101 protein-coding genes and 1 riboswitch (2 of these 102 running past the window's edge) are annotated in these 112,562 nt (G+C 69.6%); of the genes, 43 read left to right on the top strand and 58 right to left on the bottom strand.

The window, feature by feature from the left end; genetic code table 11:
* The 4 genes in view from DFR41_RS03285 to DFR41_RS03270 are tightly spaced (at most 30 nt apart) and all read left to right on the top strand, a layout consistent with a single transcriptional unit that may run on beyond the window.
* A protein-coding gene (locus DFR41_RS03285) for an ABC transporter ATP-binding protein (RefSeq protein ID WP_017758025.1) crosses the window boundary here: on the top strand, positions 1-491 show its 3' portion. 244 nt of this gene lie to the left of the window's left edge; 491 of the gene's 735 nt are visible here — the last part of the coding sequence; its start codon lies beyond the left edge, outside the window; it ends in the stop codon at positions 489-491.
* A 30-nt stretch (positions 492-521) separates the two neighbouring features.
* Entirely contained in the window at positions 522-1,250 is a 729-nt protein-coding gene (gene pncA, locus DFR41_RS03280; RefSeq protein WP_114801673.1) for a bifunctional nicotinamidase/pyrazinamidase, read from the top strand.
* Positions 1,251-1,270: 20 nt separating this feature from the next.
* A complete protein-coding gene (locus tag DFR41_RS03275; RefSeq protein WP_017758027.1) occupies positions 1,271-1,762 on the top strand; it encodes a (2Fe-2S)-binding protein in 492 nt (163 codons plus the stop codon).
* A complete protein-coding gene (locus DFR41_RS03270; protein WP_114801672.1) occupies positions 1,759-5,691 on the top strand; it encodes a molybdopterin cofactor-binding domain-containing protein in 3,933 nt (1,310 codons plus the stop codon). Before DFR41_RS03275 ends, DFR41_RS03270 begins: the two co-directional genes overlap by 4 nt.
* 6 nt (positions 5,692-5,697) lie before the next feature.
* On the opposite strand, the gene DFR41_RS03265 is transcribed toward DFR41_RS03270, so the two are convergent.
* A complete protein-coding gene (locus DFR41_RS03265) occupies positions 5,698-7,236 on the bottom strand; it encodes a YifB family Mg chelatase-like AAA ATPase (RefSeq protein WP_114801671.1) in 1,539 nt (512 codons plus the stop codon).
* A gap of 207 nt (positions 7,237-7,443) precedes the next feature.
* Here DFR41_RS03265 and DFR41_RS03260 point away from each other — a divergent pair, with 207 nt between their 5' ends.
* From DFR41_RS03260 to DFR41_RS03215, 9 genes are all read left to right on the top strand, one after another.
* Positions 7,444-8,301, top strand: coding sequence for a TorF family putative porin (locus DFR41_RS03260; protein WP_114802166.1), 858 nt, complete (start codon positions 7,444-7,446; stop codon positions 8,299-8,301).
* A gap of 70 nt (positions 8,302-8,371) precedes the next feature.
* A complete protein-coding gene (gene glnK / locus DFR41_RS03255; RefSeq protein ID WP_017762018.1) occupies positions 8,372-8,710 on the top strand; it encodes a P-II family nitrogen regulator in 339 nt (112 codons plus the stop codon).
* A 36-nt stretch (positions 8,711-8,746) separates the two neighbouring features.
* Entirely contained in the window at positions 8,747-10,285 is a 1,539-nt protein-coding gene (locus DFR41_RS03245; RefSeq protein ID WP_280525149.1) for an ammonium transporter, read from the top strand.
* Positions 10,286-10,455: 170 nt separating this feature from the next.
* On the top strand, positions 10,456-11,415 hold the full coding sequence (locus DFR41_RS03240; RefSeq protein ID WP_114801669.1) for an SMP-30/gluconolactonase/LRE family protein: 960 nt from the start codon (positions 10,456-10,458) through the stop codon (positions 11,413-11,415).
* Positions 11,416-11,476: 61 nt separating this feature from the next.
* Entirely contained in the window at positions 11,477-12,580 is a 1,104-nt protein-coding gene (gene glcE / locus DFR41_RS03235; RefSeq protein ID WP_114801668.1) for a glycolate oxidase subunit GlcE, read from the top strand.
* A gap of 16 nt (positions 12,581-12,596) precedes the next feature.
* Entirely contained in the window at positions 12,597-13,433 is an 837-nt protein-coding gene (locus DFR41_RS03230) for a YoaK family protein (protein WP_114801667.1), read from the top strand.
* A 46-nt stretch (positions 13,434-13,479) separates the two neighbouring features.
* Positions 13,480-14,712, top strand: coding sequence for a glycolate oxidase subunit GlcF (glcF, locus tag DFR41_RS03225; RefSeq protein WP_114801666.1), 1,233 nt, complete (start codon positions 13,480-13,482; stop codon positions 14,710-14,712).
* A 111-nt stretch (positions 14,713-14,823) separates the two neighbouring features.
* Positions 14,824-15,222 carry a carboxypeptidase regulatory-like domain-containing protein gene (locus tag DFR41_RS03220; protein WP_114801665.1) on the top strand — a complete coding sequence of 133 codons (399 nt, stop codon included), beginning with the start codon at positions 14,824-14,826 and terminating at the stop codon, positions 15,220-15,222.
* A 222-nt stretch (positions 15,223-15,444) separates the two neighbouring features.
* Positions 15,445-15,813 carry an HU family DNA-binding protein gene (locus DFR41_RS03215; RefSeq protein WP_017757950.1) on the top strand — a complete coding sequence of 123 codons (369 nt, stop codon included), beginning with the start codon at positions 15,445-15,447 and terminating at the stop codon, positions 15,811-15,813.
* A gap of 154 nt (positions 15,814-15,967) precedes the next feature.
* Here DFR41_RS03215 and DFR41_RS03210 read toward each other — a convergent pair whose 3' ends face one another.
* From DFR41_RS03210 to lplT, 5 genes are all read right to left on the bottom strand, one after another.
* Positions 15,968-16,855: a copper chaperone PCu(A)C domain-containing protein gene (locus tag DFR41_RS03210; protein ID WP_114801664.1), complete on the bottom strand. Its 888-nt coding sequence runs from the start codon at positions 16,853-16,855 to the stop codon at positions 15,968-15,970.
* A gap of 28 nt (positions 16,856-16,883) precedes the next feature.
* Positions 16,884-19,241: a TonB-dependent receptor gene (locus DFR41_RS03205; protein WP_114801663.1), complete on the bottom strand. Its 2,358-nt coding sequence runs from the start codon at positions 19,239-19,241 to the stop codon at positions 16,884-16,886.
* Between the two features lie 178 nt (positions 19,242-19,419).
* The gene (locus DFR41_RS03200) at positions 19,420-19,797 is read right to left on the bottom strand and encodes a DUF2946 family protein (RefSeq protein ID WP_114801662.1); all 378 of its coding nucleotides are present in this window, start codon (positions 19,795-19,797) and stop codon (positions 19,420-19,422) included.
* Between the two features lie 133 nt (positions 19,798-19,930).
* Complete coding sequence (locus tag DFR41_RS03195) at positions 19,931-20,419, bottom strand: glutathione peroxidase (RefSeq protein WP_017758052.1); 489 nt, start codon at positions 20,417-20,419, stop codon at positions 19,931-19,933.
* A 252-nt stretch (positions 20,420-20,671) separates the two neighbouring features.
* Positions 20,672-21,976 (bottom strand): lysophospholipid transporter LplT, encoded by a 1,305-nt coding sequence (lplT, locus tag DFR41_RS03190; protein WP_114801661.1) that lies wholly within the window; start codon positions 21,974-21,976, stop codon positions 20,672-20,674.
* Positions 21,977-22,149: 173 nt separating this feature from the next.
* Here lplT and alr point away from each other — a divergent pair, with 173 nt between their 5' ends.
* Positions 22,150-23,250 (top strand): alanine racemase, encoded by a 1,101-nt coding sequence (gene alr / locus DFR41_RS03185; protein ID WP_017757939.1) that lies wholly within the window; start codon positions 22,150-22,152, stop codon positions 23,248-23,250.
* Positions 23,247-24,056, top strand: coding sequence for a hypothetical protein (locus DFR41_RS03180; RefSeq protein WP_114801660.1), 810 nt, complete (start codon positions 23,247-23,249; stop codon positions 24,054-24,056). The genes alr and DFR41_RS03180 overlap by 4 nt, the downstream gene beginning before the upstream one ends.
* 20 nt (positions 24,057-24,076) lie before the next feature.
* Here DFR41_RS03180 and DFR41_RS03175 read toward each other — a convergent pair whose 3' ends face one another.
* From DFR41_RS03175 to DFR41_RS03165, 3 genes are all read right to left on the bottom strand, one after another.
* Positions 24,077-25,057, bottom strand: a complete 981-nt coding sequence (locus DFR41_RS03175; protein ID WP_114801659.1) for a 2-dehydropantoate 2-reductase — start codon at positions 25,055-25,057, stop codon at positions 24,077-24,079.
* Positions 25,058-25,158: 101 nt separating this feature from the next.
* Positions 25,159-25,938 carry a class II aldolase/adducin family protein gene (locus tag DFR41_RS03170; RefSeq protein WP_114801658.1) on the bottom strand — a complete coding sequence of 260 codons (780 nt, stop codon included), beginning with the start codon at positions 25,936-25,938 and terminating at the stop codon, positions 25,159-25,161.
* 25 nt (positions 25,939-25,963) lie between these two features.
* Positions 25,964-26,950 (bottom strand): Bug family tripartite tricarboxylate transporter substrate binding protein, encoded by a 987-nt coding sequence (locus DFR41_RS03165; RefSeq protein WP_017758885.1) that lies wholly within the window; start codon positions 26,948-26,950, stop codon positions 25,964-25,966.
* Between the two features lie 142 nt (positions 26,951-27,092).
* Between DFR41_RS03165 and radA the strand changes: the two genes are divergently transcribed.
* The 3 genes from radA to DFR41_RS03150 all read left to right on the top strand — a co-directional run bounded on the left by radA (position 27,093) and on the right by DFR41_RS03150 (position 30,903).
* Positions 27,093-28,475, top strand: a complete 1,383-nt coding sequence (radA, locus tag DFR41_RS03160; RefSeq protein ID WP_114801657.1) for a DNA repair protein RadA — start codon at positions 27,093-27,095, stop codon at positions 28,473-28,475.
* A 368-nt stretch (positions 28,476-28,843) separates the two neighbouring features.
* Positions 28,844-30,358, top strand: a complete 1,515-nt coding sequence (locus DFR41_RS03155) for a BCCT family transporter (protein WP_114801656.1) — start codon at positions 28,844-28,846, stop codon at positions 30,356-30,358.
* A 77-nt stretch (positions 30,359-30,435) separates the two neighbouring features.
* Positions 30,436-30,903 carry a glycerate kinase gene (locus DFR41_RS03150; protein ID WP_114801655.1) on the top strand — a complete coding sequence of 156 codons (468 nt, stop codon included), beginning with the start codon at positions 30,436-30,438 and terminating at the stop codon, positions 30,901-30,903.
* A gap of 102 nt (positions 30,904-31,005) precedes the next feature.
* On the opposite strand, the gene DFR41_RS03145 is transcribed toward DFR41_RS03150, so the two are convergent.
* A complete protein-coding gene (locus tag DFR41_RS03145; RefSeq protein WP_114801654.1) occupies positions 31,006-32,046 on the bottom strand; it encodes a recombination-associated protein RdgC in 1,041 nt (346 codons plus the stop codon).
* A gap of 156 nt (positions 32,047-32,202) precedes the next feature.
* Between DFR41_RS03145 and DFR41_RS03140 the strand changes: the two genes are divergently transcribed.
* Positions 32,203-33,138, top strand: coding sequence for a branched-chain amino acid transaminase (locus DFR41_RS03140; protein WP_114801653.1), 936 nt, complete (start codon positions 32,203-32,205; stop codon positions 33,136-33,138).
* Between the two features lie 5 nt (positions 33,139-33,143).
* On the top strand, positions 33,144-33,353 hold the full coding sequence (locus tag DFR41_RS03135; RefSeq protein ID WP_017758891.1) for a zinc-finger domain-containing protein: 210 nt from the start codon (positions 33,144-33,146) through the stop codon (positions 33,351-33,353).
* Between the two features lie 97 nt (positions 33,354-33,450).
* Here the strand turns inward: DFR41_RS03135 and DFR41_RS03130 are convergent, their stop codons facing one another.
* From DFR41_RS03130 to DFR41_RS03100, 7 genes are all read right to left on the bottom strand, one after another.
* Positions 33,451-34,704, bottom strand: coding sequence for an O-antigen ligase family protein (locus tag DFR41_RS03130; protein ID WP_114801652.1), 1,254 nt, complete (start codon positions 34,702-34,704; stop codon positions 33,451-33,453).
* Between the two features lie 144 nt (positions 34,705-34,848).
* Entirely contained in the window at positions 34,849-36,033 is a 1,185-nt protein-coding gene (locus DFR41_RS03125; RefSeq protein ID WP_017758893.1) for an ATP-binding protein, read from the bottom strand.
* A 9-nt stretch (positions 36,034-36,042) separates the two neighbouring features.
* Positions 36,043-36,762 (bottom strand): response regulator, encoded by a 720-nt coding sequence (locus DFR41_RS03120; protein WP_114801651.1) that lies wholly within the window; start codon positions 36,760-36,762, stop codon positions 36,043-36,045.
* Positions 36,763-36,923: 161 nt separating this feature from the next.
* Positions 36,924-38,576, bottom strand: a complete 1,653-nt coding sequence (locus DFR41_RS03115) for an NAD(P)/FAD-dependent oxidoreductase (protein ID WP_114801650.1) — start codon at positions 38,574-38,576, stop codon at positions 36,924-36,926.
* A 23-nt stretch (positions 38,577-38,599) separates the two neighbouring features.
* Positions 38,600-39,406: a beta-ketoacyl synthase chain length factor gene (locus DFR41_RS03110; protein ID WP_114801649.1), complete on the bottom strand. Its 807-nt coding sequence runs from the start codon at positions 39,404-39,406 to the stop codon at positions 38,600-38,602.
* Positions 39,403-40,602 carry a beta-ketoacyl-[acyl-carrier-protein] synthase family protein gene (locus DFR41_RS03105; protein ID WP_211322544.1) on the bottom strand — a complete coding sequence of 400 codons (1,200 nt, stop codon included), beginning with the start codon at positions 40,600-40,602 and terminating at the stop codon, positions 39,403-39,405. The genes DFR41_RS03110 and DFR41_RS03105 overlap by 4 nt, the downstream gene beginning before the upstream one ends.
* A 74-nt stretch (positions 40,603-40,676) precedes the next feature.
* Positions 40,677-42,011, bottom strand: coding sequence for an AmpG family muropeptide MFS transporter (locus DFR41_RS03100; RefSeq protein ID WP_170159306.1), 1,335 nt, complete (start codon positions 42,009-42,011; stop codon positions 40,677-40,679).
* Between the two features lie 37 nt (positions 42,012-42,048).
* Between DFR41_RS03100 and DFR41_RS03095 the strand changes: the two genes are divergently transcribed.
* The 3 genes from DFR41_RS03095 (at position 42,049) to DFR41_RS03085 (ending at position 44,199) form a co-directional block, all read left to right on the top strand.
* A complete protein-coding gene (locus DFR41_RS03095; protein ID WP_114801647.1) occupies positions 42,049-42,930 on the top strand; it encodes a M48 family metallopeptidase in 882 nt (293 codons plus the stop codon).
* A gap of 37 nt (positions 42,931-42,967) precedes the next feature.
* Positions 42,968-43,627 (top strand): PAQR family membrane homeostasis protein TrhA, encoded by a 660-nt coding sequence (gene trhA / locus DFR41_RS03090; protein WP_114801646.1) that lies wholly within the window; start codon positions 42,968-42,970, stop codon positions 43,625-43,627.
* A gap of 128 nt (positions 43,628-43,755) precedes the next feature.
* Positions 43,756-44,199 carry an META domain-containing protein gene (locus tag DFR41_RS03085; RefSeq protein WP_114801645.1) on the top strand — a complete coding sequence of 148 codons (444 nt, stop codon included), beginning with the start codon at positions 43,756-43,758 and terminating at the stop codon, positions 44,197-44,199.
* Positions 44,200-44,230: 31 nt separating this feature from the next.
* Here the strand turns inward: DFR41_RS03085 and DFR41_RS03080 are convergent, their stop codons facing one another.
* The 4 genes from DFR41_RS03080 to pyk form a co-directional block, all read right to left on the bottom strand.
* Entirely contained in the window at positions 44,231-45,139 is a 909-nt protein-coding gene (locus DFR41_RS03080; RefSeq protein ID WP_017758641.1) for a phosphoribosylaminoimidazolesuccinocarboxamide synthase, read from the bottom strand.
* A gap of 158 nt (positions 45,140-45,297) precedes the next feature.
* The gene (gene fba, locus DFR41_RS03075) at positions 45,298-46,362 is read right to left on the bottom strand and encodes a class II fructose-bisphosphate aldolase (protein ID WP_043114233.1); all 1,065 of its coding nucleotides are present in this window, start codon (positions 46,360-46,362) and stop codon (positions 45,298-45,300) included.
* A 53-nt stretch (positions 46,363-46,415) separates the two neighbouring features.
* Positions 46,416-47,336: an alpha/beta hydrolase gene (locus tag DFR41_RS03070; protein ID WP_114801644.1), complete on the bottom strand. Its 921-nt coding sequence runs from the start codon at positions 47,334-47,336 to the stop codon at positions 46,416-46,418.
* Between the two features lie 88 nt (positions 47,337-47,424).
* A complete protein-coding gene (pyk, locus tag DFR41_RS03065; RefSeq protein ID WP_017758638.1) occupies positions 47,425-48,870 on the bottom strand; it encodes a pyruvate kinase in 1,446 nt (481 codons plus the stop codon).
* A 213-nt stretch (positions 48,871-49,083) separates the two neighbouring features.
* Between pyk and DFR41_RS03060 the strand changes: the two genes are divergently transcribed.
* Entirely contained in the window at positions 49,084-50,220 is a 1,137-nt protein-coding gene (locus DFR41_RS03060) for a fatty acid desaturase (RefSeq protein WP_114801643.1), read from the top strand.
* A gap of 190 nt (positions 50,221-50,410) precedes the next feature.
* On the opposite strand, the gene DFR41_RS03055 is transcribed toward DFR41_RS03060, so the two are convergent.
* The 6 genes from DFR41_RS03055 to def all read right to left on the bottom strand — a co-directional run bounded on the left by DFR41_RS03055 (position 50,411) and on the right by def (position 54,801).
* The gene (locus DFR41_RS03055; protein WP_114801642.1) at positions 50,411-51,604 is read right to left on the bottom strand and encodes a phosphoglycerate kinase; all 1,194 of its coding nucleotides are present in this window, start codon (positions 51,602-51,604) and stop codon (positions 50,411-50,413) included.
* Positions 51,605-51,686: 82 nt separating this feature from the next.
* Entirely contained in the window at positions 51,687-52,022 is a 336-nt protein-coding gene (locus DFR41_RS03050) for an AzlD domain-containing protein (RefSeq protein WP_114801641.1), read from the bottom strand.
* Positions 52,019-52,765 (bottom strand): AzlC family ABC transporter permease, encoded by a 747-nt coding sequence (locus DFR41_RS03045; RefSeq protein WP_017758634.1) that lies wholly within the window; start codon positions 52,763-52,765, stop codon positions 52,019-52,021. The genes DFR41_RS03050 and DFR41_RS03045 overlap by 4 nt, the downstream gene beginning before the upstream one ends.
* A complete protein-coding gene (gene fmt, locus DFR41_RS03040) occupies positions 52,765-53,760 on the bottom strand; it encodes a methionyl-tRNA formyltransferase (protein ID WP_017758633.1) in 996 nt (331 codons plus the stop codon). The genes DFR41_RS03045 and fmt overlap by 1 nt, the downstream gene beginning before the upstream one ends.
* Positions 53,761-53,776: 16 nt before the next feature.
* Complete coding sequence (locus DFR41_RS03035; RefSeq protein WP_114801640.1) at positions 53,777-54,274, bottom strand: hypothetical protein; 498 nt, start codon at positions 54,272-54,274, stop codon at positions 53,777-53,779.
* Positions 54,271-54,801 (bottom strand): peptide deformylase, encoded by a 531-nt coding sequence (gene def / locus DFR41_RS03030; RefSeq protein ID WP_114801639.1) that lies wholly within the window; start codon positions 54,799-54,801, stop codon positions 54,271-54,273. The genes DFR41_RS03035 and def overlap by 4 nt, the downstream gene beginning before the upstream one ends.
* Positions 54,802-54,962: 161 nt before the next feature.
* On the opposite strand from def, the gene DFR41_RS03025 reads away from it, so the two are divergent.
* Both DFR41_RS03025 and dprA read left to right on the top strand, forming a co-directional pair.
* The gene (locus DFR41_RS03025; protein WP_114801638.1) at positions 54,963-56,144 is read left to right on the top strand and encodes a LysM peptidoglycan-binding domain-containing protein; all 1,182 of its coding nucleotides are present in this window, start codon (positions 54,963-54,965) and stop codon (positions 56,142-56,144) included.
* Positions 56,145-56,160: 16 nt separating this feature from the next.
* A complete protein-coding gene (gene dprA / locus DFR41_RS03020; RefSeq protein WP_114801637.1) occupies positions 56,161-57,342 on the top strand; it encodes a DNA-processing protein DprA in 1,182 nt (393 codons plus the stop codon).
* A 164-nt stretch (positions 57,343-57,506) separates the two neighbouring features.
* Here the strand turns inward: dprA and DFR41_RS03015 are convergent, their stop codons facing one another.
* The 5 genes from DFR41_RS03015 to DFR41_RS02995 all read right to left on the bottom strand — a co-directional run bounded on the left by DFR41_RS03015 (position 57,507) and on the right by DFR41_RS02995 (position 67,409).
* Complete coding sequence (locus DFR41_RS03015) at positions 57,507-59,942, bottom strand: DUF1631 family protein (RefSeq protein WP_114801636.1); 2,436 nt, start codon at positions 59,940-59,942, stop codon at positions 57,507-57,509.
* A 289-nt stretch (positions 59,943-60,231) separates the two neighbouring features.
* The gene (gene secF, locus DFR41_RS03010; protein ID WP_114801635.1) at positions 60,232-61,188 is read right to left on the bottom strand and encodes a protein translocase subunit SecF; all 957 of its coding nucleotides are present in this window, start codon (positions 61,186-61,188) and stop codon (positions 60,232-60,234) included.
* Between the two features lie 24 nt (positions 61,189-61,212).
* Positions 61,213-63,099 (bottom strand): protein translocase subunit SecD, encoded by a 1,887-nt coding sequence (gene secD, locus DFR41_RS03005; RefSeq protein WP_114801634.1) that lies wholly within the window; start codon positions 63,097-63,099, stop codon positions 61,213-61,215.
* A 77-nt stretch (positions 63,100-63,176) separates the two neighbouring features.
* Positions 63,177-63,506, bottom strand: a complete 330-nt coding sequence (gene yajC / locus DFR41_RS03000) for a preprotein translocase subunit YajC (protein WP_017758867.1) — start codon at positions 63,504-63,506, stop codon at positions 63,177-63,179.
* Positions 63,507-63,800: 294 nt separating this feature from the next.
* Positions 63,801-67,409: an indolepyruvate ferredoxin oxidoreductase family protein gene (locus DFR41_RS02995; RefSeq protein ID WP_114801633.1), complete on the bottom strand. Its 3,609-nt coding sequence runs from the start codon at positions 67,407-67,409 to the stop codon at positions 63,801-63,803.
* 178 nt (positions 67,410-67,587) lie between these two features.
* Here DFR41_RS02995 and DFR41_RS02990 point away from each other — a divergent pair, with 178 nt between their 5' ends.
* Positions 67,588-68,064 carry an Lrp/AsnC family transcriptional regulator gene (locus tag DFR41_RS02990; RefSeq protein WP_017759406.1) on the top strand — a complete coding sequence of 159 codons (477 nt, stop codon included), beginning with the start codon at positions 67,588-67,590 and terminating at the stop codon, positions 68,062-68,064.
* 6 nt (positions 68,065-68,070) lie between these two features.
* Here DFR41_RS02990 and DFR41_RS02985 read toward each other — a convergent pair whose 3' ends face one another.
* The gene (locus DFR41_RS02985; protein WP_017759405.1) at positions 68,071-68,370 is read right to left on the bottom strand and encodes an antibiotic biosynthesis monooxygenase family protein; all 300 of its coding nucleotides are present in this window, start codon (positions 68,368-68,370) and stop codon (positions 68,071-68,073) included.
* A 105-nt stretch (positions 68,371-68,475) separates the two neighbouring features.
* Complete coding sequence (locus DFR41_RS02980) at positions 68,476-69,312, bottom strand: alpha/beta hydrolase (protein ID WP_211322543.1); 837 nt, start codon at positions 69,310-69,312, stop codon at positions 68,476-68,478.
* A gap of 69 nt (positions 69,313-69,381) precedes the next feature.
* Here DFR41_RS02980 and DFR41_RS02975 point away from each other — a divergent pair, with 69 nt between their 5' ends.
* Positions 69,382-71,019, top strand: coding sequence for an MFS transporter (locus DFR41_RS02975; RefSeq protein ID WP_017760438.1), 1,638 nt, complete (start codon positions 69,382-69,384; stop codon positions 71,017-71,019).
* A gap of 9 nt (positions 71,020-71,028) precedes the next feature.
* On the opposite strand, the gene DFR41_RS02970 is transcribed toward DFR41_RS02975, so the two are convergent.
* The 10 genes from DFR41_RS02970 to dnaA form a co-directional block, all read right to left on the bottom strand.
* A complete protein-coding gene (locus tag DFR41_RS02970; protein ID WP_017760439.1) occupies positions 71,029-71,487 on the bottom strand; it encodes a RidA family protein in 459 nt (152 codons plus the stop codon).
* Between the two features lie 268 nt (positions 71,488-71,755).
* Entirely contained in the window at positions 71,756-72,262 is a 507-nt protein-coding gene (locus DFR41_RS02965) for a hypothetical protein (protein ID WP_244917628.1), read from the bottom strand.
* Between the two features lie 201 nt (positions 72,263-72,463).
* The gene (locus tag DFR41_RS02960; RefSeq protein WP_017760441.1) at positions 72,464-72,940 is read right to left on the bottom strand and encodes a carboxypeptidase-like regulatory domain-containing protein; all 477 of its coding nucleotides are present in this window, start codon (positions 72,938-72,940) and stop codon (positions 72,464-72,466) included.
* Between the two features lie 120 nt (positions 72,941-73,060).
* The gene (locus DFR41_RS02955; protein ID WP_114801630.1) at positions 73,061-73,702 is read right to left on the bottom strand and encodes a DUF4166 domain-containing protein; all 642 of its coding nucleotides are present in this window, start codon (positions 73,700-73,702) and stop codon (positions 73,061-73,063) included.
* Between the two features lie 32 nt (positions 73,703-73,734).
* The gene (locus DFR41_RS02950; protein ID WP_114801629.1) at positions 73,735-74,214 is read right to left on the bottom strand and encodes a DUF2269 family protein; all 480 of its coding nucleotides are present in this window, start codon (positions 74,212-74,214) and stop codon (positions 73,735-73,737) included.
* Entirely contained in the window at positions 74,211-75,134 is a 924-nt protein-coding gene (locus DFR41_RS02945; protein ID WP_017760444.1) for an NAD-dependent epimerase/dehydratase family protein, read from the bottom strand. Before DFR41_RS02945 ends, DFR41_RS02950 begins: the two co-directional genes overlap by 4 nt.
* A gap of 147 nt (positions 75,135-75,281) precedes the next feature.
* Entirely contained in the window at positions 75,282-76,301 is a 1,020-nt protein-coding gene (locus tag DFR41_RS02940; protein WP_017760445.1) for an AraC family transcriptional regulator, read from the bottom strand.
* Between the two features lie 102 nt (positions 76,302-76,403).
* Entirely contained in the window at positions 76,404-79,028 is a 2,625-nt protein-coding gene (gyrB, locus tag DFR41_RS02935) for a DNA topoisomerase (ATP-hydrolyzing) subunit B (RefSeq protein ID WP_017760446.1), read from the bottom strand.
* A gap of 115 nt (positions 79,029-79,143) precedes the next feature.
* Positions 79,144-80,265, bottom strand: coding sequence for a DNA polymerase III subunit beta (dnaN, locus tag DFR41_RS02930; protein ID WP_017760447.1), 1,122 nt, complete (start codon positions 80,263-80,265; stop codon positions 79,144-79,146).
* Between the two features lie 89 nt (positions 80,266-80,354).
* Complete coding sequence (gene dnaA, locus DFR41_RS02925) at positions 80,355-81,776, bottom strand: chromosomal replication initiator protein DnaA (protein ID WP_017760448.1); 1,422 nt, start codon at positions 81,774-81,776, stop codon at positions 80,355-80,357.
* A gap of 362 nt (positions 81,777-82,138) precedes the next feature.
* Between dnaA and rpmH the strand changes: the two genes are divergently transcribed.
* From rpmH to mnmE, 5 genes are all read left to right on the top strand, one after another.
* A complete protein-coding gene (rpmH, locus tag DFR41_RS02920) occupies positions 82,139-82,273 on the top strand; it encodes a 50S ribosomal protein L34 (protein ID WP_006299042.1) in 135 nt (44 codons plus the stop codon).
* 215 nt (positions 82,274-82,488) lie between these two features.
* Positions 82,489-82,896, top strand: a complete 408-nt coding sequence (locus DFR41_RS02915; protein ID WP_114801628.1) for a ribonuclease P protein component — start codon at positions 82,489-82,491, stop codon at positions 82,894-82,896.
* Positions 82,897-82,912: 16 nt separating this feature from the next.
* Positions 82,913-83,173 carry a membrane protein insertion efficiency factor YidD gene (yidD, locus tag DFR41_RS02910; RefSeq protein ID WP_114801627.1) on the top strand — a complete coding sequence of 87 codons (261 nt, stop codon included), beginning with the start codon at positions 82,913-82,915 and terminating at the stop codon, positions 83,171-83,173.
* Entirely contained in the window at positions 83,170-84,930 is a 1,761-nt protein-coding gene (gene yidC / locus DFR41_RS02905; protein WP_017760451.1) for a membrane protein insertase YidC, read from the top strand. The genes yidD and yidC overlap by 4 nt, the downstream gene beginning before the upstream one ends.
* 118 nt (positions 84,931-85,048) lie before the next feature.
* Entirely contained in the window at positions 85,049-86,467 is a 1,419-nt protein-coding gene (gene mnmE, locus DFR41_RS02900) for a tRNA uridine-5-carboxymethylaminomethyl(34) synthesis GTPase MnmE (RefSeq protein ID WP_114801626.1), read from the top strand.
* 89 nt (positions 86,468-86,556) lie between these two features.
* On the opposite strand, the gene DFR41_RS02895 is transcribed toward mnmE, so the two are convergent.
* On the bottom strand, positions 86,557-88,545 hold the full coding sequence (locus DFR41_RS02895; RefSeq protein ID WP_114801625.1) for a monovalent cation:proton antiporter family protein: 1,989 nt from the start codon (positions 88,543-88,545) through the stop codon (positions 86,557-86,559).
* A gap of 69 nt (positions 88,546-88,614) precedes the next feature.
* On the opposite strand from DFR41_RS02895, the gene DFR41_RS02890 reads away from it, so the two are divergent.
* Genes DFR41_RS02890 through DFR41_RS02875 form a run of 4 tightly spaced genes read left to right on the top strand, consistent with a single transcriptional unit; the run spans position 88,615 to position 91,636 of the window.
* Complete coding sequence (locus DFR41_RS02890; protein ID WP_017760454.1) at positions 88,615-89,601, top strand: KpsF/GutQ family sugar-phosphate isomerase; 987 nt, start codon at positions 88,615-88,617, stop codon at positions 89,599-89,601.
* Positions 89,601-90,179 (top strand): KdsC family phosphatase, encoded by a 579-nt coding sequence (locus DFR41_RS02885; RefSeq protein WP_017760455.1) that lies wholly within the window; start codon positions 89,601-89,603, stop codon positions 90,177-90,179. Before DFR41_RS02890 ends, DFR41_RS02885 begins: the two co-directional genes overlap by 1 nt.
* Positions 90,176-90,811, top strand: coding sequence for an LPS export ABC transporter periplasmic protein LptC (gene lptC / locus DFR41_RS02880; protein WP_017760456.1), 636 nt, complete (start codon positions 90,176-90,178; stop codon positions 90,809-90,811). Before DFR41_RS02885 ends, lptC begins: the two co-directional genes overlap by 4 nt.
* Positions 90,812-90,832: 21 nt before the next feature.
* The gene (locus DFR41_RS02875; protein ID WP_114801624.1) at positions 90,833-91,636 is read left to right on the top strand and encodes an SDR family oxidoreductase; all 804 of its coding nucleotides are present in this window, start codon (positions 90,833-90,835) and stop codon (positions 91,634-91,636) included.
* Positions 91,637-91,779: 143 nt separating this feature from the next.
* Here DFR41_RS02875 and DFR41_RS02870 read toward each other — a convergent pair whose 3' ends face one another.
* Complete coding sequence (locus DFR41_RS02870) at positions 91,780-92,289, bottom strand: RNA recognition motif domain-containing protein (RefSeq protein ID WP_114801623.1); 510 nt, start codon at positions 92,287-92,289, stop codon at positions 91,780-91,782.
* A 387-nt stretch (positions 92,290-92,676) separates the two neighbouring features.
* A riboswitch (yybP-ykoY riboswitch) is annotated at positions 92,677-92,854 on the top strand.
* Between the two features lie 16 nt (positions 92,855-92,870).
* On the opposite strand from DFR41_RS02870, the gene DFR41_RS02865 reads away from it, so the two are divergent.
* The 3 genes from DFR41_RS02865 to metW all read left to right on the top strand — a co-directional run bounded on the left by DFR41_RS02865 (position 92,871) and on the right by metW (position 95,373).
* On the top strand, positions 92,871-93,443 hold the full coding sequence (locus DFR41_RS02865) for a TMEM165/GDT1 family protein (RefSeq protein ID WP_017758961.1): 573 nt from the start codon (positions 92,871-92,873) through the stop codon (positions 93,441-93,443).
* 155 nt (positions 93,444-93,598) lie between these two features.
* A complete protein-coding gene (gene metX / locus DFR41_RS02860; protein ID WP_114801622.1) occupies positions 93,599-94,726 on the top strand; it encodes a homoserine O-succinyltransferase MetX in 1,128 nt (375 codons plus the stop codon).
* Positions 94,723-95,373 (top strand): methionine biosynthesis protein MetW, encoded by a 651-nt coding sequence (gene metW / locus DFR41_RS02855; protein ID WP_017758827.1) that lies wholly within the window; start codon positions 94,723-94,725, stop codon positions 95,371-95,373. The genes metX and metW overlap by 4 nt, the downstream gene beginning before the upstream one ends.
* Here the strand turns inward: metW and DFR41_RS02850 are convergent.
* Positions 95,354-96,295, bottom strand: a complete 942-nt coding sequence (locus tag DFR41_RS02850) for an ion transporter (RefSeq protein WP_017758828.1) — start codon at positions 96,293-96,295, stop codon at positions 95,354-95,356. The two genes, metW and DFR41_RS02850, sit on opposite strands and share 20 nt — an antisense overlap.
* A gap of 164 nt (positions 96,296-96,459) precedes the next feature.
* Here DFR41_RS02850 and DFR41_RS02845 point away from each other — a divergent pair, with 164 nt between their 5' ends.
* Complete coding sequence (locus DFR41_RS02845) at positions 96,460-96,990, top strand: bactofilin family protein (protein ID WP_017758829.1); 531 nt, start codon at positions 96,460-96,462, stop codon at positions 96,988-96,990.
* A gap of 40 nt (positions 96,991-97,030) precedes the next feature.
* On the opposite strand, the gene DFR41_RS02840 is transcribed toward DFR41_RS02845, so the two are convergent.
* Positions 97,031-97,825, bottom strand: coding sequence for a DUF72 domain-containing protein (locus tag DFR41_RS02840; protein WP_114801621.1), 795 nt, complete (start codon positions 97,823-97,825; stop codon positions 97,031-97,033).
* A gap of 101 nt (positions 97,826-97,926) precedes the next feature.
* Here DFR41_RS02840 and DFR41_RS02835 point away from each other — a divergent pair, with 101 nt between their 5' ends.
* A complete protein-coding gene (locus tag DFR41_RS02835; protein ID WP_017761110.1) occupies positions 97,927-99,426 on the top strand; it encodes a M20 family metallopeptidase in 1,500 nt (499 codons plus the stop codon).
* Between the two features lie 77 nt (positions 99,427-99,503).
* Here DFR41_RS02835 and DFR41_RS02830 read toward each other — a convergent pair whose 3' ends face one another.
* Together DFR41_RS02830 and DFR41_RS02825 are read right to left on the bottom strand one after the other, a co-directional pair.
* Positions 99,504-99,941 carry a YidB family protein gene (locus DFR41_RS02830; RefSeq protein WP_017759359.1) on the bottom strand — a complete coding sequence of 146 codons (438 nt, stop codon included), beginning with the start codon at positions 99,939-99,941 and terminating at the stop codon, positions 99,504-99,506.
* Between the two features lie 130 nt (positions 99,942-100,071).
* On the bottom strand, positions 100,072-101,457 hold the full coding sequence (locus DFR41_RS02825; RefSeq protein ID WP_244917626.1) for a M20/M25/M40 family metallo-hydrolase: 1,386 nt from the start codon (positions 101,455-101,457) through the stop codon (positions 100,072-100,074).
* A gap of 179 nt (positions 101,458-101,636) precedes the next feature.
* Between DFR41_RS02825 and DFR41_RS02820 the strand changes: the two genes are divergently transcribed.
* Positions 101,637-102,518, top strand: coding sequence for a LysR family transcriptional regulator (locus tag DFR41_RS02820; protein ID WP_342354287.1), 882 nt, complete (start codon positions 101,637-101,639; stop codon positions 102,516-102,518).
* 10 nt (positions 102,519-102,528) lie between these two features.
* Here the strand turns inward: DFR41_RS02820 and DFR41_RS02815 are convergent, their stop codons facing one another.
* The 8 genes from DFR41_RS02815 to DFR41_RS02780 form a co-directional block, all read right to left on the bottom strand.
* Complete coding sequence (locus DFR41_RS02815; protein ID WP_114801618.1) at positions 102,529-103,254, bottom strand: 16S rRNA (uracil(1498)-N(3))-methyltransferase; 726 nt, start codon at positions 103,252-103,254, stop codon at positions 102,529-102,531.
* Positions 103,254-104,414, bottom strand: a complete 1,161-nt coding sequence (gene mnmA / locus DFR41_RS02810) for a tRNA 2-thiouridine(34) synthase MnmA (RefSeq protein WP_114801617.1) — start codon at positions 104,412-104,414, stop codon at positions 103,254-103,256. The genes DFR41_RS02815 and mnmA overlap by 1 nt, the downstream gene beginning before the upstream one ends.
* A 122-nt stretch (positions 104,415-104,536) precedes the next feature.
* A complete protein-coding gene (locus tag DFR41_RS02805) occupies positions 104,537-105,871 on the bottom strand; it encodes a PglL family O-oligosaccharyltransferase (RefSeq protein ID WP_244917625.1) in 1,335 nt (444 codons plus the stop codon).
* Between the two features lie 478 nt (positions 105,872-106,349).
* The gene (locus tag DFR41_RS02800) at positions 106,350-108,332 is read right to left on the bottom strand and encodes a glycosyltransferase family protein (RefSeq protein ID WP_114801616.1); all 1,983 of its coding nucleotides are present in this window, start codon (positions 108,330-108,332) and stop codon (positions 106,350-106,352) included.
* Positions 108,333-108,423: 91 nt separating this feature from the next.
* Positions 108,424-108,888, bottom strand: a complete 465-nt coding sequence (locus tag DFR41_RS02795) for a pilin (protein WP_114801615.1) — start codon at positions 108,886-108,888, stop codon at positions 108,424-108,426.
* A 236-nt stretch (positions 108,889-109,124) separates the two neighbouring features.
* On the bottom strand, positions 109,125-109,949 hold the full coding sequence (locus tag DFR41_RS02790; RefSeq protein WP_043118027.1) for an MBL fold metallo-hydrolase: 825 nt from the start codon (positions 109,947-109,949) through the stop codon (positions 109,125-109,127).
* Between the two features lie 180 nt (positions 109,950-110,129).
* Complete coding sequence (locus DFR41_RS02785) at positions 110,130-112,286, bottom strand: CHASE2 domain-containing protein (RefSeq protein ID WP_170159305.1); 2,157 nt, start codon at positions 112,284-112,286, stop codon at positions 110,130-110,132.
* A gap of 31 nt (positions 112,287-112,317) precedes the next feature.
* Positions 112,318-112,562: the 3' end of an FHA domain-containing protein gene (locus tag DFR41_RS02780; RefSeq protein WP_114801613.1), read on the bottom strand. It continues 415 nt past the right edge of the window; only the last 245 of its 660 coding nucleotides appear in the window; the start codon falls outside the window, past its right edge; its stop codon occupies positions 112,318-112,320.

The raw sequence follows: 112,562 nt of genomic DNA, 5'->3' as shown, positions 1-112,562 counted from the left end.
TGGGCCTGGGCTTCGTGCCCGAAGACCGGCGTGTCTTCACCGACCTCACCGTCATGGAAAACCTCGAAGTCGGCCGCCAGGCCGGCCGCCAATGGGCCGACGGCGGTGCCGCGCCGCTGTGGACGCCCGAGAAGCTGTTCAAGCTCTTCCCTAACCTCGGCGAGATGCCGGACCGCCCCGGCGGTCGCATGAGTGGCGGTGAGCAGCAGATGCTCACCGTCGCCCGCACGCTCATGGGCAATCCCTACCTCGTGCTGCTCGACGAACCCTCCGAAGGCGTCGCGCCCGTCATCGTGGAGCAGATGGCCCACATGATCCTGGAGCTCAAGGCCCAGGGCGTGTCCATCCTGCTGTCGGAGCAGAACATGCACTTCGCCGAACTCGTCTCGGACCGCGCCTACGTGCTGGAGAAAGGCCAGATCCGCTACCAGGCGACCATGGACGAGCTGGCCGCCAACGACGAAGTCCGCCGGGCCTACCTCAGCGTCTGATTTCCAAACCTGTCCTCGGAGGGACTGACCATGCTGCGCACCGCCACCCCACGCCGCCACTTCCTGCAGGCTGCCGCCGCCTTCGGCGCCGCGGCCATCGCGCCGCCGCTGTTCGCGGCCGACGCCAAGAAGATCAGCCCCAGCGCCCAGGCCGCGCTGATCGTGGTCGACGTGCAGAACTGCTTCGTCGATGGCGGCACGCTGCCGGTCAAGGGCGGCGCCGACGTGGTGCCTGTCATCAACGCGCTGGCGCCCAAGTTCCAGAACATCGTCGTCACGCAGGACTGGCACACGCCGGGCCATACCTCCTTCGCCAGCGCCCACAACGGCACCAAGGCCTTCGACAGCATCAAGCTCAACTATGGCAACCAGGTGCTGTGGCCCGACCACTGCGTGCAGGGCACTGACGACGCGGCCCTGCACAAGGACCTGAAGCTGCCCACCGCGCAGCTGATCATCCGCAAGGGCTACAACCAGGGCGTGGACAGCTACTCCGCCTTCCAGGAGGCCGATCGCAAGACGGTCACCGGCCTGGCCGGCTACCTCAAGGCGCGCGGCATCAAGACCGTGTACGTCACGGGCCTGGCCACCGACTTCTGCGTGGCCTGGACGGCGCTGGATGCACGCGCCGCCGGCTTCAACGTCTACGTGATCGAGGACGCCACCCGCGCCATCGACCTCAATGGCTCGCTGGCCAAGGCCTGGCAGCAGATGACGGCCAAGGGTGTCAAGCGCATCCAGTCGGCCGACGTCGCCTGAGAAGGTTCGAGCGACCTGCCTTGCCCGCGCTCCAGCTCACCGTCAACGGCCAGCCCTTCACGGGCGATGTCCCGCGTCAGACCTCGCTGCTGCACCTGCTGCGCAACGACCTGGGCCTGAACGGCCCCAAGTACGGCTGCGGCCTGGGCCAGTGCGGCGCCTGCACGGTGCATGTGGACGGCACCGCGGCGCGGGCCTGCGTCATTCCCGCGCAGGGCGTGGCGGGGCGCGCCATCACCACCCTGGAAGGCCTGGGTCGGCGCGGGCACTTCCATCCCGTGCAGCAGGCCTTCGAGGAGGCGCAGGCCGCCCAGTGTGGCTACTGCCTGAATGGCATGGTGATGCAGGCCGCGGCACTGCTCGCGCGTGAGCCGCAGGCCGACGAGGCGCGCATTCGCAGCGAGCTGTCGGGCAACCTGTGCCGCTGCGGCACGCATGTGGAGATCCTGCGTGCGGTGAGCCTGGCCGCGGCCCGGCTCGGCGCTGCGGCTGTGCCGGAGGCGCCGCGGTGACCGCCGACCCGCGACGCGCCGCCCAGCCCCGCACGCGCGCCGACTTCCTCGGCGCCGTGGGCGTGTTGGTCGTCGTGCGCGACACGCCGGTTCCGCCGCCGCCCGCCAAGGGCCAGCCCGCCGCCGTGCCCGGCAATCCGGCCGAGGGCGACGAAGTCCTGCTCGCCGTCTGGGACGACGGCAGCGTCACGGCGCTCAACGGCCATGTGGACCTGGGCACCGGCATCCAGACCGCCTTGGCGCAGATCGTGGCCGAGGAGCTCGATGTGCCCATGGCCTGCGTCGCGATGGCGCTGGGCCACACGGCGCAGGTGCCCAACCAGGGCGCCACCATCGCCAGCGCCTCGATCCAGATCCATGCACAGCCGCTGCGGCTGGCGGCGGCGCAGGCGCGGCACTGGCTGCTGGCGCGCGCCGCCGAGCGGGTGGGCCGCGCGACCAGCGAACTGGCCATCGAGGGCGGACGTATCGTGGCCGAAGGCATCGACCTGCCCATCGCCGAGCTGCTTGCCCACCAGCGCACCGTGCTGCGGCTGGACCCGGCCACGCCGCTCAAGCGGCCCGAGGACTACCGCGTGGTCGGCACGCCGCAGCCGCGCATCGACATTCCCGCCAAGCTGGCCGGCGAGCTGGCCTTCGTGCACGACATGCACGTGCCCGGCATGCTGCATGGCCGCGTGATCCGCCCGCCCTACGCGGGCGCCGACCATGGCGACTTCATCGGCAACACGCTGGAGTCGGTGGACGAATCGTCCATCGCCCACATTCCCGGCATCCGCGCCGTGGTCGTCATCCGCGACTTCGTCGGCGTGGTGGCCGAGCGTGAGGAGCACGCCGAACAGGCCATGCGCGAGTTGCGCGTCCGCTGGAAGGCCTGGCCCGGCATGCCCGACCTGGCCGGCGCGGGCAAGGTGGCCGATGCCATCCGCGCCAACCCCGCGACGACGCGCACGCTGGTCGATGAGGGCGACGTCGAGGCTGCGTTGCAGGGCGATGGCACGCTGCGACGCACCTATCTGTGGCCGTACCAGCTGCATGCCTCCATCGGGCCGTCGTGCGCGGTGGCGCAGTGGGTGCCGGACGATGGCGATGACAGCAGGCACGACAGAGCCAACGGGCGTGGCGCTGGTGATGGTCAGGAGGGCGCAGGCCGCGAAGGCGCGCCCAGCCCCGGACCCGGCCCCGTGCGACTGCGCTGCTGGGCCGGCACACAGAACCCGCATGTGCTGCGCGCCGACCTGGCCCGCCTGCTGGCCCTGCAGGACGTCGAAGTCGACGTGGTCCGCCTGGAGGCCGCCGGCTGCTATGGCCGAAACGGCGCCGACGATGTGGCGGCCGATGCCGCGCTGCTGGCCCGCGCGGTTGGTGCACCGGTGCGCGTGCAGCTCAGCCGCGAGCAGGAGCACCTGTGGGAGCCCAAGGGCACGGCGCAGCTGATGGAGGTGGCCGGCGCGCTGTCGCCCGAAGGCGGCATCGCGGCCTACGACTTCCAGACCAGCTACCCGAGCAACGGCGCGCCCACGCTGGCCCTGCTGCTCACCCGCACCGTGGAGCCGCTGGCTCAGGCCTACGAGATGGGCGACCGCACCGCGCAGCCGCCCTATGCCTACGACCACCTGCGCGTGCAGGTGCACGACATGGCGCCCATCGTGCGGGCCTCTTGGCTGCGCGGCGTTTCGGCCCTGCCCAATTCCTTCGCGCACGAGAGCTTCATCGACGAGCTGGCCACGGCCGCGGGCGTCGACCCGGTGCAGTTCCGCCTGCGCCACCTGCCCGACGAGCGGGCGCGCGAGCTGATCCAGGCCACGGCGCAGAAGGCCGGCTGGCGCTGGCGCACCGGGCCGCAGGAGGATGCGCATGGCGACCATCCCTCGCGGCCGCCGCAGTCTCGGGTCGGGCCCGGCGGCGACATCCTTTTTGGACAGGGCTTTGCATACGCCCGCTACATCCACAGCAAGTGGCCCGGCTTCGGCGCGGCCTGGGCGGCCTGGGTGGCTGATGTGGAGGTCAACCGCCGGACCGGCGAAGTGCACGTGCGCCGCGTGGTCGTCGGCCACGATGCGGGCCTGACCGTCAACCCTGCCGGGGTCGAGCACCAGGTGCACGGCAATGTCATCCAGACCACCAGCCGGGCGCTGAAGGAGGAGGTGCGTTTCGCCCCCGCCGCGCCGCCGGCCGGGAGCGCGGCCTCCCAGCTCCCGGTGAAGATGCCGCTGCCCGGCATGCCGCCCGCCGGCGTGGTCGCCACGCGCGAATGGGGCAGCTATCCGATCCTGCATTTCCGCGAGGTGCCGGTCATCGAGGTGCTGCAGATGCCGCGCCCCGGCGAATCGCCGCTGGGCGCCGGCGAGTCGGCGTCGGTGCCGGGCACGGCCGCCATCGCCAATGCCATCTTCGATGCGACGGGTGTGCGCCTGCGCGAGCCGCCCTTCACGCCCGAGAAGGTGCTGGCCGCGCTGTCTTCACTCCCTCCCCCTGTGGGGGAGAGCGGGGGTGGGGGCCAGTCCACCACGCCGTCGGCAGGGCAAGCGCCGCAGTCCCCATCCCAGCCTTCCCCCAAAGGGGGAAGTAGCAACACCGTCGCCCCGCGTCGCAAAGGCTGGCCGGCCCTCATCGCCGGCCTGCTCGTCGGCGGCATCGGCACCGTGGCTGGCCTGCTCGGCTGGCGTCCGGCCATCGCGCCGGTCAACTTCAGCGCGCCGGCCTACAGCGCCCAGACCATCGAGCGCGGCCGCCAGCTGGCCGCGGCGGGCGACTGCGCCGTCTGTCACACCGCCGAAGGCGGCCTGCCCAATGCCGGCGGCCGGGCCATGCACACGCCATTCGGCACGATCCACACGACCAACCTGACGCCCGATGCCGAGACCGGGCTGGGCCGCTGGTCCTTCACCGCCTTCCAGCGTGCGATGCGCGAGGGCATCTCGCGCGACGGCCGTCATCTGTACCCGGCCTTCCCGTACACCGCCTTCGCCAAGACCAGCGACGACGACCTGCAGGCGCTCTACGCCTACTTCATGTCGCTGCAAGCGGTGAAAGCCGGCGCGCGCGAGGACGGCGGCACGGCCGTGATGCCGGCCAACGACCTGCGCTTCCCCTTCAACCTTCGCCCCCTCATGGCGGGATGGAACGGTCTGTTCCACGACGCCACGCCCTACCAGCCGGTCGCCGGCCAGAGCGCCGAATGGAACCGCGGCGCCTATCTGGTCAACGGCTTGGGCCACTGCGCCGCCTGCCACAGCCCACGCAATGCCTTGGGTGCAGAGAAAGCCGGCACTGACTTCCTGTCCGGCGCGCTGATCGACGGCTGGGAGGCACCCGCCCTCACCGCGCGGTCCACCAACGCCGTGCCGTGGGATGCCGAGGGCCTCTATGCCTACCTGCGCCACGGTCATTCGCCGCGGCACGGCATCGCGGGTGGACCGATGGCCGAGGTTGTCCACGGCCTGCAGCAGCTGCCCGATACCGACGTGCGCGCCATGGCCACTTACCTGGCCAGCTTCAACCCGCCGCCTGCGGCCGAGCCGCAGGCGCTGGCCGCCCAGGCCGTGCAGCGCGCCGCCGCCGGGCAGGGCGCCTTGCTGGGCGCGCCGCAGCGCATGTTCGAGTCCGCCTGTGCGGCCTGCCACCACGACGGCGACGGCCCCACGCTGCTGGGCGCGAACGTGCCGCTCGCCCTGAACAGCCAGCTCACCAGCGCGCGGCCGGACAACCTGATCCGCACCATCCTCGATGGCGTGCGCACGCCGCCCACGCGGGACATCGGCTTCATGCCCGCCTTCCGCGAGGCGCTGGACGATGCGCAGATCGCCGAACTGGCCGGCTACATGCGCGCCCGCTTCGCGCCGCAGGCGCCGGCCTGGGCCGACCTGCCCGCGCAAGTGGCGCGTGTGCGGGCGGCGCCGGGGCATGGCGCCCCAGCCGGGCGCTGAGGGAAATCAGGGCGTCGCGCTCAGCGTGCGCCGGTACTGCATGGCTTCGCCCACATGCAGGGCGCCCACGGTCTCGGTGCCGGCCAGGTCGGCGATGGTGCGGGCCACCCGCAGGGTGCGGTGCGTGGCGCGTGCGCTCCAGCCCAGGCGCGTGGCGGCCTTCTGCAAAAAGGCGAGGGCGGCGGCATCGGCCCGGACGTGGGCGTCCAGCGCCTGGCCGGCCAGCGACTGGTTGGCACTGCCCTGGCGCTGCACTGCGAGTGCGCGGGCCGCGGCCACGCGCTCGCGCACCGTGGCGCTCGCCTCGCCGGGCGTCGCGCCCAGCAGCTCCCGCGGGTCGATGGCCTGCACGTCCACATGCAGGTCGATGCGGTCCAGCAGCGGGCCGCTGATGCGCGCCTGGTAGCGCGCCACCTGGTCGGGCGAGCAGCGACAGGCATGCAGGCGCGAGCCCAGGTGGCCGCAGGGACAGGGATTCATCGCCGCCACCAGCTGAAAGCGCGCCGGGAACTGCGCGCGCCGCGCGGCCCGAACGATGGAGATGGTGCCGGTCTCCAGCGGCTCGCGCAGCGCCTCCAGGGCGGCGCGGGGGAATTCGGGCAGCTCGTCCAGGAAGAGCACGCCGTGGTGCGCCAGCGAGATCTCGCCCGGCCGCGGTGGCGAGCCGCCGCCCACCAGCGCCACCGCACTCGCCGTGTGGTGGGGGCTGGCCACCACGCGCTGCATGAAGCGCTGCGGATCGAAGCGGCCGGCCAGGCTGGCGATGGCGGCACTCTCCAGGGCCTCCTGCACGTCCATCGGTGGCAGCAGGCCGGCCAGCCGCTGCGCCAGCATCGACTTGCCGGCGCCCGGAGGCCCCACCATCAGCAGGCTGTGGCCGCCGGCGGCTGCGATCTCCAATGCGCGGCGGGCGGCGGCCTGGCCCTTCACGTCCGCCAGGTCCGGTCCGTCGGGCGCATGACCCGCCAGCTCTGGCGGAACCATGCGCACCCAGCCCGGGCCGTCTTCCACCTGCGCCAGCGTGTCGGGCGGCAGGAAGGGGCGCACCACGTCGAGCAGGTGCGCCGCGCCATAGACCGCGGCGCCAGGGACCAGCGCGGCCTCCCGCGCGCTGGCGAGTGGCAGCACCAGGACGGGGCGTGGCGATGGGCCCCCGGCCGCCAGCGCGGTGGCCAGGGCGCCGCGCACGGGGCGCAGGTCACCCGAAAGCGACAGCTCACCCGCGAATTCGTGGCCCGCCAGTCGCGCACCGTCGATCTGTCCGCTCGCCGCCAGGATGCCCAGTGCGATGGGCAGGTCGAAGCGGCCGGAATCCTTCGGCAGGTCGGCCGGCGCCAGGTTCACCGTGATGCGGCGGTCGTGCGGAAAGGCCAGCCCCGAGTTCTGGATGGCGGAGCGCACCCGCTCGCGGGCCTCCTTGACCTCCACATCGGCCAATCCGACCAGCGTGAAGCTGGGCAGGCCATTGGCCAGATGCACCTCGACGGTGACTGGCGCGGATTCAAGCGCCACCAAAGCGCGCGTCTGCACCAAAGAAAGGCTCATCGCTTATCTTCTCCCTGATTTGGTGCGTTGCACCGATCCTGTTCCATGCATTGAACAGGAGCCCGGCCCCTGCATGAAGCGCTCGCAAATTTTTCTTGTGGGGGCGTGGAGCACTTCACATGCGTAGGACGTGGCTGTCTTTTGGCACGCTCCCTGCTTTGAGGGGAACTCCAACGAACACCACTTGCGAGGAGTTACCCGATGAAGATCCGTCCGGCCACGATCAAGACGGCAACGATTGCCCTCTGCCTGGCTGCTGCCGCCGGTGCGGCCAGCGCCCAGACGGCGCCCGCCGCTGCCCCCGAGGCCTCGCCCATCACTGCCAACATCTCGCTGACCACCAACTACAAGTTCCGCGGCCAGGACCAGGACGCCATCGGCAACAACGGCTACTACAAGACCAAGGCCCTCAAGCCGGCCATCCAGGGCGGCTTCGACTATGCCCACGAGAGCGGCTTCTACGTCGGCAACTGGAACTCCAGCGTCAACTGGCTCTCCGGCAACTCCATCGAGAGCGACATCTACGGCGGCTACAAGTTCAAGGCCGGCCCCTTCGACCTCGACTTCGGTGCCCTGACCTACATCTACCCGGGCAACCGCAACGGCAACACCACCGAGCTGTACGGCGCCGCCACCTGGAGCGACGACGCCATCGGCTCGTTCACCGTCAAGTACTCCGGCACCGTTTCCAAGGACTACTTCGGCTTCGCCAGCAACCGCACCACGGGCTGGAAGGGCCGCGGCACCGGCTATCTGAACGTGTCGTACAGCAAGGCCGTGCTGCCCAACCTGACGCTCAAGGCCGCCGTGGGCTACACGCACCTGTCCAGCGACATCCGCCGCAACACGCCCTACAAGAGCTACGTCGACTACAACGTGGGTGCCACCTACGACTTCGGCGGCGGCCTGAGCCTGACGGGCGCCATCGTGGGTGCCAACAAGAAGGATGCCTACCAGGCCACCACCGCCGTCTACGACTACAGCGCCATCGGCCTGGGCACCTTCACCTACAGCGAGTCGCCCAACAAGGCACGCTTCATCGCCACGCTGACCAAGACCTTCTGAGGTCGCGCCAGCCAGCCGGCAGGTGGGCGCGGCGGCTGCCGCGCCCGGTTCATCCCAGAGGAGAGAAATCGTGAAGCTGATCACAGCCATCATCAAACCCTTCAAGCTCGACGAGGTGCGCGAGGCCCTTTCCGCCATCGGCGTGCAGGGCATCACCGTGACCGAGGTGAAGGGCTTCGGCCGCCAGAAGGGCCACACCGAGCTCTACCGCGGTGCCGAATACGTCGTCGACTTCCTGCCCAAGGTCAAGATCGAGGCGGCGGTTGCCGACGAGCTGGTCGACCGCGTCATCGAGGCCGTGGAAAGCGCTGCGCGCACCGGCAAGATCGGCGACGGCAAGATCTTCGTGTTCAACCTGGAGCAGGTCGTCCGCATCCGCACGGGTGAGACTGGCCGCGAGGCGCTCTAAACCGACGCAGCAGAAGAAGGCACAAGAAAGACCAAGATGAAGAAGTTCCTTGTATCCCTGGCGCTCGGCCTGAGCGTCCTTACGGCTGGCGTGTCCAGCTTCGCGCAGGCGCCAGCCGCCAGCACCGAGGCCCCGGCGGCGTCCGCGCCGGCCGCCGCTGCGCCTGCAGCCGCCGCTCCGGCCGCGCCCGCCGCCGCAGCACCCGCTGCAGCACCGGCCGATGCCGCCGCTGCTGCCGCACCTGCTCCCAAGATCGACAAGGGCGACGTGGCCTGGATGCTGGTGTCCACGCTGCTCGTGATCCTGATGACCGTGCCCGGCCTGGCCCTGTTCTACGGCGGCCTGGTGCGCAGCAAGAACATGCTCAGCGTGCTGATGCAGGTGTTCGTCACCTTCTCGCTGATCGTGGTGCTGTGGTGCATCTACGGCTACAGCCTGGCCTTCACCGAGGGCAATGCCTTCATCGGCGGCTTCGACCGGCTGTTCCTGAAGGGCATCTTCGACCCGGCCACCGGCGCCTTCGCGCCTGGCGCGACCTTCAGCAAGGGCGTCTACATCCCCGAGCTGCTGTTCGCCGCCTTCCAGGCCACCTTCGCCGGCATCACCTGCTGCCTGATCGTGGGTGCCTTCGCCGAGCGCGCCAAGTTCTCCGGCGTGCTGGTGTTCATGGTGATCTGGTTCACCTTCAGCTACACCCCGCTGGCTCACATGGTCTGGTTCTGGATGGGTCCGGACGCCTACACCGCCGCCGACGTGGTGGACGCCACCAACGCCAAGGCCGGCCTGATCTGGCAATGGGGCGCGCTCGACTTCGCGGGCGGCACCGTGGTGCACATCAACGCCGCCGTCGCCGGTCTGGTGGGTGCCTACGTGATCGGCAAGCGCATCGGCTTCGGCAAGGAAGCCTTCACGCCGCACTCGCTGACGCTGACCATGGTCGGTGCCTCGCTGCTGTGGGTGGGCTGGTTCGGCTTCAACGCCGGTTCGGCCCTGGAAGCCGGCAACAGCGCCGTGCTCGCCTTCATCAACACCTTCTCCGCCACCGCCGCCGCCGTGCTGGCCTGGTCGCTGGGTGAAGCGCTGCACAAGGGCAAGGCCTCGATGCTGGGCGCCGCCTCCGGTGCTGTCGCCGGCCTGGTGGCCATCACCCCGGCCGCCGGCAACGTCGGCCTGATGGGCGCCATCGTCATGGGCTTCATCGCCGGCTTCGCCTGCCTGTGGGGCGTGTCGGGCCTCAAGCGCCTGCTCGGCGCCGACGACTCGCTGGACGTGTTCGGCGTGCACGGCGTGGGCGGCATCGTGGGTGCCCTGCTGACCGGTGTGTTCAACACCCAGGCGCTGGGCGGCCCCGGCCTCGTGACCGACTGGGTCACGGCCACCGTCGGCTCCAACGGCATCGGCGCCCAGGTCTGGATCCAGCTCAAGGGCGTGCTGCTGACCATCGTGTGGTCTGGCGTCGTCTCCTTCATCGCCTACAAGATCGCCGACCTGACCGTGGGCCTGCGTGTGAGCGAAGAGGAAGAGCGCGAAGGCCTCGACATCACCGCCCACGGCGAGACGGCCTACAACCGCTGATCGACCGCCGTCGTCACGGCGCCCCCTTGAGGGCGGCGTGACGGACGAAAGAATGTTTTAGCGAGAGTCTCCTTTGGATGTTCGGCCCGCAAGTGCTTCGGCATGAGCGGGCCATTTTTTTTGGGCCGGCGCCTGCAGTGCCCGGTGCCTCGCCCCCAATAATTCCGGGCATGCCTGACCTCATCCCCCCCAACGATCCCCAGGGCTGGACGGCCCTGCCGGGCAGCGACTGTGCCCTGGGCGAATCGCCCTTCTGGCATCCGGACGAGCGCGCGCTGTACTGGCTGGACATCCCGGGGCGCCAGGCGCTGCGCACGCGCGGCGACATCGCCAGCGGCGAAGCCGTGGTCGAGCGCTGGTCCTTGCCGCAGGAGCCCGGCTGCATGGCGCCAGCCCGCCGCGGCGGGCTGGTGATCGCACTGCGCGACGGCATCTACCGTGCCCGCGAATGGGGCGGCGCGCTGCATTGCATCGCTGCCTTCGACCATGACACGGCCACCATGCGCTTCAACGACGGCAAGTGCGACCCGCAGGGGCGCCTGTGGGCCGGCACGCTGCAGGAGCCCAAGGACCGGCCCATCGCCGCGCTCTACTGCATCGATGCCCGCGGCGGCGGCGAGCCTCGCGTGCAGCGCATGGCCGGCGAGGCCATCACCGCCAACGGCCTGGTGTTGGTGCCCGAGCTGTCGCGGGTGTACTGGGCCGACACCAATGCCCATGCCGTGCGGCAGTACGACTGGGTGGCCGAGCCGCACGGGCTGGCGGGCGAGCGCCTGTTCCGCCAGTTCGATCCCAAGCCGGCCGGCTGGACCCCCGGCTCAGCCCAGCCCTACGACGGCCGTCCGGACGGCGCGACGATGGACGCCGATGGCCGCTACTGGGTGGCCATGTTCGAGGGCGGCCAGTTGCAGGCGCTGGACGCGCAGGGCCGCACCACCGACGTGCTGCCGGTGCCCGCGCGCTGCCCCACCATGCCCTGCTTCGGGGGCGACGACCTGTGCACGCTCTTCGTCACCACCGCCCGCAAGGGCCGCCCGGCCGACGAGCTGGCACGGCAGCCGATGGCCGGGCAGGTGCTCTGGCGGCGTATGGACGCACCCGGCCGGCCCGTCGCCTTTTTCGAGGACTGACAGGTCAGGGGACGGTGCGAATCAAGACTTCCAAGAGAGACCCTGACGTACCATCCCGCGGATGACCCCCGCCCAGTCCCAGATCGCCGAGCGCGTGCGCGCCGCGGCGGCCCAGAAGCGTCCTTTGCGCCTGCGCGGCGCGGGCACCAAGGATTTCCACGGCGGGCCGCTCGATGGCGAGCTGCTGACGCTCGACACACTGGCGGGCCTCACCAGCTACGAGCCCAGCGAGCTGGTGGTGACCGTGCAGGCCGGCACGCCGCTGGCCGAGCTGGAGGCACTGCTGCAGGCCCACGGCCAGTGCCTGCCCTTCGAGCCGCCGCACTTCGGCGAAGGCGGCACCGTGGGCGGCATGGTGTCGGCCGGACTGGCCGGCCCGGCCCGTGCCAGCGTCGGCTTGGTGCGCGACTATGTGCTGGGGGCCAGCCTGATCAACGGCCGTGGCGAACTGCTCACCTTCGGCGGCCAGGTGATGAAGAACGTGGCGGGCTACGACGTCTCGCGCGTGCTGGCCGGCGCCTGGGGCACGCTGGGTGTGATCGCCGAACTCAGCCTCAAGGTGCTGCCAGTGGCCCCTGCGGAGGTCACGCGCGTCTTCGATTGCAGCCAGGCCGAAGCCCTTCGACTGCTCAATGCCTGGGGTGGGCAACCGCTGCCGCTGAATGCCAGCGTCTGGCAGGCCGGGCCGGGCGCGGCCGTCGGTCGGCTGCACCTGCGGCTGCGCGGCGCGATCGCCGCCGTGCAGGCCGCGGGACGCCAGCTCGGCGGCGAGGTGCTGCCGCCCGATGCGGCCGACGCCCTGTGGCGCAGCCTGCGCGACCAGCGCCATGCCTTCTTCACCGATGCCGCGGCGCAGGGCCTGGACCTCTGGCGTGCCAGCGTGCCGCAGACGGCGCCCGTGCTGGCGGCCGCCGGCCTGGCCGCGCCGCTGATCGAATGGCATGGCGCACAGCGCTGGTACGCCGTGCCCTCTGGCGGTGCCGCGGATCTGACCGAGGCGGTGCGCGCCGCCGGTGGCTGGGCGGCCGCCTTTCGCCCCGCGGCAGGCCGGCGGGCCGAGCCTGCGTCGCTGCCGCCTGCGCTGATGGGCATCCACCGCGCGCTCAAGGCTGCCTTCGATCCCGCCGGCATCTTCAATCCGGGCCGGCTGGTGGCCGGACTCTGAGCCCCGTCCCTTCTTCATGCGCCGCCTGCGCCACCTGACCGGCCGCCACCGCGCCCCGTCGACCAACCGTGCGCTGGGCCTGCTCCTGGCCTTCAATGCCGGCGCCATCAACGCGGGCGGCTTCCTGGTGCTGCATCGCTACACCTCGCACATGACGGGCTTCACCTCGCAGGTGGCCGATTCGCTGGTGATGGGCGACATGACATTGCTGCTGGGCGCGCTGGGCGCCATCCTGGCCTTCCTGGCCGGGGCGGCCACCGCGGCCATCCAGATCAACTGGGGCCGCCACTACCGGCTGGCCCATGTCTACGCGCTGCCGTTGCTGCTGGAGGCCGCGCTCATGCTGCCCTTCGGTCTCATGGGCGCGCTCACGCTGGGCTGGCACACGCCCTTCGCCGTGCCGCTGACGGTGCTGCTGCTGTCCTTCATCATGGGGCTGCAGAACGCCCTGGCGTCCAAGATCTCCGGCGGAAAGATCCGCACCACGCACATGACCGGCAACTTCACCGACCTGGGCATCGAGCTGGGCAAGGCGCTGTACTGGAACCGCCGGCGCACCGATGCCACGCGGGTGCGGCCCAATCTGGAGCGGGTGCGCATCTTCGGCGGCCTGATCCTGGCCTTCGTGACGGGCGGGCTTGCCGGGGCCACGGGCTTCAAGTACCTGGGCTTCATCTGCGTGCTGCCGCTGGCCGCGCTGCTGCTGTGGCTCTCGCTGCCGCCCTATCTGGACGACCTGCGCCACAACCAGGCCCTGCGGGCGTGGACCTTCGGCTGGCTGAGCCGGCTGCGGCTGCGCAGGCGGGGCACCGCCGCCACCGGGACGCAGCCGCCGCAGCGGCCCCCCTCCTGAGCGACGCGTTGCCCCGCCCCACGACAGACACCCACGACGAGACACGATGCAGACCGAACTCTCCCCCCAGTACCAGGGCACGACCGAAGGCCGCGAGGCCGAGGCCATCCTGCGCAAGTGCGTGCACTGCGGCTTCTGCACCGCCACCTGCCCCACCTACCAGCTGCTGGGCGACGAGCTCGATGGACCGCGGGGCCGCATCTACCTCATCAAGCAGGTGCTCGAAGGCCGCACGCCCACGCGCGCCACGCAGCAGCACCTGGACCGCTGCCTGACCTGCCGCAACTGCGAAAGCACCTGCCCCAGCGGCGTGCAGTACGGCCACCTGGTGGACATCGGCCGCAAGATCGTGGACGAGCAGGTGCCGCGGCCGGCCGGTGAGCGGGCCACGCGCTGGCTGCTCAAGGAAGGCCTGAACTCGCCGTTGTTCGCGCCCGCCATGAAGCTCGGCCAGGCGGTGCGCGGCCTGCTGCCGCCCAGCCTCAAGGCCAAGGTGCCCGCACCGCGCGCCGCCGGCGCCTGGCCGCGCAACAGTCATGCGCGCAAGGTGCTGCTGCCCGTGGGTTGTGTGCAGCCGGCCATGGCGCCGTCCATCGATGCCGCCACGGCCCGCGTGCTCGACGCGGCCGGCATCGAGGCCGTGGTGCCGCAGGCGGGGGGCTGCTGCGGCGCCATCCGCTTCCACCTCAACGACCAGGCTGGTGCGCTGGACCAGATGCGCGCCAACATCGACGCCTGGTGGCCGCTGCTGCAGGGCGGCGGCGTGGAGGCCATCGTCAGCAATGCCTCGGGCTGCGGCGCCGCGCTGAAGGACTACGGCCATGCGCTGGGGCACGACAGCGCCTATGCCGACAAGGCGCGCGAAGTCTCGCGACTCACCCGCGACCTGGGCGAGCTGCTGCCGGCCCTCGTGCCGCTGCTGCGCGAGCGCGTGAAGGCGCCGCAGGGCGTGATCGCCTACCACCCGCCCTGCACGCTGCAGCACGGCCAGAAGCTGCGTGGGGGTGTCGAATCGGGCCTGCGCGCGCTGGGCTTCGACGTGCGCGTGACGCAGACCGAAAGTCACCTCTGCTGCGGCTCGGCCGGCACCTACTCGGTGCTGCAGCCCGAACTGTCGACGCAACTGCGCGAACGCAAGCTGGGCCATCTGCAGAGGCTGCAGCCCGAGGCCGTGGCCTCGGCCAACATCGGCTGCATCACCCATCTGCAGGCCGGCACCGAGCTGCCGGTGCGGCATTGGGTGGAGTGGCTGGATGAGGCGCTGCAGCCGCGGGCCTGAGCGTCCCGAGCGTCTTCCGGCGCCGCCGCACGCAGGCGGGCGCTGCGGTCCGACAGCCGGCCGGCGCTTTTCGAGGCCAGCATCTCTTCCGTTTTTTCGAGGAGACCTTCCATGCCTTCACGTCAATTCCTGATGTCTGCCGCGCTCGCCGCGGCCTGCACCGCGGGCCTGGCCCATGCCCAGATGCCACCGTGGACCGAGGCCGGCCAGGGCCGCTACGTGTGCGGCGGTATCGGCTCGGACGAATCCACCGCCATGCGCTCGGCGATGAAGTCGCATCCGCTGTCGCTGCTGTTCGCACGGGCCGACGGCGCCTACCTCGCAGCGGTCGCGGTGGAGATCCGGGGTGCCCAGGGCGGCGCCGGCCTCTCGCTGCGCGCCGATGGCCCGGTCTGTCTGGTGGACCTGCCCTCCGGTGCCTATGTGGTGGAAGCCACCTTCGAAGGCCGTACCCAGCGGCGCGAGCTGAGCCTGGGCGGGGGTCCGAAGACGGCCGACTTCCGCTTCTGAGTGGGCTCGGCGGCCCGACCGCGCCGCGCGGGCCGCGGATGCCGCGACGCGCGTCCTCGGCATGCAGCGCGTCGATCCGCTGACGAGTGGGGTTTCGGTGCGATGCGCCCGTGCAGCCCGCTGCACGGGGTCATGCGGCTCCACTACACTTCGCGCCTCGCTCGGGGGCGCGCATTGCGCGCCGGCCCCGGCGCAGATCGAAGCAACTCTAGGAACACAATCTTGAACCGTCTCGAATTCATCGAAAAGATCGCCTCCGCCCATGACGTCTCCAAGGCCGAAGCCGGCCGCATCCTGGAGACCATCACCAGCAGCATCGTCACCGCCGTCAAGAAGGGCGACAGCGTGACCCTGGTGGGCTTCGGCACCTTCAAGCAGGTGGCCCGCGCCGCCCGCACCGGTTTCAACCCGCAAGCCGGCGAGAAGATCAAGATCGCCGCCCAGAAGGTGCCGAAGTTCGTGCCGGGCGCCGCCTTCAAGGCCGCCGTGGACCCGAAGGCCGCCAAGCGCAAGGCCGACAAGGCCGAGAAGGCCGCCGCCGCCAAGCCGGCTGCCAAGAAGCCCGCTGCCAAGAAGGCCAAGAAGGCCTGATGGTGCTTCGGCACCGGATGCGGTGCCGGCGCAGACAACGAGAGGCCCTTCGGGGCCTCTTTGCATTGGGGCTTGCGTCGACGTCGTCGAAGGACGGCGCACGACCGGTATTTGCTCCCACTCCCCTTGCAGGAGAGGGGAGAGGAAACGAGCCTCAGTGCTGATGCCCGCCGCCGCCCGTGGCCGCGGCGGGCGCGGCGCGCACCGGCAGCTGCACTTCGCGCGTCGACTCGTTGCCCTGCGCGTCCTTGAAGCGCAGCGTCAGCGGCAGCGTGCTGCCCACGGGCAGGGGCTGCTTCAGGTCCATCAGCATCACATGCAGGCCGCCGGGCTTCAGCTCCACGGTCTGGCGTGCGGGCAGCGTCAGACCATCGACAGCGCGCATCTGCATGTGGTCGCCCTGCATCGACATCTCGTGCACCTCGGCGATGCCGGCGACCGGCGTGCTGGCGCCCACCAGGCGCGCGCCCGAGGGCGCCTGCAGCTTCATGAAGGCGCCGGTGCCGCTCTGGCCGGCGACGGCCATGCGGGCCCAGCCGTCACGCACGTCCACGGCGGCCACGCCACGCGGGAGTACGTCGAGCTTCGCGGCGGGCAGGGGCAGCTTCTCGTCGGCCGCGCCCGTGGGCAGCTGGGCCCAGTCGCTGCTGCCCACGTCGCAGCCCTGCAGCACCTTGAAGTACAGCGGGCCCGGCTTGTCGGGCAGACGCCCGCGCAGGATGAATTCGGTCTTCTGGTCGGCGGGCACGGCGGTGGCCGCGCTGGTGGCGGTCCAGCGCACCACGGCTTCGCTGCCGCTGCGCGTCTGCTCGATGGTCCAGCCGGGGCGCGCGGGCACGTCCTTCAGCGCAAAGCCCTGCGGCAGGCGCACGGTGAGGGCGTTGGTGAGCTTGGCGTCCTGGCAGGCATGGCCGACGCGGAAGGCGGCCTCGTAGTCGGTGCCGACGGTGGCGCCGCCGGGCGGCAGGGTCACATGGGCGAGGGCGCTGCCGGTGCCGGTCAGCAGGGCGAGGGCGAGAAGGGGGCGATTGAAGCGGCTCATGGTTCGGGTCTCCGGAGGATGGGGTGAATCACAGGTCCCACTGCAGCGACGCGGTGTAGGTGCGCTGCGGGTAGGGGTGGAAGTTCCAGTACTGGGCGTTGTTGAGGTTGTCGATGCCGAAGGCGGCCGAGAAGTGCCGGTCGATCTGCCAGCGCACGCGGGTGTCGACGGTGAAGTACTTGCTGGCGCCGAAGTAGGCATCGGCATTGACGTCACTGTTGTCCAGGTTGGAGTACTGGCGGCCGCTGTAGCGCGCCGCCACGGTGAAGGACCAGCGGTCGTCCGGGCGGTAGGTGGCATACACCGTAGAGCGCCAGCGCGGCACGCGCGGCTGCCACTTGCCCACGCTCGCCGGATTGGCCGCATTGGCCACGGTGCGCGAGTCAGCGAAAGTCAGGCTGCCGCCCAGGTCCAGCCCGCGCATCAGCACATCGGTGCCGGTGTAGGCCAGCTCCACGCCGGTGGTGCGAACCTTGTCCACGTTCTGCACGCGCGAGGTGGTGGTGCCGGGCACCAGCTGGCTGAAGAGCGCATCGCGCGTGGTCTCGTGGAAGAGCGTGGCGCGCAGCAGGCCGTTGCCCAGGTCCTTCTCGGCGCTGAGTTCGCCGGTCCAGGACTTCTCGGGCTTGAGCGTCGGGTCGTTGACGAAGGACAGCGTGCCACTGGTGGCACCGTACAGCTCGCCCACCGTCGGAAAGCGCACCGCGCGGCCCACGGATGCCTTGATCACCGTGTCGTCGGTCGCCTGGAAGGCGAGGGCGGCCTTGGGCGAGAGGTGCGACTCGCTGCGGCGTGCATAGCGCAGGGTGCTGGTGGCGCTGGCGCTCAGGCCGTCCTCGGCCTGCCAGTCCTCCCAGCGCAGGCCGAGCACAGCCTTCCAGCGCGGGGCGAAGCGCCAGGCGTCCTGCGCCCAGGCGCTCACGGTCTGCGTGCGGCCGCCGACGTTGCTGACCAGCGAGAGCGGGTTGACCGGCCCGTCGATCCAGCTGCCCACGACATTGTTCTTGGCGATGGCCAGCTTGTAGGCATCGCGGCCGACGCCGAAGTCCACGATGTGCGCGCCGTGCAGGCCTTGCGGTCGCCAGGTGCCCTTGGCGGCCAGCGTGTGCCAGCCGGTGCCGTCCTGGTCCTGCAGCGTGCCCGCACCGCCGTAGGCGGCCAGCGGCAGCGCCACCGTGGGCGCACGTTGCTGGTCCTTGCGGTAGTCGTACAGGCTGGCGGCGAGTTCCCAGTCGAACACGCCCTCGGTGCGGCTCTTGAGCGACAGGCCGTGCATCAGGTGCGTCTGGTCGTCGTTGGTCAGCGGGAAGGCCGTCGGCGCGAGCGTGTAGCTGCGCCCGAGGATGTTGACCGTGCCGCTGTACACCGGCAGGCCGTTGGGCCCCGTCAGGTAGCTGGCCGGGCGGCCTTCCGAACTGTTCTGCCACCAGCCCAGCGTGTAGCTGGCGCGCAGCGTCGGCGTGATGTCGTAGGCCAGCTTGAGCTTGGCCTGGTCCTGCACCGTCTGGTAGGCCGTGCCCGTGCCCAGGATGTACCAGGGTGTGTTGGTGGTGTTGAGTCCGCCCACCCAGCCCGTGACGGGCGTGCCGGCACGGCCGGGCGTGCCCGAGGCGACGGTGGCCGTGGTGAAGGTCAGCGGCTGGCCTTCGCTGCGGGTGCGGTTGAGGTGGATCCACCACGACCAGTCGCCGGCGCGGCTGCCCAGGGAGGCGCTGGTCTGCCAGCCGTTGAAGGTCTTGCTGGTGTTGTAGAGCTGGTTGGGCTGCGACGAATAGCCGGCGCTCACATGCGCTTCGAGCTTCGTCGGCATGCGCGTGACGTAGTCGACCACCGCGCCGGCCGAATTGCCCGGGTAGGCGGCCGAGAAGGGCCCGTACATCACGTCCACCCGCTCGATCTCCTCGGGCGAGACCAGGCCCCAGCGCGGCGCGAAGTTGGTGCCGTTGGCGATGCCGTTGCCCAGGTAGTTGGACAGCAGGATGCCGTCCGCATACACCGCGGACCGCGCACTGTTGCCGGTTCCCGAGGCGCGGGTCGAGAGGATCGCGTGGTTGTAGTCGCCGATGTAGCGCTTGCGCACCAGCAGGCTGGGCAGGTACTTGAGCGCGTCCTCGCTGTCGGTGGCATTGATGCGCGTGGCGATCTCCTCGCGCGTGACGCCTTCGATGGTGGTCGGGATCTGCGTGGGCAGTGAAGTGGGCTGGCCGCCGGTGACGGTGACCACGCCCAGCGACTTGACGCGCTCGGGCGTGTCGGCTGCGGTGGTGCCGGCCTGCTGCGCCCACGTGCCCAAAGGCAGGGCCAGCGGCAGCGAAAGGCCGGCGCGCAAGGCGAGCCGGGACAAGCGGGCGCGCTCGGCAGCGCGCGGGTGCAATGAAGGATTCATGGAGAGGCCTGGCATCCGCGCAGCCGATGGCCGGAGTCGGTCCGGCCCGGGCCTGCGCGGCGATCTGTGGTTCGGGTTCACGCCGGGCGTTCGGCGGTCGGACGCAGACGGCCGGCCCGCGGGGGCCGGGGCCGTCGCGCCACCGGTCAACGCGGCGGGCGAACGGGAAGGGAACAGCTCAGCGCAGTGCCGGCGGCCCGCGCGCCGGCAGGGGCGCGGCGGTGGCCGCCGCCAGGCGGGCGGCCTCGATGGGCTGCAGGGCCGCGCCCAGGGGCTGGGCCTGGGGCAGCTGCAGCAGGGGTGCCACGGGCGGCGGTGCGCCCATGGAGACGCACAGCGGGCAGTCCATGTGCGTGGCGCCCATCTCCTGGACGCCGTCGTCGGTCTTCACCACCACCTTGACGGCGCCCATCGCCGAGCAGACCAGTTCCATGGCCTGCGGATGCACCAGCGGCGAGGCGATGGCTGCACCCATCGACAGCGCGAACCACAGCAGCACCGCGCGACCGAGCAGGCCGCGGGCAAGGCGATGGAGGGTGCGTGCGAAGGAGCGCATGGGCGAGCGCGCGATTCTAGGAGTGGGCTTTGCGCGATGCGGCGGACTTTTTGTCCGAGGGTGTTGCACGGGTTCTACCCGTTCGCCCTGAGCTTGGCGAAGGGCAGAACGGCGCGCAGGCCTGCCTGCCCGCTCAGCCCGCGCCCAGCGCCGCCTCGATGTCCGCCGCGATGGACTCCGGCTTGTCCAGCGGCGCGTAGCGGCGGATCACCTGCCCGTCGCGGCCCACCAGGAACTTGGTGAAGTTCCACTTGATGGCCTGCGTGCCCAGCAGCCCCGGCTTCTCGCTTGTGAGCCACCGGTACAGCGGCGCGGCATTGGCGCCGTTGACGTCGATCTTCTCCATCATCGGAAAGCTCACGCCGTAGTTGCGCTGGCAGAAGCTGCCGATCTCCTCGGCCGAGCCGGGCTCCTGCCCGCCGAACTGGTTGCAGGGAAAGCCCAGCACCGCGAAGCCGCGGTCCTGGAAGCGGGCATGCAATGCTTCCAGCCCGCCCAACTGCGGCGTGAAGCCGCACTGGCTGGCGGTGTTGACCACCAGCACCACCTGCCCGCGGAACTCGCCCAGCGAGACCGGCGCGCCGTCCAGCCGGCGAACCTCGAAGTCGTGAAGCGTCGTCATTTGCATCTCCTCGGTCGGTGCGTATGGTTGGCCTATGGATGGCTTGCCCGTTCAGTGGGCCGCGGAGCAGGCCATGCCAATGCACCCGCGGAACCGGCTCCGCCGGGCCGCCGGGTAGGTCTTGCAGACCGCGCTGCGCCAGTGGCGCAGCTCCTCGCCAGTCTGAGAAGGTCCACCGGACCTTCTCTGTACGGGCTCGGCCCCCTGGAGGGGGGAGGCGGCTTGCGCGTAGTGAGCAAGCAACGGGGGTGGTCAATGATGCTTGTCGCTGCGCGCGATTTCTAGAAGGCGCTGCACCTCTTCGCCATGCACCTTCAGGTTGCGCTGGTGCCAGCGGCGGATGAGTTCCATGAAGCCGGCGACCACGATGCCGAAGGCGGTGATCGCGCCGAAGGCCGACAGCCCGAGGCCCGTGCAGGCGCTGTAGAAGGCCCCCAGCAGCAGGATGCAGGCCTGCTCGTTGAAGTTCTGCACGGCGATCGAACGGCCCGCGCCCATCAGGTTGTGGCCACGGTGCTGCAGCAGTGCATTCATCGGCACCACCAGGAAGCCGCCCAGGCCGCCCAGCAGGATCAAGAAGGGCACCGCCACCCACACGTTCGAGATGAAGTTCATCGCGATCACCAGCAGGCCCATGCCGATGCCCAGCGGAATCACCTGCGTCGCCATGTCCAGCCGCATGCGCACCGAGGCCACGACGGCACCCACCGCGGTCCCGATGGCCACCACGCCGGTCAGCGCCGAGGCCTGCGGCGTGCTGTAGCCCAGCGCCAGCGAGGCCCAGGCCAGCACGATGTACTTGAGGTTGCCGCCCGCGCCCCAGAAGAGCGTGGTCGTGGCCAGCGAGATCTGGCCGAGCTTGTCGCGCCACAGCCGTGCGTTGCACTGCCAGAAGTCGGGCAGCAGCGCCACGAGGTTGCCCACGAAGCTGCGGTGCGGATCGGCGCGCAGCGGACGCATGGCCACGCCGGTGTGCGGGATGCGGGTGTTGAACCAGGCGGCCAGCGCATACACCGCAATCAACACGCTGATGGCGGCTTCTGGCGGGGTGTTGATGCCGGTGTCGATCAGCGGCACATCCAGCGCCAGCAGCCGGCTGGAGACAGGCTCGCCCACCAGCAGGCCGCCGAGCACGATGCCCAGGATGATCGAGGCGATGGTCAGCCCCTCGATCCAGCCGTTGGCCTTGACGAGCTGCGAGGCGGGCAGCAGCTCGGTCAGGATGCCGTACTTGGCCGGCGAGTAGGCCGCCGCGCCCAGGCCCACCACCGCGTAGGCGGCCAGGGGGTGGCTGCCGAACAGCATCATCAGGCAGCCCACCACCTTGATGGCATTGCTGATGAACATGACCTTGCCCTTGGGCAGCGCGTCGGCGAAGGCGCCGACCAGCGGCGCCAGGGCCACATAGAAGATGGCGAAGATCGGCACCAGTGCCGCCCGTTGCCACTCCGGTGCGCCCGCGGTCCGCAGCAGTTCGACGGCAGCCACGAAGAGCGCTTGGTCGGCCAGCGACGAGAAGAACTGGGCCGACATGATGGTGTAGAAGCCGCGCTTCATCGATGGGGCTGGCTGGCCATGTGCAGGCTCGAAGCTGTATACAAAAAATCCCCGGGGTCGGGGGCCCGTGGTTATAGCACGCAGGTGCGATGCCAAAATGACCCATAACCCTGCCGCAGGCGGCCCGTCCGCGTCCGACATGGGCGTCATCCCGCTTCGACTCCTGGCCGTCCATGCCCCGCCCGATCCTCTGCACCATCCACCCCGGCGCGCTGCGCCACAACCTCGAGCGCGCTCGCCGCGGGGCGGCCCCGGCCAGCGTGTGGGCGGTGGTCAAGGCCAATGCCTACGGCCACGGCATCGAGCGGGTGTTCGAGGCCTTCCGGGCCGCCGATGGCTTCGCGCTGCTGGACCTGGCCGAGGCCGAGCGCGTGCGCGCGCTGGGCTGGCGCGGGCCCATCCTGCTGCTCGAAGGCGTGTTCGACGCCCGCGACCTGGAGCTGTGCTCGCGCCTGGGCCTGTGGCACACGGTGCACTGCGACGAGCAGATCGACTGGCTGGCCGCGCACAAGACGCAGGCGCCGCACCGCGTCTTCCTCAAGATGAACTCGGGCATGAACCGCCTGGGCTTCGCGCCAGGCCGCATGCGCGCTGCATGGACGCGCCTCACGGCCCTGCCGCAGGTGGACGAGGTCTCGCTGATGATGCATTTCAGCGATGCCGACGGCCCGCGCGGCATCGACGCGGCCATGGCCGCCTTCGATGAGGCCACGGCCGATCTGCCGGGCGAGCGCTGCATCGCCAACAGCGCCGCCGTGCTGCGCCATGCGACGCGTACCCGGGCCGACTGGGTGCGGCCGGGCATCGTGCTCTACGGCAGCGCGCCCGACTTTCCCGAGCACGACGCGGCCCACTGGCAGCTGCAGCCCGGCATGACGCTGGCCACGCGGCTCATCGGCGTGCAGTCGCTGCAGCCGGGCGACACCGTGGGCTATGGCTCCAGCTTCGTGGCCGGGCAGCCCATGCGCATCGGCATCGCCGCCGTGGGCTATGCCGACGGCTATCCGCGCCATGCGCCCACCGGCACGCCGGTGCTGGTCGATGGCGTGCGGACCCGGGTGGTGGGCCGCGTGAGCATGGACATGGTCACCGTCGACCTCACGCCCGTGCCCCAGGCCGGCTTCGGCAGCGAGGTGGTGCTGTGGGGACGCAGCGCGCAGCACGGCGCCTTGCTACCCATCGACGAGGTGGCCCGCGCCAGCGGCACCGTGGGTTACGAGCTGATGTGCGCCGTGGCGCCGCGCGTGCCGGTCGTGGTCGAAGCGCTGGAATGAAGGTCCGCTCGACCTGGCGCTCCGTGCGCCTGGAGGAATCGGCGCTGGAGCAGGCGCTGCACCGGCGCCACAGCCTGCGCATGCACGGCTGGCTGATCGGCAGCCTCGTGCTGCTCACGATGTGGGCCTGTTCGGCCCTGCTGCGGCATGGGGCCGAGGTCGATTCGCTGGCCCTGCGCTACCTGCTCACCCTGGGCGCGGGCTACCTGGCCTACCTGGGCCTGCTGCGCCTGTGGGCGCGTCGGCTGCTGGGTGAGCGGCGCGAAGGCGAAGGCGGGGACTGGGGCGATGCGTTCGACCTCCCGGGGCTCGACCTGCCGGCCGGTCGCGGTGGCGCGGGCCCATCGGTGCCCCGCGCGGGCGGCGGTGACTTCGCGGGCGCGGGGGCGCAGGGAGATTTCGCGGCACCGGCTGCGGCCGACAGCAACGCGCTGGGCGACCTGGCCTCGGGGGCGCTCGAGGCCGCCGGCGCTGCGGACGAGGGCGCCATCGTGGTGGTGCCCGTCGTCGCCGTCTTCCTGATCGGTGTGGCGCTGCTGCTGGGGGCCGGCTCGCTGCTGTGGCTGTACTTCGGCTCGGAGGCGCTGCTGGCCGTCGCGGTCGAGGTGGCCTTCTCCTATGCGGCGGTTCGCACCACCCGGCGCCTGGCCCGTGAAGGCTGGTTGATGGCCGCCGTGCGCCTGACCTGGAAGCCGCTGCTGGGTGCCCTGCTGTGCGCCGTGCTGCTGGGCGCCGCGGTCGACCGTTTCGTGCCCCAGGCCCACACGCTGCCCGAGGCGCTGCGGATCATCGCGGGCCGGCGCTAGACGGCCCCGCAACCTCGCACTCAGTACAGCCCCAGCCCGCGCGCCTGCACCCGGGCCAGGCCCAGCAGCGCATCGGTGAAGGGCGTGGCCATCCCGACGCCCTCGGCCAGTTCGCGCACGGCGCTGACCAGCGCGTCGAGCTCCACCGGCCGGCCGGCCTCCACGTCCTGCAGCATCGAGGTCTTGAAGGCGCCCAGCTTGCGCGTGACGGCATGGCGGTCCTCCGGCATCTCGGCGATGGGCACGCCGATGCGCTCGCCCACGGTGCGGGCCTCCAGCATGACGGCCGAGATGAAGCCGCGCAGCAGGTCGTCGGCCAGGATGCGGTCGGTGGTCGCGCCCGTCAGCGCGCTGATGGGGTTCACCGTCATGTTGCCCCAGAGCTTGTACCAGACGTCCTTCTGGATCTGCGGCGACACGCGGGCGTCGATGCCGCCGCGCTGCAGCAGGTCGGCCAGGCGCTGCACCCGCTCGGTCGGCTCGCCCGAGGGCTCGCCGACGATCAGGCCGTTGCCGAAGTGGTGGCGCACCACGCCGGGCCCGTCGAGCGAACAACTGGCATGCACCACGCCGCCGATCACGTGATGACCTGGAATGGCCGCGGCGATGCGCCCGTCGGGATCGACGGCCGACAGCCGCCGCCCCGCGAGCGGGCCGCCGAAGCCGCCGTCGAGGAACCACCACGGCACGCCGTTCATGGCGGTGAGCACGACGGTGTCCGGCCCCAGCAGCGGGCCGGTGCGCTCGGCCACGGCGGCGAGGGCGGGCGCCTTGACGGCGACGATCACCACGTCCTGCGGACCCAGTTCAGCGGGGTCCGCCACCGCCTTCACCGGCACGCGCGTGGCCACGCCGCCCTGGCGCACCAGCTGCAGGCCGCCCGCTTGCAATGCTTCGAGCGTGGCGCCGCGCGCCACCACGTTCAGCCGCTCGCCCGCCTGGGCCAGGGCCACGCCCAGCCAGCCGCCGATGGCGCCGGCACCGTAGATGCAGATCTTCATGGGATGGGTCCGAAAGTCGCGAAGCCGCGATGGGCGACGATGCTAGTCGCCTGGGCGGCTTCGTGCCCACGCCCGCGTAGGCGTGGCCGGACCGTGGTTGCTCAGGCGCGGTAGCCGGGGTCCAGACGGTCCACCTGCCGCACCAGCGCGTCGAAGACGTCCTGGCCAGCGCCTTGCCTGGGGTGGAACTGCAGCGCGTCGCGCTTGCATTGCTCGGCGATGGCCTCGGCCACGGGGATCGGCGTGCCCATGCTCATCGTCGCCAGCTGCACCTCGCAGGCACGCTGCAGCGTCCACAGCGTGACGAAGGCCTGCGGCAGCGTCTGGCCCCAGACCAGCAGGCCGTGGTTGCGCAGGATGACGGCCGGCTTGTCGCCGATGCTGGCCAGCAGGCGCGGGCCCTCGTCGGCATGCACCGTCACGCCTTCGAAGTCGTGGTATGCCACCCGGCCATGCAGCTGCGCAGCGTAGAAGTTGGACAGCGACAACCCGCCCTGCACGCAGGCCACCGCCATGCCGGCGGTGGTGTGGGTGTGCATCACGCAGTGGGCGCCCGGCAGCCCGTCGTGGATGGCGGCGTGCACCGTGAAGCCGGCCGGATTGACCGGATGCGCCGAGCCGTCCAGCACCCGGCCCGCCAGGTCGATCTTGACCAGGTTGCTGGCCGTGACCTCGCTGTAGTGCAGGCCGAAGGGGTTGATCAGGAACTGCTTCTCGCCGCCCGTGACGCTGTCGGGCAGCCGGACGGTGATGTGGTTGTAGATCATCTCCGTCCAGCCCAGCATGGCGAAGACGCGGTAGCAGGCCGCCAGTTCCACGCGGGCGGCCCGCTCGTCGGGATGCAGGTTGGGATGGACCAGCGACGAGGCCGGCGAGGTCATGGCGATCCGTCCCGCTGCGGCCTCATCAGGCCTCGGCCGTAAAGCCGACTTCCTTGACGATGGGGCCCCACTTGGCCGTGTCCTTCTTGATCAGCTCGGCCAGTTCGGCGGGGGTGGAGGACATGGCTTCCAGGCCGAAGGTGCCCAGGCCGTCGATCACGTCCTTCTGCGCCAGGGCGTTCTTCATGCCGGCATTCAGGCGGGCCACCAGCTCCGGGTTGGCCTTGGGCGGCAGGAAGAAGGCGAACCACTCGCTGTGGGCCATGTTGATGCCCTGCTCCATCAGCGTGGGCACGTCGGGTGCGAAGCGGCTGCGCTTGGTGCCCGAGACCGACAGGATGCGGACCTTGCCCGTGGACAGGTGCTGCGTGATGTCGCCGATGGGGCCCGACACGGCCGAGATGTTGCCGCCCAGCAGGTCCAGCATGGCCGGCTGCGTGCCGCGGTAGGCGGCGTGCTTGAGCTCGACGCCGGCGCTCTTGCCGATCAGCACGCCCACGAAGTGCGGCGTGGAGCCGGCGGCGGGCGAGCCGAAGTTGGCGCCCGTGGGGTTGGCCTTGGCCCAGGCCAGGAAGTCGGCCACGGTCTTGACGCTGGCCGGCACGGCCGGGCCCACGGCGAAGCCGAAGTCGAACACGCAGCCCAGGCTCACGGGCGTGAGGTCGGTCTGCGGGTCGTACGACAGCTTCTTGTAGATGTGCGGATAGATCGTCAGCATCGACGTGGGCGTCTGCAGCATCGTCGTGCCGTCGGCCGGGCGGGCCTTGATGTAGTTGATGGCGATCTGGCCGCCCGCGCCGGTGCGGTTGTCCACCACCACGGCCTTGGCGTAGTCGGGCTGCAGCTTCTGCGCCACGCGGCGGCAGATGGTGTCGGAGGTGCCGCCGGCCGCGAAGCCGGTGACGATGGTGGCGTTTTCCAGCGCGGCCTGGGCGAAGGCCTGCTGGCCGATGCCGGCGAGCAGCGCCGAGGCGCCCGTGGTCTGCAGCAGGTGGCGGCGGGTGATCTGCATGGGATGTCTCCGGAACGAGAGGAAAAAAACGGGCGCGACGCGCCCGGTGGATGGCCGACATTGTTCCAGCGCGTCCCGCCATCGGACCTTCTGGTTTACGCGAGCCCCGGGGCCGCGCGATGGGGGTCCCTACACTCGACCGATGGCCAAGGACAAGACCCAGTACGTGTGCAGCGAATGTGGAGGCACCAGCCCCAAGTGGCTCGGCAAATGCCCCTCCTGCGGCGCGTGGAACTCGCTGGTCGAGCAGGCGCCGGCCGCGGCGCCTGGCGCGGCGCAGAACCGCTTCGGCAACACCTTCGCCGCGCTGGGCGGCGCCTCCGAGCTGGCGGTGCTGGCCGAGATCGAGGCCACCGACGTGGCGCGCACGGCCACCGGCCTGGAAGAGCTGGATCGCGTGCTCGGCGGCGGCATCGTGCCGGGCGGCGTGACGCTGATCGGCGGCGACCCGGGCATCGGCAAGTCGACCCTGCTGCTGCAGGCGGCCGACGCGCTGCAGAACGCCGGGCAGATCGCCCTGTACGTGACCGGCGAGGAAAGCGGCGCCCAGGTGGCGCTGCGCGCCCACCGGCTGGGGCTCGAGCGCTCGCAGGTGCAGCTGATGGCCGAGATCCAGCTGGAGAAGATCCTCGCCACGCTCGATGCGCACCGGCCCGCCATCGCGATCATCGACTCGATCCAGACCGTGTATTCCGACCAGCTCACTTCGGCGCCCGGCTCGGTGGCGCAGGTGCGCGAATGCGCCGCGCACCTGACGCGCTTCGCGAAGGCCAGCGGCACCGCGGTGGTGCTGGTGGGCCATGTGACCAAGGAAGGTGCGCTGGCCGGTCCGCGCGTGCTGGAGCACATGGTGGACACGGTGCTGTACTTCGAGGGCGACACGCATTCCAGCTTCCGCCTGGTGCGCGCCATCAAGAACCGTTTTGGCGCCGTCAACGAGATCGGCGTCTTCGCCATGACCGAGCGCGGCCTGCGCGGCGTGGCCAACCCGAGCGCCATCTTCCTGAGTCAGCATGCGCAGCCGGTGCCCGGCAGCGTGGTGCTGGTGACGCTGGAGGGCACACGGCCGATGCTGGTGGAGATCCAGGCGCTGGTGGACGACGGCGGCCCGAGCCCGCGTCGCCTGTCGGTGGGCCTGGAGCGCGACCGCCTGGCCATGCTGCTGGCGGTGCTGCACCGCCATGCGGGCGTGGCCAGCATGGACCAGGACGTGTTCGTCAACGCCGTGGGCGGCGTGCGCATCACCGAGCCGGCGGCCGACCTGGCGGTGATGCTGGCCATCAGCTCCAGCCTGCGCGGCAAGGCGCTGCCCAAGGGCTTCGTGGCCTTCGGCGAGGTTGGCCTGGCCGGCGAAGTGCGGCCCGCGCCCCGCGGACAGGAGCGGCTGCGCGAGGCGGCCAAGCTGGGCTTCTCGGTGGCGCTGGTGCCCAAGGCCAATGCGCCGAAGAAGCCCATCGAGGGGCTGACCATCCATGCCGTCGACCGGGTGGACGAGGCAATGGCGGTGGTGCGGCAGCTGGACTGAGTCTTCCGGCGTGAAGACACGCGCCGGAGCCGAATCGGCCGCCGGCAGTAACGCTGAACCGCGTCCGGCCTGCGTGCTGCGCGGCTTGCACCTACAGACACACCGGATGCTCGCCGACTAGAATCCGCGCCTTCGTTTCGCCCTATCCGGCCATCCGCGCCGGTAGTCTGGGCTCCGGGGCGGCCCGACTGCCGCCTGCCCCTCGTCCGTGGACAGGAATCGCATCGCCGGGTGCGGTGCCATGACCCGCGGGTGTTTCATCCATCAGCGCCCTGGCCGCCGTGCTCCATGCATGGCGACCGCCTCGACGGCGTCTCCCATCGGAGGCGCTGGAGTGAGCAGGCGCACCGATCGAGGAGGAGTGCGCCATGCAACTCATCGTTTCCGCGGCCATCATCGGGGCCGTGGTGCTCTGGGGCCTGATCTCGCCCCGCACACTGGACAGCGTCTTCGGCACGCTGCTTTCGGACATCACCCGCACCTTCGGCTGGTTCTACCTGTGGGTGGTGTTGGGCCTGGTGCTGCTGGCCTTCTTCCTGGCCGTGAGCCGCTATGGCGACCTCAAGCTCGGCGACGAGGACGACGAGCCCGAGTTCTCGGTGGGCGCCTGGTTCTCGATGCTGTTCGCCGCCGGCATGGGCATCGGCCTCGTGTTCTGGGGCGTGGCCGAACCGGTGTCGCACTACGTCACGCCGCCGCCGGGCATCGCGCCCAACACGGCGGACGCCGCAGGTGCGGCCATGCGTTATTCCTTCTTCCACTGGGGCTTCCATCCCTGGGCCATCTACGGCATCGTGGGTCTGGCGATCAGCTTCTTCACCTTCCGGCGCAAGGCGCTGCCCCTGGTGAGTTCCGCGACGGAGGCACTGCCCTGGAGCTGGGCCAAGCGGCTGTCGCCGGTGGTCAATGTCCTGGCCGTGGTGGCCACGGCCTTCGGCGTCGCCGCCTCGCTGGGCATGGGCGCCACGCAGATCGGCGCCGGGCTGCAGCAGGCCTTCGGCCTGCCCGACAGCCAGTGGACGGAGTCGGCCATCATCGTGGTGACCACGGTGCTGTTCATCACCTCGGCCGTGAGCGGCGTGGAGCGGGGCGTGAAGTGGCTGTCCATCGGCAACCTGATCGTGGCGGGCCTTCTCGCCTTGGTGGTGCTGTGCCTGGGACCGACCATCGCCATCATCGACACCTTCACGGCGACGCTGGGCTCCTACCTCAGCGACTTCGTGCGCATGAGCCTGCGCATGACGCCCTTCCGCGAGAGCTCGTGGATCGGCGACTGGACCATCTTCTACTGGGCCTGGTGGCTGGCCTGGTCGCCCTTCGTGGGCCTGTTCATCGCGCGGGTCTCGCGCGGGCGCACGGTGCGTCAGTTCCTGGTGGGCACGGTGCTGGCGCCCAGTCTGGTGGGCTTCGCGTGGTTCGCGGTCTTCGGCGGAACGGCGCTCAACTTCGAGATCTTCCGCGGCGTGCCGCTGGCCGAAGCCGTGGCCTCGAACGTGTCGAGCGCGATGTTCGTGATGTTTGACGCCATGCCGGGCGGCGCCATCCTGTCCGTGGTGGCCACCCTCCTGGTGTTCGTCTTCTTCGTCACCTCGGGCGATTCGGCCACGCTGGTGCTGGGCACCATGAGCACGCAGGGCAATCCCAACCCGCCCAACCGGATCAAGATCACCTGGGGCGTGCTGGTGGCGGCCATTGCATTGAGCCTGTTGCTGGCCGGCGGGCTGAGTGCGGTGCAGACGGCCACCATCGTCTTCGCACTGCCCTTTGCGGTGGTGCTGGTGCTGATGGCGATCTCGGTGACCCTGGCGATCCGCCACGACTGGGAGGAAGAGCAGAAACGCGAGCGCGCCCTGCGCCGGCGCATGCGCGAGATGGTCCGCTGATCCGGGTTGACCCGGAGTTGCGGGCTGCGGATGTCCGCAATGCGGCCCGGCGGCGGGAGCAGGGACAATCCGCCGCCATGACTCTCTCGAAAATCCTCGTCCCGGTCGCGGGACTGGCCCTGTTGGTGATCGGCTGGCGCAGCTATGGCCTGGCGGGTGTCGTCGGCGTGGCCGGCGGCATCATGATGTTCCTGCTGCTGCACTTCACCCGCACGATGACGGTGCTTCGCCGCGCTGGCAACCGGCCGATGGGCTATGTGGACAGCGCCGTGATGCTCAATGCCAAGCTCAAGCCGCGCATGACGCTGCTGCACGTGATCGCCATGACCCGCTCGATCGGCGCCGCGCAGACGCCCGAAGGCGTGCAGCCCGAAGTCTTCCGCTGGACCGACAACAGCGAGTCCTATGTGGACGCGACCTTCCACGAAGGAAAGCTGCGGGAATGGAAGCTGACGCGGCCGGTGCAGGTGGAGGAGGCCCTGGCCGAGCCTGCGGCGCCGGCCGCTGCAGGCGCCCCGACAGAGGCAGCGCCGGACCTTCGCTGAGCTGGCGCGTCTCCGAAAGGCGTGGCGGATGGCCGGCACGTCTTCAGCAACGGATGACGTGTGACTGGCGCCCTCGCCCGTGAGGGCAGAAGCGCCCACTCATCAGAACGGTGGGCCGTCGTCGTCTGCCGCGGCGACCGTCGCAGCCGTCGGTGTCGCGGCCTTCGCTGCCGGGGCCGCCGTCTGCGATTCGGCCTGCGGCGCCGCCGGCGATGCCGGTACCGCAGCCGCCATCCCCGGCTCCATCTCGCCGCCCAGCGCCTCCAGCAGCGCCGGCAACAGCTGGCCCAGCTCGCCGGTCACGATGGCGGCATCGGTGTCGAAGCCCTCGTCCTTGGCCTGCGCATCGCTGCCGGCCCCATCGAACACGCCTTCCAGGAACTGCAGCTTGCGCAGCTGCATGCCCTCGGTCAGCTCGAACGACACGCGGTCCTCCCAGGTGAGCGCCAGGCGCGTCGGCCGCTTGCCCTGGGCGATGTGTTCGCGCACCTCCTCGATGTCGAGCGGATGCTTGGCATAGCGCACGACGGCCTTGGAATCGTCCGTGGCCTTGAGCTCGCAGTCGCGGTCGATGGAGAAGCCCGCCGGCGGCTCCTGCGTGGCCAGCCAGCCGGCCATGGCGCTGCCGGGCTCCACCTGCGTGTGGAAGGCCGACACGCCGAAGCCGTCCAGCGCCTTCACCAGGGCCGTCACCACGCCGTCGGCGCGGGCCTGGTTGGAGGTGTCGAGCGTCAGCCGGCGGGCCGTGGGGTCGATCCACACGGCGATGCGCGCGTGACGGGTGAAGGCCATGGGCAGCAGCTCCTGGGTGATGTCTTCCTTGAGCTGCTTCTTCTCCTTCTTGCCGGGCTGGCGGCCGGTCTGCTGCTCGATCTGCGCGCAGCGCTCGTCCAGCTTGCGGCGCACCACCGAGGCGGGCAGCGTCTTGCTCTCGACCATGTATTCGAGCAGCCACTGGCCGCCGACCGACTCCAGCAGCGGGCCCTCGGCCTGGCCGCGCGGCTCGACCCAGCCGGCGGACGATTCCTGCGTCGCGCCGCAGGGCACGAAGCGCTCCTTCTCCAGCTGCTGCTGGGCGGCGTCGAAGTCGGGCGCCCAGGCGGGCTCGATGCGGAAGCTGATGACGTTCTTGAAACGGGGCACGGCAGGTCGGCGGGAAAAACGCGAAGCGGGCGATTGTGCGTGCGCCGTGTGCCCGGCACCGCCCGCGGCGCCTGTAAGCCCGAGTAAAAGCCAGGGCGGGTCGGCACCTTAAAATCGCCGGCTCCCCGCATTTCTCCCTGCAAGGACAAGCAAGACATGAGCGCGATCCCCTCGCTGGCCGACCGTGACGGCAAGATCTGGATGGACGGTGAACTCGTCGACTGGCGCGACGCGAAGATCCATGTGCTGACCCACACGCTGCACTACGGCTGCGGCGCCTTCGAAGGGGTGCGGGCCTACAACACCGTCGACGGCACCGCCATCTTCCGCCTCGAAGAGCACACCGAGCGCCTCTACAACAGCGCCAAGATCCTGCGCATGAACATCCCGTTCAGCAAGGAGCAACTCAACGAGGCGCAGAAGGAAGTGGTGCGGGCCAACAAGCTCGAAAGCTGCTACCTGCGCCCGCTGGTCTGGATCGGCTCCGAGAAGCTGGGCGTGAGCCCCAAGGGCAACACCATCCACGCCATGGTCGCGGCCTGGGCCTGGGGCGCCTACCTGGGCGAAGAGGGCCTCAAGCGTGGCATCCGCGTCAAGACCAGCAGCTACACCCGCCACCACGTCAACATCACGATGACGCAGGCCAAGGCGGTCTCCAACTACAGCAACTCCATCCTGGCCAACATGGAAGCCACGGAAGACGGCTACGACGAGGCCCTGCTGCTGGACGCCGCCGGCTTCGTCTCCGAAGGCGCGGGCGAGAACATCTTCGTGGTCAAGAGCGGCGTGATCTACACGCCCGACCTGTCGGCCGGCGCGCTCAACGGCATCACGCGCAACACCATCCTGCACATCGCCAAGGACCTCGGCATCGAGGTGGTGCAGAAGCGCATCACCCGCGACGAGGTCTACATTGCCGACGAGGCCTTCTTCACCGGCACCGCCGCCGAAGTCACGCCCATCCGCGAGCTGGACCGGGTGCAGATCGGCATCGGCAGCCGCGGCCCCGTGACCGAGAAGGTGCAGAACGCCTTCTTCGACATCGTCAACGGCCGCAATCCCAAGTACGCCCACTGGCTCACCAAGGTCTGATCGCCATGTCCACTTCCGCCGTCGTCGAACTCGCCGCCAAGGACCTGAACCACCAGGGCGGCGTCTTCTGTCCCAGCCCCAAGGCCGACATGAAGCTGTGGAACACCCATCCCAAGGTGTACCTGGATGTTGCCCGCACGGGCGAGGCCAAGTGCCCGTACTGCGGCACGCTGTACCGCCTGAAGGCGGGCGAGGTGGTGGCCGGCGGCCACTGAGGCCCGCATCGCCTTGGGCCCCTGGCCGGGCCCGGCCCCTTGAATGAAACAAGGCCGCCTGAAGTCCCGGGCGGCCTTGTCGTTTGTGGCGTCGCAATCAGTCCGTGGCGGTGCCTCGCCAGCGCCGCGGCAGCACCTCCTGCCACGCGCGCGCTGGCTCGCGCGCCAGGCGCAGGAACACCATCGCCACCCACAGCAGCGACAGCCCGATCTGCGCGTCGCGCAGCGCCGAGTTGACGCAGCTGGCCAGCAGCGCGATGAGCGTGGCGGCGAAGGCCACGCGCCCGGCCAGATCGGGCCGCTTCCAGGCCTGCCACACGGCGCACAGCATCACGGCCAGCAGCGCGGCCACGCCGGGCAGACCGGTCTGCGAGCCCATCCACAGGAAGTCGTTGTGCGGCATGTTGTAGTTGGCCAGCAGTGCCGGGCCGCGCTCGCGCCAGATCTGGTTCCAGGCGCCGATGCCCCATCCGGCCAGCGGCTGGTCGGCGATCATGCGGCCGGTGACGGTGTACATGTGGTAGCGCACCACCCAGCTGCCCTCGGAGACGGCGCCCGCGCGCGCAGCCTCGATCTCCGACACACCCTGGGCCAGCTTCTGCTCGACCATGGGCGGCGCCTCCCGCAACGCGAGGCCCAGCACCACCACCACGGCCGCCAGCGCCAAGGCCATGCCGCGCCAGTGGCTGCGCCACTGGTGCACGCACAGCAGCGGCAGCACGACCAGCATGGCCAGCAGCGAGGTGCGCGAAGGCAGGTTCCAGTTGACGATGAAGACCGTCACCGCCGTCAGCGCGAAGCCGGCCACCGCGCGGTAAGGCCGGTGCTCCACCAGGCGCTGCAGCGCCCATGCGGCCGAGGCGGCGCCCAGCACGGTGTAGAGCAGCGCATCGTTGATCGACTTGTTGCCCACCAGCATGATCATCGGCTTGAGCACGCCCATGGGCGGCATCACGCCGAACTTCAGCAGGATGAAGTAGAAGACCGCCGTGTAGGCGATGTTGAAGAAGGCGATGCCCAGGAAGCCGCGCATCGCCCATACCGCCTCCTCGCGGGTGAGCATCAGGGCCAGCAGGATGGTCAGCGGGATGCGGATGCCATGCCAAAGGTTGACGCCGGTCTCGGCATAGTGCGGCCCGATGACCAGCACGACCAGTTGCCAGAGCACCAGCGCCGCCAAGGGCCAGCGCAGCGGATGGGCCATCAGGCGCTGCACGCGCTCGCGCCAGTCGCCTGCCACCAGCATCGTCGCCAGCAGCAGCAGGAAGGCCATGTAGTTCAGGCCCACCGGCATGAAGACCACCGCGCCCCACAGGCAGGCGGCGGCGCGGGGAAGAAGGGGAAGGCGCATCGGAATGGTTGGTTGGTCGCGGCGTCGGCCCGCGCGGGCCGCCAGGCAGCACAGGGACGCGGGGGGCCGGAGAAAGGCTGCCGATTCTAGGAAGCGACCGTGGCAGGATCGTGCAGACCCTGCCGGCGGCCCGTCGGGCGCGTGTCAGGCGGGCCGTGGCAGCCGGATGGTGAAGCGGGCGCCGCCCGCCGGGCTGCGCGTGCAGCGCACCCCGCCGCCATGCCGTTCCGCAATGGACTTGACCAGCGCCAACCCCAGGCCTACGCCGCCGTCGCGCTCGCTGGCACCGGGCAGGCGGTAGAAGGGCTCGAAGATGCGCTCGCGCAGCGCCTCGGGCACGCCGGGGCCCTGGTCGTCCACATGCAGCAGCGCCCAGCCCGGCTCGGACGCCAGCTCGACAGCCACCGTGCCGCTGCCGCCATGCCGGCGCGCATTCTCCAGCAGGTTGCGCAGGGCCCGGCGCAGCAGGCGCGACACCCCATGCACCGTCACCGCGTCCAGTGCCGTGCCCTCGGCCAGGCCCAGGTCGGCATCCACGCGGGCGCATTCCTCGGCGGCCAGGCCCATCAGGTCCACCGTCTCGATGGTGCCGACGTCGGCCTCGCGGGCGTCGAGGCGGCTGGCCAGCAGGATCTCGTCGATCAGCTGGTCCAGCTCGGCGATGTTGCGCGAGATCTCGGCGCGGGCCGCGCTGTTGGCCTGGGGGCCCATCAGTTCCAGCCCCATGCGGATGCGCGCCAGCGGCGAGCGCAGCTCATGGGAGGCATTGGCCAGCAGCGACTTGTGCGAGCGCACCAGCTGCTCCACGCGGGTGGCGGCATCGTTGAAACGGCGGGCCAGGTCGGCCACCTCGTCCTCGCCGCGGTCGTCGACGCGCACCGAGAGGTCGCCTTCGCCGAAGCGCTGCACGCTGCGCTGCAGGCCTTCGAGGCGCAGCGTCAGCCGGCGCACGATGGGGTACAGCCCCAGGCCGGTGGCCAGGCCGACCATGCCCAGCAGCCAGAAGATGCCGGTATGCGGATGGAGCCAGGGCGGCGGCGTGGGCCGGCGGTCGATGCGCGGGCCCAGTTCCATGGTGAACTGCTGCCCGTTGTCCAGCGAGATGGCGAATTCCAGCGGCTCGCCCGGCCGGCTGGTGCGCACCGACTTGCCGTTGGCAAAGGCGTTGTTCTGCGTGTCTCGCAGCGTCACGTCGCGCGGCAGCGGGGCGCTGCGCTGGTCGTCCGCCACCTTCCAGGCCCAGCCCGCCGCCATCACGACCACGGCCACGCCGGCCAGCACGGCCAGCCAGATGCGTACGTAGAGATGGCGGGTGAACAGGCCGACCATGAGCCGTTGCTAGTCCTGTTGCTTGGCGAAGACGTAGCCGACGCCGCGCACGGTGAGGATGCGCTTGGGATTCTTGGGGTCGGCCTCGATGGCGGCGCGGATGCGGCCCATGTGCACGTCGATGGAACGGTCGAAGGCTTCCAATTCACGGCCGCGCACGGCCTCCATGATCTGGTCGCGCGTGAGCACCCGGCCGGCGCGCTCGGCCATCGCCACCAGCAGGTCGAACTGGTAGGAGGTGAGTTCGGCCGTCTGGCCGGCGACGGTCACGGTGCGAGCATCGCGGTCGATTTCCAGTGAGCCGAAGCGCATGCCGCGCGCCGGCTCGGGCCCGGCCGCCAGGCCGCCCTCGCCGCGCCGGCGCAGCACGGCGCGGATGCGGGCCAGCAGCTCGCGCGGCTCGAAGGGCTTGGGCAGGTAGTCGTCGGCGCCCAGCTCCAGGCCGATGATGCGGTCCATGGGGTCGCCCTTGGCCGTGAGCATCAGCACCGGCACCTTGCCGGCGGCGCCGGGCAGGGCGCGGATGCGGCGGCACAGGTCCAGGCCGTCGGCGTCCGGCAGCATGAGGTCGAGGATGACGAGGTCAGGCAGTTGCTGCTCCAGCGCTGCCATGCCGCGCGCGCCGTCGCCGGCATGGCTGACGGCGAAACCGGACTGGGCCAGGTACTCGACGACCATCTGCGCCAGGCGCTGGTCGTCCTCGATCATGAGCAGCTGTGGGGTCGTCATGGTGAAGGGAATGCTCGCAGCCCGCCGGCAAGGGCGGTTGAAGTCTTCGTAAAGTTGGGTAAACCGTGATGGCCGCACGCCGGGCCGGCGGCGCATGGACCGCCACGCGCCACGCGCATCGCGGCCGTGGCGACCGGCAGCGCCGCGCAGGCGCTCCCGGGTCAGGCGGTCGCCGGCACGCGTGCCAACTGCTCGAACAGCATCGGCGCTGCGTCGCGGTCGATGGGCGTGCGCGGCATCGGCTGGGCCAGCAGTGCCGCCAGCGCCGCGTCGTCCAGGCGGGGATGCTGCGCCAGCGCCTGTGCGTGGATCTGGTGGGCCAGCGTGCGCAACTGCGCCACGCAGGCACGCAGGCGGGCCTGGAAGGCGATCGCGTCGGGCAGTGCATCGCGCAGGCTGGCGTTGAGTTCGGCAAACCACGGCAGCGCCGCCTGGTCGAGCATGCGGGCCGGATTGCGGCGCTCGCTCACCGACGACCAGGCGCGCAGGAAGCCTTGCATCGCGATGTTCAGCTGCTGGCAGTGCTGCAGTTCCTCGCGCAGGTTGCCCAGCGTGGCGACGTCGGTGAGCCGCTCGTGGAAGAACAGCTGCGACAGCACGCCCCAGTAGTAGGTGTAGTCCCAAACCACCTTCACCGGCAACACCTCGGGGTCGCCGAACAGCCCGTATTGCCCCTGGTAGAGCGCCAGCGTGCTGTCGTAGAAGGAGTGATAGATGTGGTCGTACAGCTGCGCGCGCGCCTGCACCGAGCGGCCCCCCCGGTCGTGCGTGATGAGGTCGCAGATGAAGGTGTTGCTCATCGCGATGAAGTCGCTGCCGGGCGAGTAGAACGGGTCGAGGAACAGCCCCGCCTCGCCCGTCAGCGCCCAGCGCTCGCCGCTGAAGACCTGCTTGCAGCCATAGGAGAACTTGCGCATGAAGGCGAAGTCCTGCAGCTTGTCGCGCTGGCCGTCGAGCACGTCGAAGAGCACGGGCTGGTGCTCGGCCAGCCAGTCCATGGCCTTGTCGAAGCTGTCCATGCGCTCCAGCGGATGGAAGGCCGGGTCGGCCACGATGCCGACCGAGTGGGAGCCCGAGGCCAGCGGAATCAGCCACACCCAGTAGCCCGCCCCCACCAGGTGGTTGGTCGACAGCCAGCGCGCGGCCGGGGTGCAGCGGGCGCGCCACGCCGGGTCCTGCCCCCAGTCGTCCAGCATGAGCCGGTTGCCGATGCGGAACCACACGGCATGGGCCTGGTGGTCGTTGGGCTGAACCAGGCCCAGCTGGCGCTTGAGCAGGCCGGCGCGGCCGCAGGCGTCCACCATCCAGCGGCATTGCGCGGCATGGGGCTCGCCGGCCTCGGTCCATTCGATGCGGTGCAGGCCCTGCGGGGACGGGTCCAGCGCCATGCGGCGGACCAGGGCGTTGTCGACAAAGCGCACGCCCTGGGCAGCGGCCACCTCGGCCAGGTGGTTCTCGAAGATGCCCCGGTCGATCTGGTAGCTGGGAATGGCCAGCGGGCGGCTGGCGCCCACCTCGGTCACGGCGTCCAGGTCGCGCCGGCCTTCGGAGAAGAAGAAGCGGAAGCCGAACTTGCGCAGCTGTGCCTCGTCCAGGTGCTGCTTGAGGCCCAGTACCGTGTCGAAGTAATGGGCGCCGATCTCCACCGACGATTCGCCCACCTTGTGCGTGGCATGCGGCACCGGGTGGCTGCGGCGCTCGAGCACCAGCACGTCGATGTCGCCGAAGCGCCGTTTGAGCTGCAGCGCCAGCGTGAGTCCTGCCAGGCCGCCCCCCATGATGATGACGTCGTGGGTGGCAGGCGTGGGGTGCATGGACTCTCCTGGAAAAGGGGCGCTCAGCCTAGCGTGAGGTGCAGCGCGAGCGTGTCGGACAGCGCGAGGACCAGCGGCTGGCCGCTCGGGTCGGGCCCGCGGGCCAGGGCTTCGAAGAAGGGCAGCGCATCGGCCATGGCGTTGGCCGGCAGCGCACGGGCCGCCTCGGACTGCAGGTCCGTGGGGATGGCTGCGCCACTGTGCAGTGCGATGGACAGCGTGGCAACGGTGCGCTCGCTGGCCTCGGGGGCCAGCACCACGGCGCCGGCCAGCAGGCCGTGCGTGTCGTGCACCTGCGCCAGGGGGCCGGCGGACTCGGCGTCGAAGCCCACCAGCAGCACGGCCTGATGGTCGGCGGCGCACTGGGTGGCGGCTTCGAGCAGGCCGGCGGCAAAGCTGTGCGACGAGGCGCTGATCGCATTGCTGGCCTGCTGGCAGCCGGTGCCGATGGTCCAGTAGCCCACGGCGGCGTTGTGCACCGAGTTGTGGAACTTGATGGGCGACAGCTGCGTGGGCGCCTGCGCGAGCGTGGCGCACATGTAGTCGCTGATGGCCAGGTCGCCCTGGGCCGAGGTGAAGACGCAGGGCAGGTCGACGGCCGCGCGGCCGGAGCCGGCCACGGCGGCGCTGGCCACTTCCAGCGCCAGCGCCACCGTGTCGGGTGCGCGGCGGCGCTCGGCCGGCGCCAGGATCTGCGGCGCCGGGCGGCGGGCCGGAGCTTCGGCCAGGCCCGCTTCGCCACGGAAGGCGGCGCGGGCCGCCTCCCAGCCAGGCAGCAGCGGATGCCAGAAGGCCGGGCCTTCGACGTAGAGCGTGGGCAGCCGGCTCATTGCACGGCCCTTCCGAAGATCAGCGCACAGTTGTTGCCGCCGAAGCCGAAGGAGTTGGACAGCACGTGCCGCACCTCCCCCTGGGCCGGCTCGCGGCGCAGCTGCGGGCCACAGATGGCGTCGAACGTCCGCGCGTTGATGTTGCCCGGCATCAGCCCCGTCTCCAGTGCCAGCAGGCTGACGGCGGCTTCGACGATGCCGGCCGCCCCCAGCGTGTGCCCGGTGAAGCCCTTGGTGCTGCTGGCATGGGTGCGGGCCGGGAAGCGCCGCGCCACCAGGGCGGCCTCGACCTCGTCGTTCTTGCTGCTGGCCGTGCCGTGCAGGTTGATGTAGTCGATGTCGTCGGTGGCCAGACCGGCGCGCGCCAGCGCGTCGTTCAGCGCCCGTTCGGCCCCGGCGCCTTCGGGGTGGGGCGTGGACATGTGGTGTGCGTCGCTGGCTTCGCCGTGGCCCAGCAGGCGCGGCCCGGTGCCGCTGCGCTCGAGCAGCGCAAAGCCGGCCGCCTCGCCCAGGCTGATGCCGCGGCGCTCGGCGTCGAAGGGCCGGCAGGGCTCGGGCGACACCAGCTCCAGCGAGTTGAAGCCGAACAGCACGCTGCCGCACAGCGAATCGGCGCCGCCCACCACGGCCGCGTCGGCCAGGCCCAGGCGGATCAGCCGCTCGGCCGAGGCGAAGACCTTGGCGCTGGAGGAGCAGGCGGTGGAGATCGTCTCGCACGGCCCCGTCAGCCCCAGGGCGCGCTGCACGAACAGGCCGGGTGCATGCGGCGTGTGGACCTGCGCGTTGCGCATGGCTTCGGGAAAGCGGCCGTCGGCGTCCAGCCGGGTGTAGGCCTGCTCGGTCTCGCCGATGCTGGAGGTGGAGGTGCCGATGATCACGGCCACGCGGTCGGCGCCGTGGCGCTCGCGCGCGGCCAGCGCGGCGGCCAGGAAACCGTCGGCGCTCAGGCCCATCCAGGCCAGGCGGTTGTTGCGGCAGTCCCAGGGCGCGAGTTCGGGCGGCAGGGCGACGTCCTCGACGCCGGGCACGCGGCCGATCCAGGTGGGCAGGCGCTGTTCGGCCGGCTCGCCGAAGTCGTTGGGACGCAGGCCGCTGCGCGAGGCGGCCAGGGCGCTGCGCAGCGCCTCCAGGCCGGTGCCCAGGGCGGTGGTGGCCGTGTAGGCCGTGATGACGAGGGGCGGGATCTTCTGCGGCACGGTGCGGCGGGCAGGTTTCAGGAACGAGGAGGGAGCGTAACAGCCGCGGGGGCCACCGTCCTGCAGGCCGCCACCTACGTCCGCACGCGTGCGGCCCGCATCGCCAGCGCCACCAGCACCAGCACCGGCAGGCCCAGCAGGGCCGTCCCGGTGAAGAAGGTGGCGTAGCCGTAGGCCTCGACGAAGGCGCCCGAGAAGCCGGCCACGAACTTGGGCAGCAACAGCATCAGCGAGCTGAACAGCGCGTACTGCGTGGCCGAGTAGCTCACGTTGGTCAGGCTGGAGAGGTAGGCGATGAAGGCAGCGGAGGCGATGCCGCCGGCCAAGTTGTCGGCCGACACCACGGCCACCAGCGCCGTCACGTCGTGGCCACGGGTGGTCATCCAGGCGAACAGCAGGTTGCTGGCGGCGCTGAGCACGGCGCCCAGCATCAGCACCCGCATCACACCCAGGCGCATGGCCAGCACGCCGCCGACGAAGGCGCCCACCAGCGTCATGATCACGCCGTAGACCTTGCTGACCGTGGCCACCTCGTCCTTGGTGAAGCCCATGTCCACATAGAAGGGGTTGGCCATGATGCCCATCACCACGTCGCTGATGCGGTAGATGGCGATCAGCGACAGGATCAGCACCGCCTGCCAGCGGTAGCGGCGCAGGAAGTCGGCAAAGGGCTCCACCAGCGTGTTGCGCAGCCATTCGCCGGCCGAGCGGGCGGGCGGCAGCGGCACCCGCGCCGGCTCGGCCGAGAGCAGCACCGTCAGCACGCCCACCACCATCGAGCCGGCCATCACCAGGTAGGCCGTGCGCCAGCCGCCGTTCTGGTAGGCGCCGGTGGCGCTGCCCTCGGCCCAGGCCGCCACCCACAGCACGCCGGCACCGGCCCAAATCATCGCCAGGCGGTAGCCCGTCTGGTAGGCCGCGGCCAGGGCGGCCTGCTTGCGCGCCTCGGCCGACTCGATGCGGAAGGCGTCCAGCGCGATGTCCTGCGTTGCCGAGCCGAAGGCCACCAGCACGGCGCACAGCACCAGCGGCTCCAGTCCGGCGCGCGGATCGTTCAGGGCCATGCCCACCAGGCCGGCGATGACCATGGCCTGCGACAGCAGCAGCCAGCCGCGGCGCCGGCCCAGCAGCGTGGTCAGCGGCGGCAGCGGCAGCCGGTCGACCAGCGGCGCCCACACCCACTTGAAGCCGTAGGCCAGGCCCACCCAGCTCAGATAGCCGATGGTGGCCCGGTCGATGCCGGCCTCACGCAGGCGAAAGCTCAGCGTGCCCAGCACCAGCAGCAGCGGCAGGCCGGCCGCGAAGCCGAGGGCGAACATGCGCAGCGAGGCCGGCTCCAGGTAGACGCGCAGGGTCTCGCGCCAGGGCTGCTTGGGCAATTCGGGAGTGGCGGCTGGGGGATTGGACATGGAAGAGAAGGGTTGCAACCTTATTATTCCGCCCACCATGTGCCTGCTCTGCGACCTGCGTACCGCCTACGCTGCCCCTGCTGCCGAAGAGGGGCCTGCGCAGCCTCGCTGGCAGCCCCGCCGCGCCTTCCTGCTGGCTGGTGCCGCGGTGGCGGCCGGTACCGTGCTGCCAGCCCTGGCCCAGGTCGACGTGGGTCCACTTTCGGCCGCCCGCAACCTGGTGCCGGCCGATCAGATCGAGGGCGCGGCCGTCCAGCAGTACGGCGACCTGATCGCCAAGGCCCGCAGCCAGCGCGCGCTGGCCGGCCCTGAGCATCCGCAGTTGGTGCGTCTGCGCGGCATTGCACAGCGCCTCATCCCCTACACGCGCCAATGGAACGACCGGGCCGCCGGCTGGAAGTGGGAGGTCAACCTGATCGGCAGCAAGCAGGTCAACGCCTTCTGCATGCCGGGCGGCAAGATCGCCTTCTTCACCGGCATCCTCGACCAGCTCAAGCTCAGCGACGACGAGACGGCGATGGTGATGGGCCACGAGATGGCTCATGCCCTGCGCGAGCATGCGCGCGAGCGCATGGCCAAGACGGCCGGCACCGGCATGGCGCTGCAGCTGGGCGCCCAGTTGCTGGGGCTGGGCCAGCTGGGCGACATGGGCGCACGCGCCGGCACGCAGTTGATCTCTCTCAAGTTCAGCCGCGACGACGAGACCGAGGCGGACCTGGTGGGCCTGGAACTCGCCGCCCGCGGCGGCTTCCAACCCCAGGCCGCCGTCAGCCTCTGGACCAAGATGGCCCAGGTTTCCAAGAGCCAGGGCGGCCTGAGCTTCCTGTCCACCCACCCGACCGGGCCCGATCGCATCCGCGTGCTGGAGCAGAACGTGCCGAAGGTGGAGGGCCTTTACCGCGCCGCGCGCCGCAGCTGATGCGGAGCGCGGTCCGGCCCTTGCTTGAACTGCCTCCATGTCCCTTCTCAGCGAACTGCGTGACCAGACCCTCGGCGAGGAGATCGCCAACGCCCTGAGCCACGGCCTGGGCGCCCTGCTTGCCATGGCCTCGCTGCCGATCCTGGTGCAGCATGCCGCGGCACGCGGCCGCACCGCCGAGGTGGTGGGGGCCAGCCTGTTCGCCGGCACGGCCATCGTGCTGTACCTGGTCTCCACGCTGTACCACGCGCTGCCGGCGGGCCGGGCCAAGCTGTGGTTCAACCGGCTGGACCATGCCTCCATCTACCTCTTCATCGCCGGCAGCTACATGCCCTTCGTGCTGGGCGTGCTGCGCGGCACCTGGGGCTGGACGCTGTTCGCCATCGTCTGGGCCGCGGCCGCGGTGGGGGTGGCGGCCAAGCTCTTCGACCGGCTCAAGCACCCGCTGTGGTCCACCGGCCTGTACGTGGCGATGGGCTGGGTGGCCATCGTGGCGGCGGTGCCGCTGGTCGAGCGCATGTCGGGCGCCGGCCTGGCCTGGCTGGTGGCCGGCGGCGTCTCGTACACGGCGGGGGCCGTCGTGTTCCTCTTCGACTCGAAGCTGCGCTACGCCCACTTCGCGTGGCACCTGTTCGTGCTGGGTGGCAGCGTGTGCCACTTCTTTGCCGTGCTCTGGCATTCGGGCGCGCCAGCCTGAGGAGGCTGTTCCGGCCCGCTCCGCCATACGGCCAGGCCTCGCGGTTGCCGGCCTGCGCCGACGCGGCGACACGGTGCCCCCGGGTACGATGCCGCGGCCCCACTTCCCGCCGAAAGGACGCACCCTCCATGCCCGCCATCGCTCGCCGACACCGACTCCTTCTGGCCTTCGCACTGCCTGCCGTCCTGTCGCTCGCGGCCTGCGGCAGCGGCGTCAGCCTGGACGAGCCCATCGAGGGGCCGTCGTGGCGCCTGGTCCAGTTGCAGGGCGAGATGGTGGACGGCGGTGGCGATCCGCAGGGCACGCCCTCGGTGCAGTTCGGCAGCGACGGCCGGGCCGTCGGCAGCGGCGGCTGCAACCGCTTTTCGGGCACCTACAGCCGCACGGCCAGCCAACTGCGCATCGGGCAGCTGGCGGCCACCCGCATGGCCTGCGCCGCACCCGAGCGCGGGCAGCGCGAGATGCAGTTCTTCCAGGCCCTGCAGTCCACGGCGAGCTACCGCCTGCAGGCGCCGGCGCGCCTTGTGCTGCTCGACGGCAGCGGGCGCACGGTGGCGATGCTGCAGCGCTGAGCGCTGCGCCTGTCGCCCTGCCGCCGGCTGCTCAGCCGGTCAGGCGCTCCAGCGCCTCGCGGTACTTCGCCGCGGTGCGTTCGGTCACGTCGTTGGGCAGGCGCGGTGCGGGCGGCGTCTTGTCCCAGGGCTTGCCGTTGATGCGCACCGACTCCAGCCAGTCGCGCACGAACTGCTTGTCGTAGCTCGGCGGGTTGGTGCCGGCGGCCAGTGCGGCCTCGTAGCCTTCCACCGGCCAGTAGCGCGAGCTGTCGGGCGTGAGCACCTCGTCCATCAGCACCAGCTGGCCGGTTTCGTCCAGGCCGAACTCGAACTTGGTGTCGGCAATGATCATGCCGCGTTGCAGCGCGATCTCGGCCGCTGTCTCGTACAGCGCAATGCTGGTCTCGCGGATCTGCTGGGCCAGCTGCGGGCCGATCATCTCGACCACGCGCTCGTAGCTGATGTTCTCGTCGTGCTCGCCCACGGCGGCCTTGGCGGCGGGCGTGAAGATGGCGCGCGGCAGCTTGGCCGAATTGATCAGCCCTTCGGGCAGCGGCACGCCGCAGACCTCCCGGTTCTCCTGGTATTCCTTCCAGCCGCTGCCGGCCAGGTAGCCGCGCACCACGGCCTCGACCGGAATGGGCTTGAGGCGCTTGACCAGCATCGAGCGGCCCGTGACCTGCGCCACCTCTTCCGGGCGCACCACGCTCTCGGGCGCCTCGCCGGTCAGGTGATTGGGGCAGATGCCGCCCAGGCGGTCGAACCACCACAGGGCCATCTTCGTCAGGATCTCGCCCTTGCCCGGGATCGGCTCGCCCATGATGACGTCGAAGGCCGACAGCCGGTCGCTGGCGATCATGAGAATGCGGTCCTCGCCGACGGCGTAGTTGTCGCGCACCTTGCCGCGTGCAAGCAGGGGCAGGCTCTGGATGGAGGAGGTATGGACGGTCGTGGCCATGGAGTTGCCGGGCGGCAGGGTGAAGGAGGAAAGCAGCGCGCGATTATCCGCGGGTGGTGACAGGCCGGTGTCACCGCCTGTATGCGCGTCGCGCGCGAAAAAAAGCCACCGCGCGGGCGGTGGCCGGTCCGGAGGGCGCCGGGCGCCTGTCCGCTGGTTTATTGGACGACCTGCGCCAGCTCGCCCTGGGCGTACTTGGCGGCCATCACCTGCAGGCCCGCGCCCTTGATCTTGCCGGCCTGGCCTTCGCAGCCGAACTCCAGGTAGCGCTGCTTGCAGACGGCCTTGGCGGCCTCGCGGGCCGGCTTCATCCATTCGCGCATGTCGAACTTCTCGGGGTTCTCGGCCATGAACTTGCGCACGGCACCGGTCATCGCCATGCGGATGTCGGTGTCGATGTTGATCTTGCGCACGCCGTACTTGATGGCTTCCTGGATCTCGGCGACGGGCACGCCGTAGGTTTCCTTCATCTGGCCGCCGTACTGGTTGATGATGGCGCGCAGCTCCTGTGGCACCGACGACGAGCCGTGCATCACCAGGTGGGTGTTGGGGATGCGGGCGTGGATTTCCTTCACGCGGCTGATTGCCAGGATGTCGCCCGTGGGCGGACGGCTGAACTTGTAGGCGCCGTGGCTGGTGCCGATGGCGATGGCCAGGGCGTCCAGCTGGGTGGCCTTGACGAACTGGGCGGCCTCTTCGGGGTCGGTCAGCATCTGGCTGTGGTCCAGCTTGCCTTCGGCGCCGATGCCGTCTTCCTCGCCGGCGTCGCCGGTTTCCAGGTTGCCCAGGCAGCCCAGTTCGCCTTCGACGGTCACGCCGACCTTGTGGGCCATCTCGACGACCTTGCGCGTCACTTCCACGTTGTAGGCAAAGTCGGCCGGGGTCTTGCCGTCTTCACGCAGCGAGCCGTCCATCATCACCGAGCCGAAGCCCAGATCGATGGCGCCAGCGCAGATCTTGGGGCTGGTGCCGTGGTCCTGGTGCATCACCAGCGGAATGTGAGGGTAGGCCTCGGTCGCCGCCTGGATCAGATGCTTGATGAAGTGCTCGCCGGCATATTTGCGGGCGCCGGCGCTGGCCTGCAGGATCACCGGGGCGCCAACTTCGTCGGCGGCTGCCATCACGGCCTGCACTTGCTCCAGGTTGTTCACGTTGAAGGCTGGAATGCCGTAACCGTTGGCGGCGGCGTGGTCCAGCAACTCGCGCATCGAGACAAGTGCCATGGTGAAGTCCTCTTAAATTGAACGTGGAAAAGTGCGAAAAAATTCCAACGATTCTACTGAGGGGCCCTGTGGGACGGGTCCGACGGCGCCAGTCCGAGGAAGCGCAGAAGCGGCGGCATCACCGGTCCGCCGATCCACTGCACGCGGGTCGCGACGGCGCCCATCAGCGTGACGTGGCTGAGGTTGTCGAAGGCGTGGACCTCCACCGGCACGCCCGCCGCCTCCAGCTTGTGCGCCATCTGGGCGGTGTTGCGCTGCGGGTCGACCAGGTTGTCCCGGCTGGCCGCCATGAGCAGCGTGCGCGGCGCGGCGGCCGAGACATGGTTGATCGGCTGCGACTCGGGCATCGTCCGCGGCCAGTCGAAGGCGCGTTTCACGTCCGGGTCGCCGATGGGCAGGAAGTCGTAGGGCCCGGCCAGGCCGATCCATCCGGCCAGTTGCCGCGGACTCGGCCCGAGCGCCTGGAGCCAGCGCGGGTCGAGCGCCACCATGGCCGCGTTGTAGGCGCCCGAGCTGTGTCCCATAACATAGACCTGGGCCGGGTCCGCGCCCAGGCGGGCGGCGTTGTCCAGCCCCCATTTCACGGCCCGTGCGCTGTCCTGCACGAAGGCCGGATAGCGCACTTCGTGCGAGAGCCGGTAGTCGGCGACGGCCACGATGGCGCCGCGCGAGGCCAGCGCCTCGCCGACGAAACGGTACTGGGCCCGTTCGCCCGTGGTCCAGGTGCCGCCATAGAAGAACACCACCAGCGGCCGGTGGCCGACTGCGGGCGCCGTGCGCGCCAGCGGCTGGTACACGTCCAGCCGCTGGCGCGGCTCGCTGCCGTAGGCGATGTCGTTCTGGACGGTGTAGGTGTCGGTGGGCGTGAGCCGGTCGACCAGCTTGATGGGGGAGCAGGCGCCCAGGCTGAGCGCGCCGGCCACGACGGCGAGCGCGGCCGCGACGGTGCGCAGCAGGGGAAGGTGGGAAGGCATGCCTTCCCATACGCAGGCGCCGCCGCTTTGGTTTCCGGCGCGCGCCGCTGTCCTACGCGGCCGGCGTGGCGGCGCGGCTGGCCGGCGTTCAGGACGCCGTGCAGATCCGCAGCATGTTGGTGCCGCCCGGCGCGCCCATCGGCTCGCCGCAGGTGATGGCGTACACGTCGCCGCTCTGGACGATGCCGCGCTTCTTGAGGTGTTCCTCCGCCTGGTGCAGGGCGGCATCGCGGTCGTTCTGCGTCTCCGTCAGCAGCGGGCGCACGTTCCGGTAGAGCGCCATGCGCCGCTGCGTCGTCAGCCGTGCGGTCAGGGCATAGACCGGGATGTGCGCCGCATGGCGGCTCATCCACAGCGCCGTGGAACCCGATTCGGTCAGCGCCACGATGGCCTTGGCGCCCAGGTGGTGCGCCGTGAACAGCGCGCCCATGGCGATGGACTGGTCGATGCGGGTGTAGTGCTGGCCGCTGAAGTCCAGGTCGCGCGAGGTGTCCTCGGCCTGTTCGGCCGCCTCGCAGATGCGGCTCATCTCCTTGACCGTCTCCAGCGGGTAGCGGCCGGAGGCCGTCTCGGCCGAGAGCATGACGGCGTCGGTCCCGTCCAGCACGGCGTTGGCTACATCGCTCACCTCGGCGCGGGTGGGCACGGGGTTGGCGATCATCGATTCCATCATCTGCGTGGCGGTGATGACCACACGGTCCATCTCGCGCGCCATGCGGATCATCTTCTTCTGCAGCGCCGGCACGGCCGCGTTGCCCACCTCGACCGCCAGGTCGCCACGCGCGACCATGATGCCGTCGCTGACGCGCAGGATCTCCTCCAGGCGGGGAATGGCTTCGGCGCGCTCGATCTTGGCGATCAGCCCCGGCTTGTGGCCCCACTCGGCGCCGGCCACGTTGCACAGCTGGCGGGCCATCTCCATGTCGGTGGCGTTCTTGGGAAAGCTCACCGCCACGTAGTCGGCCTGGAAGCTCATGGCGGTCTTGATGTCCTCCATGTCCTTGGCCGTGAGCGCCGGGGCCGTGAGGCCGCCGCCTTCCTTGTTGATGCCCTTGTTGTTGGACAGCTCGCCGCCCACCAGCACAGTGGTGTGCACCGCGTCGCCGCGCACGCCGTCGACCAGCAGAACAATGAGGCCGTCGTTGAGCAGCAGGCGATCGCCAGCCTTCACGTCGCGGGGCAGGTCCTTGTAGTCCAGGCCCACGGCGTGGCCGTCGCCGGGTTCCAGCCGGGCGGCATCCAGCACGAAGGGCGCGCCGGGCTCCAGCCAGACCTTGCCCTCGGCGAACTTTCCGACGCGGATCTTGGGGCCCTGCAGGTCGGCCATGATGGCCACCTCACGGCCGGCGCGGCGCGCGGCCTCGCGCACCATGGCGGCCCGGTCGATGTGGTCCTGGGCCTGCCCATGGCTGAAGTTCAGACGCACCACGCTCACCTTGTGGATGATCATCTGCTCGATCAATGCCGGCGTGCTGGACGCCGGGCCGAGCGTGGCGACGATCTTGGTGGCGTGGCGGGGAATGCGGGGGGCCATGTGCGGGAGTCTCCAGGTCGCGCCGTCCGAAAAGCCCGGGCGGCAAAGAATTCTCACCCAAAGCCCCGGAGGTGCCCGGCGCTGCGCCCATGCCGTCAAGGAATAGCGCTTATCGGCATGGCATGCGGGGCCGATTTGACGGACGTCATCCTCGGGAAAGCCGCATCGGTTATCGTCGGCGGTTGTCCAGATTCGAAAACCGCCTATTTTTCAATGGCTTACAGACCCGAACTCTCGCTGCCCGAGCCGCTTGAGCCCAGCGCGCCGCTGCCGCACCGCAAGATCATCCGCAGCTGGCTGACGCCCCTGGCGCAGCGCAGCACCTGGCGCGCCTTCGCGCTGATCACGCTCGACTACATCCTCTTCTTCGGCCTGATGGCCGCCGTGGTGCTGGTCGATTCCGTCTGGCTCAAGCTGCTGGCCGCGCTGGCCGCCGGCTTCGTCATCGGCCGCCTGTTCATCATTGGGCATGACGGCTGCCACCAGAGCCTGACCGAGAACCGTCGCCTCAACAAGTGGCTGGGCCGCATCGCCTTCCTGCCTTCGCTCACCGCCTACAGCCTGTGGGACATGGGCCACAACGTGGTGCACCACGGCTTCACCAACCTCAAGGGCGTGGACTTCGTCTGGGCCCCCATGACGCAGGACGAGTACCGCGCCATGTCGCCGATGCGGCGCGTGGCCGAGCGCATCTACCGCAGCGGCTGGGGCCCGGGTCTCTACTACGCGGTGGAGATCTGGTGGGCCAAGATGATGTTCCCCAGCAAGAAGACCATGGGCAACACCTACCGCCCGGTCTTCACCCGCGACTGCCTGCTGGTCAGCGGCTTCGCGCTGCTGTGGATCGCCGCCTTGGTCGGCGCCGCCTTCGCCACCGGCCAGTCGGCCTGGCTGCTGGTGCTCCTGGGCTTCGTGGTGCCGATGGTGTTTTGGTTCAACATGATGGGCTTCGTCATCTACGGCCACCACACCCACGTCAGGGTGCAGTGGCACAACGAGAAGGCCGCCTGGCAGCGCGCCCAGCCCTTCGTCTCCACCACCGTGCACCTGACCTTCCCGTTCCGGATCGGCGCGCTGATGCACCACATCATGGAGCACACCGCCCACCACGTGGACATGAGCATCCCGCTCTACAAGCTGAAGGAAACGCAGAAGGTGCTCGAGCAGATGCTGCCCGGCCGCATCATCATCCAGCGCTTCTCCTGGAAGTGGTACTTCGACACCGCCCGCGCCTGCAAGCTGTACGACTTCACGCGCCAATGCTGGACCGACTTCAAGGGCCGAGCCACGAGCGAACTGCGCGCGCTGGTGCCGCCCCAGGCGGCCGACGCCGCCGCCCGTCCGGCCTGACACCGCCCGAGCCCTCGCGGCGGCCTGGCGCCGCATGCGACGGGACAACGAAAAACCCGGCCCCGCAGCGATGCGGGCCGGGTTTTTTGTTGGGCGAGTCGGGCGTGGAAGACGCCAGCCCTGCGTCGCGGCCGCGACCGCAACGTCGGCAGCGCCCGGTCGGGCGCTGCGCGGGCTGCGGGCGCTCGGCTCAGCCTGCCGCGCGCTTTTCCAGGATCTCGAAAGCCGGCAGCTTCTTGCCTTCCAGCACTTCCAGGAAGGCGCCGCCGCCGGTGGAGATGTAGCCCACGTCTTTCTCGATGCCGTACTTGGCGATGGCCGCCAGGGTGTCGCCGCCGCCGGCGATGGAGAAGGCGCTGCTGGCCGCGATGGCGCGGGCGATGGCTTCGGTGCCCTTGGCGAAGGCGTCGAACTCGAACACGCCCACCGGGCCGTTCCAGACAATGGTGCCGGCCTCGCGCAGCTGCGCGGCGAGTTGCTCGGCGGTCTGCGGGCCGATGTCGAGGATCAGGTCGTCCTCGGCCACCTCGGTGGCGGGCTTGACGGTGGCGGGGGCATCCGCCGAGAAGCTCTTGGCCGTCACCACGTCCACCGGAATCGGCACCGCGGCGCCGCGGGCGCGCATGGCCTCGATCACGGCCTTGGCCTCGCCGACCAGGTCGGCCTCGGCCAGCGACTTGCCGATGGGCAGGCCGGCGGCCAGCATGAAGGTGTTGGCGATGCCGCCGCCCACGATCAGCTGGTCCACGTTGGCCGACAGGCTCTTGAGGATGGTCAGCTTGGTGCTCACCTTGGAGCCGGCCACGATGGCGACCAGCGGACGCTTGGGCGCGGCCAGGGCCTTGGTGATGGCGTCGATCTCGGCCGCCAGCAGCGGGCCCGCGCAGGCCACGGGCGCGAACTGGGCGATGCCGTAGGTGGTGGCCTCGGCGCGGTGGGCGGTGCCGAAGGCGTCGTTGACGTAGATGTCGGTCAGGGCGGCCATCTTGCGGGCCAGCGCCTCGTCGTTCTTCTTCTCGCCCTTGTTCAGGCGGCAGTTCTCCAGCAGCACCACCTCGCCGGGCGCGACGTTCACGCCGTCGGTCCAGTCGGCCACCAGGCGCACTTCGCGGCCCAGCAGCTCGCCCAGGCGCGTGGCGACGGAGGCCAGCGAATCCTCGGGCTTGAAGGCGCCCTCGGTCGGGCGGCCCAGGTGGGAGGTGACCATCACCGCCGCGCCCGCGTCCAGCGCCATCTGGATGCAGGGCACCGAGGCGCGGATGCGCGTGTCTTCGGTGATGCGGCCGGCGTCGTCCTGGGGGACGTTCAGGTCGGCGCGGATGAAGACCCGGCGGCCCTGGGCCTTGCCTTGTGCACACAGATCGGAGAAGCGGATGACGTTCATGGTTGCGGCTTGGGAGGAAGTTGACGGGGCGCCGTCCGGAGGCCGAACGGGCAACAGGGCATTGTAGGGAGCGGCCCTGCCGCTACCAGCCCAATCCCAGGTGCAGCGGCAGGTACACCGCCATGCCGCCGGCCATCGTGATGAGGGTGCTGCGCCGCCAGAAGTACAGCGCCGCGCCCACGGCGGCGGCGAACAGGCGCGCATCCTGCCAGGAGGGGATCAGGTGCCCGCCGCTCATCACCACCTCGGGCGCCACCACTGCGGCCAGCGCGGCCACCGGTGCGTAGCGCAGAGCGCGGTGCACCCAGGCCGGCAGAGGCAGGCTGCGCTCGCTGATGAAGAAGAAGCAGCGCGTGATCACGGTCACCACGGCCAGGCCCAGGATGATGGCGACGGTCCACGGATCGGTCTGCATCAGCCCGCCTCTCCGGTGCGGCCGCGGGTCAGGCGACCCAACTGCTGCTCGAGCCAGAAGCAGGCCAGAACCGCCAGGCCGATGGACACCACGATGTTCAGCCGCAGGGGCAGGGCGTAGGCCGCGACCGCGGTGGCGCTGGCGATGAGCAGCGCCAGCACCTGCAGCCGGGTGGTGACCATCGACGCCAGGATACCCACCAGCGCCAGCACACCGGCGAAGCCCAGGCCCCAGCGCTGGGGAATCAGCTCAGCCAACGCCACGCCGGCCAGACTGAGCAGGATCCAGCAGCTCCAGTTGACGGTGTAGCCGCCCACGAGGTACGCCTCCTGGTCGTCGCGCTCGTCCTGGGTCGTGGGTGGCTGCGGATAACGGCGGGTGAAGACGGCATAGCTCAGGTCGCCGGTCAGGTAGCCGTGCACCAGGCGGCGCCAGCGCGGCATGTGCATCAGGTAATGGCGCAGGTGCAGGCTGAAGACGACGAAGCGCAGATTGACGCAGAAGGCGGTGGCCAGGATCACCCAGGCGGGTGCGCCGGCCACCAGAAGCGGCACGGCGGCCAGCTGGGCGCTGCCGGCATAGACCAGCAGTGTCATCAGCACGGCTTCAAGGGGCGACAGACCGGCCTTGACCATGGCCACGCCGGTCATCAGCCCCCAGGCGCCGATCCCCAGCGCCACCGGCGTCATCAGCCGGGCGCCGTCGCGGAAAGCCGGCCGCCGGCGGATGGCGGACGACCAGAACATCAGGCCAGCACCGTGCCGGCCGCGAGGGGAGCCCCGCGCAGGAAGTCGGCTGCGGCAAGCCGTTTGCCGCCAGCGCGCTGCAACTGAGTCGCCACCAGCGTGCCGGTGCCGGCCGCGATGACGACACCATCGGCGTCGGCGCGCAGCACGGTGCCAGGCGCCGGAGAGGTGCCGCCTTCTGCGGGCTGCGCATGCGCGGCCCAGATCTTCAGCGGCTGGCCGTCCAGTTCGGCCACGGCCCCCGGGAAGGGGTCGAAGGCACGCACCCGGCGGGCGAGGGCGGCTGCGTCCTGCGTCCAGTCGATGCGGGCCTCGGCCTTCTCGATCTTGTGCGCATAGGTCACACCCTCGGCCGGCTGCGGCGTGCGCGGCAGTGGGCTGACCTCGGCCTGGCGCAGCACCTGCACGATCAGCCGCCCGCCCATCGAAGCCAGGCGGTCGTGCAACTGGCCGGTGCTTTCCTGGGCGCCGATGGCGAGGGATTCGGCCAGCAGCATGTCGCCCGTGTCCAGGCCGGCGTCCATCTGCATGATGGTCACGCCCGTTTCGGCGTCGCCGGCCTCGATGGCGCGGTGGATGGGCGCCGCGCCGCGCCAGCGGGGCAGCAGGCTGGCGTGGATGTTGAGGCAGCCCAGGGCCTGGGTGCCGGTGGGCGCGCCTTCCCCCCGGCCGGCCATGAGGTCCAGCACCCACTGCGGCAGGATCAGGCCGTAGGCGGCGACCACCATCGCATCGGCGCGGGCGGCGACCAGCGCTTCACGGGCTGCGGCCGCGTCCTCGGGGTACTTGCCATCCAGGCGCAGGCTGCGGGGCTGGGCCACCGGCCATCCCCGGCTCAGGGCATGTACCTTGACCGGAGAGGCCTGCAGTTTCATGCCGCGGCCGGCGGGGCGGTCTGGCTGGGTCAGGACCAGGGCGATCTCGATGCCGGCGGCATCCAGGGCTTCGAGCGCCACGCGGGCGAATTCGGGCGTGCCCGCGAAGACGATCCTCATCGGTGGGGAAATGCTTTCAAGGACGGTTGGGCGGCACGAAGCGCAGGTCGTCACCCGTGTGGTAACGGCGAACCACACCCTGGGGGTCGATGTAGATGTAGAGCAGCCGGGGTGTGTTCAGCTGGCGGTAGCGCCACTGCCACACCTCGCCCTGGAACGACCAGACGCGCGAGATCTCTTCCGGCCGGCCGAAGGTGCGCAGCACGTCGGCCACCCGCCATTGGTCGACGAGTATCTGGCCGAAGCGGATCTCCTGGAGTTCCTGGGTCACGGCGACCACGCGGCCGCTGGCATCCAGGTCGACGTTGTTGACTTCGAAGCCGGCGGGCTGGCGCGAGTACTGAAGCCGCTCGCCGGTCGGCAGTGCGTAGGTGGCGGTGGGCGCACCCAGCTGCTGCAGCACCTCGGCGCGAGAGGCGCCCGCCGGCACCCATTGCGGCTCGCTGGCGCAGCCCACCAGCCAGGCGGCGGCGGCCAGTGCGCACCCGAGGGCGAGGCGACGGCCGGTGTTCATGCGCTGCGCCGTCCGCCTTCGCGCTGCACGTCGCGCTGGGCCTTCAGCAGCTTGGTCTTGATGCGGTTGCGCTTGAGGGGTGACAGGTATTCGACGAACACCTTGCCCAGCAGGTGGTCCAGCTCGTGCTGGATGCAGATCGCCAGCAGGCCCTCGGCCTCGATGGTGCGCGGGTTGCCTTCGGCATCGAGCGCCTGCACGCGCACGGCGGTGGAACGCTCCACGCCGTCGTAGATGCCGGGCACCGACAGGCAGCCTTCTTCGTTCATGACCTTCTCGTCGCTGGCCCAGACAATCTCGGGATTGATCAGCACCAGCGGCTCATTGCGCTCTTCCGACACGTCGATCACGACCAGGCGCTCGTGCACGTCGATCTGCGTGGCGGCCAGGCCGATGCCGCTGGCTTCGTACATGGTCTCGAGCATGTCGGCCACCAGGGTGCGGATGCGCGCGTCGACGGCCTGCACGGGCTTGGCCACGGTGTGCAGGCGCGGGTCGGGATAGCTCAGGATGGTTCGCAGGGCCATGTCTCTTACGGAAAGTTGTGGCTATTTTCGCCATTTCGACCCCCGCCCGACGCCGCTGCGGCCGGATGACGTTGCTGCCGGCAGGGCTTGCGCGCAAAATCGTTGCAAATTGTGAGTATTCGCTACTCCCGCCCGCGCCGTGGCAGGATGGCGCGCCGACCATGTACCACCTTCGACTGCCTGCCATCCCCCTTGCTGCCGCGGCCCTGCTCGGTCATTTCGCCGCCCACGCGCAGAACTATCCGGTGACGCCGGCTCAGCGGGCCGTCGCGCAGCAGACGGCCCAGCAGGGCGTGCCCCTGTCCGAACTGGCGCCCAACGCGCCCGACGAATACACCGTCAAGCGTGGCGACACGCTCTGGGCCATCTCGAAGATGTACCTGCTCAAGCCCTGGCGGTGGCCCGAGCTGTGGGGCATGAACCTCGGCGAGATCGCCAATCCGCACCGCATCTATCCCGGCCAGGTGCTCTACCTCGACAAGACCGGTGGCCGCGCCCGCTTGAGTCTGCGCCGCGGGGCGGGTGGCAGCGGCGACACGGTCAAGCTGTCGCCGCGCACGCGCTACGACTCGGCGTCCAACCTCGCGCTGCCCACCCTCGACCCCAGCCGCATCGACGCCTTCCTCACCGAGCCCCTGGTGGTCGAGGAGGACACGCTGGCCGGCGCGCCCCGCATCGTGGCGGGCAATGACGAGCGCGTGCTGCTGTCGCGTGGCGATCGCGCCTATGTCCGCGGCCAGCCCGGCGCGCCGCTGGTCGAGCCGCCCGGGCCGTTGCCGCAGTTCCGCGTCTTCCGCAATGCCACGCCGCTCAAGGATCCGGGCACCGGCGAGATCCTCGGCTACGAGGCCCAGTACGTGGGCCGGGTGCGGCTGGTGCGCGGTGAATCCCAGACGCCGGCCACCGACTCGGCGCCCGGCGTCGCCGTGCCGGCCACGGTCGACGTGATTGCCGCCCGCGAGGAGATGCGCGCCGGCGACCGCCTGCTGCCCGAGCCGCCCGAGCAACTGATCAGCTACGTGCCCCGCGCGCCGGCCCAGCCGGTGGAAGGCGGCCGCATCATCTCGGTCTATGGCAACGGCGTGCAGTACGCCGGCCAGAATCAGGTCGTGGCCATCAACAAGGGACTGCGCGACGGCATTGAGAGCGGCAATGTGCTGGCCATCCTCAAGAACGGCCAGACCATCGTCGACCGCACCGGCGGCGAGAAGGAAACGCTCAAGCTGCCCGACGAGCGCATCGGCCTGCTGATGGTGTTCCGTCCCTTCGAGCGGGTCTCGTACGCGCTGGTGCTCGAGATCACCGACACGCCCCGCGCGGGCGACCGCCTCGCCAATCCCTGAACAACAAGGGCGCGGGGTGGAGAGGGAGGATCTGGCGGGCTGGCTGCGGCTGGCCCTGGCCCCCGGTGTAGGGGCTGGTACCGCAAGAAGGCTGCTCACGGCCTTCGGATGGCCCGACGCGGTGTTCGCGCAACCGGCCGCCGCCCTGGAGGCGCTGTGCAGCCCGGCCCAGGCCCGGGCGCTACTCGACGAGCAGGAAGGCTTCGCGGCCATGCTCGACCGCACCCGCGAATGGCTGGACGCAACGGGCCCCGAGGGCGCCGTGCACCGCATCGTCGCCCTGGGCGATGCCGCCTATCCGCCGGGGCTGCTGGAGATTGCCGATCCGCCGCTGATCCTCTACCTGCTCGGCCCGGCCGGGCTGGTGGATGCGCCGTTGCCCGGCGACGGGCTGGCCATCGTGGGCAGCCGCAATCCCACACCGCAGGGCGCCGTCGATGCACGCCTTTTCGCCCGCGCGCTGGCCGAGGCCGGCCTGCCCATCGTCTCGGGCCTGGCGCTGGGCGTGGACGGGGCGGCGCACGAGGGCGCGCTGGAGGCTGCCATGGCGGCGGATGGCCGGCTAAGCACCATCGCGGTGGTGGGCACGGGGTTGGACCGCGTCTACCCGGCGCGCCACCGGTCGCTGGCCCACCGCATCGCGGCCCGGGGCGTGATCCTGAGCGAACAGCCGCTGGGCACGCCGCCGCTCACGGCCAACTTCCCGCGCCGCAACCGGCTGATCTCCGGGCTGTCGCAGGGCACGCTCGTGGTGGAGGCGGCGCTGGCCTCCGGCTCGCTGATAACGGCGCGCTGCGCGGTCGAGCAGGGCAAGGAGGTGTTCGCCATTCCCGGCTCCATCCACTCGCCGCAGTCGCGGGGCTGCCATGCCTTGATCCGCCAGGGCGCCAAGCTGGTGGAAACCGCCGCAGATGTGCTGGAGGAACTGCGCCGGCCCGCCGTGGCATCCGCCCCCGCCACCGGCTCGCTCTTCGAGAACGAAGGCGAGCGCGGACTTGAAGATGCGTCCGGGCGCGGGCCGGAGGACCGCGACGTGCTGTTGGAGCACCTCGGCCACGCGCCCGCCACCCTGGATGCGCTCTGCGCCCGCACCGGCCTGCCCACGCCGCTGCTGCAGGCCCGGCTTCTGGAGCTGGAACTGGACGGCCGCGTCGGCCGACTCCCCGGCGGTCTGTTCCAGCGCATCGAACTCGGCTGAATAAGTCAGGGGAGGCGCTCAGCGGTCCAGTCGAGCGGCCGCGGAGCAGGCCATGCCAGGGCACCCCAGGAACTGGCTCTGCCAGGCCTGCGGGTGCGCCCCCCTCCGAGCCGAAGGCGACAGAGAGGGGGGAGCCGCGAAGCGGCATGGGGGGCCCCCTTTTTTTAGCTCAGCAGCCGCTCCGGATTGGCATCGATCTTGGCCAGTGCCTCGCGGGTGGCGCGCACGGTCAGCGTCTCCTCTTCCGCCGGCACGAGCAGGCCGCCGTGCAGGTAGGCCGCCAGGCGCTGCGCCTGGATCAGGAACTGCCGACCATCGGGCGAGCCGAACAGGTGCAGCTGGCGGTGCTTACTGCGCCACACGAACTGCACCTGGCTGGGCCGCCCGTTGTGGTCGAGCAGGAACCAGGCGCCCACCTGCAGTGCGTTGGCCCATGCCAGCGCTTCCGGCGGCGCCTCGGCCCCGTTGTTGGCCAACACCTCCATCGACGACACGTCGATGCCCAGCAGCAGTTCCAGATGGGCGGAGTCCAGGGCCAGCGGCTCGGCGCTTTCGTCCGCGATAACCGCCTCCAGATTGGCCAGCCGGCCTGCCAAGTTCTCGATCTGCGCTGCGGGAATGCTCTCGGTCTTGGCCGTGAAGGCGTCCGAGAGCGTGCGACCCAGCGTCCGGATGTGGTCCTCCTGCGGCTGCCCGGTCAGGCCCATCAGGTCCATGCCCTGGCGCAGGCGCTGAAGCAGCGAGGGCAGGGCCTGGATCATGCGGGCGCGCTCGCTGCGGCTGGGCTTGGCGCTCGCAGCCCAGACCAGCTCGGACGCCACCCGGCGCAGCTGCGCCGTCTGCTCGTCCTGCGCGCCGTACTTGAGCGCGCCGATGGCCAGCACCTCTGCCCACACCTTGAACAGGAACTCGCGGATCTCCTCGCGCACCGGCATGTCGTTGAGCATCTTGCGAAGCTCGATGGTGTACTGGATGGCCAGCGTCTCCTTCTGCTCGACCTGCTGGGCGACGCTCATCACCTTCTGGGTGGCATCGTTCTGCGTCAGGTACTTGGAGAGGAAGGCGACGAACTCGTCGTACACGAGCTTGAAGACGCGCTGGCCGGTCTCGGGGTACTGCTCGATCACCTGCACCACGCGGCGGATCTCGCCTTCCAGGGCGCTGCCCGAGATGGCGGCTGCGTCGAAGCCCATCACCACCGAGCCCATGCGGTCGATCAGCATGCGCGCCGGATGCTGCAGGGAGGCGAAGAATTCCGCATCGGCCACCGCCACCCGCAGCACGGGCATCTGCAGCCGGGCGAACCAGACGCGGACGGAAAAGGGAATGCGCTCCTCGGCCAGGATCGACTGGAACATGAGCGCCACCACTTCCACCGTCGCCTTGTCGGCCGACGTGGGCGCACGACGCTTGAGTTCGCCGCTCTGGCGCCGAAGGTCGCTGGCGGCGCGCTGCATGAGGCCGGGCTCGGCAACGTCCACGTACACGCCCACGTTGAAAGGGTAGGCGGCTTCCACATCGGCGATGGCGGCCGTGAAGGCCTCGGACCCGGTGTGGGAGGCCCAGCCGCGCCGCTCCGCCAGGGCTCCCGTGGCCCCCATGGGAATCGGGCCGCCCGTGTGGCTCTGGCCGTAGGCGGGACCGGGAGCTCCGCCGCGGCCGCTGTGCCCGCCAGGCGCGGTGGGCAGCCCGGTTCCGCCTGCTCCTCCGACATAGGCCGTGCCGCCATCGCCCCCGCCTGCCACCACGCCACCGATGATGCGCCGGAGCCGCCCGAGCACGGCGCTGGCCTGCTGCCGCGCGGAAGCCATGGCGCCGGGGCCGGGGCCTGCGAACTGGGCCAGATCGGCCATGGCCCGCGTGCGGTCCCACGGGCCTGTGGCTCCCTGGCGGCCGGACAGCGTGCTCCCGCTGGCCGGGCCGAGCGGGGACGCGGCGCTGTCGGCCCCGCGCCGGACCAGACTGCGCAATTCGATCTCGGGCATGACGCCGCGCGCGATCAGGAAGGCATTCAGGGCCTCGTAACCCTTGCTGGCGGCATCGCCCAGGTGGCCCGCGAGGACGTCCTGCACCTGCGACCATAGCGCGCGCGGCAATCCGGTCGAGGTCCATTCCTCGACGAGGATGGCGGCCAGGGTCTCCGGTCGCAGCACGTCGCCGGTCGACCAATCGGCCCCGCTGCTGCCCTCCAGATGTTGGATGCGCAGCTTCAGCTCGTTCAGCTCGAAGGGCGAGCGGTCCTGGAGCGCCATCGCCAGCCGGGAGACCAGGATGCTGTTCTCCACGACCTCGTCGCCCACCAGCTCCAGCCGCAGCGACCCGCTGGTCGAGGTGCCCGCGGCCGGGGCCTGCGACAGGGCCTGCGACCAGCGCTCGCGCACCGCCTCCAGCCAGCGCGCGTGGTCGGCCTCCCAGGCGAGGAGGTGATCGCGGTTCTCCTGCATCTTGCGGGCCGTGCCCACCTCGCCGGCCAAGGCCAGTAGCCGGTCGCGCACGGCCTGGGTGGTGCGCAGCACCGCCGCCTCCATGGCGTGCACGAAGCGCTCGCGCGACTCGCGCGCGAGCAGCAGGGCAGATTCGCGGGGGAGCGAAGGGCTCATGGCGACAGGGAGGGCGCATCAGCGCCGGCAGCGGGCAGGGCGTTCACGCAGGGGGCAAGACAAGCGGAACGAAAGATAGTGAATTGTTGTTAATTCCAACTGGTTCGAATGTAACGGAGGCCGCCACTGCACCGTATGCGGGGTCCGCCCAAGTCCCGAAGCGCGGGTCAGAAAAGCGTCGACAAGGCGACAGGCTGCACAGATACGCGCGGCGCTGCATGCGTCATGCCCTGTCCAGAAAAGAAAAAACCCGGCCGGGGCCGGGTTGGACGTGGGGGCCGGTGCGCGCTTACACCGTGGCGCCGGCGTTGGGATCGTTCGGATCCTCGTCGCGCTTGGCCGGGCCGCCCTTGATCAGGTCCTCGCGCTTCACGCCCAGCCACATGGCAATCGAGGCCGCCACGAAGCAGGAGGAATAGATGCCGAAGCAGATGCCGATGGTCAGCGCCAGCGCGAAGTAGTGCAGCGTCGGGCCGCCGAAGAAGAACATCGACAGCACCACCAGCTGGGTGGAACCGTGCGTGATGATCGTGCGGCTGATGGTGCCGGTGATGGCGCTGTCGATGATCTCGACCGTGTCCATCTTGCGGTAGCGCCGGAAGTTCTCGCGGATCCGGTCGAAGATCACCACCGACTCGTTCACGGAATAGCCCAGCACCGCCAGCACTGCCGCCAGCACCGCCAGCGAGAACTCCCACTGGAAAAAGGCGAAGAAGCCCAGGATGATGACCACGTCGTGCAGGTTGGCCAGCACGGTGGACAGCGCGAACTTCCATTCGAAGCGGAAGGCCAGGTAGATCATGATGCCGACGACCACCATGCCCAGCGCCTTCAGGCCGTTGGTGGTGAGCTCGTCGCCCACCTGCGGACCGACGAACTCGTTGCGGCGCAGCTGCACCGTCGGGTCGACCGTCTTGAGGGCGGTCAGCACGCGGTTGCTCTGCTCCTGCGAGCTCACGCCCTTCTGGGCGGGCAGGCGGATCATCACGTCGCGCGAGCTGCCGAAGTTCTGCACCTGCACGTCCTGGTAGCCCAGGCCGCTGACGGCGCTGCGCACCTTGTCGAGCTCGGCCGCCTGCGGGTAGTTGACTTCCATCACCGTGCCGCCGGTGAATTCCACCGACAGGTGCAGCCCGCGGTGGAACAGGAAGAAGACCGCCAGGATGAAGGTGACGATCGAGATCGCGTTCAGCACCTTCGCATAGCGCATGAACGGGATGGTGCGGTGGATGCGGAAGAATTCCATGGTCGTTGTGCTCCGTGCCGCGCTTTACTTGGCCTTGGCCAGGGAGGTCTCGTCGGCCTGGCCCGGACGCCAGACGGTGCCGATGGACACGGTCTTGAGCTTCTTCTTGCGGCCGTACCAAAGGTTGACCAGCCCGCGCGAGAAGAACACGGCCGAGAACATCGAGGTGACGATGCCGATGCAGTGCACCACCGCGAAGCCGCGCACGGGGCCCGAGCCGAAGGCCAGCAGCGCCAGGCCCGCGATCAGCGTGGTCACGTTGGAGTCGAGGATGGTGCCCCAGGCGCGGTCGTAGCCGGCGTGGATGGCGGCCTGCGGCGAGGCGCCGTTGCGCAGCTCTTCGCGCACCCGCTCATTGATCAGCACGTTGGAGTCGATGGCCACACCGATGGCCAGCGCCATGGCGGCGATGCCCGGCAGCGTGAGCGTGGCCTGCAGCATCGACAGGATGGCCACCAGCAGCAGCAGGTTCACGCCCAGCGCGATGGACGAGAACACGCCGAACAGCGCGTAGTACACGCACATGAACACCATGATCGCCAGGAAGCCGTAGGCCACGCTCTTGAAGCCCATGGCGATGTTGTCGGCGCCCAGGCTCGGGCCGATGGTGCGCTCCTCGATGATCTCCATCGGTGCGGCCAGCGAGCCGGCGCGCAGCAGCAGGGCCAGGTCGTTGGCCTCGACCACGTTCATCGAGCCGGAGATCTGGAAGCGCGTGCCCAGCTCGCCGTTGATCGAGGGCGCTGTCAGCACCTCGCCCTTGCCCTTCTCGAACAGCAGGATGGCCAAGCGCTTGCGGTAGTTGTCGCGGCTGACGTCGCGCATGATGCGGCCGCCCTTGGCGTCGACGGTGAGGTCGACCTTGGGCTGCTGCGTTTGCGAGTCGAAGCCGGGCTGCGCGTCGGTGAGGTTCTCGCCGGTGATGACCACCTGCTTCTTGACGATCACCGGACGGCCTTCGCGGTCCATGAAGCGCTCGGAGCCGAAGGGCACCGGGCCGGTGCCCAGCTCGGCGGCGCGGCCTTCGGCGCTTTCGTCCACCAGGCGCAGTTCCAGCGTGGCCGTGCGGCCCAGGATGTCCTTGGCCTTGGCCGTGTCCTGCACGCCGGGCAGCTGCACGATGATGCGGTCCAGGCCCTGCTGCTGGATCACCGGCTCGGCCACGCCCAGCTCGTTGATCCGGTTGTGCAGCGTGGTGATGTTCTGCTTGAGCGCGTTGTCCTGCAGACGGCGGGCCGCCTCGGGCTTGATGGTCACGGCCAGCTTGTAGTCGCTGCCGTCCTGGCTGGCGGTGGCCGCAAGGTCGGTGAACTGGTCCTGGATCAGGTTCTGCGTGGCCTGCTGGGCGGCCGCGTCGCGCAGCCGCACCTCGATGGCCTGGCCGTTGCGCGTGACGGCGGCGCCGCGGATGTTCTTGTCGCGCAGCGCGGTGCGCAGGTCGCTGGCGAAGGTCTCGGCGCGCTTGTCCAGGGCACCCTGCATGTCCACCTGCAGCATGAAGTGCACGCCACCGCGCAGGTCCAGGCCCAGGTACATCGGGAAGGCATGCAGTGCCGACAGCCAGGTGGGCGAGCGCGACACCAGGTTCAGCGCCACCACGTAGGGCGGGTCGTTGGCATCGGGCACCAGCGCATGCTGCAGCACGTCGCGGGCCTTCAGTTGCTCGTCGGTGCTGCCGAAGCGGGCGCGGATGGAATTGGCATCCAGCGTCAGCATGTCGGGCGCGAGGTTGGCGGCCTTGAGTGCCGTCTCCACGCGCTGCTGCGTCGAGGCATCCACCTTGACGGTGGACTTGGCGGGCGAGACCTGCACGGCCGGCGCTTCGCCGAAGAGATTGGGCAGGGTGTAGATCAGCCCCACCAGCAGCACGATCACCATGATCGCGTACTTCCAGACCGGATAGCGGTTCATCGCTGGATACCTAAGGAATCGAGACGCCGGATGCGCTCAAAAAAGCAAGGCTGCCTCAGGGGCAGCCATTGCGCAGCTTACTTGTAGGAGCCTTTGGGCAGGACCTGGACCACGGCGCTACGCTGCACCTTGATCTCCACGCCGCTCGAGATTTCGATCGTCAGGAACTGGTCGCCGAGCGCGCTGATGCGGCCGACGACGCCACCGGCGGTGGCCACGTCGTCGCCCTTGGCCAGGGCGTCCAGCATGGCGCGCGTTTCCTTCTGGCGCTTCATCTGGGGCCGGATCATCACGAAGTACAGCACCACGAACATCAGCACCAGCGGCAGCATGCTGGTGAGCGAAGACATCATGTCGCCGCCACCGGCGGCAGGTGCGGTCTGGGCGAAAGCGGAGGAAATGAACAAGGGAGGTCTCCAGGAGAGCGGATGGGGTCTGACCGCAGGCGGTGCCCGCGGTTCCGGGGCGGCCGGATCGCTGGAAGCGGGGCCGCCGGTGCGCGAAGAGGCCCACGAGGGGAGGGCTTCGCACAACCGGCGGATTGTATGCGGGGGGTCTTGACGCGCTGGCGTCAAGCCGGCACGCGGCGCGGGATATTGCACGCCGGCGTGCCCGGGCTGGAGAGGCCAAGCTCAGCCCGAACAGCCTTTGGCTAAGCGACCGGCGCTGGGCCAGGAGGCGGCGCTGCGAGCGGGTCGGGCTCAGGCCGCCGCGCGGGCCGCCGGCTCGCCGCCGCGCCAGCGCGCCATCAGGGCCTGCCACCGCGTGCGCACGGCGGCGAGGTTGCGCTCCTTCACATGGCCGTAGCCGCGGATGCCGTCGGGCAGGGCGGCGATCTCCAGCGCCAGCGCATGGCGCTCGGCGTCCAGGCCCTGCAGCACTTCCTCGATGCCCGCGCGGTATTCGCCGATCAGCGCGCGCTCGGTGCGGCGCTCCTCGGTGCGGCCGAATGGGTCGAGGGCGGTGCCGCGCAGGCCCTTCAGGCGCGCCAGCACGCCGAAGGCGCGGTGCATCCAGGGGCCGAAGCGCTGCTTGACCAGCTCGCCCTTGGCATTGCGCTTGGCGATGGCCGGCGGCGCCAAGTGGTAGTGCACGGTGTAGTCGCCTTCGAACATCTGGTCGATGCGCTCGCGGAAGCCCGTCTGCGTGTGCAGGCGCGCCACCTCGTACTCGTCCTTGTACGCCATGAGCTTGAAGAGCTGGCGTGCCACCGTCTCGGCCATCGCCGTTTTGCCCAGCGGTGCCTCGGCCGCGCGCACGCGCTCGACAAAGGCGCGGTAGTCCTCGGCGTAAGCGGCGTTCTGGTAGTCGGTGAGGAAGTCCACGCGCCTGGCCAATAGCGAAGCCAGCGTCTCGCGTTTCTTGAACTCGATCACCTGGCCGGGGTTCAGGCGCTGGGCCATCTCGGCCGGCCGGTGTGCGGCCTGGCGGCCCCACTCGAAGGCGGCCTTGTTGGCCTCGATCGCCACGTTGTTGAGCTCGATGGCGCGCATCAGCGATTCGTGGGCCAGCGGGATCCAGCCCTTCTGCCAGGCGTAGCCCAGCATCATCGGATTGACGAAGAGCGTGTCGCCCATCAGCTGCGTGGCGGCCGCGTCGGCGTCGAAGGCGCCCACGCCGGCCTCGCCCACAGCCTTGCCGATCTGCACGGCGCAGGCGTCCTGCGGGTTCTGCCACTGGGCGTTCTTGACGAAGCTGGCGGTGGGCGTGCTGTGGGTGTTCAGGGCCACGTGCGTGCGTCCCTCGCGCATGCGCGCCAGCGTCTCGCCGTTGACGGTGACGATGGGGTCGCAGGCCAGCACCAGGTCGGCCGCGGCGGTGCCGACGCGGGTGGTGCGGATGTCGTCCTGCCGCGCGCCGATCAGCACATGGCTCCAGGTGGCACCGCCCTTCTGGGCCAGGCCGGCGGCGTCCTGCGTGACGATGCCCTTGCCCTCGATGTGCGCCGCCACGCCCAGCAGCTGGCCGATGGTGATGACGCCCGTGCCGCCCACGCCGGCGACCACGATGCCCCAGACCTGGCCCACGGCCAGCGCCGGCAGCGCGGGCTCGGGCAATGCGCCCAACTCGGCCGGTGCGCCGGCCTTGCCCTTGGCCTTCTTCTTGAGCTGGCCGCCCTCGACGGTGACGAAGCTCGGGCAGAAGCCCTTCAGGCAGCTCATGTCCTTGTTGCAGCTGCTCTGGTTGATGGTGCGCTTGCGGCCGAACTCCGTTTCCAGCGGCTCCACCGACAGGCAGTTGCTCTGCACGCTGCAGTCGCCGCAGCCTTCGCAGACCAGGTCGTTGATGACCACGCGCTTGGCCGGATCCACCATCGTGCCGCGCTTGCGGCGGCGGCGCTTCTCGGTGGCGCAGGTCTGGTCGTAGATGATGGCCGTGGTGCCGGCGATCTCGCGGAATTCGCGCTGCACCGCGTCCAGCTCGTCGCGGTGACGCACCTTGACGGGCTGGCCGCCGTAGCTGCCGGGAATGGCCACGCCGTCGTACTTGGCGGGCTCGTCCGTGACGATCACGACCTGGGTCGCGCCCTCCGCATGCAGGCTCTCGGCGATCTGCAGCACCGAATGGCCCTCGGGCCGCTCGCCCACCTGCTGGCCGCCGGTCATGGCCACCGCATCGTTGTAGAGGATCTTGTAGGTGATGTTGACGCCTGCCGCGATGCTCTGGCGGATGGCCAGCAGCCCGCTGTGGAAGTAGGTGCCGTCGCCCAGGTTGGCGAACAGGTGCTTCTCGTGCGTGAAGGGCGCCTGGCCCACCCACGGCACGCCCTCGCCGCCCATCTGCGTGAAGCCGTAGGTGGACCGGTCCATCCAGTTGGCCATGTAGTGGCAGCCGATGCCGGCCATGGCGCGCGAGCCTTCGGGCACCACCGTGCTGGTGTTGTGCGGGCAGCCCGAGCAGAACCATGGCACGCGATCCGCGCCCTGCACGCCGCCGGCGTTGAGCACCTGCATCGAGCGCTCCTTGGCCTCCAGCAGCGCCATCTGCGCCTCCACGCGGGCCACCATGTCGGCGCCGCCCGAGGCCAGGATCCCGGTCTTCTTCAGCCGCTTGACCAGCGCCCGCGCGATCAGCGCCGGGTTGAGGTCGGCATTGGCGCGCAGCAGCGTGTTGGCCGTCGGGTTGGGCATGGCCCACTCGCCGCCGGAGAAGTCGCCCGCCAGCTCGTCGAACTTGCCCAGCACGTTGGGCCGCACGTCGGGACGCCAGTTGTAGAGCTCTTCCTTGAGCTGGTATTCGATGACCTGGCGCTTCTCCTCGACCACCAGGATCTCCTGCAGGCCGGTGGCGAAGTCGCGCGTGAGCTGCGCCTCCAGCGGCCAGACCACGCCCACCTTGTGCAGGCGGATGCCCAGTTGTCGGCAGGCCGCGTCGTCCAGGCCCAGGTCGGCCAGCGCCTGGCGAGTGTCGTTGTAGGCCTTGCCGCTGGCCATGATGCCGTAGCGGTCGTGCGGGCCTTCGATCACGTTGTGGTTGAGCCGGTTGGCGCGGATGTAGGCCAGCGCGGCGTACCACTTGTAGTGCATGAGGCGCGCCTCCTGCTCCAGTGGCGCGTCGGGCCAGCGGATGTGCAGGCCGCCGGGCGGCATGTCGAAGTCGGTGGGCAGCACGATCTCGACCCGGTCGGGGTCGATCATGGCGGTGGCGCTGGACTCGACGATCTCCTGGATCGTCTTCATGCCCGACCAGATGCCGGCGAAGCGGCTCATGGCGAAGGCATGCAGCCCCAGGTCCAGGATCTCCTGCACGTTGGCCGGGAAGAACACCGGAGTGCCGCAGGCCTTGAAGATGTGGTCGCTCTGGTGCGCGGCGGTGCTGCTCTTGGAGATGTGGTCGTCGCCGGCGATGGCGATCACGCCGCCCAGCGGCGCGGTGCCGGCCATGTTGGCGTGCTTGAACACGTCGGAGCAGCGGTCCACGCCCGGCCCCTTGCCGTACCAGATGCCGAAGACGCCGTCGAACTTCTGCTGTTCCTTCGGCGAGAAGCCCAGCATCTGCGTGCCCCACAGCGCGGTGGCCGCCAGCTCTTCGTTGACGCCGGGCTGGAAGACGATGTTCTGCGCCTTGAGGTATTTGCTGGCCTTCCACAGCGCCTGGTCATAGCCGCCGAGCGGGGAGCCGCGGTAGCCGCTGACGAAGCCGGCGGTGTTGTGGCCCTGCTGCGCATCGCGCAGGCGCTGCAGCATGGGCAGCTTGACCAGCGCCTGGACGCCGCTCATGAAGGCGCGGCCGTAGTCCAGGCTGTACTTGTCATCGAGCGTGACCGTCTCGAGGGCCTTGCGGATGTGTTCGGGCAAGGGAGCGTTCATCGTTGTCTCTCTCCGTCGGCTGGGGCCTTGTGGGCCGTGGCGGGGTGGGCGGGCTCCGGGTGGAAGTCCCCCGAGGCATCATGCACGCAAAGTGTATGCCCGGCCGTTGGATAGGTGTTTGCTTTCCATGCGCTGAAAACGGATGATTGGGAAAGGATCTTGCGCGGAGAGTGCCTCTTTGGAAAGTATTGATAAATATGACCTCGCCATCCTGCGCGAGCTGCAGGACGACGCCCGGCTCACCAACGCCGAGCTGGCCCAGCGCGTCGGCCTGTCGGCAGCGCCCTGCTGGCGCCGCGTGCGCGCTCTGGAGGCGGCGGGTTACATCAAGGGGTACCACGCCGAGCTGGACCGCCGCAAGATCGGCCTGGGCGTGCTGGCCTTCGTGCGGGTGGACACCGACCGCGCCACCAGCGACGCCACCCGCGTGCTGGAAGAAGCCATCCGCTGCCTGCCCGAGGTGGTGGCCTGCCACTACATCAGCGGCAACGGCATGTTCGAGCTGCAGGTGGTGGCGCAGGACCTGGATGCCTTCTCCCGCTTCGCGCTCAACAGCCTGATGACGCTGCCTAACGTGAAGGACCTGCACACCAGCTTCTCGCTGGGCGAGGTGAAGGCGAATTCGGCGCTGCCGCTGGGGCACCTGGGGGGTTAACCGCCCTTAGCCCGCGCCGACCAGCGTGAAGTGCTCGACCACCGGCGGCTGCGCAAAGAAGGGTCCGACGATGGCGCGCCATTCAGCGAAGGCGGGCGATTCGCGGAAGTCCACCGTGTGGTTCTCCAGCGTCTCCCATTCGATCTGCAGCAGGTAGCGCTCGGGCGATTCGATGCCCTTGACGACACGCCAGCCGCGGAAGCCCTTCGCCTTGGCGATGATGGTCTGCAGGCCTTGCACGATGGCGGCGTCGAAGTCGGCCTGGCGGCCGGGCTGGATGCGGATGTCTGCGGTTTCGAGGATCACGGGAACGTCTCCTGAGGGTGGAAGGAAGGGTTGGAGGGTGAGTGCATCGCCGGGCCCGGCGGGCGCCCGACACGCCGGGCGCACCGTGCGCAGCGGCGCCGTCGTTCAGCCGCGTGCGAGCTCGACCAGCGCCAGCGCCATCGCGCCTTGCGGATCGGCATAGGTGTCGAGTTCGTCGAAGTGGTGCAGCCCGGCCAGCGGCAGCCGGCGCGTGGGCAGGCCGGCGGCCTCGCGGGCGGCGGCATAGTCCAGCGACTGCTGGCGCAGCTCGGGCTGCTCGGCCTCGCCCCAGGCGACGACCAGGGGCGGCGAACCGGCCGGCAGATGATGCAGCGGCGAGTTGCGCCGCGCGATGGCCGCGTCCATGCCCAGCTTGTCGTTGAGCCGGCCCAGGCGGATCGGCTCCAGCTCGTACAGCCCGCTGATCGCCAGGCCGCCGATCACGCCGGCTTCGTTCTGCAGGCAGGCCGTCAGGTGTCCGCCGGCCGACCAGCCCGACAGCACGATCGGCCGGCCGGTCTCCCGGCGCAGGAAGGCCAGCGCCTGCCGGCATTCCTCGACGATGCGGTCCATGCTCGCCTCCGGCGCCAGCGTGTAGCCGACGGCCGCAAAGCCCAGCCCGTGTGCGAGCGGGCCCTCGGCCAGGAAGGAGAACTGCTCCCGTCCGCGCATCTGCCAGTAACCGCCGTGCAGGAAGACGACCAGCGGCGAGGCGTCCGCGGGGCCGAACAGGTCGATGCGGCAGCGGGACCCGTCGCCGTAGGGCAGATCCAGCCGCGCGTCGGGCCGAGCGCGCCACGGGGCGCTGCGTTCGGGCCAGCGGCCGGTGATGGCCTTGAAGTCCGCCACTACGGCCGAACTGTCGTAGGCGGCGTCGAGGGTGGGGCGGTCCATGCCGCGCCAGAGCGCCGGGCCGGAAGGGGCCGAAGCCGTCGTATTCATGGGAGCACGCGGTGGTGAACGAAGCGCGCGAGCTTACGGCCAAGCCTGCTGCTTCACAATCGAGCGGGCATGCCCCCCATCGACCCCGAAGAGACCAGCCCCGCCCCGCCACCCCGGCGCGCACCGCGCTTCGCGGCCCTGGAGCCGTTGCGGCTGCCGGTCTTCCGGTTGCTGTGGGGCACCTGGTTCATCGCCAACACCTGCATGTGGATGAACGACGTCGCGGCCGCCTGGCTGATGACCACGCTCACCACCTCGCCCATGTGGGTGGCGCTGGTGCAGACGGCCTCGACGCTGCCCGTCTTTCTGCTCGGGCTGCCCAGCGGGGCGCTGGCCGACATCCTGGACCGTCGCCGCTGGCTGGTGGCCACGCAGTTCTGGCTGGCGGGCTCGGCCACCGTGCTGTGCGTCGCCATCGGGCTCGACAAGATGAATGCGCCGCTGCTGCTGGCGCTGACCTTCGCCAACGGCATCGGCCTGGCGCTGCGCTGGCCGGTGTTCTCGGCCATCGTGCCCGAGCTGGTCACGCGGCCGCTGCTGCCGGCCGCCATGGGCCTCAACGGCATCGCGATGAATGCCTCGCGCATCGTCGGCCCGCTGGTGGCGGGCGTGCTGATCGCCAGCGCGGGCAGCGTGTGGGTGTTCGTGCTCAATGCGGTGCTGAGCATTGCCTCGGGCTTCGTCATCCTGCGCTGGCGGCGCGAGCACAAGGTCGACCCGCTGGGCCGCGAGCGGCTGGTGAGCGCGATGCGCGTGGGCGTTCAGTTCGTGCGGCAGTCTCAGCGCATGCGCGCCGTGCTGTCGCGGGTGGCCGTCTCCTTCTTCCATTCCAGCGCGGTGCTGGCGCTGCTGCCGCTGCTGGCGCGCGGCTTCCACGAGGGGCCGAAGGGTGGCGCCGGCACCTTCACGCTGCTGCTGGCCTCGATGGGCGCGGGCTCGATCATCGCGGTGCTGCTGCTGCCGCGGTTGCGGGAGATGTTCGACCGCGACCACCGCGTGCTCTACGGCTCGATGCTGCTGTCGACGGGCACGGCCGTGCTGGCGCTGTCGCCCGCGCTCTGGCTGGCCGCCTTCGCCGTGTTCTTCTGCGGCGCGGCCTGGATCACGGTGGCCAACTCGCTGTCGGTGTCGGCCCAGCTGGCGCTGCCCGACTGGGTGCGCGCGCGTGGCATGTCCACCTACCAGATGGCCATCATGGGCGCCGGCGCGCTGGGTGCGGCCGTGTGGGGCCAGATCGCGGAACTGAGCACGCTGCGCGCCAGCCTGCTGGTGGCCGCCGTGACCGGCACGCTGGTGATGCTGGCCGTGCTGCGCTGGGTGCCCGACGGCCCGGGCGAGGACGACATGAGCCCCGCCGGCACCGACTGGGCCTTCAACCCGCCGCCCGCCAGTGCGGGCGAGGACGGCCGCGTGGTCATCACGGTCGAATACCTGATCGACCCATCCCGCGCCGCCGCCTTCCACGCCGTGATGCAGGAGACACGCCGTGCCCGCCTCAGTCAGGGCGCCATCGCGTGGGAGCTGCTGCATGACCTGTCGGCGCCCGAGCGCTATGTGGAGCAGGTGGTGGACGAGTCGTGGACGGAGCACCTGCGCCGCTTCCACCGCGCCACCGCGGCCGACCTGGCGCTGCGCGAGCGGCGGCTGGCCTTCCACCGGGGCGAGACGATGCCCGTGGTCAACCGCTACATCGTCCAGCGAGGTTGACGCGGCGCCTCAGCCGCGCGGCAGGTACATCGTCGCCTCGACCTCGATCAGCACCTCGTCGCCGGGCAGGAAGCGGTTGACCTCCACCACGGTGGAGACCGGCGGCTCGCCCGGATAGAACAGCCCGCGCACCCGGTTGAACAAGGCGTAGTCGGGCAGGCGGCGGAAGTACTGCACCAGCTTGACCACGTTGTCCATGGTGCCGCCGTGCTCGGCCGCCAGATCGCGGATGCGGGCCAGCACGAACCAGCTCTGCGCCACGACGGGCGCCTCGAAGACGTCCACCGACATCTGGCCGGTGGCATAGCCCAGGCCACGCAGCTCGGCCTGTGCTGCCTCGGGCAGGTCCTCGTAGCGCGAGACGGCGCGGCGCGTGGCCGGATCGACGGCCACCACGCCGCTCATGAAGACGAAATCGCCCACCCGGCGGGCGGCGGCATAACGGGCCATGGGGGTGCCCATGCTCATGGAAAGACTCCTTTGCGACGGCATGCTGCGTCGGACAGCGGGCCATTGTGGCCAAGCCGCCGCGACGCACGCACGGGCCATGCCGGAGAGTCCGGGAACATGCCATTCCGTTGATTGAGCACAGCCCGTTCGGGCTGAGCCTGTCGAAGCCAGGGCACTGCGGGTCAAGGCCTTCGATCAGCGCAGGGCGAACGGGTCGATCGCCTGCGTTGGGGTGATCCTTGGCCGCGGCGGCGCTCATTCCGCCGCGACCTGGCTCAGCGCCTCGTCAGCGGCTGCTGGCCACGCCCGTGCCGCCGCTCCAGTCGAACACCGCGTGGGCCGTGGTGTAGCGGCCCACCTCGATGTCGCGCGAGACGGTCTGACCATCGCGCGTGGCCGTCACCTGGTAGCGGCCCGGGTCCAGCCGCGCGACCATGTACGGCCCGCCGGCGGTCACGTCGTTGAGCACCACCGCGCCGCTGCCCGCGTCGCGCACCGTCACCTTGACGGGCGCGCCGGTGGGCACGGAACCCTGGCCCTTGGCGTCGAACTCGAAGCTGGCGGGCCAGCGCGGCTCGACGACCTTCATCAGCTTCGCCTCGTCGGGCGTGGTGCCACCGCTCATGTATTCGATGCCGGCCTTCGTCATCTCGATGGGCGGGTTGTAAGTGGTCGAGGCATGGGCCGCCCCGGCGACCACGGCCAGCAGGCTGGCGGCCATGAGGTTGCCGACGGCGACCATCGGGTTGGAGAGGGGGCGGGCGATAGAGCGGTCGAGTGTGGGGGTGTTCATGATGGACGGAGGTGTGACAGGTTCGTTTTCTCGAAAGGACCACCGCACGGTGGCGACGGGTGCGGCAGACCTCGTGTTTGATCAGGAGGCCGCGGAGCAGGCCACGCCAGCAACATCCGCGGAACCGGCTTCGCCGGGCCGCAGGATGTGCCCCCTACAGGGGGGAGGCGGAGCGCGAAGCGCGCAGCCTGGGGGTCTTGCTCAACCAGCCATGTCCGTGCCGGCCGGCCACATGAAGACGGCATGGGCCGGGCCCTTGGCGCCAACGTCGATCTGCCGCTGCAGCGCCTTGCCGTCCAGCGAGGCCGTCACGCGGTAGACGCCCGGGGCCAGCTTGGCGGCCATGAAGGGCCCGTCCGCCCTCACGTTGCGCAGCACCGTGGCGCCGGTGCGGGCGTCCTGCACCGTCACATGCACGTTGGCCGCGAAGTCGGCCTTGGCGCCGTCCTTGACGGCGAACTCGAAGCTCGCGGGCCAACGGGTCGCCGCCTGTTGCATGGCATGGGCCTCGTCGCTGCCCACGCCGCCGCTGATGTACTCGACGCCCGTCGGCGCGGTGCGCACGGGGGGCAGGGTGTCGGCGTGCGCCACGCCCATGAGCGCGCCCATGCCGAGCAGCAGTGCAACGGCAAGGGGGCGGGCCGTACGGCGAGCGATGGAGGAGGTGAGGGTGGTCATGGCAATGTCCTTCCTTGGCTTTCCGTCCGCTGGATTCGCATCCCCGGCGGCGGAGCGGACGCCGTGGCGGCCGGGGAGTGCGCTCGACTTTCCGCCTGCCGCCTTAGGTGCGGCTTAAGGTCACCGCCCCGCCGCCGCACTGGCCTGCCCGGAGGGCGGGGGCGGGTCCGCCTGCGACGTTTGTTCTTCCGCCGATGAGACGGGCACTCCCGTGATGAACACGCCCGCGTACCGGTACAGCTGACCGAACCAGGGATGGGTCATGCGGAAATCCATCGCGAAGCGGTGCTCGTCGAGTGCCTCTTCCACGATGTCCGTGACGCCCGGGCCCAGCCATTGCGGAATCCCGATCCTGGCAGGGCCGAGTTTCAGCACGAAGCGAATCCCTCGGTAGCACAGGCGGCAGTCGTCGAGCCGGGGCGCCATCTCCAGACCGAGGAAGGGGTTCACGTACTCGATCAGCCGACCGGGGCCGGCGCATTCCCAGACGCTGTCGAAGCGGTAGACGCGGCCGTCGTCGAAGCGGATGGTCCGTCGCCAGTGCTGTCGCCCGCCCGCCATGTGCCGGACCACATGCGTTGGCACGGCGACGGCCTGCAGCTCGAGCAGCGCGCCCAGCCAGGCCATCACGCGCAACACGGGCCGCATCGCGGTCGGGAACTCGATGTCCATGTGGCCGACGTCCGCGGCGGTGGTGCGGCTGTGGTGTGTCTGCAGGGCGGGCGGCAGCCGTGCCCAGTCCGTGCCCAACGCGCACTCCATCGGACCGGGCCCTGGAGCGGGTGGCTGGCCGCTCATGACGACGCCCCCGGCAGGTGCTTGAACACCATGAGGACCACGACCATGACCATGGCCATGAAGGCCGGGACGCCGAGCCAGAACCAACAGCGGGCGAGCCGCCAGTAGGTGGCGGGCAGCGGTGCGCGGGCGCTGGCGGCGGCCTCGGCCAGCCGTTGCATGCGGATCTGCAGTCCGACCACCGGCAGCCAGCACATGCCGGCCAGGCCATACAACGCCAGGCTCGTGGCCAGCCACGGCGAATGCCACGACCAGCCCGCCATGGCGGCCATCCACAGTCCACTGAGGGGCTGGAAGATCACGGTCGGCGTGGTGAAGAGCCAGTCTGCCAGCACCACATGCCGGTTGGTGATGGCGATGTGTTGCACGTCGCCGCTGCGGTCTGCCATCCACTTATAGAAGGCACTGCCCAGGCCGGTGCCGAACAGCAGCACCATGCTGAGGATGTGCAGCGACTTGAGGGCCGTGTAGCTCATGACGCGGCTCCTTCGGCGTGTGCCGCGCCGGCGCCGGAGGCCGGCGCAAGGGTGGCCGGCAGTCGGCCCAGGAACTGCGCGAGCGGCTTGGCGTCCGCCACGTTGCCGGCCTCCAGCATGCGCAGGTTGTCGCGACGCAACAGGGGGCTCAGCCCTCCGGCCACGGCCGCGGCGGCATAGGCCCATGCCGTTGGAATGTGCAGCAGCCTGGCCGGCGCACGTCCCTGGGCGGCGCGCAGCCGCTGCAGCCATTCGGCGAACGTCAATGGCTCGGGGCCCACTACATCCAGCGTCTGCCGGGCCTGCGGTGCGCGCAGGCAGGCCAGGACCGTGGCGCACAGGTCTTCGACCAGCACGGGCTGGATGCGCTGCCGGCCCGTGCCCAGCACCGGGATCCAGGGCAGCCGTGCACAACGCATCAGGATCCTTGCGCTGTGACCGTCCGCCCCGTGCACGAGCGAAGGCCGCAGGACAAACCAGTCGAGCGGCAGGCGGCGCAATGCGTCATCGGCCGCGCGCTTGCTGAGGTGGTAGGCCGAGAAGGCACTGCCGTCGGCGCCCAGCGCCGAGATCTGGACGACGCGTTGTACACCTGCGCGCGCGCAGGCATCGAACAGCGCCTGCGGGGCACGCACATGCACAGCCTCGAAGGTCTGGCCCTGCTGCTCGACCAGGATGCCGGCTGCGTTGATCACGGCATCGATGCCGACCAGCAGGGGCTGCCACGCCTCGGGACTGTCGAGGCGGGCCAAGTCGAGGCCATGGCGGCGCGACACGGGGGCGACGGCGTGGCTTTGCGATGCCAACGCGGCGGCGATGTGACGTCCAAGAAAGCCGGAGGCGCCCACGAGCAGGACGCGCTGTGGCGAACCGCGCTGAGGCAGGCCATGGCCGGCAGGGGCAGGAAGGGAGGCATCCATCGGGCAGGACTCCATGTGAATGAGTAGCCCTCAGTCTGGAAGCCGCCCGGCGGCGGCGCCTCCCGTTGGATCGAATCGGTGCAGCTTTGCGCTCCGGATCGATCATTTCGGAGCGGAAATCGCCGTCGTCCGCCCTTGCCGTGCCGATCAGCGTCTTGCGGCGGGGCCGTGCACCTTGCGGTACTGGCCGGGCGTCATGCCCTCGATGTCGCGGAAGGCCTCGTAGAAGTTGGACTGGGCGGCAAAGCCCACGGCCAGCCCGACGGACAGCACCGAGGCGGAGGGCTCGTCGCAGAGCATCGATTTGGCCGCCTCGATCCGCTGTTCGCGCACATAGCGGGCAAAGCTCTTGCCGAGCCGGGTGTTGAGCAGTTCCGAAAGCTGGTGGGTCGTCAGGTCCAGCCGGGCCGCCAGCGCCGGCAGGCTGAGCGCGGGATCGACGAAGAGTCGCTGCGTCTGCATGAGCTGGGACAGACGGGCCAGCGCGGCGTCGCAGTCGACGCGGGCCAGCGTCGTGTGCTGGTAGGCGCCCTGCGCTGCTTCCTGGACTTCGGCCTCCAACTGCGGACGCTGGTGCAGCGTGGTCTGCACCAGCAGGAAGGCCATACCGATGGCGATGGCATACAGCGCCGTGAAGCGCTTGTCCGGGAGGAGGCCGGGCGCCATGCCGGCAAGCGCCACGGCGATGGCAAGCAGGAAGGCCGTGCCCAGCAGTCCGATCTCGATACGGAAGCGTGCGCGCTCCGGGCGCAGGGCCAGGAGGCGGCGCCCCAGCCAGAGGAGGTAGCCGGCACCGATCAGGAAGGCGGTCGGTCGCGCTGCTTCTTCAGGCAGCAGGAACGCAGCCAGCAGGGGAAGGGCATGCCATGCGTCCCGCGGGCGCGGCTGGGCTCGAGCCGGCGTCAGCAGTTCGCGGCTGAACAGAAAGAAGCACGGCGCGACGGCGAAGAGCGCGAGGGTGTACAGGCGTTCGTGAGGCGCAGGCACATCGGCGTAGAGCCAGGTCGCATGCGCGCCCTGGAGGCCGGCCAGCAGCGCCAGCGTCAGCAGGCCCATGGTCTGCGCAAACGGCCGGCGAGTCCCGGAATCGTTGCGCAGTTGCAGGACGGCCAGCGCGACGGCGCAGAAGATCGAATAACCGGCGAGAAGCAGGGCGAGGACGGTCACGGGGGGCTCCGGAGGTGCGCATTCTGCCGCCGCTCGCCGACCGCGCCTCAGCCCACCGTTACCGCGCCGGGCGAAAGCAGGACGAAATGCCCAGCCGCCCGCTCACACGTCGATATTCGCCGCCCGCAGCGCATTCGTCTCGATGAACTCCCGCCGCGGCTCGACCTCGTCGCCCATCAGCATGGTGAACACGCGGTCGGCCTCGATGGCGTCGTCGATCTGTACGCGCAGCAGGCGGCGCACGGCCGGGTCCATGGTCGTCTCCCAGAGCTGCTCAGGGTTCATCTCGCCCAGGCCCTTGTAGCGCTGACGGGCGGTGACGCGCTCGGCTTCAGACAGCAGCCACTGCATGGCGCCGCGGAAGTCGCTCACGCGCTCTTCCTTGGCCTTGTCCCCCTCGCCGCGGCGGGCGGTGGCGCCTTCGCCCAGCAGGCCGCGGAAGGTGTCGGCGGCCTCGGCCAGCGCGGCGTAGTCGGCGCCGTGCACGAACTCCTGCGTGAGCACGCTGCTCTTGATGTTGCCGTGGTGGCGGCGGCTGATGCGCAGCAGCGGCTTGTCGGTGCGCAGGTCGAACTCGCTGGCCACTTCGGCCGGAATGCCGTTGCTGCTGATCTCGCGCAGGCGAGCCTGCAGGGCCACGGCGCTGGCCTCGGCGGCGGCGGGCGTGTCCAGGTCCAGGCGCACGCCGTCGGCGATGGCGCGTAGCGCCTCCGCGTCCATGAAGACGCCCAGGCGGTCGATGACCGATTCGGCCAGCTGGTGCTTGCGCGCCAGCGCGTCCAGCGTCTCGCCGCTGAGCACGGTGGGGTTGGCGCCGCCGGTGTGCACGGCCGCGTCCTTAAGCGCCACGCGCAGCAGGAAGGCCTCCAGCGCCGGGCCGTCCTTGAGGTACTGCTCTTCCTTGCCAACCTTGACCTTGTACAGCGGCGGCTGCGCGATGTAGATGTGGCCGCGCTCCACCAGCTCGGGCATCTGGCGGTAGAAGAAGGTCAGCAGCAGCGTGCGGATGTGGGCGCCGTCCACGTCCGCGTCGGTCATGATGATGATGCGGTGGTAGCGCAGCTTGGCCACGTCGAAGTCGTCGGCGCCGTTGCCGCCGGTGGCGCCGGCATTGCCGATGCCGGTGCCCAGCGCGGTGATCATGGTCACGATCTCGTTGCTGGTCAGCAGCTTCTCGTAGCGCGCCTTCTCCACGTTCAGGATCTTGCCGCGCAGCGGCAGGATGGCCTGGAACTTCCGGTCGCGGCCCTGCTTGGCGCTGCCGCCGGCGGAGTCGCCCTCCACCAGGTAGATCTCGCACAGGGCGGGGTCCTTCTCCTGGCAGTCGGCCAGCTTGCCGGGCAGGCCCATGCCGTCGAGCACGCCCTTGCGGCGCGTCATCTCGCGCGCCTTGCGGGCGGCCTCGCGGGCCTTGGCGGCCTCGACGATCTTGCCGCAGATGATCTTGGCGTCCTGCGGGCGCTCTTCCAGGTACTCGGTCAGGGCGCGGGCCACGATGTCCTCGACCGGCGCGCGCACTTCGCTGGAGACCAGCTTGTCCTTGGTCTGGCTGCTGAACTTGGGCTCGGGCACCTTCACGCTCAGCACACAGCACAGGCCTTCGCGCATGTCGTCGCCGCTGACCTCGACCTTGGCCTTCTTGGCCAGGTCGTTCTGATCGATGTACTTGCCCACCACCCGCGTCATGGCGGCGCGCAGGCCGGTCAGGTGGGTGCCGCCGTCACGCTGCGGAATGTTGTTGGTGAAGCACAGCACCTGCTCGTTGTAGGCGTCGTTCCACTGCATCGCCACCTCGACCGAGATGCTGGTGCCGGGGATGCCGCCGTAGCTGTCGGCCGGCCGCTCGCCGGTGGCGTAGAAGGCGTTGGGGTGCAGCACCTTCTTCGTGCCGTTGATGAATTCCACGAAGCCCTTGACGCCGCCGGCGCCGGAGAAGTCGTCCTCCTTGCCGCTGCGCTCGTCCTTCAGGCGGATGCGCACGCCGTTGTTCAGGAAGGAGAGTTCGCGCAGTCGCTTGCTGAGGATCTCGTAGTGGAAGTCGTGGTTCTCCTTGAAGATGTCGGTGTCCGGCAGGAAGTGCACCTCGGTGCCCCGCTTGTCGGTGTCGCCGATCACCTTCATGGGCGAGACCTCGACGCCGTTCACCTGCTCGACGATGCGGTTCTGCACGAAGCCGCGCGAGAACTCCAGCGCATGCACCTTGCCTTCGCGGCGCACCGTCAGGCGTAGCCACTTGGAGAGCGCGTTCACGCACGAGACGCCCACGCCGTGCAGGCCGCCCGACACCTTGTACGAGTTCTGGTTGAACTTGCCACCCGCGTGCAGTTCGGTCAGCGCGATCTCGGCCGCCGAGCGCTTGGGCTCGTGCTTGTCGTCCATCTTCACGCCGGTCGGGATGCCCCGGCCGTTGTCGGTGACGGAGATCGAGTTGTCGGTGTGGATGGTGACGACGATGTCGTCGCAGTGGCCGGCCAGGGCCTCGTCGATAGAGTTGTCGACCACCTCGAACACCAGGTGGTGCAGGCCGGTGCCGTCGGAGGTGTCGCCGATGTACATGCCCGGCCGCTTGCGCACGGCCTCCAGGCCTTCCAGGATCTGGATCGCGCCTTCGCCATAGCCGGTGTCGGGCGTCACCTCGATCGGGATCGCCTTCTCGATCTCGGCTTCGTACACGGGTTCGGTCTTGGGCGTTTCAGGCGCGTCGTCGGGCTGCTTGTTGTCGCTCATCTTTAACTTAAAGCCGCGAAGCGGCTGTGACTGTCATCTGGCTAGAACCCCCGCTTGGCGGGGGCAGGGGGTGCGCCACATGCACGCGAAGCGAATCTGAGGGCGCGCGGCGACCTCAGATTCGCATCGGCATGACCACGTACTTGAAGTTCGCGTCCTCGGGGATGGTCAGCAGCGCCGAGCTGTTGCCGTCCTGCAGGTCGACGCGGACCATGTCCTGGCCCATGTTGGCCAGCGCGTCGATCAGGTAGGTGACGTTGAAGCCGATCTCGATGCTGTCGCCGCCGTAGTCGATGTCCAGCTCGTCCACGGCCTCTTCCTGCTCGGCATTGTTGGAGGCAATGCGCAGCAGGCCGGGTTCGATGTTCAGCCGCACGCCCTTGAACTTGTCGCTGGTCAGGATGGCGGTGCGCTGCAGGCTGGCCAGCAGCGGCGCGCGGCCCAGCGTCACGCTGTTCTTGTGGTTCTTGGGGATCACGCGGTTGTAGTCGGGGAACTTGCCCTCGACCAGCTTGGTGACGAACTCCATCGTGCCGAAGTTGAACTTGGCCTGGTTGTTGGCGAACTGCAGCTCGATCATGGGCGGCGTGTCGCCGCCGTCGGCGTCGGACAGCAGGCGCTGCAGTTCCAGTACCGTCTTGCGCGGCAGGATCACTTCCTGGCGCGGCACCTCGACGTCCAGCGTGGCGCTGGAGAAGGCCAGGCGGTGGCCATCGGTGGCCACCAGCGACAGCTGCTTGCCCTCGGCCACGAACAGGATGCCGTTGAGGTAGTAGCGGATGTCGTGCACCGCCATCGCGAAGGACACCTGCGACAGCAGCGCCTTCAGGGTGCGCTGCGGCACGCTGAAGGCCGGGCCGAAGCTGGCGGCTTCCTGCACCAGCGGAAAGTCCTCGGCCGGCAGGGTCTGCAGCGTGAAGCGGCTCTTGCCGCCCTTGAGCACCAGCTTGTTCTGGCTCGATTCCAGGCTCACGGTCTGGTCGGCTGGCATGGTGCGCAGGATGTCGATCAGCTTGCGCGCGCCCACGGTGGTGGTGAAGGCGCCGTCGTCCCCGCCGAGCTCGGCGGTGGTGCGGATCTGGATTTCCAGGTCGCTGGTGGTCAGTTGCAATTGGCCGCCGGCCTTGCGGATCAGCACGTTGGCCAGGATGGGCAGCGTGTGGCGACGCTCGACGATGCCTGCCACCGACTGCAGGGCTGCCAGAACCTGGTCTTGGGGTGCCTTCAGAACAATCATGTACGTCCTCTACTCTTCGTCCTCGATCTTCCCGGGCAGGGGCCCGGATGCCGGCGCATTGTCTGCGCCCCTTTTTGGGGTGGGGATGCTCATCCCTTGAGCGTCTGCTCCAGCACGTGCAGCTGCTGGTTCAGCTCGGTGAGCTGCTGGCGCTCGCCGGAAATCTTGCGCACCGCGTGCAGCACGGTGGTGTGGTCGCGGCCGCCGAACAGCTCGCCGATCTCGGGCAGGCTCTTCTGCGTCAGCTCCTTGGCCAGGTACATCGCGATCTGGCGCGGCCGCGCGATGCTGGCCGGGCGCTTCTTGCTGTACATGTCGGCGACCTTGATCTTGTAGTAGTCGGCGACGGTCTTCTGGATGTTCTCCACGCTGATCTGCCGGTTCTGGATCGACAGCAGGTCGCGCAGCGCCTCGCGCGCGAGCTGGATGGAGACTTCCTTCTGGTTGAAGCGCGAATAGGCCAGGATCTTGCGCAGCGCTCCTTCGAGCTCGCGCACGTTCGAGCGCACGTTCTTGGCGACGAAGAAGGCCACCTCTTCGGGCATCTCGGCGCTCTCGGCCGCGGCCTTGTTGATCAGGATGGCGACGCGCATCTCGAGCTCGGGCGGCTCGATGGCGACCGTCAGGCCCGAGTCGAAGCGCGACACCAGACGCTCGTGGATGTCGGTCAGGCCCTTGGGATAGGTGTCGCTCGTCATCACGATGTGCGACTTCTTCGCCAGCAGGGCCTCGAAGGCGTTGAAGAACTCTTCCTGCGTGCGGTCCTTGTTGGCGAAGAACTGCACATCGTCGATCAGCAGCAGGTCGAGCGAGTGGTAGCGTTCCTTGAACTCGTCGAAGGTCTTGCGCTGGTAGGCCTTGACCACGTCCGACACGAACTGCTCGGCGTGCAGGTAGAGGATCTTGGCGTCGGGCTTGTCGGCCAGCAGCTTGTTGCCAACGGCATGCATCAGGTGGGTCTTGCCCAGGCCGACGCCGCCATAGATGAAAAGCGGGTTGTACAGATGGCCCGGCGTGCCGGCCACGTGCATCGCGGCGGCGCGCGCCATGCGGTTGGCCGAACCCTCGACCAGGCTGTCGAAGGTGAGCTGCGGATTGAGGCGGTTCTTGAAGGCCCCGGCGGGCTCGTCGGGCGCGGCACCGCCCATGCCGGACATGCCCATCGGGCCGTCGCCGGGGCGCAGCGGTTCGGGCTCGGAGATGGACGAGGGCACGGCCTGCACCGTGACAGACTGGCGAACCGGGATCTCGCGCGGCGCCAGGGCGAGTTCGACGGCCACCGGCTGGCCCGACAACCGCTCGGCCATGTCGGCGATGCGGGCGGCGTATTGCGCGCGGATCCAGTCCAGCTTGAAGCGATTGGCGACGAAGATCGTCATCCGCGTCAGGTCGTCGGTCACCTGCGCGGTCAGCGGCTTGATCCAGGTATTGAATTGCTGCTCGGACAGCTCTTGCGCGAGCTGGTCGACACAGGCCTGCCAGAGGCTGGCACCGACCCCTTCACTCGACATGGCGGCTGCGCTGACCGAAGGGCCGCTGGGGGTTCATCGGCGCGTGTGTCTGTTGTGGATAGTTGCGAACGGAAAGCACGCGCGATTCTAACTTGTCAAAAACTTATCCACACCCCTTGACGGGCGGCGGCATTGCTGGTTGATAAGCGCATGCATTGCTGCACGTTCGGATGTCTGCGATAATCTCGGGTTCCCTTTTGCACCGGGCGGCCTCGGCGCGCGTGGTGCAAGGGCAGCCGGGGCCCGGCCGCGGACCTGATTGCAGCAAATTCGAAGGCGCGTGCCTTCGCGCTGCAATCCAGGGTCCGACTCCACATCACCAGACGGGCCTGTCGATCAGCACTCTTGCAGGAACCCTCGTCATGAAACGCACTTACCAACCGTCCAAGATCCGCCGCGCCCGTACCCACGGCTTCCTGGTCCGCATGAAGACCCGTGGCGGCCGCGCCGTCATCAACGCCCGCCGCGCCAAGGGCCGCAAGCGCCTGGCCGTCTGAACGGTGACGTGGTGGGCAGGCCCGCCTCTGGCGATGCCGCGGATTCCGCCGGCACGGGCCGGGGTGGGTTTTGGCCGACTGGCGTTGCGGGTCTTTGCCGCCACCGCCGGCTGTTGCCAACTGCTTGTCCACAGCGCGTGAGCCTCGTTCCTCGCGCTTCGGGGCAGCCCCCTTCCGAGCCCTCGCCGGCTGCGCACGCGCAGGTGCCGGCGGCTTTGCTGCGCCTGCGCAACCGAGACCAGTTCCAGGCGAGTATGGCGGGGGCGACCATTGCACGCACGCCGCATTTCGCCTTGCATCGGCGTGCGTTGCCATTGCCGGTCGAGCCCGTCGCCGATGGGGCGGCGCCTGCGGCGGCGCTGTTCCGTCCGACGGGTGTGTGGCTGGGCGCCATGGTGCCCAAGCGCTGGGCCCGCCGCGCCGTCACGCGCAACGCCATCCGCCGCCAGATCTACACCGTCGGGCTCTGTCTCGAAGGCCAGCCACCCGCCGCGTACGTGGTGCGCCTGCGCACGGCCTTCGATCGTCGCCAGTTCGTCAGCGCCACCTCCGAAGCCCTGCGCCGCGCCGTGCGCACGGAGCTGGAGCAGCTGTTCGCCCGCGCGCGCCGCACGGCTGCCTGAAATCCGACCGTCGCCGATGCAGCGTCTTCTGATTGCCATCGTCCGCGCCTACCGTCTGCTGCTCAGCCCATGGCTGGGTGGCGCCTGCCGCTTTTCGCCCACCTGCTCCGTCTACGCCATCGAGGCGCTGCAGACGCACGGCGCAGCGCAGGGCAGCTACCTCACGCTGAGGCGCATGGCCCGCTGCCATCCCTGGTGCGCGGGCGGGCACGACCCCGTGCCGCCTGCGGCCGGGGCCGGGCTGTTCACCTCTCTCGACAAGAAGTCCTCTTCATGAACGACATTCGCCGCACCATCCTCTGGGTGATCTTCGGTTTTTCGCTGGTGATGCTGTGGGACCAGTGGCAGGTCCACAACGGTCGCAGCCCGACCTTCCTGCCCTCGACCAAGCCGGCCGTCACCGCCCAGGCGCCGACGCCGGCTTCCGGCGCATCGGCGCCGGGGGCGTCCGCAGTGGGTGTGCCTGCAGCGGCCGGCGGCACGGCCGCCATGGCACCCACGGCCTCGGCCACTTCCGTGCCGGCCGAGCGCGTGCAGATCGAGACCGACGTGTTCAAGGCGGCCATCGACCCGCAGGGCGGCACATTGGCCAAGCTGGAATTGCTGCAATACATGCAGGAGACCTCGCACGGCGGCCTGATGCCGATGGTGCGCCGGCTTCTGAACATGCCGGCCCTGCCGGTGGTTGAAGAGCCGGTCGTGCTGATGGACGACGGCCCGGCCAACCGCTACCTCGCCCAGACTGGTCTGCTGAACCCGGCCGGTGGTGGCGCGATGTTCCCCAATCACCTCAGCCTGATGGCGACCAAGCCCGGCCCGTACAGGTTGGCCGACGGCCAGGACACGCTGGAGGTGAGCTTCGAATCGCAGCCTGCCGGCGGCCTCAAGTACGTGAAGACCTACGTCTTCAAGCGTGGCGACTACGCCATTCATGTGCGCCACCAGGTGGTGAACGTGGGCGATCAGCCGCGCGATCCGCAGCTCTACCTGCAACTCCTGCGTCACGGCGTCGAGGCGCACGGCAGCATGCTGGGCACCAGCACCTTCACCGGTCCCGCGGCTTACACCGAAGAGAAGAAATTCCACAAGATCGCCTTCGCCGACATCGCGAAGGGAAAGGCCGAAATACCGCCCGCCTCCGAGACCGGTTGGGTGGCGATGGTGCAGCATTACTTTGCGGCGGCCTGGCTGGTCGAGCCCACACACAGCGCCGGCCTCAAGCGCGAGTTCCGCGTGCAGGGCCCCGACGCCCTCGGCCCCAACCTGTATGCAGTGGCCATGGTGGCCAATCTGCCGACGGTCGCTCCTGGCGCCACGCAGACCGTGGACACCGTGCTCTTCGCTGGTCCCGAGGAAGAGAAGAAGCTCGAAGCCCTGGCCCCCGGCCTGGACCTGGTGAAGGACTATGGCATCTTCGCCATCATCTCCAAGCCGCTGTACTGGCTGCTCGACCAGCTTCACAAGCTGCTGGGCAACTGGGGCTGGTCCATCGTGGCGTTGGTGGTGCTGCTCAAGGCTGCCTTCTTCTGGCTCAACGCCAAGGCCTACGGCAGCATGGCGAAGATGAAGGCCATCAACCCGCGCATCATGGAAATGCGGGAGCGCCTCAAGGACAAGCCGCAGGAGATGCAGCAGGAGATGATGCGGATCTACCGCGAGGAGAAGGTCAACCCGCTGGGCGGCTGCTTCCCGATCGTGATCCAGATCCCGGTGTTCATCGCGCTGTACTGGGTGCTGCTGTCCTCGGTCGAGATGCGCCATGCGCCCTGGATCCTGTGGATCCGCGACCTGTCGGCACCCGACCCCTGGTTCATCCTGCCGCTGGTCATGACCGGCACCACGCTGCTGCAGACCTGGCTCAACCCCACGCCGCCGGACCCGATGCAGGCCAAGCTGATGTGGATCATGCCGCTGGCCTTCAGCGTGATGTTCTTCTTCTTCCCGGCCGGCCTGGTGCTGTACTGGATCACGAACAACATCCTGTCGATCGCGCAGCAGTACGTGATCAACCGGCGCTTGGGCGTGACCAAGTAAACGGCGCGTTCCGCGCCCGTCGCCACAGGCCGCCTCCGGGCGGCCTGTTCGTTTGGAGCGCCGTGCGCTTCTGCCGCCATGCCGCCCGGCCCGAGCCAATGCTGAAAGAATCGCCGCCATGCTCGCCCGCCTGAACGACCCCATCGCCGCCGTCGCCACGGCTCCTGGCCGCGGTGCCGTGGGCATCGTGCGCGTGTCCGGCACGGGCCTTGGGCCGCTGGTGCGCGGCCTCTGTGGCCGCGATCTCAAGCCGCGCGAGGCGACCTACCTGCCTTTTCTCGATGCCGATGGCAGCGCGCTGGACCATGGCCTGGCGCTGTTCTTCCCCGGCCCGAATTCCTTCACCGGCGAGGACGTGCTCGAACTCCAGGCGCACGGCGGCCCGGTGCTGCTGCAACTGCTGCTGGCCCGCTGCCTCGCTGCCGGTGAGGAGACCGATGCCGCCACCGGCCGCCCGCGCCTGCCCGGCCTGCGCGTGGCGCAGCCGGGCGAATTCAGCCAGCGCGCCTTCCAGAACGGCAAGATCGACCTGGCCCAGGCCGAGGCCATCGCCGACCTGATCGACGCCAGCACCGAGGCCGCCGCCCGCAGCGCCGGCCGTTCGCTGGGCGGTGCCTTCTCGCGCGAGATCCACACGCTGCGCGACGCCCTGATCCACCTGCGCATGCTGGTGGAGGCGACGCTGGACTTCCCCGAGGAAGACATCGACTTCCTGCAGCAGGCCGATGCCGCCGGCCAACTCCAGCGCCTGCAGGCGCAGCTGGCGGCCGTGCAGCAGCGCGCGCGCCAGGGCGCGCTGCTGCGCGAGGGCATCAAGGTGGTGATCGCCGGCCAGCCCAATGCCGGCAAGAGTTCGCTGCTGAATGCGCTGGCCGGCGCCGAGCTGGCCATCGTGAGCCCGGTGGCGGGCACCACGCGCGACATCGTCTCGCAGACCATCCAGATCCAGGGCGTGCCGCTGCATGTGGTGGACACGGCCGGCCTGCGCGAATCCGGCGACGAGGTGGAGCGCATCGGCATCGCCCGTGCGTGGGGCCAGATCGAGGATGCGGATGCGGTGCTCTTCCTCCATGACCTGACGCGCGCCGGCCAGCCGGACTACCAGGCGGCCGACGCCGAGATCCGCGCGGGCCTGGCCGGCCGCCTGCCGCCGCGCGTGCCGCTGCTGGAGGTCTGGAACAAGTCCGACGCGGTCGAGGCCGCCTCGATGCCGGCGCTGCCTGAAGAGGCCCTGCGCCTGTCGGCCAAGGCTGGCGAGGGGATCGAAGCCCTGCGCCAGAAGCTGCTGGCGCTGGCGGGCTGGCAGGCAGTGCCCGAGGGTGTTTACCTGGCCCGCGCCCGCCATGTGCAGGCGCTGCATCGGGTGGCCGGCCATCTCGAGCTGGCATCGGCCCATCTCGAGGCGCCGATGCCCGCGCTGGACCTGCTGGCCGAAGAACTGCGCCTGGCCCAGAACGCGCTCAACGAGATCACCGGAGAGTTCGGCGCGGACGATCTGCTGGGCGTGATCTTCTCGCGCTTCTGCATCGGCAAGTAGCTTCGCATCCTGTCAGGCGCGCCGGTCCGAATAGGCCGCCACCACCGGAGTCGGCGCGGCGTGTGCCTCTCCGCTGGCCATCGAGGACTTCAGCCGCGTTGCAGCCGCTCGGTGGCCGTTGCCAGCGGCCCCGGCAGGCCCGAAAGGACCAGGGTGTCGCCGGACTCCAGCACGGTGTCTTCCTCCGGCTCCATGGTGCGGCCGTGGCTGCGCCGCAGGCCCACCACGCGCACGCCCGCATCGGCCAGGCCCAGACGCGCCAGCGCCTGTCCGACCCAGCGACTGCCGGTCTGCAGCGTGAAGCTGTCCAGCCGCTCCTGCTCCAGGTCTTCCAGCGAGGCGTCGTCGTCCGCGCCGCGGAAGTAGCCGCGCAGCAGGTGGTAGCGGGCATCGCGCGCCTCCTGGGCCAGGCGGATCACCCGGCGCATCGGCACGCCGACCAGCGCCAGTGCATGGCTCGCCAGCATCAATGAGCCCTCCACCGTCTCCGGCACGACGGCCGTGGCGCCGGCGCGCTGCAGCTTCTCCAGCTCGTGGTCATCCTGGGTGCGCACCACCACGGGCACCGTCGGCGCATGGGCGCGCACCGCCGCCAGCACCTTGAGGGCGCCCGGCACGTCGAGGTAGGTGATGGCCACGGCGCTGGCCCGCGACAGGCCGGCCGCCATCAGCGCCTGCGGGCGCGCCGCATCGCCGAAGACCACCGAGTCGCCGGCGGCGGCGGCCTGGCGCACGCGGTCGGGGTCCAGGTCCAGCGCCATGTAGGGAATGCCTTCACGCTCCAGCATGCGGGCCAGGTTCTGGCCGCAGCGGCCGTAGCCGCAGATGATCACGTGCTCCGCCGTGTCGATCATCTTGCGCGCCAGGCTGGTCACCTGCAGCGACTGCTGCATCCAGTCGCTGGCCACCAGCTTGCGCACGATGGCCTCGCTGTACATCACGATGAAGGGCGTGGCCAGCATCGAGAGGATCATCGAGGCCAGCACCGGATCGCCCAGCCAAGTCGGGAGCAGTCCACGTCCGTTGGCCAGCGACAGCAGCACGAAGCCGAACTCGCCCGCCTGCGCCAGGTACAGCCCCGTGCGCAGCGAGACCCCGGCCGTCGCCCCCAGCAGCCGCGCCAGCACGGTCACCAGCAGCAGCTTGAAGCCCAACGGCACGACCAGCAGGACGAGCACCAGCGCCCAGCGCTCGACCACGACGTGCCAGTCCAGCGACATGCCGATGGTGATGAAGAACAGGCCCAGCAGCAGGTCGTGGAAGGCCCGGATGTCGCTTTCCACCTGGTGCTTGTATTCGGTCTCCGACACCAGCATGCCGGCGATGAAGGCGCCCAGCGCCAGCGACAGTCCGGCCATCTCGGTCAGCCAGGCCAGGCCCAGCGTGACCAGCAGCAGGTTGAGCATGAACAGCTCCTCGCTGCGGCGGCGCGCCACCAGCGTCAGCCACCAGCGCATCACACGCGGACCGCCGTAGAGCAGCAGGCCGATCAGGGCGGTGGCCTTGATCAGGGCCAGGCCCAGGCCGCGCAGCAGCGCCTCGGGCGGCGCGCCCAGGGCGGGAATCAGCACCAGCAGCGGGACCACCGCCAGATCCTGGAACAGCAGCACGCCCATCACACGGCGGCCGTGTTCGCTTTCCAGCTCCAGCCGCTCGGCCATCAACTTGACCACGATGGCGGTGCTGCTCATCGCGAGCGCGCCGGACAGGGCGAGGGCCGTCTGCCAGCTCATGCGCCAGGGGTCGGGCAGCAGGCGCGCCAGCGCCAGGGCACCCGCCGTGGCCAGCAGCATCGTCAGCGCCACCTGCAGCAGGCCCAGGCCGAACACATGCTGGCGCATGGCGCGCAGCTTGGGCAGGCTGAACTCGAGCCCGATCACGAACATCAGGAACACCACGCCGAACTCGCCCAGGTGGCGCACGCCGTCCGAATCCTGCGCGAGCGCGAAGGCATGCGGACCGATCAGCACGCCCGCCATCAGGTAGCCCAGCATCGGCGGCAGCTTGAGCGAGCGGCAGCCCACCACGCCCAGCACGGCGGCCAGCAGGTAGAGCAGCGTCAGCTCGAAGGTATTCATCCGCTGGATGCTAGCAAGGGCCATGCACTGCACCGGGGCGGGGGCAAGGCGCGCCGATAAAATCGCCCGATGAGCTTTCCGGCCCCGGACCCCGACGCGTTGCTGGCCCGCGCACGCGCCACTTTCGACATCGAGGCCGCCGCCGTGCTGGGCCTCAAGGCACGCATCGGCCAGAGCTTCGTCGAGGCGGTCCGGCGGATCCTGGCCCTGCAGGGCCGGGTGGTGGTCATGGGCATGGGCAAGAGCGGCCATGTGGGCCGCAAGATCGCCGCGACCCTGGCCTCCACCGGCACGCCTGCCATGTTCGTGCACCCCGCCGAGGCCAGCCATGGCGATCTGGGCATGGTCACGGCCGCGGACGTGGTGCTGGCCATCTCCAACAGCGGCGAAAGCAATGAACTCGACGCGATCCTGCCCGTGCTCAAGCGCCAGGGCGTGCCTCTGATTGCCATGACCGGCGGCGCGACCTCGTCGCTGGCCCGGCATGCCGACCTGGTGCTGGACAGCGGCGTCGAGAAGGAAGCCTGCCCGCTGAACCTGGCGCCGACCGCCAGCACCACCGCGCAGATGGCGCTGGGCGACGCGCTGGCCGTCGCGCTGCTCGATGCGCGCGGCTTCGGTGCCGAAGACTTCGCCCGCTCGCATCCGGGCGGTGCGCTGGGGCGAAAGCTGCTCACCCATGTAGCCGACGTCATGCGCCAGGGCAGTGCGGTGCCGCAGGTCTCGCCCCAGGCCGGCATCACCGAGCTCATGCGCGCCATGAGCGTGCAGGGCTTCGGCGCCGCGGCGGTGATGGATGCCCAGGGCCGTGCCGAAGGCATCTTCACCGACGGCGACCTGCGCCGGCTGATCGAGGCGGGCGCCGACCTGCGCGGCATCCGTGCCACCGAAGTCATGCACCGCGGCCCGCGCACCATCCGCCAGGACGCCCTGGCTGTCGAGGCGGCCGAACTCATGGAGCAGCATGGCATCACCCGCCTGTTCGTCGTCGATGCCGAAGGCCGACTGGCCGGCGCGCTCAACACCACCGACCTGATGCGGGCGAAGGTCATCTGATGGCGCCGCAACCGCAGGGCGCCCGACCCGTACTCACTTTCGACCCCGAACTGCTGCTGGCCGCGCAGGATGTGCGCGTCGCCTTCTTCGATGTCGACGGCGTGCTGACCGATGGCGGCATCTACTTCACCGACGCGGGCGAGACGCTCAAGCGCTTCAGCGTGCTCGACGGCTACGGGCTGCAGATGCTGCGCAAGGCCGGCATCGAGCCCGTGGTGGTCACCGGCCGCGACTCGGCGCCGCTGCGTGCCCGGCTGCAGGCACTCGGCGTGCGGCATGCGCGCTACGGGGTGATGGACAAGATCGCCGCCTCCACCGAGATCCTGGCGGCCCTGGGCCTCGACTGGGCACAGGCGGCGGCCATTGGCGACGACTGGCCCGACCTGCCCGTGCTGCGCCGGGTGGCCTTCGCGGCCGCACCGGCCAATGCGCATCCGGAGGTGGCGGCCATCGTGCGCCATGTCACCCGCCTGCGGGGCGGCGAGGGCGCGGCCCGCGAGTTCTGCGACCTGCTGCTGTGCGCATGCGGGCGATATGCCGGCCTGCTGGACGCCGCCATCGGGGTGCCCGACGCATGAAGCGCGTCGTCTCCGTCTTCGGGCTGGCTTTCGACCGGCTGAGCCTCTACCTGCCGATCATCCTGACAGGCCTGCTGGCGCTCGGCACCTACTGGCTGGTGCGCAACGCGCCGGAACTGATCAAGCCGCACGCTGCGGCCCCGGTCTCGCACGACCCGGACTTCTTCATGCGCAACTTCACCGTGCGCAGCTTCCTGCCCGACGGCTCGCTGCACAGCGAGATCAGCGGCCGGGAAGGTCGTCACTACCCCGACACCGACACGATGGAGGTCGACGACGTGCGTGTGCGTTCGGTGTCGCCCCAGGGGCTGGTCACGCGGGCCACGGCCAACCGCGGTCTTTCCAATGGCGATGCCAGCGAGATCCAGCTCTTCGGCAATGCCGTGGTGATCCGCGACGAAGGCAAGCTTCCCGATGGCAAGCCGGCGCCCCGGCTGGAATTCCGGGGCGACTTCCTGCATGTGTTCACCAACGAGGACCGGGTGCGCTCCCATCTGCCGGTCACGCTGATCCGGGGCAGCGACACGTTCAAGGCCGATGCGATGGACTACGACCACATGAGCGGCATCGCCAATCTGCGGGGGCGCGTCCGCGGCCAGATCATGCCGCCGGCACCGGCGGGCAGGCGCTAGCCGTATCTGCAGGAACCGCCCATGTCCGCCCCTGCCCTTGCCCCCCTGGTCTTCATCACTGGCGCGTCCAGCGGTATCGGGCAGGCGCTGGCGGCCCGCTATGCCCAGGCGGGCTGGCGGCTGGCGCTCGTGGCGCGGCGCACGGCGCAGATGCAGGAGTGGGCGGCGTCTCGGGGTCTGGGGCCGGATCGTTGCGGCATCTACGGCGCCGATGTGGCTTCGGTCGACAGCATCGTCGCGGCGGGTGAGGCCTGCCTGGCTGCGCAGGGTCTGCCCGAGGTGGTCATTGCCAATGCGGGCATCAGCGTCGGCATGGACACGGCCGAGCGTGCCGATCTGGACGTGATGGCCGAGACCTTCGCGCTCAACAACGTGGGCCTGGCCGCCACCTTCCATCCCTTCATCGCCGCGATGGTGCGCCGGGGGAGCGGGCGGCTGGTGGGCATCGGCAGCGTGGCCGCGATTCGGGGGCTGCCGGGGCACGGCGCCTACTGCGCCAGCAAGGCGGCGGTCGTGGCGTATTGCGAAAGCGTGCGCACCGAGTTGCGTGGCAGCGGCGTCCGTGTGGTGACGGTCTGTCCGGGCTATGTGGACACGCCGCTCACCCGGGGCAATCGCTATGGCATGCCCTTCCTCATCTCCGCGGAGGTCTTTGCCGACCGGGCCTTCCGCACCATCGAGGCCGGGATCAGCTACCGCGTCATTCCCTGGCAGATGGGGGTCGTCGCCAAACTGATGAGGGTGCTGCCCAACGCCATCTATGACAGGGCGGTGCAAGGCCGCGGCCGAAAGCGCCGCCGGGACGAAGCCGACACGCCTCGCTGAGCGCCGCGGCGTCGCAGCCTGTCTGCTGGATGGACTGGCGTGCTGAGGCTGCGGCAGGAACGCCAAGCAGGCGTGCATGAAAAAGGCTCCCGAGGGAGCCTTTCGTTGAGTCGTTCCGCAAAGCGGAACGACAACGTGTGCGATCAGTAGTTGTTGCCGCCGCCACCGCCGCCGCGACCACCGCCGCCACCGCCACCGCCGCGCGGGCCGGTGCCGTAGGGGCTGCGGAAGCTGCCGTCGTTGCCGCCGCCACCGCCGCCGCCGCGGCCGCCGTAGCCGCCGCCACCGCTGCGGCCACCACCGCCGCCGCCGTAACCACCGCCACCACCACCGTAGCCACCGCCACCGCCGTAACCACCGCCACCACCACCGTAGCCGCCGCCACCGCTACGGGGCGGACGCGGCTCCATGGGGCGCGCCTCGTTGACCACGACACTGCGGCCGCCCAGCGGCTGGCCGTTCATGCCCTGAATGGCAGCCTGCGCCTCGGCGTCGCTGCCCATTTCCACGAAACCAAAGCCTTTGGAACGGCCGGTTTCGCGCTCCATCATGACCTTGGCGCTGGTCACTGCGCCGAACTGGCCGAAAGCCTGTTCGAGATCACCGTCGCGCACCGAATAGGGCAGGTTGCCGACGTAGAGTTTGTTGCCCATGAATGGGACTCCTGTAAAACACAAAGAAAAGCAGCGATGGAGTCCCGGGCGCAAGACCCGCAGCATGTTGGCCTGCGGGGCTGACGAAACTGACCGATCACCCAATGGCCTGCGGCTTTCCGGGCCGAAGGTCCACCCATTATGGGTGATTTATTTGGGAGGGGGGCAGGAATTTCCCTTGAATTGCAACAACCTCCGTGAGTCTACGAAGCTTGCGCACACTGACATCGATGGCCCGGTGAAAACACAGGTTTCCTAAGTAATCGGAAGAGATCATCGAGTTAATCGGGCGTGGTTGCGCCTCCTTTTTCTGACGCCAACCGCGGCGGGCGTCCTGCACCCGCACCAATAACGTCATGCTGCAGCGCGGCAAGGGCCGCTAGAATCCGCCCCGTCTTTGGGGAGTAGCCGCCTTCCGAGTGCGAGAAGGGCATGCGTCAACAGACTTGTACCGCGCCCCACGCGGAACATGGCGCATGCAGTGAAGACCTGGCGAGACCATTGACCACGCAGCTTCGGGAACAAGGCCGAAGGCGCTGCGTGGTCGATTGCGTCCTTCGGCCGAGGAACCCCACATCTCTATGGAAGCCTTTCTGGTAGCCACCGGCATCGTCGCGCTGGCTGAAATGGGTGACAAGACCCAACTCCTTTCCCTCGTCCTTGCGGCGCGTTTCCGCAAGCCCTGGCCCATCGTGCTGGGCATCTTTGCGGCCACGGTCGTCAACCATGCACTGGCGGGTGCCGTCGGCGCCTGGGTGACCAGCTTTCTCGGGCCCACGGTCCTGCGCTGGATACTGGGCCTGTCCTTCATCGCGATGGCCGTCTGGATGCTGATTCCCGACAAGCTCGACGAGGACGAGGCGCCGCGCAGCGCCTCCAAGTTCGGCGTCTTCGGCACCACGCTGGTGGCCTTCTTCCTGGCGGAGATGGGCGACAAGACGCAGATCGCCACCGTCATGCTCGCGGCCCGCTTCACGCACGACTACCTGTGGGTGGTGATCGGCACCACGCTGGGCATGATGCTGGCCAATGCGCCGGTGGTGTGGCTGGGCGAGCGCATCGTGCGCAAGGTGCCGATCAAGCTCGTGCACAGCATCTCGGCCGTCATCTTTCTGGTGCTGGGCGTGGCCGCGCTCATCGGCTGGGGCGCCTGAGGCATGTCCCTCGCCGGGCGGCGACGGCGCCGCCCGGCCTATACTTTCCACAGCGCCGATTTGCTCCAGCTTGCGGGCGCTTGATAAATGCAGCTAAAGACGGATGCCCGCAACCCGGCTCGTTTTTGGCGAGGCCGGGTTTTCTTTTTGCTCCCATGTCCTTCGACGTCACACCCCAGTCCATGTCCTTCGCGACGCCGCTGCCGCTGCGCAGCGGCAGCGCCATCGGCGACTACGCGTTGGCCTACGAGACCTACGGCACGCTCAATGCCGACCGCAGCAATGCCGTGCTGGTCTGCCATGCGCTCAATGCCTCGCACCACGTGGCCGGCCAGTACGCCGGCCAGCCGAAGTCGCAGGGTTGGTGGGACAACATGATCGGCCCCGGCAAGTCGGTGGACACCGACCGCTTCTTCGTCATCGGCATCAACAACCTGGGCTCCTGCTTCGGCTCGACCGGGCCGATGCACACCAATCCGGCGACGGGGCGGCCGTGGGGCGCGGACTTTCCGGTGGTGACGGTGGAGGACTGGGTGGATGCCCAGGCCCGCCTGCTCGATGCGCTGGGCATCGACACCCTCGCCGCCGTGATGGGCGGCAGCCTGGGCGGCATGCAGGCGCTGTCGTGGACGCTGCAGTACCCCGAGCGTGTGCGCCACGCCGCGGTGATCGCCAGCGCGCCCAACCTCAACGCCGAGAACATCGCCTTCAACGAGGTGGCGCGCCGTGCCATCGTGACCGACCCCGACTTCCACGGCGGCCACTTCTACGACTACGGCGTGGTGCCCAAGCGAGGGCTGACCATCGCCCGGATGATCGGCCACATCACCTACCTCAGCGACGACGTGATGAACGCCAAGTTCGGCCGCCAACTGCGCGAGGGCATGCAGGTGCGCTACACCACGCACGACGTGGAGTTCCAGATCGAGAGCTACCTGCGCCACCAGGGCGACAAGTTCAGCGAGTACTTCGACGCCAACACCTACCTGCTGATCACGCGTGCGCTCGACTACTTCGACCCGGCCGCGGCCTACGGCGGCAGCCTGCGCGCGGCGTTCGAGCGGGCCATGGCCAAGTTCCTGCTCGTGAGCTTCACCACCGACTGGCGCTTCTCGCCGGCGCGCAGCCGCGAGATCGTCAAGGCACTGCTCGACAACCGCCGCAGCGTCAGCTACGCCGAGATCGACGCGCCGCACGGCCACGACGCCTTCCTGCTGGACGACACCCGCTACCTGGGGGTCGTGCGCGCCTGGTTCGACGGCATCGCGAAGGAGCTGCAATGACCACCCGCCCTGCCGCTCCCAAGGGGTTGCGCACCGCAGGCGACGCCGAAGGCACGCCCTTGCGCACGACCCACGACATCAACGACCGCATCGTCCGCCTCGTGCCCGAGGGCGCGCGCGTGCTCGACCTGGGCTGCGGCGACGGCGCGCTGCTCGAGCGCCTGCAGCGCGAGCGCGGCTGCACCGGCTACGGAGTGGAGATCGCCGACGGCAACGTGCTGCAAGGCGTGCGCCGCGGCGTCGACGTGATCCAGCTGAACCTCGACGAGGGCCTGTCGATGTTCGAGGACGCCAGCTTCGACGTGGTGCTGCAGATCGACACGCTGCAGCACCTGCGCAATGCCGAGATCATGCTGCGCGAGACGGCGCGCGTGGGTCGCATCGGCATCGTCGCCTTTCCCAACTTCGCGCACTGGCCCAACCGCCTGAGCATCCTGCAGGGCCGCATGCCGGTGACGCGGCGGCTGCCCTACCAGTGGTACGACACGCCCAACATCCGCGTGGGCACCTTCCGCGACTTCGACGCCCTGGCGCGCAAGAACCGCCTGCGCGTGCTGGATGCGTTCGGCGTGCAGCACGGCCGCGAGGTGCGCTGGTTGCCCAACCTGCGCGCCGCGACGGCCGTCTTCAAGTTCGAGCGGGACTGAGTGCGACCCCGGCGCGCGGCAGCGCGGTGCCGCACCGCCGGCAGTAGTGCGCGTCGTCCGCATGGCCGCCCGTGCCGCAGGCGGTGCAATGCGCATCGGCGGCGGTGCGGTCGCGCAGCGTCTGCAGCCGCCGCTGCGCGCCCATCTCGGCCGTGACGATGCCGGTGGGCACCGCCAGCACACCCCAGCCGGTCAGCATCATGGCCGACGCGATGAGCCGGCCCATGTCGGTGCGGGGCACCAGATCGCCGAAGCCCACCGTCGTCATCGTCGAGACCGCCCAGTACATGGCGGTGGGAATGCTGGTGAAGCCGTGCGGCGGCCCTTCCACCACGTACATGAGCGTGCCCGATACCAGCACCAGCAGCATCACGAATCCCAGGAAGACCGTGATCTTGCGCGCGCTGGCCGCCAGCGCGAGGGCGAGCGTGCGGTATTCGTGCGCATAGCGCGACAGCTTGAAGATGCGGAACACCCGCAGCAGCCGCAGCACGCGCACGTCGATCAGCGCGCCCAGCGACGGCTCCAGGGCCACCAGGTAGGTTGGCAGCAGGGCCAGCAGGTCGATCACGCCATAGAAGCTGAGGGCATAGCGCAGCGGGCGCTGTACGCACACCAGGCGGGCCAGGTACTCCAGGGTGAAGAGCGCGGTGAACACCCATTCGAGCCCGTGCAGCACCACGCCATGGCGGGCCCGCATCCCGGCCATGCTCTCGAGCATGACCACGCCGACGCTCGTCAGGATGGCCGCGATCAGCAGCAGGTCGAAGCTGCGGCCGGCCCGCGTCTCCGATTCGAAGATGACCGTGAAGAGCGTGCGACGCCAGCCGGCGGCGGGTTTGCCGAAGCGGGCGTCGGCCGCCCGGTCATCGAACATGCCTGGGATGTCGTCGTGATGGGCGAGGTCGTTGTGCGGGGTCATGCAGGAAGGAAGTGCGGTAGGGCCGGACGCGGCGAATTCTGACGGCAAGGCGGCGAGGCCGGCGACATCGGCCCTGCCGCGGGTTGTTACCGATCTTTCGCAAAGAAGTGTCAACATTCAGAATCGCTTGCCTACCATTGGCGCTTTCGCAAGGAGATCACCCTTTGGCTTCGCAATCCCCCTTCTTCGGCAAACGTGACCGTGACCCCAACGACAGCCTGACCTCGCGTCCCGCCCCGCTGATGGGCGCCGGCACGCTGTCGGGCCATCCTGTGGGTGGGCCGGCGCTGGCCTCGGCACCTGCCGCAACGCCAGCCGCCGCACAGGCTCCGGTGCAGGAAACGGGCAGCAAGCTGACCGTCGGTCCCAACATCAAGCTCAAGGGCGTCGAGATCACCGACTGCGACACGCTGGTGGTCGAGGGCACGGTCGAGGCGACCATGGATTCGCGCGTCATCCAGATCGCCGAGCAGGGCGCCTTCAAGGGCTCGGCCGAGATCGACATCGCCGAGATCCGCGGCGTATTCGACGGCAACCTGACCGTGCGCCAGAAGCTGGTGATCCATGCCACCGGCAAGGTGTCGGGCAAGATCCGCTACGGCAAGATCGTGATCGAGGAGGGCGGCCAGCTCTCCGGCGAGATCAGCGTGGGCACGAGCGCCGCGAGCGACGCCAAGCCCGCCCTGGCGGCCTGAGCATCGCCATCGCCATCGCCGGCGTTGCGCGACGCGCCGTTCAAGGCGCGTCGGCCAGCCGCTTCAGAAGAGCCTCCGCCGCGGCGGGGGCTTTTTCTTTGTGGCCGTTGATGAAGAAGACGTAGGTGGGCCGCTCGGCCACCCAGCCCCGCGCCTGGGTCGCCAGTGCATCGAGCGCGCGGGGTGCATAGCCGTTGGCGAAGCGCGGCTGCGCATCCATCAGCCGCGCATAGACGATGGGGCCCTGCGGCGCGTCGAAGGACGGGAATTTCGGGCTGTCGGTGAAGACGGTCGCCGCGCCGTGCCGCGCGGCCAGGGCCAGGTAGGCCGGATCGATGAAGCTGGAATGGCGCACCTCCATCACATGCTGCAGCAGCAGGCCATCGACCTGAGGCGGCAGCAGTTCCAGGAAGGCGCCGAAGTCCACGGCGTCGAACGCATGCGTGGGCATGAACTGCCAGACGATGGGCCCCAGCCGGTCGCCCAGCTCGGCCAAGCCGCTGCCGATGAAGCGCTGCACTGCATCGCCGGCCTTGGCCAGCTCGCGCCGGTGCGTCGTCACGCGGTGCGCCTTGAGCGAGAAGACGAAGCCCTCGGGCGTGGCCTCGCGCCACTTGCGGAAGGTGTCGGGCTTGAAGGTGCTGTAGAAGGTGCCATTGACCTCGATGGCTGTGAGTCGCCGGCTGGCGTGGGCCAGTTCCTGCGCATGCGGCAGGCCGGGCGGGTAGAAGCTGCCGCGCCAGGGCTCGAAGGTCCAGCCGCCGATGCCCACGCGCACGGGCGTCTGCGGCGAGGCGGGCAGGTCGGCGGCGGCAGGGGCGGCTTTCTTGGGCATGGGCGTGCAGGGGTGATGCGGCTGGCGCACTCTACGCCGGGGCCCATCCCGGCGCAAAATGGATCGATTGCCCTGGCCACGCGCCCCACGGAGAAACGCCGATGAACGCCCCTCTGCACAAAGAATTCCCCGCCGGCCTGCTCGACACCGAGCGCGCCCTGGCCGACGTCACCGCCCGCTGGGACGGCGACATCGTCCGCCAGCTCACCGACTACATCGCCATTCCGGCCAAGTCGCCGGGCTTCGATCCGGACTGGTCGGCCAACGGCTACCTGGAGACGGTGCTGCGCAATGCCGCCACCTGGGTCGAGGCGCAGAAGGTCGAGGGCCTCACGCTGGAGATCGTGCGCCTGGAAGGCCGCACTCCGGTGCTGTTCTTCGAGCTGCCCGCCAGCGGCACGGCGATGAACGAAACCGTGCTGATGTACGGCCACCTGGACAAGCAGCCCGAGTTCACCGGCTGGCGCCGTGACCTCGGCCCCTGGACGCCCAAGTACGAAGACGGCCTGCTCTACGGCCGCGGCGGCGCGGACGACGGCTATGCCATCTACGCCAGCGTCGCGGCCATTCAGGCGCTGAAGGCGCAGGGCGTGGCCCATCCGCGCATCGTCGGCCTGATCGAGACCTGCGAGGAATCCGGCTCCTACGACCTGCTGCCCTACGTGGACGCGCTGCGCAGCCGCCTGGGCGAGGTGGCGCTGGTGGTCTGCCTGGACTCGGGTGCCGGCAACTACGACCAGCTCTGGCTCACCACCTCGCTGCGCGGCTTGGCCGGCGGCACGCTCAAGGTCGAGATCCTCACCGAGGGCATCCATTCGGGCGACGCCTCGGGCCTCGTGCCGTCGAGCTTTCGCATCATGCGGCAGGTGCTGGACCGGCTGGAGGACAGCAAGACCGGCCGCCTGCTGCCCGCCAGCTTCCATTGCGAGGTGCCCGCCGAACGCCTGGCGCAGGCCAGGGCCACCGCCGCCATCCTGGGCGACGAGGTCTACAAGCGCTTCCCCTGGGCGCACTACGACTGCGGCGGCGCGACCGCCTTCGCGCTGCCGACCACCACCGATCCGGTGGAGGCGCTGCTCAACCGCACCTGGCGGCCGACGCTGTCGGTGACGGGCGCCGAGGGCTTCCCGGCCTTGAAGGACGCCGGCAACGTGCTGCGGCCCTACACGGCCTTCAAGCTCTCGCTGCGCCTGCCGCCGCTGGTGGAGGCGGCGCAGGTGGTGCAGGAGCTGAAGGCGCTGCTGGAGGACAACGCGCCCTACCAGGCCAAGGTGACCTTCGAGTCCGGTGGCGGCGCCACCGGCTGGAACGCGCCGGCCATGGTGCCGTGGTTCCAGCAGGCGCTGGACGCTGCCAGCCAGGCCCATTTCGGCGCGCCCTGCGGCTACATCGGCCAGGGCGGCACGATCCCGCTGATGAACATGCTGAGCGCCGGCTTTCCGAAAGCGCAGATGATGGTCTGCGGCGTGCTGGGCCCGAAGAGCAATGCCCACGGGCCCAACGAGTTCCTGCACGTGCCCTATGCCAAGCGGCTGACGGCCGCCGTCGCGCAGGTGATGGCCGCGATGCCGGCCAAGCACGCGGCCGAACAGGCGGCCTGAAGCGGGTCGTCGCGGCCCGGCCTTCAGCCCATGGCGCGCGTGGGCTGGCCGGCTGATCGGGCCGGCGGGACCGTCGCTCAGCGCCGGCCGAGCAGCGGGCCCAGCGCCCCCAGCAGATCGCCCAGCCCGCCCGCGCCGGCCGACAGCGACGGCTCCTGGTCCGGCAGACGGCCCTGCGGCGTCAAGCGATCGATCAGCACGGGCAGCAGAGTCGCCAGCAGCGGCAGCAGCGTCTGCACGTTCAGGCCCAGCTTCTGCGCCACGGCGCCGATCACGTCCTGGCCCAGCGCGCCGTGCACCTGGTCGGGCGACACGGGCAGGTTCTGGCCGGTGCCGATCCATGAGCCCACGGCGTCCCCCAGGCCGGCCTGCTGCAGCTTCTGCACCAGGCCGCCGACGCCGCCGCTCTCCTGCAGCAGGCTGCCGAAGATGGCGACCGGATCGCTGCCCGGCGAGTGCGGGGCCGGTGCCCCGCTGTTGAGCACCTGGCCGAGGACGGAATCGAGCAAGCCCATGGCTTCTTCCCTGCGAAATGAAAACGAGGCCGCCATTGTTCAGGGCGGCCTCGTCTTCTTCCGCGAAACGGCGCCGCTTTTTCAGCGAAGCCGTGCGTAATTCACCTTTTGGACACTGGATTTGACGCAATCACGGCGCGCGCGCTGGCCGCTTTTCCAGCAGCGGCTGCGTCACGCCCTGGACGCCCACCAGTCCCAGCACCGTGGCCAGCGAGTTCTGCGCGCCCTTCCAGCCGTCGGTCAGGTCGATCCATTCGCTCAGGGCATGGAAGCCGCCCGTCTTGCCGCCGCCGCCCACGATGATGGCCGGAATGCCCAGCGCCATCGGCACGTTCGCGTCGGTGCTGGCGCCCGTCAGCAGGGTTTTGTGGCCGAAGGAGGCATTGGCGCGTGTGGCCGCCTCCACGATCACCGAATCCGACGGCGTGCGGCCGCCCGGCCGGTCGCCGATCAGCTTGGTCTGCACGGTGAGCGTTTCGACGTTCCAGCGCTTGTTCTCCTCGGCCACGGCTTCGTCGATGGCGGCGAGGATCTTCTTCTCGGTGGACAGCAGCGAGTCCATCTGGTCCGAGCGGATGTCCACGGCCATGCGCGCATCCGGCGCGATGGTGTTGACCGAGGTGCCGCCACCGACGGTGCCCACGGTGAAGGTGGTCTTGGGGAATGTGGGCGTGCGCACCTCGGCGATCTTGGCGATGGCGCGGCCCATGCCGTGGATGGCGCTGGGCACCTGGCCGAAGGCGGCGTAGCTGTGGCCGCCCGGGCCCTTGAAGTTGACCTCGTAGCGGTGGCTGGCGGTGCCCAGGATCAGCACGGTGCCGTCCGGCGCCGGCTCCAGGCCGACCATGCCGTCAATGTCGCGGTGCTCGGCAAACAGGTGCTTCATGCCGCGCAGGTTGCCCAGTTCCTCCTCGCCCACGTTGCCCACGAAGAGCAGGTCGCCGACGGTCTGGATCTTCTGCTCGTTGAGCACCTTGAGCCAGGACAGCAGCACCGCCAGGCCCCGCGTGTCGTCGGAGATGCCCGGCGCGTACAGGCGGCCGTCGCGTTCCTTGACCTTGACGTCGGTGCCGGCCGGGAAGACGGTGTCTAGGTGCGCCGAGATCAGCAGCGTGGGCCCCTGGCCCGTGCCCTTGCGCCGGCCGACGACATTGCCTTCGCTGTCGATGCGGGCGTCCGCCAGGCCCAGGGCCTTCATGCGCGCGAGGAAGGCCTCGGCGCGCGGGCGCTCCTTGAAGGGCGGCGCTTCGATCTCGGTGAGCATCTTGAGGTCGTCGATGGAACGCGTGTGGTCCGCCTTGACCGCTTCCATCAGCGCCTGGATCTGCGGGGCCGACAGCAGTTGCGTGTAGGCCTGGTCCACCGCCGGCCGCACCTGCGCGGGCGTTGGCGCGATGGCGGTGAAGGACTGGGCCCGGGCCGCCGAGGCGCCGGCAAAGGAAAGGGACAGGGCGAGCAGCGAGGCGAGCGGGCGCAGGCGTGGCATGGAGGGCCGGATCGAAGAGGGGCGCGTCATGGGCGTCGGTTGGAGGGCAATCGGGGCGGGGGGATGCGGCACCTGTCATCAGGCTGACCGAGTGCCGCGGGTCGGCGGAAATTCTGGCGGCTGCATCCGCGCCCCGCTCTGATTTAATCCGCCGCACCGTCAGTTTTTCTTACATGCCCCGGCACCTTCCCAGTACCCGCGCCCTGCTCGTGTTCGACGCCGTTGCCCGCTGTCACGGCGTGGGCAAGGCCGCCGAGGAACTGTGCCTGACGCACAGCGCCGTGAGCCAGCAACTGCGGCTGCTGGAGTTGCAACTGGGCGTGCGCCTGGTGCAGCGCGGCGCCCGGGGCACGCTGCTCACCGAAGCGGGCCGGCGCTATCACGCGCAGGTGGCCGGCGACCTGCTGCGGCTGGAGAACCACACTCTCGAGGCCATGGCCCAGCGCCCCGACGGCGAGCGGCTGCTGGTGGGCGCCGTGCCCATGCTGGCCGAGCGCTGGCTGCTGCCGCGGCTGCCCGGCTTTCTGGCGCAGCAGCCGGCCTGCAGCGTGCATCTGCAGGTCTTTCCCACGCAGGTCTACATGGACGAGCCCCATTACGACGTCGGTCTGCAGTACGACGACGCCAGCTGGCCCGGCGCTCAGGTGCGCCCACTGCGCGGCGAGCGCGTGGTCGCCGTGTGCGCACCGCAGTCGCGCTGGCGCTCCGCAGCGGCGCGGGGTGACTTTCGCGAGCTGCCACTGCTGCAGCTCAGCTCGCGCCTGGGCGCCTGGCAGGCATGGTTCGCGCAGGCCGGCATCGCCCGGCCTCCGGCGAACGCGATGGTGGGCCACCGCTTCGACCTGTTCTCCATGGTGCTGGAGGCGGTGCGCGCCGACCTGGGCATCGGCCTGCTCCCGCGCTACGGTGTGGCGCGCGAACTGACCAGCGGCGAGCTGTGTCTGGCCCATCCCTTCGAGGGAGACGGGCCGCGCGGCTACAGCCTGTTCGTGGCGCCGCACCGGGTGGACGACCCGGCGGTGCAGGCCTTCGGCGCGTGGCTGGATGAACAGGTGGCCGAGGAGTCCGAGGGGGCGACGTCGCCCACCTGATCAGGTGGGCTCAGTCCGCCACGGCCAGCAGGTGCACCAGCGCCGCCAGCGGTGCCGTCTCGGCGCGCAGGATGCGCGGGCCCAGGGTGGTCAGCAAGAAGCCGCTGGCGCGGGCCCGCGCTTCCTCCTGCGGGTTGAGGCCGCCCTCTGGGCCGCTGAGGAAGAGCGCGCCGCCATCCGCGGGCGCCGAGCGGCCCAGCGGCTGCGCGTCTTCGCCGAAGCCGAGCACATGGCGGGCGGTGGGCGCGTCCGCGTCCAGCCCGTCCAGCCAGGCACCCAGGTCGCGCACCGGGTGCACCGCAGGCACCCGGTTGCGTCCACACTGCTCGCAGGCCGCCACGGCCACGGCCTGCCAGTGGTCCTGCTTCTTCTGCGCGCGCTCGCCGGCCAGGCGCAGCACGCCGTGGGCCGTCTGCAGCGGCTGGATGCTGGCCACGCCGAGTTCGGTCGCCTTCTCGATCAGCCAGTCCATGCGGTCATTGGCCGGCATGCCCACGGCCAGGTGCACGCCCAGCGGGGCCTCGCGCTCGATGGCGTGGTGCGCGCCCACGCGGACGTCGACGTCGCTGCGGCCCATGCGCTCGACCGTGGCCTCGAACTCGCCGCCGCGGCCGTCGAACAGGGTGATGCCGTCGCCCGGCTGCAGGCGCAACACCTGTACATGGCGCGCCGCGCCGGGCGGCAGGCCCAGCGTCTGCCCGCTCGCCAGGGGTGTGGCGCAATGGATGCGCGGCATCAGTGCGCGCCCTCCGCGGCGTCGATCACGCCGCCGCCCAGGCAGACCTCGCCGTCGTACAGCACCGCCGACTGGCCGGGCGTGACCGCCCATTGCGGCTGCGGAAACACCAGCTGGAAGCCGGCTTCGGGCAGGGCTTGCAGCAGCGCGGGCGAATCGGCCTGGCGGTAGCGGGTCTTGCTGCCGTAGGTGCCTGCGGCGGGGGGGCCGCCGGCCACCCAGCTCGCGTCGGCCGCCAGCAGCGCACGCGATTGCAGCCAGGGATGGTCATGGCCCTGCACCACCCACAGCGTGTTGGCCTCGACGTCCTTGCGGGCGACGAACCACGGTGCGTGCTCGCCGCCGCCGCGCTGCGCGCCCTTTTCCTTGATGCCGCCGATGCCCAGGCCCTGACGCTGGCCCAGCGTGTAGAAGGACAGGCCGTGGTGCTCGCCCAGCCTGCGGCCGCGTTCGTCCTTGATCGGGCCCGGTGCCTTGCTGATGTAGCGGTTGAGGAACTCGCGGAAGGGCCGCTCGCCGATGAAGCAGATGCCGGTCGAATCCTTCTTGGTGGCCACGGGCAGGCCGATGTCGGTGGCGATCTGGCGCACCTGGGTCTTGTGCAGTTCGCCCACCGGGAACAGCGCCTTCGACAGTTGCGCCTGGTTCAGGCGGTGCAGGAAGTAGCTCTGGTCCTTGGCAGGGTCCAGGCCCTTGAGCAGCTCGTAGCGCGCGGAGGCCGGCACCGACTCGCCGGCGGCGAAGGGCTGGCCGGTGGCGGCATCGACAGCGCGCACGCGGGCATAGTGGCCGGTCGCGATCTTCTCGGCGCCCAGGCGCATCGCGTGGTCGAGGAAGGCCTTGAACTTGATCTCGGCGTTGCACAGCACGTCGGGGTTGGGCGTGCGGCCGGCCTGGTATTCGCGCAGGAATTCGGCGAAGACGCGGTCCTTGTAGTCGGCGGCGAAGTTGACGTGCTCGATCTCGATGCCCAGCACGTCGGCCACGCTGGCCGCGTCCACGAAATCGACGTTCGACGAGCAGTACTCGCTGTCGTCGTCGTCTTCCCAGTTCTTCATGAAGATGCCGACGACCTCGTGCCCCTGCTGCTTGAGCAGGTGCGCCGTGACGGCCGAGTCCACGCCGCCCGACAGCCCGACGACGATCCGATGTTTGGTCATCCGGCGATTGTCCCTTGGCCGCGGTGGGCGCTGCGCGGGCGGGGGCTCGGTGGAGGCCGTCGCCGCGGCGGTCGACGCCGGTCCGGCTGACCGGCCGCCTGGCCTTGGCGGCGCGTGCCGGGCTAGACGGGCGGCTTTCCGGCCAGCCAGCGCGCGTAGGCTTCGGGATAGACCACGCGCAGGCGCTCCAGGTGGAACTGCGCCTCCTGCTCCAGCCCCAGCAGGCGCGCGCTGTCGATCAGCTTGACCACCACCCTTGGCTCCGGCGAGAAGGCCAGCGTGGCCTGGGCGAGTGCATGCACGCGCGCGGCCGTCTGGGGCGTCAGGGGCGTCAGCGCCAGTTCCGCGAAGCGCGCCTGCCGGGCGAAGAGCCAGTCCCGGCCGTCCGGATCCAGCGGCGCGAGCGGATCGTCACGCCAGCCGGCGAGCCGCTCTGCCGCCGGAAGGAAGGGCTGGCTGACGCGCACGTAGCTCCAGCCCGCGTAGGCGACGACGGCGAGCAGGGCCGCCGCCGTGAGGCGGGCCGCCCACCGCGCGCGGGCGGCCTGGCGCTGCAGGACGGCAATCGACGCGGCGCCGGCGTCGTGCGGCACGTCACAGGCGCGCCTGCGGCCGGGCCAGAGCATGCCCAGGCACAGCCCGAACACGAGCTGGAAGGGCCCGTACCACAGCGGATATTCGACCAGGCTGTGCAGCACGATCATGGCCAGCACGCCCCAGGCCATCAGCTGGGCGGGATCGCGCTCCTGCCAGGGCCGGGCCGCCACCACCATCCACACAAAAGCGCCGCAGATCAGCACCGCGGCCGGAATGCCGAGCTCCACCGCCAGATGCAGCGGCAGGTTGTGGGCGTTGTCCAGGATCTCGACGAAGCGCGGGCCCGGGTATTCGGCCAGGTAGTGCGCGAGGCTGAGCTGGCCCCAGCCCCAGCCCGTCCAGGGCCGCTGAGCGATCAGCCACAGCACGTTGTGCCACAGCAGCCAGCGGCTGTGGCCGAGCGGCGCGCCTTCGCGCAGCCGGGTGAGCATGCCCTGGAAGTCGGCCCCGGCGCTCTCGCCGCCTGCCCGGAACGACGCGACCATGACGGCCGACCAGGGGAGCGCCCAGGACAGCAGGGCGTAGAGCGCCAGGGCGCCCAGGAACCAGCCGGGGTGCGGCAGCAGCGGCCGCATCAGGTTGCCTCCTGGCACCGCGGAACCGGGTTCGACCGGCCGGCGTTCGCGCCAGGCCATCCACCCGGCCCCGGTGGCGATGACCCCCAGTTGGAGCAGTCCCGTGCGCGATGTCGAGGCGGCCAGGCCCGCGATGAGCAAGGCACCTGCGGCCAGCAGGCCACGCCGGCCCCGGGCGCCCGCCCGGCCATGCGCCCAGAGCAAGGCCACAAGGCCCATGCTCAGCAGCGTGGCGAACTGGTTGCGCTGGCGCAGGTTGCCGTAGGCCATGCCGATGGGTTCCATGGGGACGGCGACCCAGGGGCGCAGCGGGGTGGCGAGGCCGTGGTACTGGAGGAGGCCTGCGGCGGCGCTTAGGCACGCCGCGAGGAGCAGGCCGTGTGCGAACGCCCTTTGTTGCCCGGGGGCTATATCCGACGGGTCTGTCGTGGCGGTGCCCGCGCCGATGGACGCTGCGGCCCCGAGGAGGCCAATGGCCAGGGTGGGCGGCAACCAGACGGTGGCGTTCAGTCCAGATCTGGCGATGATCGTCAGGATGCTCAATGTCAACCAAACCCAGATCCGCGCGCTTGCAGATTTCGGCGACCACAGAATAAGCAGAACGCCAATGCACAGCCAGACAGCCAGCTGAGGTGCGGCCGATGGGCGGGGACCGGCGCCGATATTCAATAGAAAACCGGCCGCCGGCAAGATCGCCACAAGGCCGTTGCGCGATGGCCCTCCGCTGCTGAACGGTGTACGTCCCAGCGATGCGAAATTCACTTCACCGGTGCACGGGCGGGGTAAATACAAAATCGGTTTCCCTCATCTTTTTCATGATGTCGGGGCACTCGATGGGGTGCTTGTTCCACTCGCTCAATTTTCCCATGGGAAATGTCAACATGGACAGGTTGGGATGAATGAAGATATCGTCATCATTGACCATGAGCACGGTGATCGTGTTGAAATAGTTTCTGAACCATCCATTCAGGGACCGGACGGTCTGGATTCGATGAGGCGCGAGCGCGGATCCACACGAATCCTCTATGCTATCGAATACCCTGTCGATCGCGTCGTATTTTTTGAGCGCCTCTTGCAGTTCCAGTTCTGGCAGACGCTCCAGGTCACAAACCCACATCACTGCAGCAATATTTTCGTCCTTCTGCTGCGGCGTCGGAGGTACCCAGCCCACGCCCGCCAGTGTTTTTCCGAGCGGACTTCCTTTAAGTAGGATCGTCTTGCACTCCATATTGCTGACGCGCAAGCCGTAGCCGGAGAGAAAGCTGTCCAGCTCTTCGCGGGTCCCCGGAGAAAGAGCCAAGGCGTTGTAACCCGATTTATAATTTGTTTCGAAAACTAGACGGATCGGATGCGTTGTATCGCTCAAAAACTGCTTCATTTTCTCGCTCATCCGGCTTCCCACGGGCTGGACGTATTGGCCTGTGAAATTCGAGAATCGTGAATCCGGATGGAGATAGGGTGCAATGAAGGAATTGCTCTGCACCCCATGGAGCAGATACGTGGCTGGTTCGTTCTTCAGAGGCTCGGGAATCTCCAGATCCACCCATTTTCCATTCCAGTAATGGGCGGACCAATAGAGGTTGCCGTTCAAGGCCAAGACGACGACCTGGAGGGCCACAGCAACGCCCAGCGTAATGCGGGTCAGCGATTGAGGCCAGTAAGCGGCCATCATTCCCAGCAGGAGGGGGCCGACCAAGAGCCAGAGCACGTAGGCATATCTGCCGATTCCGCTCATCGTGCCCCAGAGGAAATAGGAGACTAGAAAATACACCCATAGGAGCCTGCGCGCTTTAGGTGCGTCGGGTTTGATTGCGACAGCTCCTTCGCTCCAGTTTCTTTTTATTTTTCTAGCCGCCATGAAGACGGCTGCACCGACAAAACTCAGCACCAGAAAAAACGGACGTAGATCGGGCGCTGAGTTTTCAGAATAGATCATTGTGCCGCTACGGAGCATCGAGAATGGCAGGACGAGCCATGTCCACCCTCCGTAGCTGAGCATTCGACGATCCGAGAAATCGCTCTGAATGAAGTCGGGGGACTTGAACAGACTGTTGTAGAGCGGAAAAATCGGGTTTCCGAAGTGTGCGTAGAGTTTTGCTGCCCACCACCCATTGGTAATGAGGAATCCAAGGAGGCAGCCTGCAGCAAGCACCGCAAGAGCTTTCAGTTTGCAACTGGCATGTCCAGGCCGGAACAGCAAGGCCACAAAAGCGCCTGGAACCAATATGAGATTGGTAAGCTTCAGTCCGGCACCGACACCGAACATGACGCCGGCCAAAAGAATGAGGCGCAAGCTTGCGTTTGCGCCGAAATTCAAAACCAGATAAATGCCGATGACGGTAAAAAGGCCTGCTGCGGGATCAGCAAAAGAATTGCTGAGGGTGGTCAGCTGGATTGGTGACAGGAAGGCCAGAATGGTGGCCGCAGCACACGCAAAGGAGCGATCGATCCGGCTGTCTGCCGTGACGAGTTCGGCGATTTTCCAGATGAAGAAGAATACCGGAAAATGGGACAGGGCAATGAAGATGGCAACAAGCCTGTCATCCCACTGGGCCATGATCATCGCGTAGATAGGGACTTCCGCGAGCGGATTGAGATAACCGCTGACTGCTGCGGGAAAATAATCCTTCTCCAGCCTGTCATGCAGGAAAGAATATGCAGAATAAAGATGATAGTTCCTGAAATCGAAATTCAGGTCCTTGCCTGCGATCAGGGTCCAGAAAATTGTCGAAAGAAGCAGGAACAACAATGTTCCGGCATGGATCTTTTTAGAGACAGGCCGCATCGTAGAAAATAAAAAAGGCCGTCGAAACGGCCTTTGTTGGCAAGCGAGGCGCTTAGACGCGGCACTCGGAAGGCACGTACTTGTTGTTGTCCGCAGTGGAAACTGCGCACTTCCACGAGATCGGCGTGGTGGGGAGGGTGCCAGCGGACAGCGCGGCGGAGGCGGACGAGGGCGTGAGCGTCAGGCTGACGGCACCGGCACGTGCTGTCGTCACGACAGTGATCTTGCCTGTCGTGCCGTCGACGGTCAGTTCGGAAACGTTGCTGGTAGCAGCACTGGAGGCGATTGTCGTCACGCCCAAAGACAGCGTGGAAGCACCATTGGCGGCATTTTCCGCAACGCCGCTCTTCGCAGCCGACGCCATCACCAGGGCTTCCGACACCCGTGCACGCACGGTGTAGTCCTGGTAGGCGGGCAACGCGACGGCCGCCAGGATGCCGATGATCGCCACGACGATCATCAGTTCGATAAGGGTGAAGCCCTTCTGGGCGGTGCGGGCGATGGTGCGACGGTTCATGGTCAGACTCCAGGTTGAAAGCGGTCCGGGTACTGCCCCGGTCGTGCCTTCTCTTTGCAGACCGCGTGCCATGCGGCGGCTGGCGTCGAATGCGCCCAAAAGTTCACACTTAGGCCACACGATCTGACACTTCTTGTTTGTAAACAACTGTTTCCGAGTGACAAAAACGTCAGAGTCACTCGCGGTGACAGCTTTGGTCGCCCCGCACGCTCCCGCGCAGGCCGGTCCTGCAAGCCTCAGCCGCGCGGATGCCCCGCGCCGTGCACCTCGATGGTCTGCCCCGCCTCCAGCCATCGCAGCTCGATCCGGTCCCACAGCCGCAACTGGCCCACCAGGGCGTTGACCTCGGCCATGATCTCGGTGGCCGCGGCCGGCTTGGTGTGCGTCACGTAGACGGGGTAGCGGGCCATGGGGGACATCTGCGCCAGTTCTTCCACCAAAGTGGGGGGCGACAGGTGCAGGCTGCGTTCGGCAAGCTGGCGCTCGCGCGTGCTGAAGGCGGTCTCGATCACGAGGGCGCCCACGTCCATCTGGTTGATCCGGCGCCAGAAGGGCTTGTTGCGTTCGGTGTCGCCGCTGTAGACCCAGTGCGAATGGCCGTCCGCGCGCCGCACGGCGAAGCCGCAGGCGGGCACGGTGTGCACGGCGGGCAGCACCTCCACCACCTTGGGCGCGCGCCGGCCGAGCATCAGGCTCTGGCCGACGTCGAACTCGACGAAGTGGACCAGCGGCGCATCGCTGCTGGGCAGGGCGGTGAAATCCGGCCAGACCAGGTTGTTGAACACATGCGCCCGCAGCACCTGCAGCGTGGCGCGGAGCCCGTGCACCCGCAGCGGCCGGCGGCGCAGGCTGGCAACCGCGTCCACCATCAGGGGAAGGGCCGCGATGTGGTCCAGGTGCGAATGGGTCAGCACCACGTCGTCGATCTGCGCCATCTCTTCCAGGGACAGGTCGCCGACGCCGGTGCCGGCATCGACCAGGAGGTCGTCGTCGATCAGGAAGGAGGTGGTCCGTGCGCCCCGGGCGATGGCGCCGGAGCAGCCCAGAACACGCACCTGCAGGCTGTTCATGAAGAGCTCTGAATAAAGGAGGCGATGGAGCCGGGCGGGCACCGCGGCAGGCCGGCTCGCCCGCGGACAGTGCAGGCTAAGGCGTCGTTGCTGCGGCGCAAAGGACTTCCGTCACGCCGCGCCGGGGCGCGAGTATGCCTGTTCGTCGGGGCCGCACAGGATCGGTTGTCACTAATTTGCAGTTCTGGCCGGCGCCGGTGGGCGAGGGCCCCCAGGGTGCCCCCGGTGCACCGGAGCGGCGGCAGGCGGCATGGCCGGCGCGGGCCCTTCGGGCGTGTAGATGCGCACGCCCCGCTGGCGCCCGCGCACCTGCACCTCGCCCAGCTCGCGCCAGGGCGCATCCGGCATCAGCGCGCGGGTGTTCTCGCCGACGACGATGGGTACGCCATGGGGCGTGCACAGGCCTTCCAGCCGCGCGGCGAGGTTCACGGCGTCGCCGATCACGGTGTAGCTGCGGCGCAGTGCCGAGCCCATGTTGCCGACCACCACCGGCCCGGTGTTGAGGCCGATGCCGATGGCCACCGTGGGCAGGCCAGCCGCCTCGTGCTGCGCATTGAGCGCGGGCAGCGCGGCGACGATGTCCTGCGCGGCATGCACCGCCCGCGCGGCATGGTCGGCCTGCGCGACCGGTGCGCCCCAGAAGGCCATGAGGCAGTCGCCCATGTATTTGTCGACGGTGCCGCCATGCCGGTTGACGATCTCGGTGAAGCGGGTGAAGACCTCGTGCAGCAGGGCCTGCAAGGTCGTGGGCGCCATGTGCTCGGCCAGGTGGGTGAAGCCCCGCATGTCGCAGAACATGATGGTGAGCACCCGGCTTTCGGCCCGCATGCTGTAGCGGTGCGGCTCGCGGGCCATGTCGTCCACCAGCTGCGGCGGGACATAGGCGCCGAACAGGCGCATCAGTCCCCGGCGCTTGCGGCTTTCCACGAAGTAGCCCCAGCTCATGCTCAGCAGCAGTCCCGCGGCGCCGGCCAGCAGCGCGGCGGCCTGGGGCAGCACCAGGCCGCCATGGCGGTAGAGCAGGTCATTGAGCAGCAGCAGCCCGCCGCAGGCCCCCAGCCCGATGGCGAAGCCGGCGGCGGCCGAGCGCCGGGTCACGCCCAGGACCAGCAGCAGGCCGATCACGACCAGGCTGGCCCAGGCATAGCCCGGTGCGTAGTCGGGCACATGCGGCAGGCGCCCGTCGAGCAGGCCGGAGAGCACATGGGCATGCACTTCCACCCCCGGCAGGGCCGCGGCGATGGGTGTGGCCCGCAGGTCCTGCAGGCCGGCGGCGCTGGCGCCGACCAGGACGATGCGGTCCTGCAAGGCCGCAGGCGGCAGGCGGCCTTCCAGTACGTCGCGGGCCGAGACATAGCGAAACCGCGGCCCCGCGTCCTCCCCTGGGCGGCGGTAGGGGACGACGAGGCCGCCGTCGGTGCCCACCGGCACATCCAGGCGGCCGCTGGCGGTCTGCATCCCCAGGGCGACGAGCCGCGGGGACGCACCCGGCGCCGTGGCGAGCCGCAGCACCGGTGGCGCGCTGCCGGTGGCGGCCCGGAAGGTGGCCAGGGCCAGCGACTCGTAATAGCCGCCCGGCGCGGTGTCCAGCCGCGCCAGCAGCGGCACGGTGCGCACCACCCCGTCCTGGCCGGGTTGGAAGACGACGTTGATGAAGCCCGGCCGGGCGCCCGTCGTCCGGCCGGGCAGGCTCGCGACCAGCGTGGGCCAAGCCGGAATCCGGGCGGCATCCGGCCCCAGTGCGTCGGCGGGCAGAAGCGGCGCTGGCGGTTGCACGTTGGGCACGGCGGACGGGTTGTCCGGGGCGCCGGCCTCGCCATCGAAATGAACGCCCAGCACCACCCGGCCGGGCGCCGCGGCCAGCGCCCGCGCGAATTCGCCGTCAGGGTCGATGGCCGACGCGCGGCGGGCGAGTTCGGCGTCGAAGCCCGGCTCGGCCGGCCAGCGGCCGCTGCCCAATGCCTGCACCAGCGCCGGTCCGCTGGTGCGGTCGACTTCCGCGAACACCATGTCGAAGGCCAGAACGCGCACCAGCTGGCGCTGCGTCAGTTCCTGAGTCAGGCGGGCCAGTCGCGCGCGGCTCCAGGGCCACTGGCCGAAGGCCTTCAGGCTGGCCTCGTCGATGTCGACGATGACGATGCGGGGGTCGATACCGCGTGGGGCGTGCCAGCGCAGCCGGGCGTCCTGCAACTGGGCATCGAGCCGATCCACGCCAGGCAGATGCAGCAGCCCCGCCGTGTGGGCCAGCCCGCCGAGGAGGGGCAGCAGGGTGATCGCGATGCGCCAGCCATGGCCTCGAAGGCCGCGCAACAGCCTTCCCAGTCCCATGCCGTGGCTCGGTGCCCTGACGTCCGGGCCCTCAGCCCAGCACGAACTGCATGCGGGTGCCGCCCAGCTCCAGGATGTCGCCGTCCTGCAGGGCCGCCGCGCGCGGCTGGAGCGTCTCGCCATTGAGCGTGGCGCTGCCGTCCACCGGCGCCACCACATAGCCCTGCAGGCGACGGGTGACGGCCGCCACCGCCACGCCGGGCTTGCCGATGGTGGTCACCACCTTGCGCAGCACGATCTCGTGGCCCGCCGCCGATCCGCTGAGGATGCGAATGC

It is taken from the genome of Pseudacidovorax intermedius, assembly GCF_003350475.1.
In the GTDB taxonomy this organism is placed as follows: domain Bacteria; phylum Pseudomonadota; class Gammaproteobacteria; order Burkholderiales; family Burkholderiaceae_C; genus Xenophilus; species Xenophilus intermedius.
Note: the sequence above shows the minus strand (reverse complement) of the source record. Positions and strands in the feature narration are given on the sequence as shown.

Excerpts from the sequence above, each read along its gene's own strand:
- DFR41_RS03120 (WP_114801651.1), bottom strand. The coding sequence starts at position 36,762 with ATGACGACCCCACAGCTGCTCATGATCGAGGACGACCAGCGCCTGGCG.
- DFR41_RS02785 (WP_170159305.1), bottom strand. The coding sequence starts at position 112,286 with ATGGGACTGGGAAGGCTGTTGCGCGGCCTTCGAGGCCATGGCTGGCGC.
- yidD (WP_114801627.1), top strand. The coding sequence starts at position 82,913 with ATGCAGCGTCTTCTGATTGCCATCGTCCGCGCCTACCGTCTGCTGCTC.
- DFR41_RS02815 (WP_114801618.1), bottom strand. The coding sequence starts at position 103,254 with ATGCCGCGCATCCATTGCGCCACACCCCTGGCGAGCGGGCAGACGCTG.
- dnaN (WP_017760447.1), bottom strand. The coding sequence starts at position 80,265 with ATGATTGTTCTGAAGGCACCCCAAGACCAGGTTCTGGCAGCCCTGCAG.
- yidC (WP_017760451.1), top strand. The coding sequence starts at position 83,170 with ATGAACGACATTCGCCGCACCATCCTCTGGGTGATCTTCGGTTTTTCG.
- DFR41_RS02835 (WP_017761110.1), top strand. The coding sequence starts at position 97,927 with ATGAACGCCCCTCTGCACAAAGAATTCCCCGCCGGCCTGCTCGACACC.
- DFR41_RS02865 (WP_017758961.1), top strand. The coding sequence starts at position 92,871 with ATGGAAGCCTTTCTGGTAGCCACCGGCATCGTCGCGCTGGCTGAAATG.
- DFR41_RS02795 (WP_114801615.1), bottom strand. The coding sequence starts at position 108,888 with ATGAACCGTCGCACCATCGCCCGCACCGCCCAGAAGGGCTTCACCCTT.
- DFR41_RS03265 (WP_114801671.1), bottom strand. The coding sequence starts at position 7,236 with ATGAGCCTTTCTTTGGTGCAGACGCGCGCTTTGGTGGCGCTTGAATCC.
- DFR41_RS03085 (WP_114801645.1), top strand. The coding sequence starts at position 43,756 with ATGCCCGCCATCGCTCGCCGACACCGACTCCTTCTGGCCTTCGCACTG.
- DFR41_RS02870 (WP_114801623.1), bottom strand. The coding sequence starts at position 92,289 with ATGGGCAACAAACTCTACGTCGGCAACCTGCCCTATTCGGTGCGCGAC.
- DFR41_RS02885 (WP_017760455.1), top strand. The coding sequence starts at position 89,601 with ATGGCGCCGCAACCGCAGGGCGCCCGACCCGTACTCACTTTCGACCCC.
- DFR41_RS02875 (WP_114801624.1), top strand. The coding sequence starts at position 90,833 with ATGTCCGCCCCTGCCCTTGCCCCCCTGGTCTTCATCACTGGCGCGTCC.
- metW (WP_017758827.1), top strand. The coding sequence starts at position 94,723 with ATGACCACCCGCCCTGCCGCTCCCAAGGGGTTGCGCACCGCAGGCGAC.
- lptC (WP_017760456.1), top strand. The coding sequence starts at position 90,176 with ATGAAGCGCGTCGTCTCCGTCTTCGGGCTGGCTTTCGACCGGCTGAGC.
- trhA (WP_114801646.1), top strand. The coding sequence starts at position 42,968 with ATGTCCCTTCTCAGCGAACTGCGTGACCAGACCCTCGGCGAGGAGATC.
- alr (WP_017757939.1), top strand. The coding sequence starts at position 22,150 with ATGCCCCGCCCGATCCTCTGCACCATCCACCCCGGCGCGCTGCGCCAC.
- DFR41_RS02965 (WP_244917628.1), bottom strand. The coding sequence starts at position 72,262 with ATGAACACCCCCACACTCGACCGCTCTATCGCCCGCCCCCTCTCCAAC.
- metX (WP_114801622.1), top strand. The coding sequence starts at position 93,599 with ATGTCCTTCGACGTCACACCCCAGTCCATGTCCTTCGCGACGCCGCTG.
- lplT (WP_114801661.1), bottom strand. The coding sequence starts at position 21,976 with ATGAAGCGCGGCTTCTACACCATCATGTCGGCCCAGTTCTTCTCGTCG.
- DFR41_RS03230 (WP_114801667.1), top strand. The coding sequence starts at position 12,597 with ATGCGCCGCCTGCGCCACCTGACCGGCCGCCACCGCGCCCCGTCGACC.
- DFR41_RS03165 (WP_017758885.1), bottom strand. The coding sequence starts at position 26,950 with ATGCAGATCACCCGCCGCCACCTGCTGCAGACCACGGGCGCCTCGGCG.
- mnmE (WP_114801626.1), top strand. The coding sequence starts at position 85,049 with ATGCTCGCCCGCCTGAACGACCCCATCGCCGCCGTCGCCACGGCTCCT.
- DFR41_RS02825 (WP_244917626.1), bottom strand. The coding sequence starts at position 101,457 with ATGACGCGCCCCTCTTCGATCCGGCCCTCCATGCCACGCCTGCGCCCG.
- gyrB (WP_017760446.1), bottom strand. The coding sequence starts at position 79,028 with ATGAGCGACAACAAGCAGCCCGACGACGCGCCTGAAACGCCCAAGACC.
- DFR41_RS03045 (WP_017758634.1), bottom strand. The coding sequence starts at position 52,765 with ATGTTCTGGTCGTCCGCCATCCGCCGGCGGCCGGCTTTCCGCGACGGC.
- DFR41_RS03245 (WP_280525149.1), top strand. The coding sequence starts at position 8,747 with ATGAAGAAGTTCCTTGTATCCCTGGCGCTCGGCCTGAGCGTCCTTACG.
- DFR41_RS03025 (WP_114801638.1), top strand. The coding sequence starts at position 54,963 with ATGTACCACCTTCGACTGCCTGCCATCCCCCTTGCTGCCGCGGCCCTG.
- DFR41_RS03015 (WP_114801636.1), bottom strand. The coding sequence starts at position 59,942 with ATGAGCCCTTCGCTCCCCCGCGAATCTGCCCTGCTGCTCGCGCGCGAG.
- DFR41_RS02805 (WP_244917625.1), bottom strand. The coding sequence starts at position 105,871 with ATGGAACCCATCGGCATGGCCTACGGCAACCTGCGCCAGCGCAACCAG.
- DFR41_RS03180 (WP_114801660.1), top strand. The coding sequence starts at position 23,247 with ATGAAGGTCCGCTCGACCTGGCGCTCCGTGCGCCTGGAGGAATCGGCG.
- rpmH (WP_006299042.1), top strand. The coding sequence starts at position 82,139 with ATGAAACGCACTTACCAACCGTCCAAGATCCGCCGCGCCCGTACCCAC.
- fba (WP_043114233.1), bottom strand. The coding sequence starts at position 46,362 with ATGGCACTTGTCTCGATGCGCGAGTTGCTGGACCACGCCGCCGCCAAC.
- DFR41_RS03210 (WP_114801664.1), bottom strand. The coding sequence starts at position 16,855 with ATGAGCCGCTTCAATCGCCCCCTTCTCGCCCTCGCCCTGCTGACCGGC.
- DFR41_RS03220 (WP_114801665.1), top strand. The coding sequence starts at position 14,824 with ATGCCTTCACGTCAATTCCTGATGTCTGCCGCGCTCGCCGCGGCCTGC.
- DFR41_RS02830 (WP_017759359.1), bottom strand. The coding sequence starts at position 99,941 with ATGGGCTTGCTCGATTCCGTCCTCGGCCAGGTGCTCAACAGCGGGGCA.
- glcF (WP_114801666.1), top strand. The coding sequence starts at position 13,480 with ATGCAGACCGAACTCTCCCCCCAGTACCAGGGCACGACCGAAGGCCGC.
- DFR41_RS03240 (WP_114801669.1), top strand. The coding sequence starts at position 10,456 with ATGCCTGACCTCATCCCCCCCAACGATCCCCAGGGCTGGACGGCCCTG.
- radA (WP_114801657.1), top strand. The coding sequence starts at position 27,093 with ATGGCCAAGGACAAGACCCAGTACGTGTGCAGCGAATGTGGAGGCACC.
- DFR41_RS03175 (WP_114801659.1), bottom strand. The coding sequence starts at position 25,057 with ATGAAGATCTGCATCTACGGTGCCGGCGCCATCGGCGGCTGGCTGGGC.
- DFR41_RS03080 (WP_017758641.1), bottom strand. The coding sequence starts at position 45,139 with ATGGCCACGACCGTCCATACCTCCTCCATCCAGAGCCTGCCCCTGCTT.
- secF (WP_114801635.1), bottom strand. The coding sequence starts at position 61,188 with ATGGAATTCTTCCGCATCCACCGCACCATCCCGTTCATGCGCTATGCG.
- DFR41_RS02995 (WP_114801633.1), bottom strand. The coding sequence starts at position 67,409 with ATGAACGCTCCCTTGCCCGAACACATCCGCAAGGCCCTCGAGACGGTC.
- DFR41_RS03035 (WP_114801640.1), bottom strand. The coding sequence starts at position 54,274 with ATGAACACCGGCCGTCGCCTCGCCCTCGGGTGCGCACTGGCCGCCGCC.
- glcE (WP_114801668.1), top strand. The coding sequence starts at position 11,477 with ATGACCCCCGCCCAGTCCCAGATCGCCGAGCGCGTGCGCGCCGCGGCG.
- DFR41_RS03125 (WP_017758893.1), bottom strand. The coding sequence starts at position 36,033 with ATGGTCGGCCTGTTCACCCGCCATCTCTACGTACGCATCTGGCTGGCC.
- DFR41_RS02950 (WP_114801629.1), bottom strand. The coding sequence starts at position 74,214 with ATGAGCTACACGGCCCTCAAGTCGCTGCACATCCTCAGCATGGTGCTG.
- DFR41_RS03070 (WP_114801644.1), bottom strand. The coding sequence starts at position 47,336 with ATGCCTTCCCACCTTCCCCTGCTGCGCACCGTCGCGGCCGCGCTCGCC.
- DFR41_RS02975 (WP_017760438.1), top strand. The coding sequence starts at position 69,382 with ATGCCCCCCATCGACCCCGAAGAGACCAGCCCCGCCCCGCCACCCCGG.
- DFR41_RS03195 (WP_017758052.1), bottom strand. The coding sequence starts at position 20,419 with ATGACGACGCTTCACGACTTCGAGGTTCGCCGGCTGGACGGCGCGCCG.
- DFR41_RS02945 (WP_017760444.1), bottom strand. The coding sequence starts at position 75,134 with ATGGATGCCTCCCTTCCTGCCCCTGCCGGCCATGGCCTGCCTCAGCGC.
- pncA (WP_114801673.1), top strand. The coding sequence starts at position 522 with ATGCTGCGCACCGCCACCCCACGCCGCCACTTCCTGCAGGCTGCCGCC.
- DFR41_RS03170 (WP_114801658.1), bottom strand. The coding sequence starts at position 25,938 with ATGACCTCGCCGGCCTCGTCGCTGGTCCATCCCAACCTGCATCCCGAC.
- DFR41_RS03200 (WP_114801662.1), bottom strand. The coding sequence starts at position 19,797 with ATGCGCTCCTTCGCACGCACCCTCCATCGCCTTGCCCGCGGCCTGCTC.
- DFR41_RS03205 (WP_114801663.1), bottom strand. The coding sequence starts at position 19,241 with ATGAATCCTTCATTGCACCCGCGCGCTGCCGAGCGCGCCCGCTTGTCC.
- DFR41_RS03130 (WP_114801652.1), bottom strand. The coding sequence starts at position 34,704 with ATGCGCCTTCCCCTTCTTCCCCGCGCCGCCGCCTGCCTGTGGGGCGCG.
- DFR41_RS03060 (WP_114801643.1), top strand. The coding sequence starts at position 49,084 with ATGGCTTACAGACCCGAACTCTCGCTGCCCGAGCCGCTTGAGCCCAGC.
- DFR41_RS02955 (WP_114801630.1), bottom strand. The coding sequence starts at position 73,702 with ATGGAGTGCGCGTTGGGCACGGACTGGGCACGGCTGCCGCCCGCCCTG.
- DFR41_RS03095 (WP_114801647.1), top strand. The coding sequence starts at position 42,049 with ATGTGCCTGCTCTGCGACCTGCGTACCGCCTACGCTGCCCCTGCTGCC.
- DFR41_RS03100 (WP_170159306.1), bottom strand. The coding sequence starts at position 42,011 with ATGTCCAATCCCCCAGCCGCCACTCCCGAATTGCCCAAGCAGCCCTGG.
- DFR41_RS03150 (WP_114801655.1), top strand. The coding sequence starts at position 30,436 with ATGACTCTCTCGAAAATCCTCGTCCCGGTCGCGGGACTGGCCCTGTTG.
- DFR41_RS03115 (WP_114801650.1), bottom strand. The coding sequence starts at position 38,576 with ATGCACCCCACGCCTGCCACCCACGACGTCATCATCATGGGGGGCGGC.
- fmt (WP_017758633.1), bottom strand. The coding sequence starts at position 53,760 with ATGAGGATCGTCTTCGCGGGCACGCCCGAATTCGCCCGCGTGGCGCTC.
- DFR41_RS02970 (WP_017760439.1), bottom strand. The coding sequence starts at position 71,487 with ATGAGCATGGGCACCCCCATGGCCCGTTATGCCGCCGCCCGCCGGGTG.
- DFR41_RS03140 (WP_114801653.1), top strand. The coding sequence starts at position 32,203 with ATGAGCGCGATCCCCTCGCTGGCCGACCGTGACGGCAAGATCTGGATG.
- DFR41_RS02850 (WP_017758828.1), bottom strand. The coding sequence starts at position 96,295 with ATGACCCCGCACAACGACCTCGCCCATCACGACGACATCCCAGGCATG.
- DFR41_RS03110 (WP_114801649.1), bottom strand. The coding sequence starts at position 39,406 with ATGAGCCGGCTGCCCACGCTCTACGTCGAAGGCCCGGCCTTCTGGCAT.
- DFR41_RS03155 (WP_114801656.1), top strand. The coding sequence starts at position 28,844 with ATGCAACTCATCGTTTCCGCGGCCATCATCGGGGCCGTGGTGCTCTGG.
- secD (WP_114801634.1), bottom strand. The coding sequence starts at position 63,099 with ATGAACCGCTATCCGGTCTGGAAGTACGCGATCATGGTGATCGTGCTG.
- DFR41_RS02890 (WP_017760454.1), top strand. The coding sequence starts at position 88,615 with ATGAGCTTTCCGGCCCCGGACCCCGACGCGTTGCTGGCCCGCGCACGC.
- DFR41_RS02840 (WP_114801621.1), bottom strand. The coding sequence starts at position 97,825 with ATGCCCAAGAAAGCCGCCCCTGCCGCCGCCGACCTGCCCGCCTCGCCG.
- mnmA (WP_114801617.1), bottom strand. The coding sequence starts at position 104,414 with ATGACCAAACATCGGATCGTCGTCGGGCTGTCGGGCGGCGTGGACTCG.
- def (WP_114801639.1), bottom strand. The coding sequence starts at position 54,801 with ATGGCCCTGCGAACCATCCTGAGCTATCCCGACCCGCGCCTGCACACC.
- DFR41_RS02895 (WP_114801625.1), bottom strand. The coding sequence starts at position 88,545 with ATGAATACCTTCGAGCTGACGCTGCTCTACCTGCTGGCCGCCGTGCTG.
- DFR41_RS03135 (WP_017758891.1), top strand. The coding sequence starts at position 33,144 with ATGTCCACTTCCGCCGTCGTCGAACTCGCCGCCAAGGACCTGAACCAC.
- DFR41_RS02960 (WP_017760441.1), bottom strand. The coding sequence starts at position 72,940 with ATGACCACCCTCACCTCCTCCATCGCTCGCCGTACGGCCCGCCCCCTT.
- dnaA (WP_017760448.1), bottom strand. The coding sequence starts at position 81,776 with ATGTCGAGTGAAGGGGTCGGTGCCAGCCTCTGGCAGGCCTGTGTCGAC.
- DFR41_RS03055 (WP_114801642.1), bottom strand. The coding sequence starts at position 51,604 with ATGAACGTCATCCGCTTCTCCGATCTGTGTGCACAAGGCAAGGCCCAG.
- DFR41_RS02980 (WP_211322543.1), bottom strand. The coding sequence starts at position 69,312 with ATGAATACGACGGCTTCGGCCCCTTCCGGCCCGGCGCTCTGGCGCGGC.
- pyk (WP_017758638.1), bottom strand. The coding sequence starts at position 48,870 with ATGGCCCCCCGCATTCCCCGCCACGCCACCAAGATCGTCGCCACGCTC.